We start from the raw sequence: 113,638 nt of genomic DNA, 5'->3' as shown, positions 1-113,638 counted from the left end.
CGGGCAACCCGGCTATGGGCGACATCGCCACAGATCGCAACGCGAAGTCCGTAAAGATCGCCTTTGCGTCGACGTATCGTCAGGGCATCAAGCAGCGCCTGTGTCGGGTGTTCATGGCTTCCATCACCTGCGTTGATCACTGAGCCATTCACCTTTTCAGACAAAAGCTTTACAGCGCCTGAATCTGAATGTCGGACCACCATGACATCGGGGTGCATCGCATTGAGTGTCATGGCTGTATCAACCAGTGTTTCGCCTTTTTTGATAGAGCTAGAGGCAACAGTCATGTTGATAACGTCTGCGCCGAGACGTTTGGCAGCTAACTCAAAAGAAGTACGTGTTCTGGTGGAATTCTCGAAAAAGAGATTAATCACCGTGCGACCCTCTAACAAATCAATGGTCTTTTTCACGGCGCGATTCTGGTCAACATAGCCATCGGCTAGGTCAAGCAAGTTGGAAATCTGATCAGCTCTCAGGCCCTCTATTCCTAGCAGGTGCCCGTGGCCCGTTTGGCCAGCAGCGATCGTTTCAGCATATGTCGTCATTAAAACCGCAATATGTCATTGAAGTTACTTGGATGCAAATGTGGAAAGAGGATTCTTTTGAAATTGAAAAAAGCTTTATCCATTGGTCAAAATTTAAATAACGCCACCTTCTTTTAGATCATGCAAAACTGATTTATCCAGATCCAACAACTCTTCAAAAACCTGCTGCGTATCCTGTCCCATACTTGGGGGGGGGGTGCGGTAGTCAATGGGGGTTTGGGAAAACTTCATCGGGCTACCAATCAAGTCGACAGACCCTTGGGCGGCTGTTGGGTGAGGCATTGAAATTTTCATTTCTCTTGCCTGTGTTTGCGGGTGGGCAAAAACGCCTTTCATATCATTCACGGGCCCGCAAGGAACGCCAAGGGGAGGTAAGTTCTCTATCCAGTATTCTGATGGGTGCTGTGATGTGATTTCACCAATGAGAGGATAAAGTTCGTCCCGGTTTCTAATTCGGTTTTGATTGGTGTGAAACCGTTCATCGTTAAACAGGTTCATGCAATCAGCAAAGCGGCAAAACTTCTTGTATTGTCCGTCATTACCGATGGCGAGAATGAAATGTCCATTACTGGAAGGAACAACGTTGTAGGGGACGATATTGGGATGTCCGTTCCCCAGACGAGGGGGGAGTTCGCCGGACGTCAGATAATAAAGGCCCTGATTGGCGAGCCAGGCTATCTGTGTATCCAAAAGTGAAACATCAATATATTGCCCTTCGCCCGTTTGATTGCGGTGATGAAGGGCGGCAAGGATCGCGTTACTTGCGTACATGCCACACATCAGGTCAACAATGGCGACGCCGACTTTCATCGGTTGTCCATCCGGTTCACCCGTCAAGCTCATGATACCGCCCATGCCCTGAATGAGGAAATCATAACCAGCCTGCGGGGCATAGGGACCTGTTTGGCCGAACCCTGTGATTGAACAATATATCAGGTTGGGGAATTCATCTTTCAAATCGTCATAGGACAGGCCGTATTTGGCAAGTCCCCCGACTTTGAAGTTCTCAACAAGAATATCACTTTTCGCAATAAGCTGTTTTGCCAGCTTTTGTCCTTCGGGTTGGGAGATATCCAGGCTGACAGAGCGTTTATTTCTATTGGCAGACAGGTAGTAAGCGCTTTCGTCGGTGTCGTTGCCTTCTTTGTCCTTGAGAAAAGGAGGGCCCCATTTGCGTGTGTCATCCCCTTGGCCGGGGCGTTCTATTTTTATGACATCGGCGCCCATGTCACCAAGCATTTGTGTACAGCTTGGGCCCGCCATAATACGTGAAAGATCGAAAACACGTAATCCTGACAGGGGACCTGTGGCTTTGGTCATAAGAATGTCCTTAGGTTTTGGAGTGGAGTGAATTCCAGTTCGATCCAGTCCAGTTCGGTACAGCAGAGAATATAAATAAGTTCGGAAGTTTAAAAAACACGAGGCATAGATGCAATAAACAAAAATATTATCACTTAGTTGTAACAAGCTGCAATTATCTGATTTCTGAACTATACTTACCCAAATTTGAAATCACGTTAATTGCGTATATTAAGTCTGTACTGCCTTGTAACTCGTTTACGATAATCCAAACTCCAATAAGCTCAAAGGAAAACAACTAGAGTGAATACGAGCAATACTCTTTTGATGTTTTGTGATCGCTTTGTTACCCTTTATACGGATGAACTATCGGCAATGAGGTAGTGTGACTGGTATGATTAATAAACGTAATAGCTCTAAGCAGAATCCATTTTTAAACAATAAATTTATAAAAGGAGTTTTTGATTTAAAAATCAACAATATTGTTGCGGGGCTTTTTGTCGGTTTTTTCCTCACTCAGATATTTCTACCATTCTCAGGTGATTTTGCTTTTCTGCAATACCCGGCTTGCGGAATAAGAAATGGATTAACTTCCTTACAATATTGGAACTCTTTAGATACTGCCGTTGAAGAATTAGAGATTAGTCAGGGCATTAGTTCACGGATTTTAAATCTTTTGAAGGACCGAGATGAGCTTAAGAATCGATTTAAAATACTTCAAGAAGATAGAAAAATAATTGTAAAAGCTCTCATTTCCAAACGTAGAGAGTGCTCAAGTCAAGATGAGTGTAATCCGGAAGACATTGATTCACATACGGTAATAGACAGTCTGTTATTATCTACGCCTCTAACTCTTGATATGATTGATCAATCTATTGAGAGAACAAAGAAAGAATTTAAAGAAATTGTTCGTAAACGGCAACAAATTGAGGACAATAGGGAGAGTGACGAAGAGGCAAAAAAACGGATTATTGCTTTTTATGACATGCCAAAAGCCTGTGTTAATTTATTAAAATATCCTGAGATTTTGAGAGTAGGAAGTAATCTAGGCCTCGAGTTAACACCATAATTAGGTGATTACGATTAAAGTACAGGAGCAAAGCGGGAAACTGTAGATCTGGTAATTCTGGGTCTTTACCAATATGTATCGCTGGTATTGAAGGTTAGTTCGCTGGTGTGAGCGGAAAGATGCGGTAACGTTAGCGATATTATTTTGGACCCATTAAATACCAGAGAATTAACCCAATAACTGGTAGAAGCAGGATAAGTACAATCCAGAGTACTTTTGAGCCTGTTGTCGCGCCACTTTGGAAAATTTTCACGATAGCCCAGATATTTGCAATCAAGAGCAAGAGACCGAGGATGCCACCATATTCGAAGCCAAACATTTTGATGTCTTTCTTTAAAGCATTGTTATCACGTGTAGGAAAAGTAAGTCTTATTTTATAGAAATGATATTCGTATGATTACGAATATATAGGGTTTTATCGGCGTAATCCCAGCTCTTCCTGTTGCAATTTTTCTTTTCGCGGACCGATGAAATACCACAATGCGCAACCAAGAGCTGGTAAGATAAAGATTGTGATTGTCCATAGGACCTTTACAGCGAATCTTTCATTGCTTTGAAAGATTTTTGCTACGACCCATATACTGACAAGAAAAATGGGTATAACAATAATGCTGCCGGTTTCCAGGCTAAACATTTGCTTTCCTTTTTTTGAGAAATTTTGCGAGCAAAAACTTATGTGAGTAGGTTTTTTGTATTAGGTGCGGGGGAGAAAATACCCGCAATGCGAGAACGTAAACATTCGTATAAATACGAATATCCTGTTTCATAGCAAGATCAAGGGGCGAACTATCGATTTGAATTTAAGATAATTTTTAGGAAAAGGTATTTTTAATTAAAAAGTGAAATGCTTTAAGTCTAAATATTTTAAGTTCAGGTACAGTCTAGAGATGAATCTTACTTTTTATGCAATAAGCGCATACCCGTAATGAGGGAGTGTTTTTTTTAAGTTATGCGTGCGGATTTAGTAAGTATTGTTGTTTTGTCGTTGAATTGCATCCAATGCCCCTTGAAGGATATAGGCAGCTGCGGCTTTATCGACAACTTCGGCGCGGCGTTTACGGGTCATATCAGCTTCTCCGATCAAGAAGCGTTCGACAGCCGATGTTGACATTCTTTCGTCCCAAAAAACGATAGGAATTTCAAAGCCGGCAATGTTCTTTAGGTTTTCCGCGAGTGTTCGAACTGACTGACAGCGGGGGCCTTCTGATCCATCCATGTTGACGGGAAGCCCCATCACAATCCCGCCGATATTTTTATCAGCGCAAATTTCTTTAAGCTCTTGAGCATCGGCTTTAAATTTGCTGCGCTTAATTGTCTTTATTGGGGAGGCAACTTTGAAGTCACGATCTGAAACAGCAACGCCGATTGTTTTTGTCCCCGGATCCAAGCCGAGCAGACGTTTGTTGCGGTCCACGAGGTCGGGAAGATCGTAAATATCCAAGTCTTGCACTTTAGTAGGCCTTATCGTTTCCAGTTTGTCTTATGATTTTATAAAAATTTAGAAGTAATGATTTGTTTAAATCTGACCTAGCTGGTCTGTTTAACTCAAAATGACAATTCAATTGTAGTCATGTGCTCTGATGCGCGACAGCGTGTCCTATGGATTAGAATAGGCTACTTTGCCATAACAAGGGCATAACTAGCTTGTACTTAGCTTAATTGACGTGAAACGGAAAGCATATGTTTGGTGGATTTGGAGGGCTAATTGGCTCTTTTCTTGTTTTTTTGTTGTTACATTCAATTCCACCGATGCATCGGGTAAAGCAGTCCATAATTAATTTATTGGGAAAAGCCGGGTACTATATTGTCTATTCCCTTGTCTCGACAGGTGTCTTGATCTGGCTTATTCACGAAGTATGGGCTGCCCCTTATGTCGAGCTATGGCCGTACGAGCCGTGGGCCGCAAAAACGACGGCGCATATTATGCCTTTCTCCGTCCTTTTCTTTGTTGTTGGCTTCTTGAGATCAAATCCTCTTTCTATTGGTCCGGGCAGCGGGTTCGATAAAACACGTATGGGAATAGTTGGAATCGTCCGGCACCCGATACTATGGGGCTTTGCTCTGTGGGCGGGGGCGCATCTTTTTGCAAATGGGGGTTTGGCCGAAGTTCTGTTCTTTGCGGGTTTGTTTCTCCTTTCTGTCGTTGGCATGCTCATTGTTGATCGACGAAAAAGGCGTTTGCTGGGATATGAAGACTGGATTGAAATATCCAGCGGAACATCAAATATACCTTTTGTTGGTCTGATAAAGGGCGGGAACTGTCGACCAACACGGAAAGATTTCCTCGGAGTCATTCTTGCTGTGTTGAGCTTCGGACTTGTTTTGTGGCTACACCCTATTTTGTTTAATGTCTCCCCTTTATCTGGGTTCCTTTGAGTTTTTTTGTAAAGCTTTTCGTATCTATTGTTCAAAGGATTGAGATTGTTATCTGGGACACCTAAATCAGAATAAAGAACTTTTAATTATAGTTTGTTAGAGTGCTGGTTTCCTTGTTTTAATGACCTTGCTTATCTAAATAACGTCTTACTTGGTTTAATAACACTCAAAGGCTTTCTGGAATTTATGTCGAAACCTGATTTCGCAGAGAATACGAAACTTAAAAAAACGGGTATTCGACGTGTGTGCTTGATTGGTTTGGGTTGGTTATGCGTTGCGCTTGGTCTTATAGGGATGGTTTTGCCCTTATTGCCGACGACACCTTTCATGCTTGTCGCGCTTTGGGCTTTTTCTCATTCATCTGAGCGATTTCATGATTGGTTATATCAACACAACCTCTTTGGGCCGATGGTTCGGGATTGGGATTGTTATCGTGTGATCCCGGTTAAGGCGAAGGCCTTGGCTATTACAATGATGAGTGCCAGCTTAGCCTATGTGGCTTATAAGGAAGTTGTTCCCTTATGGGGGCTGGGTCTTATAGGGGCGTGTTTGTTTTGTGTGGCCATTTTTATTCTCAGATGCCCAAGTCGGCCACCAGCCAAGCTTTCTGATAAATTAATAGAATAAGATCTTTTTTACGTATATTTGTGTCCTGTTTCTCTGTGATTGTTTGTCTAAGGAAAAGCATATATTTTTCCTGCTATTAAACTCTATAATCCATTCCATTTCAGGTCCCGTTTCCGGAACTATTTCAACAGTCGTTGTTGTTGAATAATAGAAAAGCGATTTTACTTGATAAAAAGCGCTCTACAGGCGTTGCAGCTTAGGCGGGCGAGTGCTATTTTCCGCTCGAATTTAATACGTGATACTTTCGATATCCATAGAAGATTGGAACAGAGTATGTCTGTCGACAAAAATACGGTAGCGAAAATTGCCAGACTGGCGCGCATCCGGGTTGATGAAAAGCAGCAAGAAGAGCTGACCGGAGAATTGAACCAAATCCTTGGCTGGATCGAGCAACTCTCTGAATTGGACACAGATGGTGTTGAGCCAATGACATCTGTTGTCGAAATGACCCAACCCCTTCGTGAGGACGTGGTCAATGACGGGTACTATGTTGACCGGGTGACAAAAAATGCACCTGAGTCTGCCCATGGTTTCTATGCTGTTCCTAAGGTGGTCGAATAATGAGTAACCTTAATAACCTGACAATTTCCGACGCCCTTGATGGGATGGAAAAGGGGGATTTCTCTGCGCGTGAGCTTACAGAAGCCCATATCAGCGCGATGGAAAAAACCCGCGAGCTTAACGCCTATATCGTTGAAACCCCTGAAATTGCCCTCGAAATGGCAGATGCGTCTGATAAAAAACGCGCCGCTGGCGATGCCGGTTTGATGGAGGGAATTCCGATCGCGATGAAGGATCTCTTCTGTACAGAAGGGACACAGACAACGGCTGCGTCGCGTATTCTGGATGGTTTTGTTCCAACCTATGAATCTACTGTATCCGGTAATCTATGGAATGCTGGTGCTGTGATGTTGGGTAAATCCAACCTTGACCAGTTTGCTATGGGCTCTGCAAACATTACCTCTTACTATGGTAATGTTATCAATCCATGGCAGCGTAAAGACAGTGATGCACAGCTAACACCCGGCGGATCATCTGGTGGTTCTGCGGCATCAGTTGCGGCGCGTTCAGCAATGGCCGCAACGGGGACAGATACAGGTGGTTCCATTCGTCAGCCCGCAGCCTTTTCCGGTATCGTTGGGCTAAAGCCAACCTATGGTCGTTGTTCGCGCTGGGGTGTTATTGCCTTTGCTTCATCTCTTGATCAGGCTGGCCCAATGACGCGTTCTGTACGTGATGCGGCAATCATGCTGGAAGCAATGGCCGGTTATGACGCCAAAGACTCTACATCTGTTAATGTTGCTGTACCGTGCTATCAAAAAGCTCTGACAGGTGATATTCGTGGTTTGAAAGTTGGTATTCCAAAAGAATATCGCATGGATGGCACACCAAAAGAAATTGACGAAGCCTGGGAACAGGGCATCGAGTGGCTTAAATCAGCGGGTGCCGAGCCTGTAGAAATCAGTCTGCCACATACCAAATACGCTCTACCTGCCTATTATATCATCGCACCAGCGGAATGTTCATCTAATCTGGCGCGTTATGATGGTGTTCGTTACGGCCTGCGTGTTGACGGAGAAAGCCTGGACGATATGTACGAACGTACACGTGGCGAAGGCTTTGGGGATGAAGTTAAACGTCGTATCCTAATCGGAACCTATGTTCTATCCGCAGGTTATTACGATGCCTATTACAACAAAGCGCGTCGCGTTCGTACCTTGATCGCGAATGATTTCAAAAAAGCTTACGAAAGTGTGGATGTAATCCTGACACCAACTGCGCCAAGCCCTGCCTTTGGTATTGGTGAAAAGATGGATGATCCTATTGCCATGTATCTGAATGATGTCTTTACCGTTCCTGCCAGCTTGGCTGGACTTCCGGGGATATCCATTCCAACGGGACTTTCCAGCGAGGGGACGCCACTTGGTCTGCAACTGCTTGGTAAAGCTTTTGATGAAGAGACTGTCTTGAAGGTCGCGGGTGTTGTCGAAGAAGCTGCTGGTTTCTCTGCCTTGCCGCAGCTAATGGCGGGAGGTAAGTAACATGAGCTATCGTATCAAAGGAAATACTGGCGAGTGGGAAGTTGTTATTGGGCTTGAAGTCCATGCCCAGGTCATTTCCAAGTCCAAACTTTTCTCTGGCGCTGCAACAAAATTTGGTGCTGACCCGAACCATCATGTTTCATTGGTTGATGCGGCGATGCCAGGTATGTTGCCTGTTTTAAACAAAGAAGTTGTTGAACAGGGCGTTCGTACAGGTCTTGGCCTTCGTGCACAGATCAATATGAAGTCTGTGTTTGAGCGTAAAAACTATTTTTATGCCGACTTACCACAGGGTTACCAGATTTCGCAGTTCCTTGAACCAATTGTTGGTGAGGGCACGATCACACTGGACTTGGAAGGTGGTGATGTTCGCGAAGTTGGCGTTGAACGTATGCATTTGGAACAGGACGCTGGTAAATCCGTTCATGATCAGCATCCAACGCAGTCATATATTGATTTGAACCGTTCTGGCGTGGCCCTGATGGAAATCGTTTCCAAGCCGGATTTACGTTCCCCTGAAGAAGCAGGTGCTTATCTGCGGAAGCTTCGTTCTATCTTACGCTATCTCGGTACTTGTGATGGTAACATGGACGAAGGCTCAATGCGTGCTGACGTGAACGTATCTGTTCGCAAGCCTGGTGATGAACTGGGTACACGTACAGAAACAAAAAACGTGAATTCTATCCGTTATGTTCAGCAGACAATTGAACACGAAAGCAAGCGTCAGGTGAAAATCCTGGAAGAAGGCGGCGAGATTGTTCAGGAAACACGTCTGTTTGATGCCAGTAATGGCACGACACGCTCTATGAGAAGCAAGGAAGAAGCACACGATTATCGTTACTTCCCTGACCCAGATCTACTGCCATTGGTTCTTGATCCGGCATGGGTTGAAGAAATCAAAGCCACAATTCCAGAGCTTCCGGATGAAAAGAAAGAGCGTTTCATCAACGACTTTGGTCTGTCTGCGTATGATGCCGGAATTCTGGTTGCTGATCGTGAAAAAGCAATGTTCTACGAAGAGGTTGCCGAAGGCCGTGATCCTAAACTGGCAGCGAATTGGGTAATGGGCGATTTCTTTGGCGCGCTGAATAAAAGCGGCCTTTCCTTGGATGCGTCCCCGGTTTCAGCGAAACAGCTTGGTGGTCTTATCGGTCTGATCAAAGACAATACAATTTCCGGGCGTATCGCCAAGGAGGTCTTTGAAGTGATGTGGGAAACGAGCAAAGACGCCGATACCATTGTTGAAGAAAAAGGCCTGAAACAGATCACGGATACAGGACCGATTGAAGCCGCTATCGATGAAATCATGGCAGCAAATCCTGAACAGGTCGACGCCTTTCGTGGTGGCAATGAAAAGCTGATTGGCTGGTTTGTTGGTCAGACAATGAAAGCAACAGGTGGTAAAGCCAACCCAGGTATGGTGAACCAGTTGCTTAAAAAGAAACTTGCTGGATAATTAAAATATATCACAGTGATGTTTTTCGGAGCGCTTTTGCTGATGTGAAAGCGCTCTTTTTTGTTTTTGATAGTAATTTTGAATTAATGAGTTGTTTTTAATTATATTTTCGACTTGAAGGTGGTTTCATGAAAAGCACTAACATTGTGTTTTGGAGTTTGTTTATTCTTATGGGCATTTTCCTGTCTGCTTGTGCAGGACCAAAATTGCCAACTTCCGGAACTCCCTCTGTTTTTGATGGCGTTTGGAACGGTGTCCTGGAAGCTAAAGGCGAAGATTGCGCTGGTGTGACTACAGAATTCGAAGTTCGCTATGGACAAATCGTTGGCAAGGTTTTTCAAAAAGGAAGCTCTATGGCAGATTTTTTGGGGTAAGATTAATCCTGATGGAAAGCTGGACGCCAATATTGGCTTATTGGGCGTATCAGCAGGTGACGCTGATATCAAATTTCTGGAAAAGAGTGCTGAAGGTTCTTGGTACAGTAAGTACTGTAAAGGAAATGCCTATTTAACACGTGTATCAGGATAAAATTGTACGAACAGGTTGCCTGTTTTTAGATCGGAGCGATCCTTTGAAAAGATAAATTCTATAAGAATTGTTGACTCGCGGTTTTATGTTTTTTTGTCATCTAAGGTCATGATTGTCCCTATTATGTAGGTGAGTTTTTTATTTTCATCTAATAGAGGACAATCCAATGATTCGAACCGTATGTGTTCTTTTTTTAAAAAAGGCAGGTTTCCTTCGTTCCGAAGACAACAAGGCTGCTTTAAAAGCTCAACATAATATTTTGCAAGCCTTACGTCTTCTTTTTCTTTGTCGTTGGTCTCTGACCCGTTTGTGCTAATTGTCTTGCCAATATTATCATCGAAAATATTATTTGCGCTTTCTCCATGTACCCGAAATTCAAAATCAGTGTCATTAAGCCTTTTCACGAGGAAGATATCTGGAATTAAATCAATATGATCCAGTATATCAAAGTCGCTTTTCGCGGGGGTATTGGGAGCAAAAGAAAGCCACCATTCCATAAGTGCGCGGTTACTTGATCCAATAAGCTCTTCTTTGGAGGTTACGGGGTAGTATTTGAGTACTTCGTATCTGCTTTCTACCACGAGTGGATGCTCTCAATGATCGTTTTCATAAGAGTATAGTGCTCAGGGCGTAATGAAATCCTTAATTTTGCGACGATATAAAACAAAACTTCTTCTTCTGGATTTCATTTGTCATGGACGTTAAAGTGACGCTTGAAATTTTTCTTGCGGGATTTTCAGGATAGAGCAATTAATACATAGATTGTTTTATGCTTTTGTATGTTTGAGTAAGGTCATCGTTAATATGTCATTCTTTGCTAAGTTGTTTGGGTTTTCTTCTTCCGATAAAAAAGAAGACGAACCAAAAGAAGAACCTGTACTTTATGAAGGGTGCTCTATTGTTGCTGCACCGGATAAAGCTGATAGTGGTCAATGGCGTTTGGCTGGATATATAAAAAAGATGAGCGATAATCCAGATAATCCAGATGAGCCAGAAATGGAGCGTTTCTTTCTAAGAGCGGATACCTTTCCAACGCGTGAAGAAGCTGTTGAGTTTACTGTTCGGAAGGGGCGGCAAATTATCGATGAGCAGGGTAAGCGTCTGTTCGCAAATGGAGAACTTACAGGACGTACTTAACAGGTTTTGATATTTAGTTGTTGAATAGGGTTTCCCTAATGTGTGCGTTTTTTTTGGGCTTTATTGTATCAAGCTGATCAAGTTTTATTGATTGCTCAATAGATTTTTAATTTCCATATAAATAATGAGAGAGATATCAAACAAAGAGTTTTCATTCTCTTTTGTACTCCCTATTCTTTTGCCAAATCTTTATAGGAGTTGGTTATGGGTAAAAAAAGTAACGTTGAGACGCTTCTGGCTCAGGCAGGGCATTATCTGGATAAAGAAAGTGGATCTGTTGTTCCGCCAATCCAACCCTCAACGACTTTTGCCCGTAATGAGCAGGGTGATCTCTATAACAGTAATCGAATTTACGCCCGGGATCAGAGTGTAAACGCCGAAATGGCAGAAGCTATTTTGTGTGAGCTGGAAGAGGGCGCGTCTTGTAAAATTTTTGCTTCTGGAATGGCTGCCGCAACGGCGCTTGTGCAAACTCTTCGTCCGGGGGATCGGATTGTTGCGCCGACCGTAATGTACTGGTCGCTTCGTGCGTGGCTCATCGATTTTTGTGATGACTGGAATATCAAGCTTGCCTTTTATGATCCGCGGAACGAAGCAGATATGGTTGCAGTGGTTAAAGCTGCACCAACTGAAATTTTATGGATTGAAACACCTGCCAATCCGACTTGGGAAGTCGTTGATATTCAAAGAGCAGTAGATCTTGCGCATTCTGTTGGTGCGCAGTTGGTTGCTGATTCTACTGTTTCAACACCGTTGATCACAAAGCCGATAGAATATGGTGCAGATTTTGTCTTCCATTCCGCTACGAAATATATCAATGGGCACAGTGATGTTGTTGCCGGGGCTTTAATTGCTGCGAAAGAAGATGCGCGGTGGGAACGCCTGTGTAAGGTTCGTGCTCAACAAGGCGGGATTTTAGGTCCATTTGAAAGCTGGTTGTTACTTCGTGGTATGAGAACCATGCATATTCGTGTTGAACGGGCATGCGAGAACGCAATGAAATTGGCACAGTATTTCGAAGGCCTTTCTGGCGTAAAGGAAGTGATTTATCCAGGGCTTGCATCACATGCAAATCACGAAGTTGCAGCCAAACAAATGACAGGTGGTTTTGGCGGAATGCTGTCTATTCGGTTTGAAGGCGGAAAAGAAAAAACGGCGGCAATCATGGGGCGAATGAAGCGTTTTGTCAGGGCAACATCCCTGGGAGGCGTAGAAAGCCTGGTTGAACATAGAGCGCTGGTTGAAGGTGAAGGGACACCAGTTCCGGATGATCTATTGAGGTTTTCTATAGGAATTGAAAATATTCAGGATCTGATTGACGATCTGGAGCAAGCCATCCGGGGATAACTGTGAAGAACTTCGTTCGTTTATCAATTATGTCATCAATGGATCGTCATACCGCGATACATAAACTGAGTACTGCAATTAACCAAAGTGGCGGTTGGATATGTGATCACACGCTGCTTTCTAATGTGGCGGCGACGATTAATTTCGAAATAGATGACTTGACTGCATACAAAAAACTTCTTTCAAAGCTCAAAGAAGGTTTGCTGTGCCCAGATGTTGATTTGGAAAAGATCGTCAGTGAAAACACGGCAATTCAGGGACAATTAACAGTTACCTTTATCCACGATGATCCTGATCTTAAACAGCATGTTCCCGCATTTGGTTAGGGCAGGGGTAAAGAGATTGATCGACGATTATAGGTAATCTGCAAAATTGGGGTACATAATCAAACTATAGAGAAGTGTTATTGGGATTAGGAACCAGGTGATGATTTTCTCTGCGGTTTTTTGATGGGCTGTGAATTTTCTGATTACTAAATAAACAATCAGACTTGTTGCCATACAAATTAAAAATGCGGTTAAGCCATCTTGATGCCAAGTGTCTGTAGCAACTTGCCAGAATTTAGAACTGTAATCGCTTCCCTGAGCAGTTGCCCAACGAATGAAACCTGCCGCAACCGTTAACTGAGTGATTATCCCAATAACAAGTGCAAATAAAAAGCATTTGAGTATTACGCCATATGGTCGATGCATCGTGATCCTGTATTATTAGGTGTTGTAAAATTTTAGCTTTATTTCGTAATTTGAAGAAACTGATTTTTTAGTTACTCGGACCCAATATATTTCTGATAACACGATGAAATATTTTAGTTCCTGTTTCTATAAGTTCATCAGGTAAGTCAAAGTCCGGGTTGTGAAGCTGAGGTTGGTTTAAGCCAGATCCCAAAGTGAACATCGCACTATTGCTGACTCTGCCAAACTGTCCAAAATCTTCTGACCAACGCATCGGAGATGGCATTTCATCGAGTGTAATATTTTCGTCTCTAAAAGCGGTTCTCAATATCTCTGTAGCTTCTGGTGCATTAACCGAAGCTGCGAATATATCTTCGTATCCATAGACGGCTTTCAATCCGTATTTATTCGTAACATTGTTGATCAGAGCTTCTGACCTTTCTTGTAACAGAGACATAACATTGTCTGTCTCGCTTCTAAGGGTGATCATAACTTTGGCAAAGCCTGGGGTAATGCCAAAAGCTTCTTCCCCTAGGTGGGCATGAACAACTGTTACTAGAGCAAAGTCATTTGCAAATTCTGAGGAATTTGGAAGCTCTGAAAATGCTTGGATCAAGTCACACATTGCTGTTGCGGGGCTGATGCCATCTTCAGGGTGAGATGCGTGCGATGTCTTGCCTTCTAAAGTAACCCAAAGGCCCTGGGATGCACAGTTGAAAGGGCCTCTTTTTATCCCAACGTTGTGTAATTTTTGGCCAGGTAGATTGTGTAGAGAGAAAGAATAATCAGGGGTTAGTTCGGTAAATTCAGGATCATTGATGACGGCTTTTGCGCCCGCACCGGTTTCTTCTGCCGGTTGGAACAAAAGAACGACGCGACCTTTTGCCGGGCGTGTTCTATGTAATAGAGTGGCAAGACCGGCAACCATTGCCATATGACCATCATGACCACAGAGATGCCCTTTGCCTTGAACTGTCGATTGGTAAGGTATCGTACCTGTCTCCGTTATTGGCAATCCATCAAGTTCGCATCTGATGAGAATGGTAGGGCCAGTTTCTTTTCCGTTATATATGGCTGCTAATCCATAGCCACCCAAATTGCGAATAACATCGTCGGGATCATATTGTTCAAGAAAAGAAGCAACCCGATCACTCGTCTCGCTTTCTTCGCCAGAGATTTCTGGAGTACGATGTAATTCATGTCGAAATGAAATGAGTTTATCGAGAGTTTCTTGATCAAGAAGCATATAGGAGTACCTAGATGGATAGATGAAAATTAAGGGGTCAATGGAGAGGGCATGTTGTAGTAAAGGACTTCTTCGTGGGAATTGCGTATAGGGATGTAGTGAGTTTTTGTTCCTTTAAACTTCATACCAATTTTTTTCATTAAAGCAAATGACGCCTTATTTTCGCGTTGTGCACCAGCCTGAAGTTCTGTTAGTTGAAGTTGTTTAAATGCAATTTCGGTGAATTCCAGTAAGATTTCACTAACAAATCCTTGGTTTTGATAGGCATCACCAACCCAGTATCCAAGCTCTCCTATATGTTGGTTAGATTTTCCCACTTTGACGCTTAAGGCGCCGATGAGTTGATTATCATCTTTACAGATAATTGCGACGTTCAAGGCGCGTTTGCTCTCGGTTGTTTCGATAAGTTGAGTAATTTTTTTATGTGCTTCGGGGATAGACAGTCGTGGAGGCCAGTTTGCAAGCCAACGGCTGATGTTAGGTGATATCAATTTTGCGAGAGATGGTGCATCGCTGTGTTCAAAAAAACGAAGCTTTAGTCGATTTGTTATAAGTAGGTAATTTGCCATAAATGAATTCTGTTATTTAAATCTGAGGTTGTTTCAGAAAGAAAGGCGCCGAGAAGTGGCTCATTCTCTTCAAGAATAATGAGAAGTCTGGGCAAAATATTAGGAAGAATTTCGACTGCAAACTCTTCACCTGTCGCTTCAATCTGTCTTTCTAGCTTCTCTAGTTTTGGGAGAGCCGTTATAAAAGCGTCAGGATTTTTTATATTTGCTAAGGCATCTATTTCCTGTCTTGTGAGGCTGGCAGAGCCTTTGTTCTTTGATAGCTTGGCATGTGCGTTTTGCAGTAATTCTATATCTTTGATGCTATGAAGCGCGATGATTTCATCGTTGGTAAATTCAGCTGTGAAAATTGCGGCTATCTTGTTGATAAGGCTGGCCCTGTTTTTTATCATTTCTTCTGTTAAGAGGGTATTTATTTCTTCCAGCGCTTTATCTGGCAATCGGACTGAGGCAACTTCATTCTCTGCTTTGTATTCAAGGAAAGATTCAAGCAAAGCTTCTTTGATGAACTTGTCAGTAAAAATCATTTCGACAAACTCTACGGATTTCTCGTGCTTATTCAAAGAGGTTGATGACCTCGTTTGTGCACAGGCTGATAAACCAGTGATTAAAATTAGTACGAGAAGTAAGCGCAGTATCATTTGTTTTCCTGTTTCATAGCTGTGCTATGCATTGATATGGACATCAAGTTAAGAGCTTAGCGTGATATCTGTCTTTGGGTATAGAGAAATATTGTGTTCAAAGGATGTGGCTCTTGCCTTGAATCGAACTTGGTCTAAAGCTTATGGATTATTTGGATTCCACATCAGAAATAATGTCGGCCCACATTGATGAAAATTCTCCTATGGGACGTAGTAGTCCATAGAGCTCTTGGCCTATCTTTGTTGCTTGATAACCGTCGCCATCGTGATGAAGCAATTGTGCTTCTCGTAACTCTTTAAGGCGTGTGTTTAATACTGTGGGTGAGATTGTCCCGCACTGGCTTTGCAGTTCTCTAAATGTACTTGGCCCCGTTTTGCAGAGCGTCCAAAGGATTCCCATCGCCCATCGTCTTCCGAGAAGGTCGAACAGCGCCATGATTGGATCACCAGATTTTGAGCCTCTTACTGGTTTCCCGGGGATTGGTATTGAAGTCATTTCAAATCCTGTCTGTAGGTTGCTACAAAAAATGTAGCAAGAGTGTTTTTGTTGTGATACCTATATTGCTACTAAAAACATAGCACAAAATTTTCAGGAGAAAAATAATGTCTTTCCTTGCGTTGGCTGCGGCATTGGGCGCCGCGTTATGTTGGGCTGCAGGGTCACTCATTGCGCATTTCCCATCGCAAGCTCTGGGCGCTTTCGCCTTTACCCGTATTCAATTGATTACATCCGGTATGTTGCTTGGTGTTCTCGTACTGCTAACTGGTACTTGGGGCACAATCGCTTGGAACTATTGGAAGGCGCTGGTCGTTAGTTCTCTTGTCAGTGTTGTTCTTGGGAATTTGTGTATGATTGCTTGCCTTCGACGCGGAGGGCCCCGCCGAATGCAGCTCCTGTTTTCGTTGAATGCACCCTTAGCAGCGATATTAGGATATTTTTTTCTTGGAGAGATTCTTGGCACTCAAGATATTATTGGCTGTTTGTTTGCTCTCACAGGTGTTGTGCTTGCGATTTTGTTCGGAAGTAAAAAGGCCCAAGCTTCCACTGAAGAATCTGGTCAAAATGCTATTCAGGGTAACCTCAGGTTTGAGGCAGTAAAAGGTTCCGTTTATCTTGTTGTATTATTTGGCCTGATGTCTGCCACTTGTCAGGCGATCGGGTTGATTACTATAAAACCGGTCATGCTGGCTGGGACTGATCCCTTCGCGGCTTCTTTTTTAAGAACAGGTGGTGCAGCGCTCGTGTTGTTGCTCTTTAGTCCTTTGGTTGCGTTAAAAGGTTCTTCTGATACTTCGCGTGCAGAACTTTCTCTTAAGTTGTTTGGATGGACGGTTTTGCCCGGATTTTTAGGATATGTTTGTGCCGTATCGTTAATTCTTTACGCTCTGAATAACTATAATACGGCTGTTGTTGCTGTATTTGGGTCGACGGCACCTGTTTTACTTTTGCCGATACTCTGGTGGCGAACAAAACAGTGTCCATTGGCTCCAGCGTGGGTCGGGGCATTCTTAACGGTTATTGGGGCGGGATTGATTGCAACCAGTTAATATTGGCAGGTAAGGGTTTGTTAATTATTTGTTCTTATTTTGTTCTTGTTGATTCAAGAGGAGAAAAGCATTGACGGACCCTTTTACTGTTACCTTGTATGGGCCAGAAGGATTACTGGTTTTAACGCGTGAACTCCCTTGGATTAGGTCGATTTCAGTTGCTCTGGACGTCTCTCATAAACTGCTGTTGCAGTATCGAGAACAGGGACATGAGACAGGCATGGTGCAGTTGCAAGGACAAGGTGTGAGTTATAATTTGTGTTAAAGCCCAGAGTGACGTGAACACAGGTTTCTAATTATATAATTATCTTAGTTTGTTTTACTGGATGATGAAGTTACCTTTTCAAACCAGTCCAATGCCATTTTTGTCCAGCCTTTTGGAATGGAATGTCCCCCAGTATGAAGAACCAATCGTAAGTTACTTTCAGGATGACACCGGGTCCACCAACGTTGCCAAAAGGGATTGGCACCAGAAGCCGTTGAGCTGGTATCAAATTCATCGGCGCGAAGCCCTTCGCATTGATTAACTTTCCGGATAACTTTCAGGCTGTGAAAAACATCCCCTTGTTGAACAGCGCCTCCGCCAAGTGGGCGACCTTCAAGAGGGACGGTTTTATCTCGCCATCCATGTGTCTGCATCAGCTTGATGGGGCCACTGCAATCTTGTGCGGTTGGTTCGGGTGACCAGAATGCGCCGCCAACAGGGGGCATAGGCTGCGGCAACTTTATTGTCCTGACAGGCAAGATACCAAACGAGGGATCCGCCGATTGAAAAGCCGCTCATCAATATTTTGTTGCGATCAATATTGAACTTAAAAGACGCATCATCCAAAACTTCCCTAGTAAAAGCCAACTCATCGCGCATTTTTTTCCGTTGCGGAATAAAAGACCAACCCGGCCCAAAACGAGAATTTGGCCGTTTAAGTCCAGAAGGTGCAATGACTGCGTAACCACGATCATTCATAGCTTTGATCATGGCCGTGTTATTTAGTGTATCAGCTCCGGATCTTCCCGCGCCGTGATAAAAAATAACCGCAGGAATACTGTGATCTGTTTTTGTGCCCAGAAGAGAAAGAGAGGGAAGGATACCACTAGGCAGGGAGATATGGTAAGTGCCTTGCTTTACTTGGCACCCATTTCCAATTCCTCCGCAAAGACTGTTTTTTGTTTCGGAAAGAACAGTGTTAGGCGCTACCAGCGTAAAAAGAGGGAGCAGAAATAACGCAGGAGCTATTTTCTTTATCATGAAATCTCGATAGATCGGTTTTTTGAAAGCGTTACGATAATCCATTTAGAGTTCACGGCGCAGAATAAAGTTATCATCCCACGAAATTGTGATCTTTCTGATGTCATTTTCCCCCGCAAAATATTGATTACTGTATGGTGTGTTCTTTCAGATCCTGGGCAGCCATTCTCGCTGTTTTTAGGAAAATCACTATCTGTTATTGATTGAGTTGCTGTTCTTAACTGCTGGGGAGTGAGGGTGTTCGGATGCAAAAAGTAAGAATAATACAAGCTGTAACAAAGAAGATGTCGGATATAGAGACCACGTTATCTGATAAAGGCATCGCCATTGAAATGTGTGAAGATTTTCAAGAATTGGAAAGAATTTGTAATTCGATTGAAGATAGAAAACGCCTTTCCGAGCCTTTTAGCGCCAAGTACTTTGATGTTTTGCCACGGGATGGTTTCTGGATCAGAGGTTTTGATCAGAAAGGGAAGACGATCAGTACACAGGTTATGCGGCTTTCTGAACTGGGGGAAACCAATTTAGCCACTCTGTGGCAACAACAGCTCAAGCGTCTGCATGGTGGAAAACTGATGACCACATCCAGTCCTGGCGCACAACGCATCAACGGCAGAGTGGTTTATCACGGGGATGTTTGGGTTGATCGTTCCTGTGCTCAACTGAACCTCGGGGGGATTATGTCTCACCTCGCACTGTCAGTTGCTTTACTAAAATGGGCGCCAGATTTTGTATATGGTTTTATGCGAGAAAGACTTTGCCTTTCAGGGTTTGCGCTCAAGGAAGGTTATTTCCATTGCGAACCCTTTGGGTCTCACTGGGTTGAGCAACCACGCGAGATCGATCCTAGCGACTGGCTGGTTTGGATGGGGCGTCATGACCTGGAATATCTTGCTGAACATAAAATGATTTCAGGCTTGTTATGCTCCCAATAACATTCCCGCCGCTTTTGAAGCGACAGGGTAGAAGCAAACGTTGATAACTGACCAGGCAGTTTCCCTTCACAGGGTGAACAAGTGGTGCAACGACTTCATGGGCAACAGGTTTATTTTCTTGGAGCACCTTGATATAGGATTCTGTGACTGCCAAATCAAACTCAGCATCGGGTAAGGTTGATCCTGTACAGGTTTCGGCCCAGTTATGCCCAAATACCTGGGCTGTTACCGATGTGTTCCCGGCATGAATAAGCGGAGGGATACGATCTTCTCGTTGAATGACTGAGATCTGCAAATTTTCTAGTATGCTTTTGCTTGCTTCATCACGACCAATAATACCGCCAGAATTTTTCCACCATTCAAGCCCCTGCGTCAAAAGGATATCAGCTGTATCCGACGGCAGGATTATAGGGGCTAATGTGATAACATCTTTTGTCATCAGAGCTTACACGGCAAGGAACACACTACGAGCGAGATACGAACAATGCCATTAATAGGCGTATTCCGCAATTGTTAAACACGTGTGATATGATTAATTGAAGTACTGTTACTTATATATTAAGTGCTTAAGGTCGTGACTATACAAAGATAGAGTTGGTTAAGTTAGGCTTGAAACAAGTTTTGATGAAAAAGAGTTTTATGAAACAACACCTTTACAATCAGTTGAATAAAGCGCCCACTGTTGTTGTTGATTTTAACATTTTTCCACAAGAAGTTATGGCGTTAGCACTGTTTTAATGCGTTCTTTCCAGTGATCTGTATTACAGAGGTTTTCATTTAAAATTGTTTATGTCTGGATATTTCAAGTGCCCATGCTTCACAAACTCTCATCGGAAAGCGAGATCTCATGACGAAAGCCAGAGCACGCGAGCGGGCAAAAGCAAGAGCAGCTAAGTCCGTAAGGAAAGATCATAATAGTGATCTGTCAGAACAAACCGAAGAACAAAAGCAAGACAACCATTTTGACCGCAAAGCAAATTCAATCAAAGGTCCGAGTATGAATGCCAATCATGGTAATTTCGGTGGAGCACGGCGCGGGGCCGCACGATCTAATTAGCAAAATATCTGAAAGCATGATCCGTGAAATCAGTTGTGGATTTGGCACCAGTATTCAGTCGGAATCAATTTTTTAGGTAATTGCTCTACAGCTTTGCGTGCTAGGGGAACACGCAATTTTTTACAAAATTCTGAATATTATTTTGGAAAATGGTGCCGTGAGGCAGAATTGAACTGCCGACCCCGTCATTACCAATGACGTGCTCTACCACTGAGCTACCACGGCCTTGTTTAGACGGGCGTTATATGCCTCTGCTCGCATTTTAATGCAAGACTTATTTTTATCTTTTTTCAGAATCTTTTCATCTCTTTAGGTGCTGTCCTGATGTTTGGCGAATTTCAAGTTAGTCGTTTTGATGAGCTTGAGGCTTGACCTGAAGGGCAAGACTTTGCAATGTGCGGCCATGACAGATCAGGACAAGACCGAAAGTTCGGCAGGCGAAAGCCTTATAGACGATAAACAACGTAGCCAGAAGTCTCTTAACGCCGAGAAGGAAATGGCGGAACGGACGAAAAAACGACTGGAACGAGAAGCAAAGGCCTTGAGAGATAACCTCAAAAAGAGGAAAGGCCAGCTTCGAGAGCGCAAATAAGCTGGTGCCAATAATTTCGCGCTGATAATCTGATCCAGGTAATCTGATCCAGGTAATCCGGCATGATGAATTGAATACTGTGAATTCAATACAGGCAGATTTACATAGGCGATTTTTTGGAATTTGCCTATACATCTTTTGACCAAATATCGCGATAAATATGTAGTTCTCTTGATCTTCAATCTTGAGCTTTGGGGCGGAAGACAGTAGAAGGCTTATGACTTTGCACGACAGTGACGTGCAGGAAAATGGAATCGGTGAACATTGGGAGGATATGCCGTGGGAATTATGCCGGATACTTGGATTCGAGAACAGGCCGAAAACCATGGCATGATTGAGCCTTATGTTGAGGCCCAAAGACGTGAGGGTGTTATTTCTTACGGCGTCAGTTCTTATGGATATGACGCGCGGGTTTCCAACGAGTTCAAAATCTTTACCAATGTGCATAACGCCATCGTTGATCCGAAAGAATTTTCTGATCAGAGTTTTGTGGAAAAGGATGACGATGTATGCATTATTCCACCGAACTCTTTTGCGTTGGCCCGTACCGTTGAATATTTCCGCATTCCGCGCGATGTTCTGGTTATCTGTTTGGGTAAATCCACTTATGCCCGTTGCGGTATCATCGTCAATGTCACGCCGTTGGAACCAGAGTGGGAAGGCCATGTGACGCTGGAATTTTCGAATACAACGCCGCTGCCTGCTAAAATTTACGCTAATGAAGGCGTTTGTCAGTTTCTCTTTTTAAAGGGCGAGGGCGATTGCGATGTGTCATATGCGGATCGTGCTGGTAAATACATGAAACAGCGCGGTGTTACTCTTCCCCGCCTGTAACATGCTTGTAAATAGGAATGCTTGAAGAGAGTATGATTGGTAATTTGCGATTTGTGCGGTGGCTCTAAGCCTTAGTATTACAATCGAAAAGAATAAGATTTATTTTAGGAATTGAGATTCTTTAAACAAATCAGCGCCACGATTTGAACAAAGCCTTTGGATAGTCCTGTCTGACAGTTGATAACCAGGCAGAAACGGTAAGTACGATGGATAAAATAAAAATTCGCGGCGGTAGTCCGCTTAAAGGCAAAATCTGGATCTCTGGAGCTAAAAACGCGGCATTGCCGTTAATGACGGCTTCTTTGCTAACGGATGAAGTTCTGACACTCAGAAACCTTCCGCATTTGGCTGATATTACGACCCTTGCAAATTTGTTATCACAACACGGTGTTGAGCTACACATGAACGGTTCTGCCGGAAGTGAGGGCTGTGCCGGGCGTGTTCTTGATATGCACGCCAAAACGATTGAGACGACCAAAGCCCCTTATGAGCTGGTGCGTAAAATGCGGGCGTCCATTCTTGTTCTTGGTCCATTGCTAGCTCGTGAAGGGCACGCGGAAGTTTCCTTGCCGGGTGGTTGTGCTATCGGTTCTCGTCCGGTTGATTTACACCTACAGGGCATGGAGCAACTTGGCGCAGAAATTGAGCTTAGAGAAGGCTATGTGCACGCCAAGGCACCAAAAGGTCTGATCGGTGGCGAGGTAATGTTTCCGAAAGTTTCTGTTGGCGCGACAGAAAATATTATGATGGCTGCTGTGTTGGCAAAGGGTACAACGCGTATGATCAATGCCGCGCGCGAGCCGGAAGTCGTTGATCTTGCCGAGTGTTTGATGGGAATGGGCGCCAAAATTCAAGGCGCTGGAACAGATACCATTACGATTGAAGGTGTTGATCGTTTGCATGGCTATACACATACTGTTGTGCCTGACCGAATTGAAACCGGTACCTATGCGATGGCAGCGGCGATGACGGGTGGAGAGTTGGAACTTGTGGGTGCAAGACCAGAACATCTTCGGTCCATGATCGATCAACTTGCTCATGCTGGTGTAAGCATCGAAGAACTTGAAAATGGTATGATTGCACGTTGTTCAGGTGAACGTGTAATGGGTGCTGATATTATGACCGAGCCTTATCCAGGGTATCCCACGGATTTGCAGGCACAGACAATGGCTTTGATGTCCACTGCTGATGGAGCATCAATGATTACCGAAACAATCTTTGAAAATCGTTTTATGCACGTGCCTGAATTATGTCGCATGGGGGCGAATATCACGGTGCACGGTTCTTCTGCGTTGGTAAGGGGGCAAACAAAGCTGACCGGGGCCGAGGTGATGGCGACTGATCTAAGAGCAAGTTTTTCTCTTATTATGGCTGGGCTGGTTGCTGATGGTGAAACTGTGTTAAACCGTGTTTATCACCTTGATAGAGGCTATGAGCGTGTGGAAGATAAGCTTGCAGCATGTGGTGCAGATATTGAGCGCGTCAAAGGTGAATAGAGCCTGAATAGGAACCAGTTGGGAATTTGAAGATATGACTGAGGGAAAAAGACTGAAGATCAGAGCGCGCGACGCCGAGGACATTCGTACACTCTCTGGCTTGCTTCAGGATTCCCTGGCTCCTTTGTGTGATGTGGCCTATTTACGTGAAGAGAAGCGATTTGTGCTGGTCGTCAATCGTTTTTGCTGGGAAATGTTACCGCAAGAACTTCGCGAGCGCGCTTTGTCGGCGCCTGATACACCCGAAGGCCAAGCAGAACAAGATGATGTCTCTTTTGAAGATGTCGATGACTTGCCAACCTTTCATCGGGTTAATACCGGGCTTTGTTTTGACAAGGTAAAATCTGTTCAGACCAAAGGGGTGGATCTCAAGAACAAAGATGAGATTCTCAATTTGCTGACAGTTGCAGCTATGCCTGGCTATATTACATTACATTTTTCTGGTGGCGCAGCTATTCGGCTGGTGGTGTCACAAATTCGTTGCCATATGGATGATATTAGTGAGCCATGGCCAACGCTCTATCAACCTCGTCATGGCGTTGATGATGAAACCAAAGAAGAAGATAAGAGTGCTGGGCCGAATAATAAATCTTCTGATGCTACACATGCAAAAAACGAGCATTCAGAGGGTGCACGCTCCCCGGAAGAAGCGTGATAGAGAACAAATAAAGATTATTCAGGCCTTTAGAGAGAGCATCCTCTGGCCTTAAAAGAAAACGGATAAATATTATGCCCAAGATCGAACCAATGGTCCTGGCTGTCCCAAAGGGACGTATTCTTAAAGAACTCTTGCCTTTGATGAAAAGCGCAGGGGTTGTGCCCGAAGACTCATTTTTTGATGACAAGTGCCGTCAGTTACGTTTTGCAACCAATGTTGATTATCTGGAACTCATCAGAGTACGCAGCTTTGATGTGCCGACTTTTGTTGCTTTTGGTGCTGCGCATCTCGGTGTGGCTGGTAGTGATGTCATTATGGAATTTGACTATCCAGAAATTTATGCTCCTGTTGATTTGGATATCGGACACTGTCGGATGTCTGTGGCTGCGCCGACGACGTTACTGGAAAATGAAGATCCTTCGCAGTGGAGTCACATTCGTGTTGCGACTAAATATCCGAATATAACTAAAAAGCATTTCTCAGCGCGTGGTGTGCAGGCGGAATGCATCAAGTTGAATGGGGCGATGGAACTGGCACCAAACCTTGGCCTGTGTCGTCGAATTGTCGATCTGGTTTCTTCCGGCGCGACGTTGAAGGCTAATGGACTTGCAGAAATCGAGCAAATTTCTGACGTCTCTTCCCGATTTATTGTAAACCGCGCGGCTCTCAAAACCCGACCCGATGAAATCAACCGCTGGGTCCGTAGCTTTCAGGAGGCGGTCAATGCCAAGTGAACTCAGGGCTAATGCAGGTGATTTTGAAGATCAGTTTCTTGACCTTCTCTCTTCAAAGCGTGAAGTTTCATCTGATGTAAATGATGTAGTTGCTGAAATTCTCGCAGATGTAAAACGTCGGGGCGACCAGGCTCTTTTTGACTATACAAAACGCTTTGATCGTCTGGAACTTACTGTAGATTCAATGCGTGTTTCTGCGATTGAAGTTGAAGAAGCCGTTGCGTCTTGTGATCCTGAATCTATCAAGGCACTTGAACTGGCTGCTCACCGGATTACGGATTATCACGCTCGTCAAAAGCCTGAAAATTTGCAGTATACGGATGAGGTTGGTGTGCAGCTTGGTCATCGCTGGACTGCCGTTCAGGCTGCGGGACTTTATGTTCCGGGTGGATTAGCCAGCTATCCATCGTCTGTATTGATGAATGCTTTGCCAGCCAAGGTTGCAGGTGTTGAACGATTGGTGATGGTCGTTCCTTCGCCAGATGGTGTTCTAAATCCCTTGGTGCTTGCAGCGGCTTCAATTGCTGGGGTAGATGAAATATACCGTATTGGTGGCGCGCAGGCTGTTGGTGCCCTGGCTTATGGAACAGATACCATCAATCCGGTTGATATCATTGTTGGTCCGGGTAATGCCTACGTGGCTGCCGCGAAAAAGCAGGTATTTGGCACTGTTGGCATAGATATGATCGCGGGCCCGTCAGAAATTCTGATTATTGCGGATGGTAAAAATGATCCCCGTTGGATTGCGGCAGATCTTTTGGCGCAAGCAGAGCACGATACGGCAGCGCAATCTATTCTGATTACTGATGATGTCAACTTTGCCGAGGCAGTAAAACAGGCCGTGGATATTCATTTGCAGGCTCTTTCCAGAAGTGAGATTGCCGGCAAGAGCTGGCAGGATCATGGGGCGATTATTCTTGTTGATGATTTGGAAGAGTCGATTGCCTTAACAGATCGAATTGCCCCTGAACACCTCGAGATTGCTGTTGATGAACCAGACGCTATGGCCAGTAAAATTCGAAATGCCGGTGCTATGTTCCTCGGGCGTTATACCGCTGAAGTGATCGGTGATTATGTGGCAGGCCCTAATCATGTTTTACCTACAGCAAGGTCTGCACGTTTTTCGTCAGGACTGTCTGTACTTGATTTTATGAAGCGTACATCCTTGATTTCCTGTGATGCACAGAGCTTGAAAGCAATAGGCCCTGCCGCTGTGACTCTTGCCAAGGAAGAAGGGCTTACAGCTCACGCTTTGTCTGTATCTCTCCGTTTGGAAGATTAAGGCATATTTTTTGAACTTATTTAGTTTTGTTCGAATAGAGATAACCCGATTTGCCTTTAAAAGGGAAAGTGCAAATCGGGTTATTCTGTTTCAGATCGGGGCTTTACCATCACGCTATTCCGCTGGCATAGTGTGATGGTTGCTGGGTGTTATCATTTCTAGTGACTGTGTCATTTGAATTTTAGATGTTTTGGGGGGCTGAAGATGGAACAGGACAACCAGAAGTCATGCCACTATCTTTCCCATATCAATTTAGATGAAACATCATTAGCGCGAAGCTCGCCTGATGTAGAGAAAGAGCGCGCAATTGCGATCTATGACATTCTGGAGCAAAATCACTTTTTGCCTTTCGGGTCTGAAGCTGGTCCTTATGTTCTGGATTTGGCTATTGTTGAAAATCGCCTAAGGCTCAGGATTGATCGGGAAGGAGGTATGTTCCTGTGCGAGCATATTCTTTCCCTGACACCATTGCGGCGGGTCATTAAAGATTATTTCTCAGTCTGTCAGACGTATTTTGAGGCTATTAAAATGGCTAGTCCGATGAAGATTGAAGCGATCGATATGGGGCGCCGTGGGCTACACAACGAGGGATCTGAAATTCTACAGCAAAGGCTAGAAGGCAAGATTGAAATGGATTTCAATACTGCTCGCCGTCTTTTTACACTTATTTGTGCCCTTCATCACGTCAGGGGGCGTTGAGTTGAGCGATCTTCCTGACGCAGTTCTTATTGCCTGCACGCATAACGCTGTGCGGTCGCCGATGGCAGAAGGCATTTTAAAACATTTACTCGGTCACAAGATCTTTGTGGACTCTGTCGGGGTGCGATCTCAAGAGATTGATGGTTTTGTTATTGAGGTGATGGATGAAATTGGTATTGATATTTCAAAGCATCGCGCCAAAAATTTTACCGACCTGGAAGATAGTTCATTCGATCTTATCATCAGCCTTTCGCCAGAAGCACAGCATTCTGCCGTTGAAATGACACGCACAATGGCATGTGATGTCGAATTCTGGCATACCTTTGACCCGACACTTATAGAAGGTAGTCGGGAAACAAGGCTGGAATCATATCGCCAGGTTCGTGATTTTTTGAAAAAGAAGATTGAAGCAAGGTTTACGTTGGACTTGAAGCCCAACTTGTAACGTTAGTTTGTTAGCTTCACATTGTAGGATGTTGGGTAGAGATTGTGCTTTTTAAAAAGAGCCTCGAGAGTTCCATCAGCTTTTATAAGTTTATAGCCTTTACTCAATCGTTCTGTAATCAAAGTTGCGTCAATGCGCGTGGTGCTGATCGCCGGATGAATGTCTTCTAAGAATAAGGTCTCGAGATAAACGACAGTATCTGCTTGATCGAGATTTTCTGTTTGTAAAATATAATTTCCAAGTACATTCCCAGTAAAAAGAATATCGAAACGCTTTTCAATCAGCATTTTCATGCCGTTAATTTCCCGCGGGTAAGGGATGAGTTTTATATCTTCATCAATGAGGCCTTGTAATACTTTTGTGTAGGAGCCTCCTTTGAGGGCACCAAAAGTATGTTTCTTTAAATCGATTAGCTGATTGAGTTTTATGTTACTGTCTTTGCGAACAAACAATCCAACTTCTGTGACCCAAAAGGCCTGTTGAGTATAGGTAATCCAACTCTGGTGTTCTGCGACAAAGGTAGAGCAGGAGATGCCATCTATCCCGCCAATTTTCGTTAATGTAACTAATCGGTTCCAGGGGAGTATCTGGTGTTCTATATCGTAACCGACGCGTTTCCCGGCTGTTTTTAGGATATCCACAAAAAGACCTTGGTTTTTTTGCGTTGCATCGACCAGCGGTTTCCATTCGTTGCAGGCAAGAACAAGCTTCTCAGCTTTTGCTGGAAAACTAAGAATTATTATGCTCAGTAAAATGGATGCAAAGCGAACGGACATACTTGTCGCTTCCTTCCCCCCAAGAGTAACAAACAAAACTAATGACATATAAATAGGTAAGAAAGCTTAGCATTTCCCTTTAATCAGTAAAGTTATTTTGCTGGTTCTAGATCATTAAGCATGTTTGGCTAAGGACGTTGTTTGCAACCAGGAATTTTGCTATCTAGCAGGGGTGTTTTGTGCAGAAACCGTTTATGTGTCCTACTTTTGAGAGATCTATTGCAGTGTTCTGTGCTTTTTGAATGAAATGATTGATCTATGAATCTTGTTACACGACAGTCTTCAGCTCCTTTTGTTTTGGCATCCGGTTCGCCCCGTCGGCGTGATTTGTTGGGGCAATTAGGTTTAATACCTGATGTCATTGAGCCTGCGGATATTGACGAAACGCCGAAGAATCGTGAGTTGCCGCTGGACTATGCAAAGCGAATTTCATTTGAAAAAGCTGCATTGGTTGCGACTAAACATGATGGTGCTTTTGTTCTCGCTGCTGACACTGTTGTTGCTGTTGGGCGGCGAATTTTACCAAAGGCAGAAGATGAGATTGATGCCCGAGACTGCTTGGCATTGTTATCTGGGCGGCGACACCGTGTTTTGACCGGACATGTTCTCGTGTTGCCAAACGGAGACGTCAGAAAAAAGGTTGTGACAACAGCTGTAAAATTCAAACGTCTGCATCAAAGCGAAATTGATGCTTATATTTCATCAGGTGATTGGCAGGGCAAAGCAGGGGGCTATGCTATTCAGGGCGGTGCAGCAGCATTTATCCCCTGGATTAGTGGCTCTTACACTAATGTTGTCGGACTGTCATTGCCCGAGGTGACGAATATGCTGGTTGGAAATGGTTTTTAACGCTTCATGAGCAATGAAATCTATATAGATTTTCTTCCGGGTTTAATCCGTGCGGCGCGTGTGGAGGAGGATCGCTTGGAAGATCTGTTGATCTTGCGCTCTGATGCCCCGCAAATCGTTGGTAATCAATACGTAGGTCGCGTTACGGCAATAGATAAAGGGCTTGGGGCAGCTTTTGTTGATATTGGATTAAAACAACACGGATTTCTGCCCCTCCAAGATATACCCAAGACCCTAGGTGGTGGGAAACTCAGTGAAGGTAGTTATTTGTGTGTGGAAGGTGCGAGAGAGGCTTTTGATGATAAAGGGGTACGTCTAAAGGCTAAAGCTCACGAAAATCTTCCTGCTAAAGTACAGGCCCTTAAAACAATCGACAGATTACGCGAATGGATTTTAAGGCAGCAAAAAGAAATTGACTGCATTGTTGTAACCGATGCGGGGATTGCACAAGAAATCAAAAAATATCAGACAGAAATAAAAGAAGGGTATCCTGTCGTTAGCCACTTAGCCGGAAGACCGGATCTTTTTGAGTATGCTGGTATCGAAGAGCAAATCGATCAGTTGTTAGGTGTGGAGGTTCCTCTTCCTTCCGGTGGGAGCTTGCTTATTGAGCAGGGGAGAACGTTTACTGCTATTGATGTAAACAAAGGAACCATGCAGCATAATGGTGGACCTGAGATACTTCACTATCAACTTAATCTTGAGGCTGTAGAGGAAATCGGTCGGCAGCTCAAATTAAGAAATATTGCTGGTCGAGTTATGATTGATTTTCCTTATATGAAATCCGTTGATCACAGAAAGAAGCTTCAGGCGAAGTTTAAGGAGATACTGAAAGAAGATTTCGTCGGTCATAAGTTACTACCGCTTTATATGACGGGTATACAGGAATTAACCAGAAAAAGAGCTGGGTTAAGTTTACTGGATTTATTGCTTAGGCCAATTGGTATTGGTGGGTTGGGGCAGGAAAAATCACCTTTTATTATTGGTTTGGGAGCTTTAAGACAATTTTGGTCTGATAGTATTCATCAAAGGGAAACGAAAACAAAAATTATTGCCTCGCCACGTATTGTACAGTTTTTAGGCTCTTGTGCTGCTTTGAGTTATGTTGAGGAAAAGACTGGTCGTCAAATTAGTTTGTGTGAAAGTCCTGTCTGGACTTCTGATGATATTGTTGTGTTTGAATAAGAAGTATATGTGAAAGAAAATGCCTGAAAAAGAAGTGAGTAGCGTGAAAAAGGTTAGCAAACAGATGTGCCCGGTTTGTCGTGGAGAAAATGATGAGAAGTATAAGCCATTTTGTTCAAAACGCTGTGCTGATGTTGATTTGAACCGGTGGCTTGACGGTGGCTATCGGATTCCGACCGAAGAAAGCCCTGTAGGCAGTAGCGATGATGACGAAATTATGTAATTAAGAGCTTGTAAATATGACAAAAATCTCTTTTTTTGCATTTTCTTTGTAATAGGGCTGGACAGAGCCTCAATCATTTTCTATAAGCCCTTCATCGGCGGCCAACAAGTTTGGCAAGCCCACGGTGCCCAGATAGCTCAGTTGGTAGAGCAGCGGACTGAAAATCCGCGTGTCGGTGGTTCAAATCCACCTCTGGGCACCATCTTAAACTTCCCCAAATTTTGAAATATAGAAATATATTAGGGTGTATTTAACCCTCTTTATATCTTATCTATGCGTATATTGATGAGCCGCTTTGAGGCTTGATTAATAATCTCTAACAATTTTGCTTTCTGTCGCGATTTTGGGATCGCATTCAATGGTTTTAGCTTTTTGTTTGTATGATAATTGGTTGGTTTTTTTTGTGCTTTCTGGGTTGTTGAACTCGTGGATGATCTTATGGGGCGAGGTAATGAAAAAGATCAGATATCTTTTTTCGTACAAAGTTGCGTTATCCTTTAGTAAGGCTTGTTGAAAAATTGTATCCACTGAAATAACAGGGTTGCGAAAACAAACACGGATAGGGTGTGAAAAATTAATGAAAAGCCACAATTCAAACTTGAAGATGTTTGGGTTTTGAGATAACTTTTCCCCGAACAAAAGATTTTTTGCTTATATCTTTCTATGGTTGAGGTGCGGCTTGCCCTAACATACGTTTTATAAGTGAGGAATGTGTATGTGGTTTTTTTGCAACAGGCTGACTTAAATGGCCGTATTTGCTATTGGATTCTTGACATTCAAGGCCAGTGAATTGTAAAAGGAGCACAGTATTCTATTTGTTGGTTATGAATAGTCATTTTATTTTGCCTGTGATTCTACAATGAACACGGGGAAGCATCGGGGGAAAAATACCAATGCGCCAGTTTGGTAAAACTTTGGCAGTAAGCTTTAAGAGCGTACTTCTTGCTAGTGCGTTTGCAATGCCAGCTATGTCTTCTGCACATGCGGTTACATTGCAGGAAGCAATTACTCAGGCACTAGCTACAAACCCAGATATCGGGGTTGTTGCTCACAATCGTGAAGCTGTTGACGAAGAACTACGTCAGGCTCGTGGTCTTTATCTTCCTCAGATTGATTTGTCTGCCGGTGCCGGGATCGAAAGCAATGATGATTCAACATCACGTGCTGCTGGTGGAACTGGTAAGCATGACGTGATTAACCCGTCAGATGTTTCTGTTACAGTCCAACAACGCATTTTTGACGGCTTTGAAGCTGGCGCGACTGTTGAGCGTGAGAAAGCTCGGGTAGAATCTGCGGCTAACCGTGTTCGTGAGAATGCTGAATTTCTTGCCCTTGATGCTATTGGCGCATATCTTGAGGTTCTAAGGCAGCGTGAATTGCTGGAATTGGCTAAGAATAATCTGCAGATTCACATTGATATTGTTGCGAATCTGCAAGAACGTCTCTCAGGCGGTGGTGGAAGCCGTGCGGATGTTTCTCAATCTGAAGCTCGTTCCTCACGTGCTAGAAACACTCTGACAACAACTTATAATGATTTACGTGATGCGGAAGCTAACTATACACGTATCGTTGGCCACTTCCCTGAAGATTTAAATTCTCCAGAGGCATTCGCTACTGAATTGCCTGGTGGCTTGGATGAAGCTGTTGATCTGGCTGTAAACAGCAACCCAACAATTCGTATTTTTGAAGCAGATGTTCGTACTGCTGAGGCTGATGTTGAGCTTTCAGAAGTTCCGTTCTATCCAACTGTGAACTTGGAAGCTTCTAGTGAGCATCGCGATGAGTTTGATGCGACACCTGGTTCATATGAACAGAATAACTCTGTAATGCTTCGTTTGCGTTGGAACCTTTTCCGCGGTGGTATTGATCGCGCTGCGAGACAGGAAGCTTTGGCTCGTCTGTCTGAAAGTAAAAATCAGCGTTATAGCTCTGTTGTTGATGCACAACGTGAAATGCGTCAGTCATGGTTTGCCTTGGAAGCTAATCGCCAGTCTGTAACTGATCTGGCATCTTCTGTTCAATACAATACAGAAACACGCGACTCTTATCGTGATCAGTTTGATGTTGCTCAGCGTACATTGCTTGATGTGCTTGACGCTGAAAATGAGCTTTTCACATCTCGTGGACAGTTGATTTCTGCAATGACGAATGAGCAACTCGCTTCTTATCGTATTCTTGCTCTTAGCGGTCAGTTAATGGCTAGTCTTGATGTTCAGGCACCTGAACAGGCAAACGTTGAGCATGAATCTTGGGCTGATGGTCTGATTGATTAATCTCTGTAAGAGATACGTATTAGAAAGGGCGCCTTTGGCGTCCTTTTTTGTGTTGAGAATTATCGATTGATATGCCTTCTTTTCTTAGTTTTCTTTGGTGTGAAGGTATAAAGTTTGTGTCATAATATTCGTTTACTTAATTTTGTCCTTGGTATGGCAAAAGTGAGTTGTTATTTTTAAAAATTGCTATATATAGCAGAATACGCGATATAGATTTATCTTGATAAAAGCTTGCGAGTAGAAATGAGTGCCAACATTAAAGATCATACGGCTGTTGGTGCCGTGAAGAACAATCTGGAGCCTTTGGCTTCGGATGATTATGTCTTCTATTCTGCATTTGAGACGATTTATGATGATCAGATTGAAGTTGTTTCACTTCATCTTGATGATCTTTTGCCTGATGAATCCGGTGCTGTTGTTCTGTTTGCTGCTGAAGGTAATCAGATATATTTAGAAGCTGGAGAACTACTCGTTTCCTGTGGTGTTGCCAACTCTCATGTAACTGCTTCTGGTGTAGATGTGACAGGATTGAATGTCTACAATTTTGCAAGCGGTTTGACGCTGTACAGTGAAGGCGAAGTTACGATCCAGACAGGAATGTAATTTTCTGTTTCTAAAGGGTGAGTTCTAAATTTTAACGCCGAATTACCTATGCTTTTAAGCCGTATACATAAAAATATTCGACAGATAACTTAGCTTGGTTTGGGGGGGGTAATGCGTGGTGCACTAGCAATCCATATAACAAGATGTTGTTTTTTTTGGTTGGGCAAACTTGCTCGCACTATTCGGGCCTGAGCTGTTATAACTTTTCCAGGAATCATCCTGATTATTCGCGCATCAATATGCGGAATCTGTGCTGTTAAGAGTTCTTTTAGATTGTCCTGAAGTAGTCCCCTAGTCCTTAGTTGGAAAAGTTTGTTGATGCTAGAGCCTTCCAAAGCATATTTGTCTTCACCAATCCAGTTATAAAAAGCACTATTACTTGATATGATTGTCATATCCTGAGCCATCAGAGCTGCAGGACTGGGGCTGGCATTGATGATTGATAATAGGGTGTCTTTGTTTGTATCTGTTTCTGCCGCGGCTAGATGACGCTCTGCAGATATCATGCAAAAAACTCTCAGAAACGAGGAGAAATTATGACCTTGGTAGATAGTTTCTAGTTTGCCTATGAATTTGCCAACTTTAAGATCATGATCGTTCGCGACCATTTCCAAAGCACGCCAAAAAACGGGCTCTAGTCGTATCGAATAGCGCTTTTTGTTGTATTGCACGATACGCGCTTTAGGGGCTTGATCTGCAAAGTTCACTGGGAAAATGGGTTTAGGCATAATCCTCTTATTATATTAGTCTTTCGTAAACCTCAACAAGAGGAGCTTAGGTATTTGTCCATGTGAGATATCAAGGTTCAATACTCTGTAGATGCTGACTTTGAAAAATTTACGGTAACATGATTTCCTCGTTTTGCCCGACAATCCCACCAAGATCTGTTAGTTTGCTTCGCAGTGCATAGCGTTTTGATAGTTTTCTTTGGGCAGCTTTGGGCAGATCTGTCATCATCAGGACCCTTTTATCAATCAATGTCGTGATCAGATCTTCAAGAACACGGATCATTTCTAGGTCAGAGGCCGCAAGCTCCTGATGGATTTCTCCCTGCTTACCGTCCGGTTGTTGCCCCATTTGTATAAGAAATGAAACAAGTTCAGGGTCATCTGCTTCTAGGAATTCATTCGCAGTGTCGGTTTTTTCCTGATGGATTCCAATTATTTTCCCATCATCTGATCGTGATACGTATGGCATAAATACTCCTGTGGGTGAGTGATAATCACGACCCCCATCTGTCCTAGGTTCCGACATACCTTCTGCGACAGAAGGCTTTGATTTTTTAAAGTAAAGATAAATGGTTAATGACAGGTAAGTAATTGTGTTCATAAAGAAAAAATATCTCTATTTTTTGAATTATAAGCATTCTTTTCCTGTTTATAAGAATTTTGATGAGTGTTTGGTCTTGATAGAGACATATTTGCTATTGATAGTATGGAGTAACATAAATGAGTGAAGTTCAAGTGTGATATGTTTGGTATCAAACGGATCGGGTAAGGAGATTGGAATGACTAAGTTAGCGAGCTTGGCTGTTTTGTGCTTGGGATTATGTCTTTCGGCTTGGGCTGGAGCCGCAAATGCAAGGCCTTTGACAGGCGTGCAGGAAATAAAACTGAATGTTTCTCCTTTGGGGCATTACGGTAAACAATGTGGCTTAACGAGAGAAGCTTTTGAGCGAGCGTTATTGGGGAGTATTCCTGAAGGTGATATTCGGTTAAGTAATTCATCTTCTTATTGGCTTCATACACGAGTTACTACGGTTGTATTTGAAGAGATAAACTGTGTTAGCAATGTTGAGGTAACCCTTTATGCCAATACGCGCTACTATAATCCGGCGACTCAACAAGAACTTTCAGGGCGTGTTGAATTATGGCGTGGTGGGGGATTGTATAGCTCTGTGAATGACAGTCATCAGGTTCAGGTTAACAGTGCGTTGCGAAAACTAGGGCGTAAACTGTATGACGCCTGGAAAAAAGATCAGCTGTAAGCTGTTAAGCCTGAATTTCTTTCGTAAAATATTCTAAATTTAAATTTTTGCTTAATAAGCTGATCTGTAAAATGATGATGTTATTTATATAAAAGTAACTTTGTTCTCATGTATTTATGAGGAAGATTTATATTTATCAGTGTTATTGAAAGGTACTACATGGACGATAATCCGTATGATATTCCGAAGTTTTATCACGATGACGACTTTATGGACTCAGGGGATGCAAGGCCTCTTAGAATTCTTTCTGAATATTTTGGTCCTCAGAACCGGTTTGAGAAATTTAATGTAGAGGACACTATCGTCTTTTTTGGATCGGCACGTATAAAATCTGAAGAAGAGGCAAAGGCCGCAATGGCTGAGGCTAAGCGCACAGGAAATGGATTGCGTAAAGCCGAACAGATGATGAAAGTATCTCGTTATTACGAGGAAACTCGAGAGCTTGCACGTCGTTTTACCGAATGGTCCAAAACTTTGACTGATGATGAGCGTCGGTTTGTTGTCTGCACCGGCGGTGGCCCTGGCATTATGGAAGCAGCAAACAGAGGAGCTTCGGAAGGAAAAGGCATTAATGTCGGGTTGAATATTTCTTTACCCTTTGAGCAGAGTGAAAACCCTTACATTACCCGTGAATTAGCCCTAGAGTTCCACTATTTCTTTATGCGGAAATTTTGGTTTATTTATCTCGCAAAAGCGGTGTTGGTAATGCCTGGTGGTTTTGGCACACTTGATGAGTTTTGTGAGTTGTTGACGCTGATCCAGACGCAAAAAATCAAAAAGAAAATGCCGATTGTTCTTTATGGATCTGATTATTGGAACAAAGTGGTCAATTTTGAAGCACTTTGTGAATTTGGGACAATTAGTGAGGAAGACTTGGATCTTTACCTCGTTACAGATTCTATGGATGAGGCATTTGAGTACGTAACCAAAGGGCTATTGGAGCATGCTTTGGAAACGCCAGGTCCAATGCTTTAAGGTTATTCCTGAAAGTGTCATATTGAATTGCGAGCCTTCTTGTTGTGCAAGGGGCTCGTCTTTGTTTATGGCTTGAACTTTAATGGATTAGTTGGCGTTAGTTTTTCGCTTAATATGTTCTTTACGGTAATTTGGTGTGCCTAATTAATCTTTTTATCGATTTTGCCTATGAAATTTATTTGTAATATCGATTTGATGAATGCGATAGAACGCGGCACAATATTAAAAGAACTTCGTATTAGGTGTTGTTGGCAATAAAAATACAACCATAAAAGTATTTATGTTAGAAAAGTGCAGTATAATTGTCAAAACATGTTGTTATTTTGTTGTTAATACCACAATTTATTGTTATCAAAATATTTCGTTAATGTGACACTTTTGTGAAATTGAACTTGTCTGATAGAGGAGCTTAAAGTTACAAATGCTAATTCTGGAATAAGATATCTTGTCAGTATCTATATCGGCAGGATCGTATTCGTGATTAGTATTCTGTAAACGAAATATAATTTATTCAATGAGGTAAGTATAAGCGTGTCTGGTTTTGACCTTTTGTTAAAAATAGCTGGTGGAGTTGCTCTTTTATTATGGGCGACAAGAATGGTACGCACAGGAGTGTTGCGTGCGTATGGTAGTCAGCTACGCCGTGTCTTAGGATCGGCAACAAAAACAACGCTATCATCATTTGGAATGGGAATCGGCATGGCCGGCATCCTGCAAAGCTCGACAGCAACGGCTTTGCTTGCTGTAGCTTTTGCTGGAAAAGGGCTCATTGCAATCGCACCTGCCTTGGCTGTAATGCTAGGAGCAGATGTCGGGTCAACGCTGGTTGTGCAAATACTCTCTCTCGATATTTCGTGGCTTTCACCCGTATTGATTCTGACAGGTTTTATTTGTTTTACGACCAGACCAACGATGACATTACGTCATCTGGGTCGTGTGTTCATCGGCCTGGGATTGATGTTATTGTCTCTCAAGCTCGTTGTCGCAGCTTCTGAGCCTATGCGAGACAGCCTTGTTCTTCAAAACATTCTGGCTGCTTTATCCGAAGCGCCATTGTTTGCCGTGATTTTAGCAGCATTGATTACCTGGATCACCCACTCGTCAGTTGCGATGGTTTTACTGATAATGTCGTTGAGTGTAGCTGGTGTTGTAACTGCTGATTTGGCTTTGGTTTTGGTATTGGGGGCAAATGTTGGCGCGGGTATTGTACCAATGGCTTTAACAATGTCAGAAACGCCGACGGCACGCCGTATTCCTATGGGGAATATGTTGTTTCGCTTTGCTGGCGTTCTCATCTTGTTACCAATGATGAGTATAATAACCCCCTATGTTGCAGATTTGAGCGGAGCAGATGCTGGTCGTCAAGTCGCTAATTTTCACACAATTTTTAATATTGGGCTTGCTATTGTTTTCCTTCCCCTTGTCGGGGTGATGTCCCGTTTAATGGAACGTGCTTTACCCGAAGGTGCAGGGTCAGAAGACAACTTTAAGCCAAAATACCTTGATGAGAGTGTTATCAATACCCCAACGGTTGCCGTGGCTTGTGCAACGCGCGAAGTATTACGCTTGGCAGATATTGTCGAAGAAATGCTTCGTAAGTGTATTGATGTCTTCGAGACAAATGATCCTGCTCTTTTGCAAGAAGTTAGCAAATCCGATGATCAGGTTGATGAACTTCACGAAGCGATCAAATTGTACCTTACTCAGGTGAGTATAAGTGAATTGGATGAAGACACGAGCGCCAGGTGTGTCGAGCTGATTTCCTTTACAACCAATCTTGAACACATTGGGGATATTATTGATAAAAACCTTTTGGAAATAGCTAACCAAAAAATCAAAAAACGAATTGAATTTTCTGAACAAGGTTGGATCGAACTGGTGGAATTACACCGCATGGCGTTAGATCAAATGCAACTGGCGATGACGGCATTTGTATCCGGCGATGTGGATATCGCACGACAGCTTATTGCTGATAAAGAAAAATTCAGAGATATGGAACAAAGTGGCGGTGACAAGCATCTCGATCGACTTCGGGAAGGTCGCGTTGAATCAATAGAATCATCTGCGTTACATATTGATATGATCAGAGATTTAAAGCGTATTAATTCACATCTGACATCTGTTGCTTACCCCATTTTGGATGCCAGTGGTGAATTACACGAAAGTCGTCTTCGTGTACGGCCTCATTCCGAGCGCCGTTCTACAAAGGCGAGCACGTAATCCGGCATAGCCGGTGAATTGAGGATGCTATTGGCAGGATGTCCTCAGTTTGAAAGAGCCTTGATTTCTCTTCTAGAGAAGTTGAGTTTGGACGGATGTTCAATTAAAGTTTTTGAGTAACAAAGACTTAGCAAAAATGTAACAAAGTGTCGCTATAGACGGCACGGTACATAAAACCGAATAGGGATGTCGAAGGGAGAAGCCCTTTGACGATCACATTGAGGAGCATGAAAGTAATGAAAAAAGCATTTTCGACTAAACTGCTTGGTGGCGTTGCCACTACTTTGGCCGCTATTGGCTTTTTGACGGGCAGTGTATCTGCTGAAGATCTAACCGTTTATACCGCTGTAGAAGCTGAAGATCTTAAGCGTTATGCCGCTGCTTTTAACGAAGTAAACCCAGATATCACAGTTAATTGGGTACGTGATTCTACTGGTGTTGTTACTGCCAAGCTTTTGGCTGAAAAAGATAACCCACAGGCTGATGTCGTTTGGGGACTTGCTGGTTCCAGTCTTCTTTTGATGAAAAAAGAGGGTATGTTTGAAACTTATGCGCCTGCTGGTGTTGATCAGTTGGATAGCCGTTTCCGCGATAATTCAGACAATCCTGTTTGGGCAGGAATGGATGCTTGGGTTGCTGCTGTTTGTGTGAATACAATCGAGGCGGAAGCAAATAATCTTCCAATGCCAACATCCTGGGCAGATCTGACAAAGCCTGAATATAAAGGCCATATTGCAATGCCAAATCCTGGATCATCTGGAACAGGATTCCTGGATGTTGCCAGCTGGTTGCAGATGTTTGGCGAAGAAGATGGTTGGGCATTCATGGATGATCTTCATGAAAACATCAGCCACTATACACACTCTGGTTCAAAGCCATGCAAACAAGCTGCTGCTGGTGAAGTGCCAATTGGAATTTCTTTTGCTTTCCGTGCTGCAAAATCCAAGAACCAAGGTGCTCCTTTGGAAATCGTAATGCCTTCAGAAGGCGTGGGTTGGGAAATGGAAGCCGCGGCGATTGTTAAAGGGACCAAGAAACTTGATGCAGCTAAAAAACTGATGGACTTCATCGTTTCCAAGCCAGCGATGGAACATTATAACCAAGGTTATGCTGTTGTTGCGATGCCAGGAATTTCCAAGCCAATTGAAAACTATCCTGAGAACATCACGGACAGCATGATTGCGATGGACTTTGAATGGTCTGCGAACAATCGCGATGCTATCCTGGCTGAATGGACTGATCGTTATGATTCTAAATCTGAGCCTAAAAACTAATCAGATTTAAGTCATAAAGTGAGATGATAATTCCGCCCTTTGGTATATCAAAGGGCGGGGTTTCAACGATCAAATAAGTGTTAGAGTTTGCGATATTTTTTATTCTCAAACTCACACGATGATTTACAGTTAAAAAGAACCATCAGTGATAAAAATATAACACGATAATCAGGATGTTACGGGGTATTTTGTGCTTTGGGCTGCGCCCTGAAATTTTACCCCGTTTCGCACCGCAGAATTATCAACACTGATGCAATTAAGCTGTTGCAAAAGAGCACAGGACAAACTGTGCCGTTTTGCCGCTTGAGAGGAATGGCAATGAGCGCAAATACTGCTGATACCCGGGTCGAAACAGGGAATGGGCAAAAGCCCTATCTGACAACATCTAATTTAACAAAACAGTTTGGTAGCTTTACGGCGTTATCTGATATTTCGTTGGAAATCTACGAAGGTGAATTTGTTTGCTTTCTAGGTCCATCCGGTTGCGGAAAGACGACACTGTTACGGGCTATCGCTGGTCTGGATATTCAGACCTTTGGTACTGTAACGCAGGCAGGGAATGATGTTTCTTCTCTTCCGCCTAGCGAGCGTGATTTTGGTATTGTATTCCAATCCTATGCGTTGTTTCCGAACCTGACGATCCATAAAAATATTGCCTTCGGGTTGGAAAATAGAAAACTGCCAAAAGCTGATATTAATAACCGGGTTAATGAGCTTCTCGAACTCGTTGGCCTTACATCACAAGCCGATAAGTATCCGGCGCAGTTATCAGGCGGACAGCAACAGCGTATTGCACTGGCCAGGGCGATTGCGACCAATCCTGGTTTGCTATTGCTTGATGAGCCTTTATCTGCATTGGATGCTAAGGTGCGCGCGCACCTTCGTCATGAAATCAAAGAATTGCAACGCACACTTGGTGTGACGACAGTTATGGTGACACACGATCAGGAAGAAGCCCTGACAATGGCTGATCGTATTGTTGTCATGAATGATGGCGTTATTGAACAGGTGGGAACACCGCTTGAAATCTATCGAAATCCGGCATCCGCATTTGTTGCTGACTTCATTGGGACAATGAACTTTGTTCCGGGGCAAGCGAATGGAGGAGATATTCTTAAGATGGGCAACGTTGAGCTTAAATGCGATGCAGAGAATATCACCGAGCGGGGAAATATCACCGTTGCCTTCCGTCCAGAAAACCTTTTGGTCCAAGAAGGTGATGACAAGCTTCCAAACGCGTTTGAGGCTGAGGTTAAGTATATGGAGTTTATGGGGGCCTTCTTCCGTGTTGATCTGTTGAGTAAACAAACCAATAGCGAAGCCCACATCAAAGGTGATTTTTCTATTAACATGGTCCGGCGTACGGGTGTGAAAGTCGGTGATACCATAACCGTTTCTATTCCTCAGGATCGTTTGACTGTTTTTCCCGGAGTAAATTGATATGGCGGAGATAACACATTCTACGCCATTGAAAGTGGTAAAACCTAAGGCAAGTCGTGACGATTGGACCATGCGCGCCTTTATGGTAATGATCGGGGCCTATTTGCTGATTGCGCTGGCCTTTCCGCTATATACGATGCTTTCAAAGTCTTTTGAAAATAAAGACGGCGTTTTCATTGGCCTTGAAAATTATCTGAAATATTTTTCAACGCCTGCACTTTTCAATTCAATTGAAAACTCAGTAACGATTTCGATCATCACTATGGTGATTACTGTTACGTTGGCTTTCATCTATGCTTATGCCTTGACCCGATCATGTATGCGGTTCAAAGGATTTTTCAAGATTATGGCGATGATCCCTATTCTCGTTCCGTCTTTGTTACCGGGGATCGGACTTATCTATCTGTTCGGAAAACAGGGTTATATGAAATGGCTTTTGTTTGGGGAGACAATCTATGGTCCGCTGGGGATTGTGATTGCTGAAGTTTTCTTTACCTTTCCCCACGCACTTCTGATCATAATGACAGCTTTGTCGATTTCAGATGCACGTTTGTACGAAGCGGCAACAGTCTTACGTGCGCCAAAATGGAAAATTTTCTGGACTGTTACACTGCCAAGTGCCCGTTATGGTCTGATTTCAGCTGCTTTCGTTGTGTTCACGTTGGTGATCACAGATTTTGGTGTGCCAAAGGTAATCGGCGGACAGTATAACGTTCTTGCCGTTGACATTTATAAACAGGTAATCGGCCAGCAAAACTTTTCCATGGGTGCTGTAGTTTCGGTTGTTCTTCTTGTTCCTGCTATTTTTGCTTTCTTCATTGATCGCCAGGTACAAAAGAAGCAGGTTGCCCAGTTGTCGGCACGAGCAGTTCCTTATGAGCCTAAACCCGATAAGACTTTTGACGCCCTTATGATGAGCTATTCCAGCGTGATTGTCTTGATCATTGTTACAATTCTGGCAACCTGCCAGTTTGCTGCTTTGGTTAAGTTTTGGCCGTATAACCTTACTCTCGGATTGCAGCATTATAACTTTGATCTGATGGATGGTGGCGGATGGGACGCTTATTATAATTCCATTAAAATGGCTCTCTGGACAGCGGCTGTGGGGACAACAGTTGTGTTCACCGGGGCTTATATGGTGGAAAAAGGACGTGGCTTCCAACAAGGAAGAACACTATTTCAATTCCTTGCTATGATGCCTATGGCAGTACCTGGCATGGTGTTAGGTTTGTCCTACATCTTCTTCTTTAATAATCCTGATAATCCTTTCAACTTTATCTATGGTACAATGGCAATCCTTGTCGTTTCAACGGTTACTCACTTTTATACGGTAGCTCACTTGACGGCGATGACAGCATTGAAACAGATGGATAAAGAGTTTGAATCCGTCTCGCAATCTCTTCAACAGCCTTTTTATAAAATGTTCCTGAAAGTAACAGTGCCAGTGTGTTCACCGGCTATTCTGGAAATTGCGATCTATCTCTTTGTAAATGCGATGACGACAGTATCGGCAGTGGTCTTCATATATTCCTACCATACTCAATTGGCATCGGTTGCCGTATTGAATATGGATGATGCTGGTGATATTGCCCCGGCAGCAGCTATGGGAATGATGATTTTCTATACAAATGCTGCTGCGCGTATTCTTCACGCTTTTGTATCTAAATATATGGAAAAGAAAACCCAGGCTTGGCGACAACGCTAAAGCTTGTAATTTTTCTATAGTAGGTATTTAGTTAATGAAAGGGGCAGATGATATCTGCCCCTTTTGCTATGTTGTATTTGTGCAATAGAAGGAAGACCGTGATGACTCTTACAGCTGTCGAACTTGCAGAAAAACAGCTCGCTGCCTACAACAACCACGATCTTGATGCTTTCTGTGATTGTTTTAGTGAAGATGTTGAGGTGCAATTTCTTATTGATGATGAAGTGCTCTTTCGCGGCAAATCTGCATTGAAGGTGACTTATGCAGAGCGGTTCAGTCACCCGGGATTACATGCAAAGCTTCTAAATCGTATTGCAGTAGGGCGTGCTGTTGTTGATGAAGAAGAGGTGACAGGCTTGGTGAATGGGTTATCTTTGCATGTTTTGGCCATATACGAGATTGAGCACGGGCTTATTTGTAAGGTCCGCTTCGAACGAGCAGAGCAGAAATAGAAATTATAGGTCATACATCTCATGGTTTTATGATAAATGTGATTTAAACGTTCTTGTGTCTCACCGTAACGCTATATTAAAAGAAAGGTGATAAATTTATTATTTAAAATAGTTTAATCTATGATCATGGGGGTTCGGATATAAACTATGCATATTCTATTAGGTGTTATTGCTGTTCTGGGCGGAATTGCTTTTTTTATTTGGCGTGTTCGTTCAGCTGCGAAAGCTGCCAGAGATGTTGTGGAAACTGTTGATGATATCCGATCGACAGTTCGGCGCTATAACCACAGTCGGAAAACCAAGGCTAATCCACTTGAAAATATAGAAGATAATCGCGTTGCTGCAGCGACAATTCTTGCGGCTTTTGCCCGCATGGATGGTGACTATACACGGGAGCAACTGGTTGCTATCAAGGAAGAATGCAAACGGGTTTTTAATACATCAGAAGAAGAGGCAGTAGAAATTACAGGACAAAGTCGATGGTTGATGGAACAGACCGCAAATGTTGATGAAGCCATCAGACGCCTTAGCCGGGGTCTAAGACGAGCTTTGGATGTTGAAGAAAAAAAGCAACTCTTAACGATGGTTACGTATATTGCAACGATCGAAGGGGGGCAGATGAGTGAAGCGCAGGAACAAAATCTTAGCCAGCTAAGCCGCCAGCTAGCGTAATTATCTAAGGTTTAATTCGTTTATGGTTGATAGTGAAATGTGCCCCTGTGGGGCAGGCGAAACATATGAGGTTTGTTGTGGTCGATTTCATATGGAGTTAGCTCTGCCGGAAACGGCGGAAGAGTTGATGCGGTCTCGCTATTCGGCTTATGTCAAACAGAATGTTAGCTACCTTAAGGTTACTCTGTGGCCGCTGTATCAGAAATCCTTTAATGAAATAGGTACCTTGCTCAGAGCACAAGATAGCCGATGGCTTGGCCTGGAGATTGTAGACACTAATCGAGGACAGTTATCTGATAAAGAGGGGTTTGTTGAGTTTATCGCGCGATCTGTTGTGGATGGTGTTGTCGATGAGCAGCGAGAAAAAAGCCTGTTTCGTAAAAAGGGCGGGCGGTGGTATTACGTCAGAGCCTTATCTGGATGAAGGTGTACATTAGAGTTTAATTGAAAGCTTTTTTCTAAGGAGATTAGGCTGAGAGGTAATTAAATACCAAACGCTAATACATAAGTTGCTAAAACCATTGCAGTGATGATGAAGATCGCGAAAAAAAATCCACGTCTCCATTGTGGAGCGACGTGACGAAGTTCCAGGAAATCAAGTAAAAGCAAACGGCATTTGAACAGTGTTGTCAGCATTAATATACCGACAGAAATAAAACCAATTGGTGTTGCTATTTCCTTTGTATCAAATACATCACCACTGAGCATGCTGATCATTGTTAATCCGGACATGAGAAGCCAGGTCAATAAAAGACGAAATATGGGTGTTGGTTTTTTTAAGGGTGCGTTGCGCATAGACTATCTCACCAAATAGAGAATTGGATATAGAATCAGCCAGATAAGATCTACCATATGCCAAAAGGCACAGGCTGTTTGAATGTTTTCATGTCTTTTGTAAAAGCCGACCAATCCGAGAAGTAATATACCAAATATTACATGTGCGGCATGAAAACCTGTCATGAGGTAAAACAAGGTATAAAAGCTATTGGTCTCTATAGAAATTCCGATTGCGGCTTTTTCACTGTACTCATAAAATTTTAACACCAGAAAAAGAAGTCCAAAGACCGCTGTTACGGATAAAAAAAAGCGGGACGAATATGTTTTATTTTCCCTGCTTGTCTCGTTAGCGAGAGCAGCGAATAAGCCACTAGTGATGAGAATGAGAGTGTTGATACCACCAATCAAGCGATTGAGGCCAGCCTGGGAATTAACGAAGAGATCCGGGTTCTCAAGAAATTTTATACAATACCCAGCAAGTAAAAGACCAAAGACCATTAATTCGCTGATGATCAAGATCCACATCATGGGATTCCCGGGAAGTGCATCCAAAGGCCCCCAAGTACTACGATTTACTGCCGTTGTATCAATAGCTTGATTTGAATTATCAGAAGTTGTTTGTTCTTTGTCTTTTGCAGTCGTGATTTCTTTTAAATATGCGTCATAGAAATCACTATCTTTGTCTGGTGGGCGCATACGATTGCCTAGAATCTCTTTTTAAGGATATTTGATATTTTAGAGATGAGAGTCGATTGGCAATACGACATAATGCCTCAAGGAGAATGGTGACCTTGTGGAAGATATATTAGAAGGAAACTATGTTATCGGTCAGGGTTATCGGTCAGGTTTAGAGTTCTTCGTGTCGTGGAGGTTTGATATCTTGGAAGATCAAATGTTGCACGAACCATAAAAATGGATCTCAAAATTAAAGATATTGTCAGAGATTATCCCTTGCGGATTTTTTTATGATTACGAATAACTTCTTCTATAACAAAATTGATAAATTTTTCAGAGAAATCAGGATCGAGCTTTGCTGATTTTGCGAGCTCTCGTAGGCGCTCAATTTGCTTTTGCTCTCTTGAAGGATCAGCAGGGGGCAAGTCGTATTCTTTTTTAAAAAGACCAACTTTTTCTGTAATCTTAAAGCGTTCGGACAACATGTAAATTAAAGCAGCATCAATATTATCAATGCTATCCCGATATTCACCAAGCTTTGCTTTAATATCATCTGTCATTCGTACTGCACCTTCAAAAAGTCGAGAATAATTAGATAGTGTCTTTGCAGACTATTGTGATCAAAACAATGCAAAGAATAATCAGAGTACTTAACTAGAAATCTTATAGATGTGCAGAAGCGGTGAGTAAATTAGAATACGCAGAAGGGATACATTTTTTTGAGAAGAATAATGCGAAGGTTTGCTGTTTGGAGCAGCATGTAGATTAACTTGTTTTATTGTTTGATAAGGCTGAGATGGTTATTAATAATTTTTTGCAGAGTGCCATCATTTCTCATTTCCCGGATAGCTTTGTTCATGTCATTAACCCGATGGGCGCAATCAGCACCTTTATTGATCATGACATGCATCGTGTTTGATAAAATAGGCATATCCAATGGAACAATAGTTTCTTCAAGATCAAGAGCGTAGGTATGTTGAAGACCTTCGATATAACCAAGAATGCCGTAGTCAGCCCGATTATTCTGGAGCATGATAACCATGCTGTCGCTTTTGGGGACTTCAATAAAATCCAGATAATTATTTGCAAAGGTGTCGAATTCGTCGCCCAGTGATCCGCCGAGTAATCGCATGCCAGAGCGACCAATGAGATCCTGAGGAGAGGTGAGGGAGAATTGATTGCCATCTTTTACAAACACCCTTAACTCATCAGTATCGAGTTGTTCTGAATAATGATATTGGGCGGCCCGTTCTTTATTCCAATAGGCACCGAGAACCATATCAACGTTTCTCTGTTCAAGGTCATAGAGAATACGTTTCCAAGGCTTGTCATTTACGATGTTAAGTTTTAGGCCAATTCTCTTGAGTGCTTCGTGCGTTCCGTCAACAACGATGCCTGTTAGCTGCCCATCATCTTTTCGATACACAAAGGGGTACCAATTATTAATACCATTGCCGCTGAATGATGTGCAGTTGTCTGATGCTTTTACTTGAGAAGGCGTGATGACATCAATGATAAAGAAACCAATAAGAGATAGAAATATAGCGGATATTCTAATGAGCATCACTTGGCCTCTCTATGCATGAATAGGAAAAGGTTGCTGCAATTGTATCATAAATAGACTCTTAAATTGGTTAATGTATTTTTACTATGATATGGGGCCTAGCTCAGATTGGTGGCTGTTGAGCTTTGGATTTGATCAAAGAATGCACGTATTACAGGAGAATTTTTTTGATCTTTTAAGCAGGCGACATACTCAAGGCCTTCGAGTTGAACATCCCTGACGGTTAATCCGTGAAGACGGGTGTCATTGCCAAATTCACTTTCGAAAACCACACCAATCCCAAGGCCAGACGCAACGGCTTCTCTAACCGCTTCTCGACTCCCTATTTCGAGAATATCAGTTAATTTTACCCCAGCGCTCTCAAGGGCGGTTTCAAAAATTTTGCGGGTGACTGATCCTTTTTCTCGCAAAATAATGCGGTGGTGAGGAAGTTCGGTGATACTAATACTGCGCCTCGCTGCCCAAGGATGATTTCGATCGACAAAAACAATGAGAGGTTCCCGTTTCAATGGGGCGGCATGTAAACGTCGATCCTCATGGATGTTGGGCATGACTACAACGTCGGACTTTCGTTCGAAAAGACCTTGCAGAACCTGCTGCGAGTTCCCGAAACTCATTGAGAAGTTAATACCCGGGTATAATCTGCTAAAGGTCGCAAGTAATGGAACCACATGATAGGGCGCATCAGCCGCGACGCGGAGTTGGCCGGACATTAATCCGCGAGCGGAGAGTAAAACCTGTTCTGCTTCGAGTTCGACAGCAAACTGTCTAAGTGTGACGGCATGAAGACGGCGGCCAATTTCTGTGATCTCAATGCCACGCCCTCGGCGCTCAAACAGTTTTACCCCGTAAATTTCCTCTAACGCAGCGACCTGACCAGAGAGCGTAGGTTGGGTTACATTGAGGACATCGGCAGCCTTGGTGAAGCTTCCTTCACTGGCAACAGCATGAAAGGCGCGAATTTGAGCATGGTTCATAGGTAAAACCAATCTGTAATATAAAAAGTATCGATTTGATTTATGATAGAGATTCGATGCATATAGAGCAAGACGTTCAAAACACTTAAATGAAAAGTACTCAATTAAGTGAACGAACCGCGGAAATTAATCGGGTGATGTGATTTTAAACCATCGCTCTTGTTCTCGGATCAAATGAGGAGATCCCATATGTCTGATAAGGCATCTGCCGTTGCTGCTTCCCCGTCTGGCGATCCCTGGCTTTTGACGCCAGGTCCCCTGACTACTTCTGTTGCTACTAAGGAAGCAATGCTTCATGATTTCGGTTCACGTGATAAGAAATTTATCGAAATTAACCGACGTGTTCGCAGTAGTCTCTTAAACATAATTAATGGGCAGGACGATTTTGTTTGTGTTCCTTTACAGGGCAGCGGAACTTTTTCCGTCGAAGCTATGTTAGGGACGCTTGTACCACAGGACGGAAAGCTGCTTATCCTGGTAAATGGTGCATATGGTCATCGTATGGCAAAGATTTGTAGTTACTATGGTCGTGCACACGATGTTATGGAATATCCGGAAGATCAGCCCGTAAGTATTTCTGATCTTGATGCACGCTTGGGTGAAGATAAGGCTGTAACCCATGTTGCGGTTATTCATTGTGAAACAACATCGGGTGTTCTTAATCCAATTGCGGGCGTTGCTGAGGTCGTCGAAAAACACGGGCGCTCTCTTTTGATTGATTCGATGTCTGCGTTTGGGGCGCTTCCTGTTGATGCATCAAAAATCAAATACGATGCTGTCGCTGCATCTTCAAACAAGTGTCTTGAAGGTGTTCCGGGAATGGGTTTTGTCCTTATCCGTAGAACAGTATTAGAAAAAGCAAAAGGTAATGCGCCTTCGCTGGTTCTTGATCTTTATGACCAGTGGGTGCAGATGGAGAAAACCGACCAGTGGCGCTTTACGCCGCCGACGCACTGTATTGTTGCCTTTGAACAGGCAATCCGCGAATACGAAGAAGAAGGCGGTGTAGAAGGGCGTGGTGGTCGCTATGCCTCCAACTGCAAAATTCTTGTCGATGGTATGCGCGCATTGGGTTTTGAAACTCTGTTGCCCGATCATCTACAGGCACCAATTATCGTGACCTTCCACAAGCCGACAGATCCTAAATTTGATTTCCAGAATTTTTACGATCGCCTTGCTGAACGTGGCTATTTGATCTATCCGGGCAAATTGACTGTTGCGGACTCGTTCCGGGTTGGTTGTATTGGTCGCATGGGTAATGATGATATTCGCGATGCATTGGTTGTCATTGAAGAAACGTTAAATGAAATGGGTGTGGAAAACTGCGCGCCGGCTGCTGCCTAATTTGATATTCATGCCCTGATTGGGCATTTGTTATAGTGGGAGATACCCTATGAGTACTGGTAAACTCGTTCAGGCCAATGGCCGTTTGTATAAAAGATCTGACCGTCCGGTTGTGGTGGTGTGTGTTGATGGCAGCGAGCCGGATTATATGGAAGTTGCCATGAAAGCCGGGCGTATGCCGTGGTTGAAAAGTCTGCTTGATAGCGGTGTGAATACAAACCGTATTGCAGAATCTGTTGTGCCTTCTTTCACCAACCCAAATAACCTTTCTATCGTTAGTGGCTGTCCGCCACGCTATCACGGTATTTGCGGTAATTACTTCTATAATCAGGAAACTGGTGAAGAAGAATTGATGAATGCGCCAAGTTACTACCGCGCAAAAACAATTTTCTCTTCTTATCAGGATGCTGGCGCCAAGGTTGCTGTTGTAACCGCAAAAGATAAACTCCGTTTGCTTCTTGGGCATGGTCTTGATTACAGCCAAGGCAATGCGATTTGCTTCTCTGCTGAAAAATCCGATCTTGCCAATATGGCTGATAACGGCATTGAAAACGTAAATGACTTTGTCGGGATGCCTGTTCCTTCTGTATACAGTGCCGACCTGTCCGAGTTTGTTTTCGCCGCTGGCGTCAAGCTATTGCAAACGGTTCGTCCCGAGATCATGTATCTTTCCACAACCGATTTCATTCAGCATAAATATGCTCCTGAAGAAGAGGGGGCATTGGCGTTCTATGAAATGATGGACAAATACTGGGCACAGCTTGATGAGTTGGGTGCTGTCCTGACTCTCACAGCTGATCATGGAATGAACCCGAAACATGATGCTGACGGTAAACCAAATGTTCTGTATCTTCAGGATCTGTTTGATGAGTGGTATGGCAAAGCTGAAGCTCGTGTTATCTTGCCAATTACGGATCCATATGTTGTTCACCATGGTGCACTAGGATCTTTTGCGACGGCTTATTTACCTAAAGGGCAGAGCGTGGACGAGGCGATCAAACGCCTGTCAGAAGTTGATGGTGTTGAATTGGCTATATCTGGTCCTGCTGGTTGCGCTATGTTGGAACTACCAGAAGATCGCATGGGTGACATTATTATTATTTCTGAGCGTCATCTGGCTTTGGGAACTTCTGAAGAACGTCATGATCTCTCTGCGTTGGATCGGCCATTGCGGACCCACGGTGGTATCACCGAGCAGAAAGTACCGTTTATCAGTAATCGCCCAATGTCGGGTATTCCATCAGATATGCGTCTTCGTAATTTCGACGCGTTTTATTGCTCTGTAAACTACGCTGAGTAATTGGCCTTAAATAAGGGCAGGAAATAAGGATAGTAAAATGTCTGTAAAGATTGTTGGTCACGAACCAATGCGTATCGCTGGTAAGAAAGTCGATACCGAAGGCCGTATTGATGTGCATTATCCCTACACAAACGAAGTGATCGGGACTGTTCCTCGCGGTACAGCCGCACACGCAAAAGAAGCGTTTGAAATTGCGGCAAACTACGAATCAAAATTGACGCGTTATGAGCGTCAGCAAATTCTCTTTCGTGTGGCAGAGATTTTAAACGACCGCAAGGAAGAGATTTCTGACATCATCACCGCGGAATCCGGTCTTTGTAAGAAAGATTCATTGTACGAGGTTGGTCGCGCCTATGATGTTTATACATTGGCTGGCCAAATGTGTATTCTGGATGATGGCGAGATCTTCTCTTGCGATATCACACCGCACGGCAAGTCGCGTAAAATCTTTACTGAGCGCGAACCGTTGAAAGCAATCTCTGCGATCACACCGTTCAACCATCCTCTGAACATGATTTCTCACAAGATTGCACCCGCGATTGCAACAAACAATTGTATTGTGTGTAAACCGACCGAGAAAACACCGCTTACAGCATTGATCCTGGCTGATATCATTTATGAAGCAGGCCTGCCGAAAGAAATGCTGACCATTATCACAGGCCTCCCTGAAGACCTTGGCAATGAATTTATCACCAATAAGAACATTGAACTTGTGACCTTCACGGGTGGTGTACCTGTCGGTAAGTACATTGCAGAGAACGCTGGCTATCGCCGTACTGTTCTTGAACTTGGTGGTAATGCGCCGCTGATCGTGATGGAAGATGCCGATCTTGATAAGGCCGCGGAACTTGCTGTTGCCGGAGCAACAAAAAACTCTGGGCAGCGCTGTACTGCTGTTAAGCGTATTCTGGTTGTTGAAGAAATCGCGGATGAATTTTCCAAGCTTGTTCTCGAAAAAGCACAGAAAATAAAATACGGCGACCCGATGGATCCCGAAACAGATCTTGGCTGCGTTATTGATGCTGAATCTGCATCAATGTTTGAGCGTCGTGTGAATAATGCTGTCGAAGTAGGGGCAAAGCTTCTTTATGGTAATAACCGTGATGGTGCGCTTTATCCTCCAACTGTTGTTGACCATGTTCCCTATGATTGTGAATTGGTACGTGAAGAGACCTTTGGGCCTGCAATTCCGATTATCCGTGTGAAGGATATTGACGATGCAATCCGTGTATCAAACTCAACAGCTTTTGGTCTATCATCTGGTGTTTGCACAGATAACTTCAAATACATTCAACGCTTCATTAAAGAGCTGCGTACCGGAACTGTAAATGTTTGGGAAGTGCCTGGGTATCGTATTGAGATGTCACCTTTTGGAGGCATCAAAGATTCCGGCCTAGGGTATAAAGAGGGCGTTATCGAAGCCATGAAGAGTTATACGAACGTTAAAACCTATTCATTGCCCTGGCTTTAAGGGTTTTTCAAGTTGATTGGTTTCGCAAAAGACCTTGCTGAAAGGTTGTCCCGTAAGCTGTTGGTTGGTTTTGCTTACGGCCCATTATAAAAGCGATGGGGGGGCTTGGTTTAGGCCTGATAAATTCACTGACGGGGAGAGCCTTCGCTCTCCCTTTTTTTGTGACTTCTTAACTGTAATCGTAATGTTATTTTAGTGTCTCGGAAATTTAGGGGTGAACTCACCGCTAAGTATTTTTTAATTTTTAAAGCGGTACGATCAAGAGTGGATTTTGTGGTTTTTATTTAAGTCCTTGGTTGAGGATTTCTTGTTAGAAAATGAGTGAAGCGTGTGATGGGACAAGAAATACATCGTCCGGCAGAAGATAAAAAGGCATTGAAAGCTTAACTGTTATATTTATTGGGTCAAAAAAAATTACAAACGATCCAGAGCAAAGCCAGTAAAGCATTCTGTAGCATCGAAGTGAGGATCATGTAACTGTTACAATCGATCGCTATTTTTGTTTCTCATACCTAACCGTCCATTATTTCTCCATATAATAAAGTAACATACCCGTTGCCATAATACTATAAATTGAGGTATTACAGGAGTTGGAAGGCGGCTTGACATTTTAGGTGTTTGTGTCAGGTTAGCTAAACTTGGGCTGCGGCGAATGCTGCAGCCTATTTTTCTTTTAAGCTCGTTTTTTTATTGAGTACATATTGGTGTAGTTATATCCCCCTTTATAATTAGTGTTTTAGGGGGATAATTGAAAATTAAGGTCCTTGGTGTATGGTAATGTAACTGCGTTAGCGGCAATTGATTACGGTGATGTTTTTCATGATGCGCTGGATATTTTTTATCTCCATGCTTTCCATTTCTTCAGTATCATTTGCTGAAGAAAAGAAGGACGATTGTCCTGGGAAGATTTCCAGTATCGGTGAAAGCGTCTTAGCAGATACTGGGGAACGTATTCTTAAGGGGGTATATAAAGCCCTTGGTTGTGAAGTTGTCGTTGAAGCATTACCCGGTCGAAGAGCCCTTGCGGCTTTTAATAACTCTTCTGTTGATGGAGAGCTCTACAGGCTGCGGATAGCAGAGAACAAATACAAGCGACCGTTTGTCCGATCTGAAACCCCAATCTTTACGGTCCGTAATTCTTTGTGGACCCATCCAAATAACGATCTTGCCACTAAGTTACCCATTGGTTATGTGCGGGGAATTTTGTGGCAAGAAAAATACATGGATGGGCGCCGTGGCAAGATTTTTAACAGTGTTGAAGACGTTTTTCTGGCCTTTGACCATGGAGAAGTTGGTGCATTTCTTTCAGCTGATTTCTCTGTTTCTTCTTATCAGGCAGAAAAAGGATTTCAGACTGAACCATCAAGAGCTGAAAAAATTAACACAGCTTCTCTCTATCATTATTTAGGGGCAGAATTTACTCCTTTTATGAAGCGCTTTTCCAAGTTTATTTCGGACCATTCTTCTTTTTCCGAAATGGAAGTTTCGATGGATGAGGATTTTGTTAATTAGTTTCTGGTTGTAAATAAAGTTTACTAACCAGCTGGTGTCTTTCCCGCCAGAATAGTTTTAAACATAGTTGTATCAATGTTTCCACCAGTCAGAATAACACCTATTTTTTTGTTTTTCTGTAGATCTCTTTCTTTCAAAACGGCAGCAAGCGAAGCTGCGCCTGCGCCTTCTACGGCGTTATGCGTATCACTGAAATATATTCTGGTTGCTTCGGAAATTTCGTTATCACTAACCTCGACAATCCGTTCGGCGCCTTTGGAATAGATGCTATAGGCATCTGGAACGGGTGCGCGAACTGCCATGCCATCGGCGAAGGAATCTGCTGCTTCGGTGTTAATCATTTCGCCACTCTCAAAAGATTTTTTGGCGGCGGGAAACTGGTCAGAGACAACGCCGATAATTTTTGTTTTCAAGCCTAAGGCGTTTCGCGCGGTTATGGTGCCGCATATACCAGATCCGCAACCGATAGGAACATAGATGCAATCGAGATCAGAATGTGCAGTCATTAATTCCAATCCATAGGTAGCAACGCCAAGCATGATCTGTTCATGAAAAGGTGGAACGACAAAAAGCCCTCTTTCTTTTGCTTGTCGGGTAACCTCAAAGAGTGCTTCGTTAAAATCGGTTCCGTATTCGATAAGCTCTGCACCAAAAGCGCGCATGGCGTTATTTTTTTCCAGGGAGTTACCGTGGGGGACTACAATAACAGGTTTGATCCCAGCCATGGTGGCGGCAAAGGCTTGTGCCTGTCCGTGGTTGCCGCGTGTTGCTGTAATAATGCCCTGAATATCTGGGTGATTGGCCCGTAGCCAGCTCATAAAGGTTAATCCGCCTCGTGCTTTGAAGGCACCGATTGGCGTGTGGTTTTCGTGCTTAACAACGACTGTACAGCCTGCTTTGGTATTTATTTGTGGCCAGCTGTATTGCGGGGTCGCAGACATATGCTGGTAGATATATTGTGCAGCACTTTCAAGCTGTTGTTTGGTAAACATAATCGGATCTTTCGTAATATTTAATCAGCTATCGTTTCAATTTTTGACGGTGGGAATAGGGACAATACCTCGTTTTATTAGAGACTATCAGCTTGATTGTATGGTTCAATATTAATATTGTATGGCATACAATAAAGTGTGTGCGATGTGGAAACCTGAACTCAATCCAGCAACAAAAACCAAATACCTTGCAATTGTCGAAGCTATTTCTACGGCAATCCAGCAAGGAGAGCTGTTGGCCGGAGATCGTTTGCCGACCCATCGAGATCTGGCTTGGGAGCTGAAAGTAAACGTCAGTACTGTTAGTCAGGCCTACAAGGAAGCGACTAAGCGCCATCTCATCGGTGGAGAAATCGGGCGGGGAACCTATGTCTTGGCAACAAGCCGAGAGGCTGAGCTTTTTGCGTTGAAGGATTCTGGGCAAGATACTGTTGCGAGCAAGAGTTTTGACTTATCTACAAATATTCCTGTTGTGCATCCTGATGATCACAATGCTCGGGGCTTACTTATTCAGGCTCTTGAAAAGGGTGCGGGAAGTCAGGCTTTTTCCTATCATTCACCTGATTTGCTGACGCGGACGAGATTTGCAGCGAGCCAGTGGTTGTCATGGCGTGGTTACGAAGTTAAACCGAGCGACATTGTCCCTTGTGCTGGCGGGCAACAGGCGCTTTTGGCATCTTTACTCGCCCTGTGTGAAGCTGGGGATAAAGTTCTTGTCGAAAAATTCACCTTCCCGGGGATGAAGGCGATTGCTCGGCAGCTGAGGCTAAAATTGGTTGGTATTGAATGTGATCAAGATGGAATGAGGCCCGCGGCTCTGGAAAAGGCATTAGACACAAGTGGGGCGAAAGTTCTGGTCATCAATCCGAATATAAATAACCCCACGGGGTTTACCACATCCTCGCAACGGCGTTCCGATATTGTCGGGATCATCAAGCAGCGGGACATAATCGTTATTGAAGATGATGTCTATGGTCCCCTGAGTGGTAATAAGCCACTGGCAGTTCATTTACCTGATCATGCTGTTTTAATCTCAAGTCTTTCAAAGTCGGTGGCACCGGGATTGCGGTATGGGTTTATCAACGGATGTCAGCGTCTCATCAAACCTATTGATGCTGAAGTTCATGCAACGAATTGGACGATGAGCCCTTTTATGATTGAACTGGCAAATATGTGGATATTAGAAGGGCGTGCCTTTGCCAGGGCTGACTGGCAAAGGCACGAGATAGAAGCCCGATGGGGCCTCGCGAAATCGCGACTTAAGAAGCTGGGCGCTGTGAATTGGGAGAAAACACCTTGCCCCCATCTTTGGCTCGCGATATTTGGGTCGGTTGATACTGCTGTTAATAAGCTGCGTGACGCTGGAATTGAAGTGGTTTCCGGGGAGCTTTTTGCATCGACATCTCAACCCGCAGGTCATATTCGTATTTGTTTGACCGCTCCGGAAAGTCGATCACTTCTTAGTCAGGCAATTGATAAGGTGATTGAGTGTAACGTGTTGTCAAATTCATTATACTCAATCTAGATAAATACTTACCGATTGATTGGGTGACGGGAGAGGTCTTCAGGTTTTACGTCCCAAAACCCAATATCTTTTTTGATGTGCATTGGAAGATCATGGATGTCTTTAAGAGTCATGATATTTCTTTTCTTATTGGATTTAAATAGGTTTTTTAATAAGTTAAGGGTACTCCGTAGGTTATTTTTGTTTGTGGTTGATGTGGAAATGTGACTTGGATTACATGAATTATTTGCGACAACCATTTTGTTATTCTCCTCGTGATGTCGTTTTCTCTTGTGTCTAATGTGCATAATGGTGACTTGAATATCCAACTAAATTCTGATTACTATGCATAAGGAGATTTTATGTGTTATGGCTGTGAAATTACCCCCACTTTCATCCCTTCGTGTTTTTGAAGCCGCGGCTCGTCATGGAAGTTTTACACGTGCTTCCGAAGAACTCGGGATGACTCAAGCTGCTGTTAGTTATCAGATGAAAATTCTTGAAGAGAGAGTGGGGACGCCGCTTTTTTTACGCAGACCAAGGCAAGTGGTTTTGACTGAAACAGGTCAGCGTATCGCGCCAATTATAACAGAGGCCTTTGAACTGCTGCGTGCGGCCTTCGTAATGGCAGAAGATACCAGTCATAATTTTTTATCGATAACAACGGTCACGACTTTCGCGACTAATTTTTTGGCTGAAAGAATTGGGAGTTTTCAAATTCTGCATGACGATATTGCTGTACGTCTGGATACCTCTATGTCTCTTGTGGATTTTACGCGTGAAGACTGTGATTTGGGCATACGATCGGGTGACGGTCAATGGCAGGGAGTAGAAGCTCATTTATTAATACCGGCTATTTTTTCACCAATGTTGAGTCCTGATTTGGCTCAATCAATTGGCGGAATTAAAAAACCTTCTGATCTTTTAAAATTACCCTTAATTGATGCTTCTGATCCTTGGTGGAAACTCTGGTTTGATTCAATGGGGGTGCAATCAAAGGAATTTCACGGCAATAAGCGGAGTAGGATGGGTATTCAAATGCTAGAAGCAAGAGCAGCAGAAGCAGGGCAGGGAGTAGCTATTTTAACGCCAGATTTTTATCGTGATGCTCTGAGAAGAGGTAGCTTAGTACAGCCATTCAATGAAATTTGCTGTGATGAGGGGCGAGGCTATTGGTTGGTATATCCTAAGGCGCGTAGGAATATACCCAAGATTAAAAAGTTCCGGGATTGGCTGTTGAATGAAGTCCAGAAACACGCTTGCTCTTTGTAAATTACATCTCGGTTGGGCGTTCTGTAACTTACATTGTCAATTACGGACTATGCGTTTTTCTGCTTAGAAATAATCCACCAAAAATTAAACCACCTAAAAACAGTATTACTTCGGCAACCACAATAGATGGTCCGGACGGGGTATCCCATTCCAAAGATCCGAAGAGGCCAAGAATAATCGACAGACTACCGATTAGGGATGCAATGATTGCCATCTGTTCAGGTGTTTTTGCAAAGCGCCTTGCTGCAGCGGCGGGAATAATAAGTAACGATGTGATGAGCAGAACGCCGACGACCTTCATTGCAATGGCAATGACAATCGCAACTGTTATCATGAATAGGGTCTGGATGAGGGTAACGTTTATGCCTTCAGCCCTTGCGAGCTCTTCGTGTAGCGTCAAGGCAAGCAAATCTTTCCAGATATAGGCAAGGAGTGCGAGTGCAACAGCGCCGCCCCCATAAATCCAGTAGATATCTTCATAATTTACAGCAAGAACATCCCCAAAGAGATAAGATAACAAGTCAACCCGATAACCTTGTAAAAGACCAAGAACAACAAGACTAATCGCAAGGCTGGAATGGGCCATGATGCCAAGTAAAGTGTCACTGGCGATCTTTTTTTGATGCTGGAAAAGCGTAACTGTCAAGGCGATCACGATGGCGGTGCCAATGATGCCAACGGTTAGATTAAAACCCAACAGTAACCCAAGCGCGACACCTAACAGGGCAGAGTGTGCGAGGGTATCGCCAAAATAGGCCATTCTACGCCAAACGACAAAGCACCCCAAGGGGCCGGAAATCAGGGCAACACCGATACCGGCGACAAGTGCGCGCAGGAAAAAATCTTCTAATATCATGTTTCGCTGGACGTTGGAGGTGAGTGATCATGTTCACAATCATGCGAATGGTCGTGAAGGTGATGGTAAACAGCGAGGCCCGGTTTTGTCTGTCCGCCAAAAAGAGCAAGATATTCCGGACTATCGCTGACTTGTGTCGGTGCGCCAGAGCAGCAAACATGACCGTTGATGCAAATAACGCGATCAGTTTCTGCCATGACGATATGCAGGTCGTGAGAGACCATTAATATGCCAAAACCCACCTGTTCTTTTAGGCGGGATATCAGTTTGTAGAGTTCTGTCTGACCTTGGAAGTCAACGCCCTGAACAGGTTCATCCAGGACCAGAAGATCGGGTTTCCTGAGAATGGCACGGGCAAGAAGAACGCGTTGGAACTCGCCACCTGACAGGCTTTGAACAGCTTGTTTCAGGGTATGATGAGCGCCGACATCTTTGAGAGCGGCTTCCCTTTCTGGCAGTGGACGCTTATCCGGTATGGACAAAAAACGCTCTACGGTCATGGGCATAATCGGATCAATATTAAGTCGCTGAGGAACATAGCCGATTACGAGGCCGTGTTTACGCCAAACCTCGCCCTGTGTTGGCTTCAGGGCTTGTAACAAGGCGCGGAGTAGTGTGGATTTTCCTGCGCCGTTTGGCCCGATTAGGGTAACGATTTCGTTCTTGTGTACGGTTAAGCTGACATCCTGAATAGCTGTTTTCCCGCCAAACTTAATTGTGAGGTTCTCAGCATGAATTAAAGGCTCACCACTTGGCAAGGGGGCGAGGTGGTCGTGACCACAGCCACAGTTCAGATCACTCTCACTTGTGGGGGGCGCGATATGGGGTGTCGCGGCGTTGTCGTTCTGGATGTTCACCATGATCTCATGTGTTCGTGAAAATTATTTGCGCTTCAAGTCAGCGTATGTTTGCTATGCTACGCAATCGGGGCATAGTCCACGGACTTCAAGCACTCTTTGCTCCGCTTTAAATCCAAGAGCATCTGTTTTGTTTAATATAGTTTTATCAATAACTGCGTCATGAACCTCGGCAGCACAGCCGCAATCTTTACAAATAAGAAAAAGGCCAGAATGTTCTTCTTTTGGGTGTGAGCAACCAACAAAAGCGTTTAGGGATTCTATTCTATGGATAAGACCCTGTTCTAACAGAAAATCAAGCGCCCGATATACCGTTGGCGGCGCTGTTTTTCCACTTTCTTGCGAGAGCTTTGAAAGAACGTCATAGGCCCCGATTGGGTTATGGCTATCCCAAACGAGCTCAAGCACACGCTTTCTTGCATCAGTGAGGCGAACCCCGCGAGAAATGCACAGCTGTTCCGCTTCATCAAGAGCAGTGGTTACGCAGTTCTTATGGTTGTGTGTGCCGCCACAGAACGAAAGTGAGACTGTATCAAAGTTTTCCATACTCTTTTCATATCGTGTCTTGACAAAGTTGTAAATGTTATAACATAACAAAACGAAATTTGTTATTTAACTTTTCTAGACTCGCGATCTTGTTCGATGCGAGCATTACCTGAGGAATATTATTCTCTATGTTGAGATACTCTAACAAACTGCGATGTGTGGCCGTTGTCGGCACCATTGTCGGATCATTTGCCTGTGGTGCTGCATTCTCTAGCTTTGCTGGTGAAGTGCCCAAGGTATCCGTGTCGATTTTGCCTGTTCATTCTTTGGTTGAGTCTGTCATGGAGGGTGTTGGCGAAGCTGAGCTTCTCATGGATCAAGGGTCATCACCTCATGGTTATAGCCTACGCCCTTCGCAAGTCAGAGCCTTGAATAAAGCTGATCTTATTGTCTGGGTCGGAGAGGGATTGGAAACATTTCTTGAGAAGCCACTGGAGGCTAGAAAAGAGAACTCAAAAGTCTTGGAGCTGATGGAGCTCAAGGGAATTACACTCTTGAAAAACCGCCATTCCGGACAGTGGGCTGAAGAAGCACATGATCATGATGAACACCATGATGAAGAGCATGAAGGGCACAGTGACCACGACGAACATAGTGCCCACGATGAAAAACATGAAGATCATGCACAGGAAGAAGATGGTCATGAACATGAGGATGAACATGTTCACCACGAAGATCACGAGCATGATCATGGCCGATTTGATCCGCATATTTGGCTTTCTATTGAAAACGCAAAGGTTATTGTAAGTCGTGTTGGATCAGAGCTTGTTGAAATTGATCCAGATAATGCTGCTGTCTATCAAAGTAATGTCGAAAAGACACTCGCAGACCTTGATGTTTTAAAACAGGATCTTAAAGGGCAAGTTTCCGGGTATGAAAAAACACCTTATCTGGTGTTTCATGATGCTTATCAGTACTTTGAAAAAGAATTTTCTTTGTCGGCTGTTGGCTCGGTGACCATTGATGCAGAACGTAAACCGGGGGCGAAACGCATTTCTGAACTTAGAGATGTAATTAGGGACAGAAAAGCCGAATGTATTTACCAAGAGCCTCAGTTCAAGCCAGTTGTTGTTGAGGTTCTTGCTGAAAATCTGGACATCAAAATCGGAGAGCTCGATCCGTTGGGGGCTAAACTGGAAGCCGGATCTCAAGCATATAAAACGCTTATGTCGAGCTTAGGTGACAACTTGGTGTCTTGTTTGACTAAGAAATAAGTACGTTTTATTTGTTAGGTCATGGTCTTCAGCTAGCAGCTAGTATCCGATGGGAACTCATTTGGAATCTGTTGTTCAGTTCGAAAAAGGAAACCGCAATCGATGGGTGGGATATGGTAAGGCAGGAAGCCTGAGAAAAACAACTTGAGCTGAGCTCAGGGAGGCAGTTTTACTCAGGTGATTTGCATCCACCTTCGATTGCGGTTCCAAGTTTACTTTTGATCGCTTTGAGATCATCAATCGCGTAAGGGCGTGGCTCTTTTACACCCCAGACCGGGCCAGGCCATGCAGCATCATCTTCAAATCGTGCAATGATATGAATGTGAAGTTGCGGAACCATATTGCCAAGTGCAGCGACATTGATTTTAAAGGCATCACACTCTTTCGTAAGTACCTCTGATACATACCTGATTTCTTCCATAACAGGGGCAAAGAGGTCTTCTGACAGGTCATGTAAATCACGAAGATCATTATAGCGTGGCACCAGGATCAGCCAGGGATATTGGCTGTCGTTCATAAGCAGAACCCGACAATGTTCGAGTTCTGTTATTGTTACAGTGTCGGCTTTCAGACGTTCGTGAAGTGCAAATGCCATGATGATTTAACCTTTACCTTAGAAAGGGTATCCCAGAAGAATATTCTAGTAAGGACAATCTACATCACCCATCTCAACATACACAGACTTTAGCTGAGTAAAGTGATTGATTGCCGCGGTACCATTTTCACGACCAATACCAGATTGTTTGTATCCACCAAAAGGCATTTCGATTGGGGTTATGTTATAATTGTTGATCCAGCAGGTTCCAGCTTCGAGGTTTTCAATCACGCGATGCGCACGATTGATATCCTGTGTGAAGACACCTGCTGCCAAGCCAAATTGTGTGTCGTTGGCAGCGGCGACGACTTCATCTTCATCTGAGAAGGTGATGACAGACATAACAGCACCAAAGATTTCTTCTTTGGCGATGCGCATATCTGCCTTTACGTCTGTGAAGATTGCGGGTTCGACAAAACAGCCTTTTTCGAAGCCTTTTACAGAGATCTGTTGACCGCCATAGGCCAGTGTTGCACCCTCGTTTTTACCTATCTCGATATAGCTCAGAACCTTTTCCATGTGCTCTTTATGGATGAGCGACCCGACATGAGTTTCCAGATCCATTGGGTCACCAATGATCATCTTCGATGTACGGTCAACGAGCTTTTCCAAAAAGGCATCCTTAATGTCATCGTGAACATAGACGCGGGTTCCGTTGGAGCAAATTTCACCTTGTGTATAGAAGTTTGCAAGCATCGCGGCTGATACCGCGTTATCCAGGTTTGCGTCATCGAATACGATAAGGGGGGATTTGCCGCCGAGCTCAAGTGTTACGTGCTTTAGGGTTTTTGAGGCTGATTCCATCACACGCTTCCCGGTAGGCACGGAACCTGTCAGGGAGATTTTCTCGATACCTTCGTGCTCTGCCAACATTTGACCAACGGATCCCAAACCGGACACGACATTGAAAACACCGTCTGGTAAACCTGCTTCGGTATAGATTTCAGCTAATTTTAACGCAGTAAGCGGGGTCACTTCTGATGCTTTATAGATCACAGCATTCCCGCATGCGAGAGCAGGTGCAGATTTCCAGCAAGCAATCTGAATTGGATAGTTCCATGCGCCGATGGCAGCACAAACACCCAGGGGTTCTTTACGGGTATAGGCAAAGTTGCCATTTGCGAGTTGTATGTGCTCACCATTGATAGAGGCAGCAAGGCCAGCGAAATATTCAATGCATTCCGCACCAGATTCTACATCAACGCAGTTTGCTTCCTGCATTGGTTTTCCTGTGTCGGTGACTTCAAGGGCAGCAAGCTCGTCATTCCGTTCGCGAAGCAGGGCAACTGCTTTTAAGAGAATGCGGCTTCTTTCGGTACCACTCATTTTTGACCAGACCTTGAAACCTGCCTTGGCGGCTTCAACTGCCTTATCAACATCTTCTGCTGAGGCAATCTGGACATCACAAATAACGTCACCAGTCGCGGGATTTATTGTCTCAAATGTTTCACTTGATGTAGCGTTTGTGTACTTGCCGTTGATGTAAAGCTGTTGAGCAGGAAGCTTTGCCATTGTTTTGATCCTTAAAGTCTTAACGTATTGTTTCTATGCGTTGTTCTAATGTGTTTGAATTTTTAAATTTACTATTTTAAGCTACTTTTGATGTGCCAGTATTTGGCTGCTGATGTAACTTTCCATAATTGTTATGGCTTCCTTCGGGGTGACCCCGCCTTCGGTCAGAGCACATCGTATCCATAGTCCCTCGACCATAGCAGCTAGGCCTGTAGCTGTACTGGCAACCATCTGTTCGGGGAGTAAAGGTTTTAACGCATGTTGAAAATTGCTCTGCATGCGCCGTTCATTGATTTTGTGCAGGCGGCCCAATTTTTCTGAAGTTGGAACCAAAGCCCAGAACGCCAACCAAACATCAACCACGCCCGGTTTGAATTGCTCATCTGAAAAGTTTGAATTCACGACGGCAAGCAGCCGTTCAATTGGTGTGTTGGCGTGTTCCAGTTGTTTTTTTGTTTCTTCGCCCAGCTTACGCATGAGATATTGTAGCGTTGCGGTTAACAAGCCTGATTTATCGTCAAAGTAGTGGGCAACAATCCCCGAAGACAGGCCCGCACGTTTGCTTATTTTCGAAATGCTGGCATTGGTAAACCCTTCCTCGTGGATCATAGCAATTGTTGCTTCGATCAACTGGGTTTTCCGAATCTCTTCCATTCCGACTTTTGGCAAGATCTGTATCCTTTTTATCCAATGTTTCAGTTCTTAGAGAGACATTGAAACAAAAAATATGTGTGTCTATTTCCTGTTTTCGCGACGCATTTTTTTGAACTTAGCTTTTGATTTTATTTGTTAAATCATAGACTTTGTTCATCTGTTACTGACTGCGTTATGTCTATCAATAATTTATTTTGATTGAACGTTCAATCAAAATAAATTATTGATAGTGGAGTTACGACGATAGTTTCGATCGTACTAGGGAGTTAATCAGGCAAATATCCTGCTAGAATAATAATGAACTTGCGGGTATCTTGCTAAAATCAATTAGAGCCACGAGGTCCTCTTGTGGCATAAAAATGGAGACAAGTGAATGAACCTCAAACACTTGATTTCGGCTAGTACACTAGCCATCGCTGCGGCTGGTTTTTCAACTGGGGCGCAAGCTGCTGACCCAGCTAGCTGTCAATCTGTTACTTTTTCCGATGTTGGATGGACTGATATCACTGCAACAACGGCAGTCGCATCTGTTGTTCTGGAAGGCCTTGGCTATCAACCGGAAACGCAAATCCTTTCTGTTCCGGTGACCTATGCAGGTCTAAAGAATGGCGACGTTGATGTTTTTCTTGGTAACTGGATGCCAACGATGGAAGCCGATATCGCACCTTATCGTGATGAAGGTTCTGTTGAGACCGTTCGTGTGAATCTTGAAGGGGCTAAATATACACTTGCTGTTCCAACTTATCTTGCTGACAAAGGTTTGAAAGATTTTGCTGATATCGCAAAATTTAAAGACGATCTTGATGGCAAAATCTACGGTATTGAGCCCGGTAACGACGGTAACCGCCTTATTCAGGATATGATCGACCAAGACACTTTTGGTCTCAAAGGTTTTGAAGTTGTTGAATCATCCGAAGCCGGTATGTTGTCTCAGGTTGCACGTTCTACGCGCCGTGAAAAAGGTGTTGTTTTCCTTGGTTGGGCTCCACACCCGATGAATGCGAACTTTGAACTTACCTACCTAACGGGCGGTGATGACATTTTCGGCCCTAACTTTGGTGGCGCGAATGTTCTTACAAATGTTAGAAAAGGCTACGCAAGTGAGTGCCCGAACATGGGTAAGCTTCTGGATAACCTGGGCTTCACACTTGCCATGGAAAATGAAATCATGGGTGCCATTCTTGATGATGGTAAAGAAGGCCCGATTGCAGCAACTGAGTGGCTGAAGGCCAACCCTGGTGCATTGGATGCGTGGCTTGCAGGTGTAACTACATTTGACGGTGGTGATGGTCTTGCAGCAGTGAAAGGTCACCTTGGCCTTTAAATCTGACGCCAGATAAGATTTTACAGAGGGCTGGCATTCTGTCGGCCCTCTTGTATGTTAGGTAAAAATAAAACCAGTGATGGAAATATAGATTATTCATAATAATCTGTTACCCAGAGAAACTGGTGATAATGAACAAAAGAACACATAAGCAGTCATGTTATGGGTTCGCTTTGGAGCAGAGGGATTGACAATGTCCGGTATCGAGCAATGGTTAGTTGACCATAAAATTCCCGTTGGGAAATGGGGGGAAAGTTTTTTCGACTTTCTAATCGATAACTTTGCGGGTTTTTTTGACGCAATAACTGATGGTGGTAGTTTCCTGATTGATGGAACCGTGGACATGCTTTTGTTCATACCGTCAATCGTGTTGATCATTTTGATTACCGGACTTGCACAGTATTTACAGCGTACATGGAAACTTTCCCTGTTTGTATTTCTGTCTCTGCTTTTCATCGTCAACCTGGGTTATTGGACAGAGACAATTGAATCTCTTGTTCTTGTCGTTTATGCCACGGTCGTTTGTATGATTACGGGCGTTCCTCTTGGTATTGCGGCGGCTCACCGACCGTGGTTGTATTCACTCTTACGACCTGTCCTTGACCTTTTGCAGACAATCCCGACATTTGTTTATCTTATTCCTGCGATGACACTCTTTGGTCTCGGAATGGTGCCTGCGCTTGTTGCAACGGTTATTTTTGCTGTTGCTGCGCCTGTCCGTCTGACTCATTTGGGTGTGTCATCTGTGCCTAAGCCTTTGATCGAAGCGGCTGAGTCTTTTGGGGCAACGAAGAAACAATTACTTTGGAAGGTAGAAATTCCATACGCCTTGCCGACGATTATGGCTGGGGTGACGCAGTGTATTATGCTCTCGCTCTCTATGGTGGTGATTGGGGCTTTGGTTGGCGCAAGTGGTCTTGGTAAGCCTGTTGTTCGTGCTTTGAATTCTCGTCAAATTGATATGGGCATTGAAGCTGGTCTCGCGATTGTTGTTGTTGCGATTTTGTTGGATCGCCTGTGTAAGCAACGTAATGCACCGGTTGATGGCGCTTAAGGTAGGGATGGGACAATAAAATGACAGCTGTAGAATTTAAAAAAGTCGATATTGTTTTTGGCGATAATCAGCAAGAAGCCATTCCAATGGTTGATGCGGGCAAGACCCGAGAAGAAATTTTGGAAAAAACCGGATGTGTTCTTGGTGTCGCAGATGGTTCTATCAAAATTGAAGAAGGCGAAATATGCGTTCTAATGGGGCTTTCCGGTTCAGGTAAATCAACGTTGCTTCGTGCCGTGAACGGCTTGAATAAAGTCACACGGGGCGAAGTTCTCGTTCGTGATGGTGATGACCTCATTGATGTTGCGTCCTGCGATGCGAAAACACTGCGTCATATGCGTATGGAACGGGTTTCTATGGTTTTTCAACAGTTTGCGCTTTTGCCTTGGCGGACGGTGTCAGAGAATGTTGGTTTAGGGTTGGAACTTAAAGGTATGCCCAAAGCCGAGCGTGAAGCCATTGTCGAAGAAAAGCTCAAGATGGTTAGCTTGGATCAATGGAAAGACAAATACGCGCATGAGCTATCTGGTGGAATGCAACAGCGTGTGGGGCTTGCGCGTGCATTCGCTACAGATGCAGATATTCTATTGATGGACGAGCCTTTCTCGGCTTTGGATCCTTTGATTAGGGATCACTTGCAAGATGAGTTACTTGAACTACAGAGAAACCTGAAAAAGACGATTGTCTTTGTAAGCCATGATCTTGATGAAGCGCTGAAGATTGGTACGCATATCGCGATCATGGAAGGGGGACGTATCGTTCAGTACGGTGAGCCTGAAGAAATTGTTCTGAACCCTGCGAACGAATATGTTGCTGAGTTTGTTGCGCATATGAACCCATTGAATGTTCTGCGTTGCGCGTCATTGATGACACCTGTCAGCGACCTTCGCAAAGATGGTGATCGTGTTATTTTGGATAAATATGATGCCTTCAAGGTGGCATTGGATAGTAAAGGGGCGGTGCAAAAAGTTACCTTTGAAGATAAAGAAGAGTTACCGGTCTTTAGCTTTGAAGCGGATCATTCTTTGGATGATATTCCCGATTGCAATATCGTGACTGCTTCGCCTGAGATAACGATGAAGCGCGCGATCGAGTTACGTCAATCAACAGGCAATCCTGTCTTACTTTCAGAAGAGGGTGTGCTTGTCGGTGTTGTTGGTGATGAAGAGATATATCAAGGTATCCTTCGTCAAAGTTCAATTGCTGATGCTGCTGAATAACGGGTTGTGCCAGAATGAAGATTGAAGCAATCCTTTTTGATAAGGATGGAACGCTGCTTGATTACGAGCAGAGCTGGATGCCTCTTAACAAAAAAGCAGCCTTGATGGCTGCTGAAGGTGATGAGGATCTCGCTTCGCGTCTTTTAGCTGAAACAGGCTATGATGCTGAATTTTCTCGCGTTTTACCTGGTTCCATGCTGGCTGCTAGCAGTAATGGTGAGATTGTTGAGAAGTGGTGTGAATTTCTCCCCAACGCGATTTATGATGATTTAATCCATAAGGTTGAAATGATTTTTCAGGAAGATGGCGAAGCTGCTGCTGTTCCTGTTACAGATCTATCTGCTTTATTTATTCGTTTGAAAGAGCGTGGCCTAAAGCTTGGTGTTGCAACAAGCGATAGTGAGCAAGGGGCGAAGCGCTCCTTATCCCGGTTTGATTGTATAGATAAGCTCGATTTTATTGCCGGTTACGACACTGGTCACGGACTTAAGCCGACGGCTGGTATGGTTTTGGGCTTTTGCAAAGCGTTGGAGGTGGCCCCAGAAAATGTTGTTGTTGTTGGTGACAACTTACATGACATGGAAATGGGTATAAATGCCAATGTCGGTTTGAAGGTTGGTGTTTTGACTGGCACGACAGGGCGTGAAGAGTTGTCAAAGCTTGCAGATCACGTGTTATCGTCGGTCGAAGAGTTGGAAGGCCTATTGCCTGAATAGATAACCAGTTTTTATTATCAGGTAAAACCGGAATTAGAATAAGAAAAGGGGCTTCTGATCCCGAAGCCCCTTTTACTGTATAGATACCTTTATCTGGCCGTTCTATCCTCCAGGTAATTACTCTTGCCCGGGCAACTTTCCATCATCGGCAGCTTTTCGTTTGGGATCGCGGCCACGACGCCGCCGCCCGCCGCCAGTTTGTGCCACTGGTTTTGCACCTAAAGGACCGGCTTCGTTCATTTCGCGTGCGCCGTTGGAAATCTCACCCAGGCGCGAGATGATTTCATCAAGACTTGGTTTCGGACCACGCGTATGATTATCCAGAGCTTCACGCATATACTTGACGTGATTTGGGGTTGTACCGCAGCAGCCACCGATGATCTTTATGCCCGAATCAACGGCAATTCTGGCGTAATCAGCCATTAGTTCTGGTGTACCAGTGTAACGGATAGCCCCATCAACATATTCAGGAATGCCACAGTTGCTTTTTGACACCAGTACATCGCCTTCTTTCGCACACATTGCCATGTTTTGAAGTGCTGTAACCATTTCAGAGGCGCCAACACCGCAGTTGGCACCATAGGCGACAGGCACCGTTGATAGTTCTTTGACGCGTCCGGCAAAGTCACCAGGAGTAAGGCCCATCATTGTACGGCCATTGGTGTCAAAGCTCAGTGTTGTAACAATCGGAAGACCTGTTTCACTACATGCAGTGACAGCTGCTTCCAGTTCTTCCGGTGCGGAAATTGTTTCCAGCCAAAGAACATCTGCGCCTGCCTCGGCAAGGGCAAAAGCTTGCTCTCGAAATGCAGCAATGCCTTCTTCGCGGGTAAGTGATCCAACGGGTTCAAAAATATCACCTGTGGGACCCATGGATCCGGCGACAACTACGGGGCGTCCTGCGTCATCTGCAACCCGCTTGGTAATTTTGACAGCGGCTGAGTTTATTTCTGCAACGCGATCGTCTGCTTTGTGAAGCTTAAGACGGTTGCGTGTACCACCAAAAGTGTTGGTGAGAATAATGTCTGAGCCTGCATCAACAAAAGATTTTTGAAGATTGTAAATTTTCTCCGGTTCATCAATATTCCAAAGCTCGGGTGCATCGCCGGTTTCGAGACCTACTTCGAAAAGGTTAGTACCTGTTGCGCCATCAGCAAGAAGCCAGTCGCGTGTTTTTAAGAGATCAAGAAATTTATTGGCCATGGTGACTCGCCGCACAAAATTGAGATTAGTATCTATTGAGGAAACTATGCTCTTTTTTTGAATGACGCAAGCTATATCAGGATTTCTTTATATAGGTTTTGTGATTTATTTAACGAGGTTTTCTTAAGGAGATACAGGCTCGTGAGGTATCTGAGGCATAAAAGTGACATTTTTATTTCACCATGGGTGGTTTTTTCCACAAAAAAAGTATAGATATATGCTGCTCGCGAAAAATTTCCCCGCAGCTTTGATTTCTATTTTCGGTTTTTTACTTACCGAAGGGGCGAATACGGGCACCGTACAAGGGTTGGAAAATAACTAAATGTCGACTTTAAAAGATCGTAAGATTGGCGCTGGCCGATCGGCTACTGTCTATCTGGATCATCTTCCTGATGGTCGGGCGACAGCACGTAAGATATTTGTAGGTTCTACGTTGGCTGGCCTTGTTCACAATGTGATTTTTGGCGCGAACAACCCTTATATCTGGCATCAGGGATCAATCCTAGAAGCTGCCTGTCGACGTCGTGTTCTTGCTGCGCTCATGAAGCTCTGGCTTCCTGGTAAGTTGCGTATTGCAGAAATTATTTCTGTATCTTGGAATGAAGAATTCCGTGCGAACGAAATTACCATGGAATTTATTGATGGTCGCGCGCCGTCTCTGCATCATCCGTATTCTTCGCTGAAAGAAACGGAAATTCAGGATCTTGTCGAGAATGTCATGAAACCCTTGCAGGGATTACTTCTTGATGCGGGGTTTGATGGTCTTGCCTGGCAGGCGGGGTATGGTAATCCCGTTGCGACCAGTAATTTCCTCTTGGAAACGACAGATGCGGGTGAAAAGCGTTGGGTCTGGGTTGATCTGGAATCCGGCGTACCAGCCTTGTTTCCGGCGAATCCTAAGCTCCTGTTTACTTACTATTTACAGCGTACTGTTGTGAATGGTCGTCCGCTATATGATGATGTGGATGTACCCAAGCTTCGCGATTATATTGCGGTAAACAAAAATGCGCTTTTAGCTGTGATGAGTGAACAGGAATATGAAGCACTTTGTGTTGATGTATCTGGTCTTATTCACAAGCCTGATGACTGGCGTTTCATGTCGCGTCTGCAGCGGAGTATCCAGTCAAAATTTGCCCGCGGTAAAATTTCCGAAGAAGAAACGCATTATTACAAGAAGCATCCGTTGCGTTGGTATGGGCGGCAGGTCAAAGAAGGTTTGGGCAAAGTTATTGGGAAAGCCAAATCTTTGCTAACTGAGAGCAAACTTATCAAGCAACTTGGCAACCTGATGCCAAAAATTAAAGCCTTTATGTTCCTGCCTTCTTATAGGACGCAGTTGAGCCGGTTATTGGTTGGACGCAGCATTGAAGACTGGAAAAAACGTCGCCAGCTTACCGAACGTGAAGCCGATGTTTTGAAGCATGAAATGGAAAATAGCGAAAGCAGCCTTTACATCACTGACTTTGGTGTATTGATGGCGCTGAAACCGTTTGTGAAAGTTACAACCCTGGCTATTGTCTTTGGGTTGGGGGCTTTTGATGTCATTGGCCTTTTAGGCGGTATTATTGGTTATTTTAGTGGTGGGGTGATTGTGCGCACGATCTATACGACGTGTCGTATTCTTGCTTCTACCGCCCGGGGAACAAGCCGGCCTTGGTTTGCATTGCTTTTGGGTTTTATCCCAGTTCTCGGGAATGCTGCATATCCTCTTCAGTTGTTGTATGAGGGAACTCGTGGCGGAAATGGTGTCGCGAAGTTTATTATCTATGACATTATGGCTAGACTTGGCCGTGCGGTCCCAATCTGGGGTGGGCCTGATACATTGGTAGAACACAAGGCCAACAGTATTGGCGATTTGTTGATCCGCAACCGTAATGCTTTACCGGAAGCTGCCGAGTAATAAACACCACTAAAAATAGTCGAGTAGTTTTATGAAATGGTCATCATATTATTGTGGTGACCATTTTCGTATCTCTTTTGCTTAGGCGATGGTATTATTGTTATTGTGGTCAACTTATGCGGTAGTCGTGTGTGAGGATTGATCATCAGGTTCTTGGGGCATTGCAACAGGAGCAATCATGTTCAAATTGCTTACCTTCAGTTGGAGTTTTGAATTATTAGGATGGTCTTTGTGGGCTTGGCAGCGCATTTCTTTCTACAATGCTGCGCAGGGCAAAACGAGATCTTACTGCCCGGATTGTTGGAATACGGGTCAACTTCTCCTGAAGGAATTTTTCGAAGGCCATAAGATCAGTTGCGACAACCTTAAGCAAGAAATCCTGACTACCCGTCATCAGGTAACATTCTACAACCTCTTCAAATTTATCTATTTCTTCTTCAAACTGTTTCAGGTTCTCCGACGCCTGTTTTTCCAGTTCAACCGAGACAAAGATATTGATCATATAACCAAGTTTGGTTTGATCGACCCTTGCTGCATAGCCGGTGATAACACCTTCGTCTTCAAGCATTTTTACACGTCGGGCGCATGGCGTGGGCGACAGACCTACACGCTCGGCCAGTTCTATAGAACGTATGCGCCCTTCCGTTTGAAGGATTCGCAAAATCTTTATATCAATCGTATCAAGTTCCATAAATCACTACTCATCATGTGTTTGTTAGAGAAAAATAGCTCAATTTCTTTCTAATATTAATCATTTTGGGAATAATCACCAGCGATAATATGTCATAATTATTGCCAGAGATTATGCCCCAGATTGCACCCGAGATTAAAAGTGTAATTAAAAACAAGCCAAAATCGGCAAAAAGGGCTGAACCTAGGGAGTGACAAGTGCCAGAGAAAAATATCTTGGTGGAGAAAAATAGATGAGTGAAAAGAAACGGCTTCATCTTCATGTACCAGAGCCAGAGTTTCGCCCCGGAGATACACCGGATTTCTCCAACGTTACGATACCCAAAGCAGGTTCAGTAAGGCGCCCTGATGTGGATGTTTCGCCTGAACAAATCAGGGATCTTGCCTATTCTATCATTCGTGTCTTGAACAGGGCCGGGGGCGCTGTGGGGCCGTGGGCTGACCTGTTGAGTGATGACGAATTGATCAGAGGCCTGCGACACATGATGACGCTACGGGCTTTTGATGCACGTATGATGATGGCGCAACGACAGGGAAAAACATCCTTTTATATGCAACATCTTGGTGAAGAGGCCGTTTCAACGGCTTTTCAGTGTGCGCTGGAAAAGGGAGACATGAATTTCCCGACCTATCGTCAGGCTGGCCTCTTGCTCGCGCAAGATTACCCGATGGTCAAGATGATGAACCAGATCTATTCCAATGAAGAAGATCCGCTAAAAGGTCGTCAGCTACCAATTATGTATTCTGAGAAGGAATACGGCTTCTTCTCTATTTCGGGTAATTTGGGTACACAGTATATTCAGGCCGTTGGTTGGGCGATGGCCTCGGCGATTAAGAATGATACCAAGATCGCTGCGGGGTGGATTGGTGATGGATCAACAGCTGAATCAGATTTTCATGCTGCGTTGGTTTTTGCCTCCACCTACAAAGCGCCGGTCATTCTCAATGTGGTGAACAATCAATGGGCGATCTCGACCTTTCAGGGAATTGCGAAAGGTGGGTCGGGAACCTTTGCCGCGCGTGGCCATGGCTTTGGTATTCCGGCACTTCGGGTTGATGGCAATGACTATCTCGCCGTTTATGCAGTTGCAAAGTGGGCTGCTGAGCGTGCACGCTTGAACCTCGGCCCAACGATGATCGAATATGTGACCTACCGTGCTGGTGGGCATTCGACCTCTGATGATCCCGCTGCTTACCGTCCAAAAGAAGAGTCTGATGCCTGGCCATTAGGTGATCCGATTGAACGACTGAAACTTCATCTTATCAGCAAAGGGATCTGGTCAGAAGAACGTCAATTGCAGACGGAAGCGGAAATTAAAGACACAGTGCTTGCCGCGCAAAAAGAAGCGGAAAGTCATGGCACGCTCCATTCCGGGGGGTCGCCTTCAACACGTGACATGTTCGAAGATGTTTATAAAGAAATGCCGCCACACTTACGGCGTCAACGTCAGGAAGCGGGGATTTAATTCATGAGCAGAATGACGATGATTGAAGCCATCCGTGATGCAATGGATGTCATGATGGGAAAAAATGACGACGTTGTTGTTTTTGGCGAAGATGTTGGTTACTTCGGTGGTGTTTTCCGCTGCACACATGGCCTGCAGGAAAAGTACGGCAAGAACCGCTGTTTTGATGCTCCGATCAATGAATCCGGCATTGTCGGTGCTGCTATTGGTATGGCTGCTTATGGCCTGCGTCCTTGTGTCGAAGTCCAATTCGCTGATTATGTTTACCCTGCTTATGATCAGATTGTTTCTGAAGCTGCGCGGTTGCGGTATCGCTCTGCGGGTGATTTTACGGCCCCAATAACAATCAGAATGCCAACAGGAGGCGGGATCTTTGGGGGGCAGACACATAGCCAAAGTCCCGAAGCGGTCTTTACCCAGGTTTCCGGCCTGAAGGTCGTTGTGCCATCCAACCCTGCCGATGCCAAAGGGCTTTTGATTTCTGCGATTGAAGATGACGATCCCGTTATCTATCTGGAACCGAAACGCCTTTATAATGGTCCTTTTGATGGTCATCACGACCAGCCGGTAACGCCTTGGTCAAAACATGAATTGGGTGAAGTGCCCGATGGCTACTACAATGTCCCATTGGGCAAAGCGAAAGTGACCCGCGAAGGGGCAGACGTTACGATCATTGCCTATGGCACCATGGTCTATGTCGCCGAAGCTGCAGCAAAAGAAACCGGGATTGATGCTGAGATTATCGATCTTCGGTGTTTGTTGCCGCTGGATGAAGAAACAATCATCGCGTCGGTTAAAAAGACAGGGCGTTGTGTTGTTGTTCACGAAGCAACACTGACCTCCGGCTTTGGTGGGGAACTTCTCTCTCGTGTTCAGGAAACCTGTTTCTATCATCTTGAAGCACCTATTCAAAGGGTCACCGGGTGGGACACGCCTTATCCGCACGCACAGGAATGGGCCTATTTTCCCGGACCGGAAAGAGTTAGTCGCGCGTTAGAACAAGTGATGGAGGCCTGATCTATGGGTGAATATGTAATCAAGCTTCCGGATGTTGGCGAAGGTGTTGCCGAAGCCGAGATTGTCGAATGGGAAGTATCTGTTGGTGATGTCGTTCAGGAAGATGCCGTCCTTGCCGCTGTGATGACAGACAAAGCAACTGTTGAAATTCCGTCGCCGGTCGATGGGCGCATTATTTGGCTTGGGGCAGAGCCTGGGGATGTGATGTCTGTCGGTGCGCCTATTATCAAACTAGAAGTTGACGGGGAAGGAAATAGTACGGAAGCAAGTACGTCTGGTCCCCAAACTGAGGAACCAGAGACGGAAAAGTCAGAGAAAAATGTCCCTAAAAAGCGGGAACAGAGTTTTATTGTTGAACCACCAAAAACAAAGGTGGAGATAAAGAAACCTTCCGGCTCTAAGTTACGTAAACAGTCTGTTGGCCCCGTCAGAGCAGAGGGAGAAAAGCCCGTTGCATCCCCTGCTGTTCGAAAGCGTGCACAAGATGGAGGAGTTGATCTCCGACAAGTTGCCGGGACCGGGCCAGCCGGGCGTATTACACATGAAGATCTGGATGCTTATTTTGACGGCAGCAGCGTTGCAGTTGGCCCAAAGGGTGGTCTTGTTCCAAATACTTCGGTTTCAGAAGTTAAGGTCGTTGGCCTGCGTCGTAAAATTGCGGAAAAGATGTCGATTTCTAAATCGCGTATACCGCATATTACGATTGTGGAAGAAGTTGATATGACGGCGCTGGAAGAATTGCGCGCGACGTTGAACAAGAACAGGGCAGAAGACCATCCTAAATTGACGCTTCTGCCATTTTTGATGCGGGCTTTGGTCAAGGCCGTTGCTGAACAACCTAATCTCAATGCAATCTTTGATGATGAAGCGGGCGTTGTTCATCAATACGGTGGTGTTCATATTGGTATGGCGGCACAGACACCAAATGGTTTGGTCGTGCCAGTTATTAAGCATGCCGAGGCAAGAGATGTCTGGGGCTGTGCCGCAGAAGTTAATCGCTTGGCGGCCGCATCCAAAGCGGGAACTGCTACGCGCGAAGAGCTGAGTGGTTCTACCATTACAATTACTTCGCTCGGGCCGTTGGGGGCGATTGCAACAACGCCTGTTATTAATCACCCGGAAGTCGCCATTCTGGGGGTAAATAAAATGGCTGTGCGCCCCATGTGGGACGGAACGGATTTTGTACCACGCAAGATGATGAATATTTCTTCCAGCTTTGACCACAGGGTTATTGATGGTTGGGATGCCGCCGTTTTTGTGCAGCGTATTAAATCTCTTCTTGAGACACCGGCAATGATTTTTATGGAGGGCTAAGCCGTGAAGGAAATTAAAACAAAGCTTCTGGTCATCGGTGCTGGCCCTGGTGGATATATCTGTGCCATCCGTGCTGGACAACTGGGGATAGACACCGTTGTTATTGAAGCAGGAAAACCCGGTGGTACCTGTTTGAATGTAGGCTGTATCCCGTCAAAAGCCCTAATCCACGCCGCGGATGAGTTCGATAAAGTCGCTCATTTGTCCGGGGAAAATGCACTTGGAATCTCAACGACAAAGCCCACTATTGATCTGACTCAAACTATGGAATGGAAAGATGGCATTGTCAGTCGTTTGAATTTTGGTGTTGCGGGTCTCTTGAAAAAGCACGGGGTTAAAACCGTTGAAGGCTGGGCCAAGTTTCGGGATGGTAAAACCGTTGAGGTTACCACACCTACAGGCCCGCAGATTATTCGCGCTGAATATGTGGTAATTGCCACAGGTTCCAAGCCTGTTGAGCTGCCTTTCTTGCCTTTCGGGGATAAAGTAATTTCCTCTACCGAGGCTCTGTCATTAACCGAAGTTCCAAAAAAGCTGGCTGTAGTCGGCGGTGGCTATATCGGACTGGAACTTGGAATTGTCTATGCAAAACTTGGGGCTGAGGTTACGGTGGTCGAAGCGGCTAAATCTATTTTGCCTCAGTATGATAAAGATTTGGTTCGTCCCGTTGTCAAACGCCTGAACGATCTTGGTATAAAGGTCATGACCAACGCCAAAGCAAAAGGACTTTCGACAAAAGGTAACTCGCTGCTTGTGGAAAATGGTGGCGGGGCTGATCACAAAATTCCAGCGGACAAGATTTTGGTTACGGTTGGCCGCAAACCCGTCACTGAAGGGTGGGGACTGGAAGAAATTGATCTGCGTATGGATGGTGCCTTTATTCATATCAATGATAAATGCGAAACATCTATGCGGCGAACCTATGCAATAGGGGATGTTACCGGGGAACCAATGCTTGCCCACCGTGCTATGGCACAGGGGGAAATGGTTGCTGAAATTATTGCGGGGGAAAAGCGTGCTTGGGATAAAGTTTGTATTCCCGCTGTTTGCTTTACTGATCCGGAAATTGTAACGGCTGGATTATCCCCGGCAGAAGCAAAAGAACTGGGGCATGATATTAAAACCGATCTCTTCCCGTTTCAGGCCAATGGCCGCGCCATGTCTGCTGAACGCGAAGAAGGTTTCGTACGTATCGTTGCCCGTGCTGATAACCATCTTGTTCTTGGTATTCAGGCCGTTGGTGCAGGTGTTTCCGAAATGTCCGCAGGCTTTGCGTTTGCCCTTGAAATGGGGGCACGTCTGGAAGACATCGCCGGAACAATCCATGCTCACCCAACACAAAGCGAGGCTTTTCAGGAAGCTGCCCTTAAAACCTTAGGGCATGCGTTGCATATTTAATTCTGTTTTGAATTGGAAGATAGTGGTCAAAATCACCTTGAATAAAAGCGTTGGTTTTCCAGCGCTTTTATTTTTTTGGCGAACCTACCAAGTAGGGGAAGGATGAATTCAAAATCTATGCAGTCACAAACCGCTATTTTTCTTGTGACTGGCTTTTAAGAGAGTTTTCCTATTATAGTTTGATGAAATGAAAATAATAATGGGGAGAGATTTTAATGGAACAGATACCTGATTTTGTTGTCACCTTTTTGGAACTTCTCTCTTTTCTTTTTATAACGGCAGTTGGTGCAGGTTTCCTGTGGTTGATATATGCCTATATCAGTGACGTGACGCAGACAGAAAGTACGTTACGTCGAAACTATCCGGTCATTGCGCGTTTTAGATATCTTTTCGAACATCTCGGGGAATTTTTCCGTCAGTATTTCTTTGCCTTGGATCGTGAAGAAATGCCCTTTAATCGCGCAGAGCGGTCATGGGTTTATCGTGCGGCAAAGAATGTTGATTCCACTGTTGCCTTTGGGTCTTCACGCGATTTACGACCTGCGGGAACGGTGTTTTTCGTGAACTGTCCTTTCCCGACGCAGGCCGAAGATGCGGTTGAACCCGGTAATGTGGTGATCGGCCCTTATTGTCGGCAACCTTACGAAACCGATAGTATTTTTAACATTTCTGGTATGAGCTATGGTGCAATCTCTATCCCGGCCGTTCGGGCCTTGTCGAAAGGGGCCAAGAAGGCAGGTATTTGGTTAAACACAGGCGAGGGAGGCTTGTCGCCTTATCATTTGGAAGGTGGGGCCGATATTGTGTTTCAGATTGGAACAGCCAAGTTTGGCGTTCGCAAACCTGAAGGTGGTTTTGATGAGGACAAACTTCGGGAAGTTGCAAAACACGATCAGGTGAAAATGTTTGAGCTTAAGCTCTCTCAAGGTGCCAAGCCAGGTAAGGGTGGCATTCTGCCGGGTGAAAAGGTCACTGAAGAAATTTCCCAAATTCGCGGTATTCCTGTCGGTCAATCTGCCATCAGTCCAAATCGTCATCCAGAGGTGAAATGCGAGAGTGATCTTTTGGATATGATGGCCTATATCCGAGATACCACAGGCAAACCGGTTGGTTTTAAGATGGTGGTCGGGGCTTATGGTTTTTTTGATAACCTATGTGAGGAAATCAAAAAACGTGGCATTGAAAGTGCCCCTGATTTTATCACGATTGATAGCGCAGATGGGGGAACAGGCGCAGCACCGATGAGCTTGATTGATAACATGGGTGTTCCGCTCCGGGAAAGTTTGCCTCATGTGGTGGATACTTTGATTAAACACGGGCTACGTGATCGTATTAAAGTCTGTGCCAGTGGTAAGATGATCAACCCGTCTGATGTGGCATGGGCCTATTGTGCAGGGGCCGATTTTGTCAATTCTGCACGTGGCTTTATGTTTGCCCTTGGATGTATTCAGGCATTGCAGTGTAACAAGAATACCTGCCCAACCGGCGTGACGACACACAACAAGAAATTACAGTTCGGCCTTGATCCGGTTACAAAATCTGAACGTGTCGCCAGTTACGCGAAGAACATGCGTAAAGAAGTCGGAACTATCGCTCACAGTTGTGGTGCGGCAGATGCGCGTGCGTTAAAGCGCTATCATGCCCGCATTGTTCTTGATACGGGGCGCAGCGTTTCAATGGATGAACTGTACCCTGACCCTTTAAACCAAGCTGCCGAATAATAATTCTAGGGTGTATCCGGGGAAACAGCGTGCTTGATATCGTTGATATGATCTCGCATTGCTTCTGCGGCTGCGACAGGGTCGTGTGCTTGTAAAGCCTTTAAGATGCGGCAATGGCCAGTGATGGAGGCAACCCGCCGTTCATCACTTTGATGACCTTCGGTACGGGATGGGTCCATTGATGCGCTGATTTTGTCCATTAAATCAGATAAAAGCGCATTTCCCGTTGCCTTGGCGATAAGTGCATGAAAATTTCGGTCAATTTTTTGCAGTTCACTTCGATCTTCGGTGGTCATCTGTGTTCTGACGAGTTGATCCATTTCCTCTAGCTGTTCCGGCAGGATCATTTCCGCAGCGAGGGCGGCAATCTGTGGTTCCATCAACTCACGTAACTGAAAGACTTCGAATAAGCGCCTGGCATCACCTGATACCAGCGAGGACAGGGCGCGGGTTAATTCTTCTCGCGAGGAAGACCTGATGTAGTTGCCGCTTCCTCGCTTTGGGGCCAGGACACCCTGTTCCTGTAAAACACGGATGGCTTCGCGGACAGAATGGCGTGAAACAGTAAACAAGTCAGATAGACGTCGTTCGGAAGGAAGAGCGTCGCCGGGGCCCATGTCTTCATCGCTGATCAGTTTTCTGATCTTGGCGATAACGTCTTCATAGGCGCGCGCTGTTGAAACTGAATTTTCGGTACTTTCAGTTCCTTGTTCTAACGGTGCTGACTGACTTTGTTCTATCATACTTGCTCTCCCATCACTGCCTTCTAAGGCAGCCTTCTTATGTTAGCAAGTCGTGTATCATGCGCAAGCTTGTGATGAAGAGGAAAAAGGCAAAGGACAGGCGAAGTAATTTTGGCGGAATTGCATGGGCAATTTTTGCGCCGATAGGGGCAAAGAACCCGGATGTTGGAATGATTAGGGCGAAGCCAATCAGGTTGACATAACCAAGGGAAAAATCTGGTCTGCCGGGCAGTCCCAAACCATAGTAGATATAGCCAAGAAACCCTGGAACTGCGATGATAAGTCCGATCGCAGATGCCGTCGCGACAGCTTTGCGAATGGGGTAATTGAAAAGGGTGAGAATAGGCACTGACAAGGTTCCGCCACCAATGCCCATCAGGACGGAAATTCCACCGATGAAAACCCCGATAAGCTGTTTAAAGGGAGAGCCGGGCAGTTGATCGGAGATATGTGCGCCATCAGGACGGAAAGCCATATTTACTGCAACGATTAAGGCAATGACCGCAAAGATGGCGATCAAAGCTTCGGACCCGATATTTCCACCAACGACAACGCCAATCAAAACACCAATTGCAATGGCAGGACCCCAGCTTTTAAGCAGGTCTGTGTCAACAGCACCTTTGTTGTAGTGAGATCGGGCAGAGGCAAAGCCAGTGATAAGAATAGTCGCTAAAGATGTTCCGACAGCGGTGTGCATCCGGACAGACTCATCAACGCCAATAAGGCTGAAAAGATGATATAGGACCGGGACAATAACAATCCCGCCGCCAACGCCTAACAGGCCGGCAATTAACCCGGCAACGACACCTGTTGCCAATAAGACAGCTGCGAGTATAAGCAGATCTGTTGATAAGAGTGCATCCATCTATATAAAGCCTGACTACATAAATTTGATAAACGTTAGTGAATGAGTGTTATCTCAGCTTAGATTTTATTTTCATTAAGGTTTTTATCTTTTTTCGCCCTTATTTGTTATCCCGATTTTCCAAAAGATGAATAATGCTCCCAAGATCAACCCCAGGGCAAGGATGGGACGAACAGAGCCTTGCATTAGAAATAATGGAAAAGCCAAGCCTGTCATGGCAACAGGAATGAAATAGGATGCCCATTGTCGCTTTAGTTTGATTGCCGTTTGGTACCAGGGAAAGCTGAAGGAAAAAATCGCCAGAATTAAAAAGAACAGGGACCACGGTCTGCTGAGGAACAACGTCATGTCATCGCTGATGGAAAGAGCTCTGGACAGGTTGAGCTCGGCAATTTGCCCAAGAACAACGCCAAGGATCATTGGGGCAAGCGGAAATCCGAGTTTGCGAAGCGTATATCCGACAACACCAAAGCCAAGCATAACCCACATATCAAACTGTACGTTATGAAGAGAGAAAACACCGATAGAGCAATAGGCCAAAATGACCGCAGCCAGAATGTACATGGGTGATCTTGTCGCGAATAAAAATAGTCGCAAGGTCAGGGCCTGAGTGCCAACCATCATGAAATGGGCAAGGAAAAAGGCGATGAAAACTGAATAGGCGAGTACCGGTTGGTCTGAGATAAAAGAAGGCCCGGGGACAATATCATGAATCATCAAGGCCCCAATCATGACAGCAGTCACGACATCACCGGGTATTCCAAGTGCCATCATAGTAATAAGAGACCCGCCAGCGGTTGCATTGTTGGCAGCTTCGGGGGCAATAATGCCGTCGGGATCACCACTGCCAAATGTTTTGTCATCCGGGGCGGCTTTCTTGGCCTGATCATAGGCTAGAATGTTGGAAATTGAACTGCCGGCTGCGGGTAACACCCCGGTAAAAACACCGATTAAGCTGGATCTAATAAGGTTTCCCCAACGGGAAAAGATCATTTTTATGGCTTGTCGATGTTCTATTCTGGCCGCAGACATGGCTTTTTCCAGAAGGGGACGTCGAGCTTGATCACTATCCTCGATATCACTGAGCAGTTGGCTAAAGGCAAAGAGGCCTATGAGAACAGGAAGAAAAGCAAAGCCTTGTAACAGGGGATCCCATCCGAAATCAAATCGCGCCATACCATTTATCGGGTCTTCGCCGGCTGTGGCAAAAAACAGGCCGAGAACACCTGCAATCATACCTTTTAAAAGGGCTTTCCCCGAAAGACTGGCAGTAATTGTCAATGAAAAGAGAATGAGAGAGAAATAATCCCAGGGGCCAAACTCCAGACCAAGAACCGCAAGCTGTGGGGCAAGAGCAACGAGTAAAATGGCACTGATAATGCCTCCAAAAAAAGAAGACCAGACACCAAGGCCGAGGGCGAGGCCAGGTTTGCCGTTGCGTGCCATGGGGAAGCCGTCAAAGGTCGTGGCAACAGATGATGGCGTTCCGGGAATACCAGTTAACATACCAGACATCAAACCGCCAGAAAGCCCACCGACAAAAACACCGATCATTGTCGCGACGCCCTGAGTAGCAGACATTCCAAAGGTAAAGGGCAGGGTAAGAACAACGCCCATTGCAATAGTGAAGCCCGGTATTGCGCCAGTTAACAGGCCTGCAATAACACCGATACCCATGAGTAAAAGAGTACTGGGATCCAACAGGATATCGTTACTGGCTTGAAGAATAATGTCCCACATAATTTACACCTGCCATACCGCAAAAATTTCACCCGCGGGAAGATGAACCCGAAGACTGTACGTAAAAATCAACCACATGATACCAACCGAGATAACAGATACGATTAGGTGCAGGATAATATTTTTTTTGGTGAACTCACCTAGAACTGTCAAAAGAGCAAACACAAAGAGCATGCCACCCAACAGCATTCCGATGTAATCAAGGCTCAAGAGAAACAGGAAAAAGAGTGCAAAACACCAAACAGCATTTTGATACTTTGACCAGAAACCTATATGACTAACCGCACCTTCAGAAGACACTTTTTCGATCTTTAAAGCTTTTACAGATTTTATCAAATACAGAGCACTGAGGCCGCTTAGAAGAATAAGCAGAAATCGGGGCCAGGTTTCTGGTTTCAAGCCCGGATAACCTAGGTCACGAATATCATAGCTTGCCCATATCATGATACTGCAGAACATTAACAAAAATATCGCGACATAGAGATCTTGTCTGGCTCTGATCATTGGAAACTCCAGAAAAAAGCGCGCTGACCTCTAACATTTAAAGAAACGGGAGAAGGTCAGCGCGAGTGAGTTGATTAAGACCGGAAGCTCAAAGGTCTTAAAACAACAAAACTTAACGTTTGTATGCGCCGATTTTTTTCGCAATACCGAGCCACTTGTCATATGTCGTTTGCATATGGTTGGTGTAATCGGTTGCATTTTTGTACACGATATCAGTGCCAGTTTTGTTCAAAGACTCATTCAAGGAAACATCCTGTGCAGCTTTCTCGAAGATTGCTTCATAATGAGCAACGATATTTGCTGGTGTTCCTTTTGGCAGCATGACACCACGTTCGACACCAAAGACGACATCAATACCTTGATCCCTGGCCGTTTTTACACCGGGTGTTTCTGACATTTCTTTATCACCCATAACAGCCAGAGCTTTCATATCACCTGCTTCTAAATATTTGGTTGCGGCTGTCAGATTGATTTCGCCAATTTCAATGCTCTTGGCCAAAAGGGCTGTGATACGTTCTTTTGTACCGTCATAGGAAACGTGTCTAAATTTGACGCCTGCTGCATCTTCAATCAGGAGGAATAGAAACTGGCTGACAGACCCAAAGGTGCCGCCTGCGGTGATTTCTTCTGGTCGTTTTTTTGCATCGGCAATCAGTTCTTCCAAACTGTTATAGGATGTGTTTGAAGCAGCACCAACGAAGGAAGCCGTTCTAGTCAACAAACTTACGGGCTCAAAAGCATCCCATGTGAAATCAATACGTCCTGTGAAGTAGCTTGTAATTGCGGATTGATGGATTGCGATCAAGGTACAGCCGTCTGCCTTGGCACGGTGGGCTTCTTTAGTACCCTTGTTACCGCCTTGGCCCGGAATGTTGATCACTTGCAACTGTGGTTTGGCTCCGGTTTTATTTGCGGCTTCGGCAAACTTGCGAAATACAACATCTGTTCCGCCACCCGCTTTCCACGGCACGATAAGCTTTGCTGTATCGCAGGAAATTTCAGCTGAGTGTACTGGTGTCGTTAGAGCTTGTGATGCCAATCCTATTGTTGCGGTTGCCAACAAAGCGGCCGCCCCGGATTTTAGTGAGACCTTGAACATGAAATTCCCTCCCCAGAGAAAGATTTTAGTTACGAAAGATTTTTAGATGCCCGAGTAAAGTTAACTGGTTTAACCAAATTATATTGGTTGTACCAATTATCTGCATGATCTATGTTCACTGTCAAGTTATGTTGTTCTGATGCCTTGATTCGGGATCTAGTTATTTGTTTTTGCTAGATATCTGATCTAGAGGAATCTATTTGATTTAGGAGATTAGGTTATGAGCGAATTCACCACACGCCCAGAGATTGTGGGAACCTTTGGTGTTGTTACATCTACTCATTGGCTGGCAACAGCAGCAGGAATGGGCATACTGGAACGAGGTGGAAATGCTTATGATGCTGCCGTTGCGACCGGCTTTGCCTTACAGGTGGTTGAACCACATTTGAACGGACCTGGTGGTGAAGTCCCGATTATTGTTGCTCCGGAAAAAGGACCTGTGAAAGTGATAAACGGGCAGGGACCTGCTCCTCAAAAGGCGACATTAGAAGCTTATCAGGCATTGGATTTATCTATTGTGCCGGGGTCAGGAATGCTTTCTGCGGTTGTACCCGGTGCTTTTGATGCATGGATGTTAATGTTGCTGGATTATGGAACCATGTCTTTGCGTGATGTCCTGTCTTACGCCATTAACTATGCCCGTGATGGTTATTCCATCGTCCCAAATATTGCCCATACAATAAATCGGGTGAAAACTCTTTTCGAGGATGAATGGACATCATCGGCTAATATCTATCTCAAAGACGGAAAAGTGCCGGAAGCAGGCGCGCTTTTTAAAAACCCTGAAATGGCTGATATGTATGATCGTATTATTTCCGAGGCAGAAGCCGCTTCGGATAATCGTGAAGGACAAATTGAGACGGCTCGAAAAATCTGGTCAGAGGGTTTTGTCGCAAAAGCTATTATGGATTTCTGTGAAACTGCAGAGGTTATGGATACAACCGGACGTCGACACAAAGCTCTATTGAGTAAAGATGATTTGGCGGGTTGGTCTGCTTCTTATGAAGAACCGCTCACGTTTGATTATCACGGTTATACGGTCTGTAAGACTGCGGCGTGGGGACAGGGACCTGTTTTCTTGCAGCAATTGGCATTGCTAAAAGGCTTTGATTTGGATGCTCTGGATGAAAAGTCGCCAGAATTTGTGCATCTGGTTACAGAAAGTGCAAAGCTGGCTTTTGCGGACAGGGAAGCTTTTTATGGCGATCCAAATTTTGTCGATGTCCCTATGGATGTCCTGCTTTCGGATGCCTACAACGATGAACGCCGTAAACTTATTTCGGACACAACCTCTTTTGAGATCAGGCCAGGATCTGTTCCGGGTAAGGGGGGAAATGTTGTTGTTCGGATCAAGGGAACCACAGAGGAAGGTAAAGACAACAAAGATATTGGCGAGCCTACTGTCGCACGTTTTGATGATGAGCCTACACCGGACGATAAAGGTGGAGCCAAGGGAGATACATGTCATCTCGATATTATTGATCGTTGGGGGAATATGGTTTCAGCGACACCAAGCGGCGGATGGCTACAATCTTCCCCAATTATTCCGGGACTGGGGTTCTGCCTGACAAACCGGGCGCAGATGTTTTGGCTGGATGAAACATCTCCGGCTTGTATTGCACCGGGAAAGCTGCCAAGAACGACGTTAACGCCATCGCTTGCTTTGAAAAATGGTGTTCCCTACATGGCCTTTGGGACACCGGGTGGGGATCAGCAGGATCAATGGTCACTTCATTTTTTCTTGCGCCATGTTCATTTTGGGTTGAACCTTCAAGAAGCCATTGATGCGCCTGCTTTCCAGACAGCACATTTTCCAAGCTCTTTTTATCCGCGTGAATGTGACCCGGGAAATCTCTCACTGGAAGGACGTTTCCCTACAGAGACTATCGAAGAGTTGAAAAGTCGCGGACACAAGGTTGTCATTGAGCCAGACTGGTCCTTGGGGCGCATGGCTGCGGCATCTAAAGAAAAGGGTTTATTAAAGGCTGCGGCTAATCCCCGGTTTATGCAAGGTTATGCCGCTGGGCGGTAATTATGTTTTAAATAGAAAGAGCCGCAGAGTTTGGAACTCTGCGGCTCTTGAGCTTTAACGTCAGTCGATATTATTCGACGTTACGCAAGATTTTGTTCTCAGGATCATATGGTGATTCTTCAACAACAGTTGCTTTGAAGAGATTACCAAGAATATAGACATTCAGCTCAGTGCCAATTTCGGCCAGATCCGGACGAACCATTGCGAGTGCAATCGACTTCTGAGTACGGAAGCCGTATCCACCGGATGTTACACGACCAACCATTTCATCGTTAAGATAAATAGGCTCGGAACCACGAGCATCACAATCTGTTACACCGTGAACTTCAAGGGTAACAAACTGATTGTCAAAACCGCGTTCTTTCCAGTCTGCAAGTGCCTGTTTACCGATGAAATCATCTTCTTTGTCGAGGCGAACAAAACGATCAAGACCAGTTTCCAATGCAGAATACTCGATGGACATTTCAGTCGGGATCAAGCGATAGGATTTTTCCAGGCGCATGGAATCCATTGCTCGGATACCAAATGGTTTCAGGCCGAATTCAGCGCCAGCTTCCATGAGAACATCAAAGAGATAGTTCTGCATTTCAATTGGGTGATGAAGCTCCCAACCGTACTCGCCAACGAAGTTAACTCGTGCCGCAGTAACTGGCGCAATGCCAACAGAGATCTGTTGTGCGGTCAACCATGGGAAAGCTTTGTTCGAGAAATCTGCGTCAGACAGTTTTTCCATCAATAGGCGGGATTTTGGTCCGGCAATAATGAAAACACCTTGCTGAGTTGTGATTTTCTCTAGCTCAACTGAACCATCAGTTGGCTTAAGCTTGGTCAGGTAATCCCAGTCATGACGTTCCTGAGCACCGGCTGATACAAGATAGTAGCTCTGCTTGCCTGTTTTCAGGATGGTGAATTCAGCGCGAACACCACCGTGTAGGGTCAACATGTGTGTCAACGCCATACGACCGATCTTTTTCGGGATTTTGTTGGCAACAAGACTGCTCAACCATGCTTCAGCGCCTCTACCTTTGACGATGAACTTGGAGAAAGCGGACATGTCAAGCAAGCCAACGTTTTCCATGACGTTTTTGCACTCGTTGCCAACGTGTTCGAAATAGTTGGAACGACGGAAAGACCATTTTTCGACTGGAAGCTTACCTTCTTCAGCAGGAGCATGGTTTTCACGCGTGAGTGTGTCGTCTTGATTTAGATCTTCTTCCGTCAGGCCATAACCTTCTGGTGCGAACCAGTTTGGACGCTCCCAGCCAAAGATTGTGCCCATAACTGCACCGTGTTCTTTCATACGGTCGTAAGAAGGAGAGCGCTTTAGACCACGAGCTGCGGGACGGGATTCATCGGGATAGTGAACAGTGAAGACATTTGCATAGGCTTCTTCATTCTTTTCTTTCAGGAAGCCACGACCTGCATAAGGACCAAAACGACGCGGATCAACACCAGACATATCAATTGTCGGTTCTCCGTCAACAATCCATTCAGCCAGCTGCCAACCAGCACCACCTGTTGCTGTTATGCCGAAGGAGTGACCTTCGTTCAGCCAAAAATTCTTCAAACCCCATGCTGGACCAATGATAGGTGATCCATCAGGTGTGTAGGCAATCGCACCGTTGTAAACTTCTTTGATGCCAACTTCAGCAAAGGCAGGTACGCGTTCAAAAGCTGTCTCGATGTATGGCATCAGACGCTCTAGCTCACCGTTGAAAAGTTCATATTTGGCATCAGGTGCTGGACCGTCAACATAGCAGCAGGGTGCACCGACTTCGTATGGGCCAAGCAACAGGCCGCCAGCTTCTTCACGCATATACCATGAAGAATCTGATTCGCGTAGAACGCCCATTTCTGGAAGGCCAGCAGCGTGACGTGCTTTGATGTCTGGATGTGGTTCAGTAACGATAAATTGGTGCTCAACTGGAATAACAGGAATGTCCAGGCCAACCATTTCACCGGTTTGACGGGCGAAGTTACCAGTACAGGAAATAACGTGCTCACAAGAGATATCACCCTTGTCAGTTTGCACTATCCAGCTGTCATCATCTTGCTGTTCCATGCCCAGAACAGTTGTATGTTGATGAATTTCTGCACCGTTATTGCGGGCACCTTTTGCAAGCGCTTGAGTTAGTTCAGCAGGCTGTACATAGCCGTCTTCTACGTGCTGGATAGCACCGAGAACACCGTCAGTATTACAAAGGGGCCAAATTTCCTTGAGCTCTTCAATGGAAAGCCACTTAACATCAATACCAAGTGTTTTCGCAACACCAACATAGTATCTGTATTCGTCCATACGATCTTGTGTACGGGCGAGACGAATGTTTGAAACCTGTTTGAGACCTGAATTCAGGCCGGTTTCTTCTTCCAGACGAGAATAGAGATCGACAGAGTATTGATGGATTTTACCAACAGAGTAACTCATATTGAACAAAGGCAGCAAACCGGCAGCGTGCCAGGTGGAACCAGATGTCAGATCGTGGCGCTCTAGCAGCGCAACATCTGACCAACCTTTTTTTGCCAAGTGGTAAAGTGTACCAACACCAACAGCACCACCACCGATAACGACGGCTTTGTAGTGAGATTTCATCGCCTGACTCCAAATTAATGCGACTAACGTGCTTATGCACAGGGTCATAGTTGTTTGTTATGTCTCGGTATTTTTTGCGATATGGCAAAGTGCTTTTGTTACCTTAATGTAGCGCAAAAGCGACCGATTACATCTGAACATGATGATGGGGAACAGTCTGCTGAACGTCCTATCGGTTTGCGTCACCACACTCGCAGTTTACGACATTAATGATATTTTACGACACTTTTAACTTTAACAGATCTTGACCCTTTTGGGACAAAGAAAGTCGCTTTGTCTCAGGGTCGATAAATCCGACTCGTCTGTTCCGGTATCTCAAATAGAGGCTCTCGGTTTAGTTATTTCTCAAAAGTATGATTTAATTGGGCGAAACCGTCAGTCTGTTCTCAAGGTTTTTACTAGGGAAATAAGCTTGTTACCCCTCCTTGCCGCATTTGGTTTTTTGTCTGTCGCAATCTAGACAGAGCCAGATCAGTCAGAAGGGAATATTCGAGATCTCTATGGGAGGGCAATTAATGAGTGATACAGAAAAAAGATCAGGTCGCGCCGGGCGCGCCGGTCGAGGTCGTAGTGGCGGTGGTGCTACTTCGCGACGTGCCGCCAGATCAGGCGGTTCTTCAGAGCAACTGAAATATATTACACGTAACATTCCTTATTTTGAGACGCTGAATGAAGAAGCGCTTGAAATTATTGAATACAATGCGGAAACAGTCCTGGAAGAAATCGGGATTGAATTCCGTGATGATCCTGAAGCCCTTCAGATTCTGAAAGACAATGGCTGTGATGTTCAGGGCGAACGTGTTCGTTTCCCTCGTGGTCTGGCCCGTCAATGGTGTGCGCATGCACCAAGTGAGTTTACTCAGCACGCCCGTAACACGGAAAGATCGGTGGTTATTGGTGGAAAAAACACTGTTTTTGCGCCGGTATATGGTCCTCCCTTTGTCCGTGATCTTGATGGTGGGCGTCGCTACGCAACGATCGAGGATTTCCGGAATTTTGTGAAGCTGACCTATTCCATGCCTGCACTTCATCATTCTGGCGGTACGGTTTGTGAACCTGTTGATATTCCGGTGAACAAGCGTCATCTGGATATGCTCTATACGCACATGCGTTTCTCTGACAAACCTTACATGGGTTCTGTAACTGCTCCGGAACGCGCGGAAGATTCCATTGCGATGTCGAAATTGGTTTTTGGCGATGATTTTGTTGAAAACAATACGGTCATGATCAGCTTGATCAACGCCAACTCGCCAATGACGTTTGATGATACGATGCTGGGTGCGTTGAAAGTATATGCCCGTCACATGCAGGCTTGTATTATCACGCCGTTCATTCTCGCGGGCGCGATGGCTCCTGTAACCGCTGCTGGTGTGATGGCACAATCTCTTGCCGAAGGTATGGCCGGTATTGCTTTTGCGCAAATGGTTCGCAAAGGTGCGCCAGTTGTTATGGGGTCATTCGCAAGCTCTATTTCAATGCAATCAGGTGCGCCGACTTTCGGAACCCCAGAACCAGCATTGGTTCTTTATGGTATGGCACAGCTTGCTCGTCGTCTTGGTGTTCCTTTCCGTTCAGGTGGGTCGCTTTGCGGTTCAAAGCTTCCAGATGCACAAGCGGCTTACGAATCAGCAAACACAATCCTGCCGACTTCATTGGCTGGGGTGAACTTTACGCTTCACGCCGCTGGATGGCTCGAAGGTGGTTTGATTTCATCCTACGAGAAATTGGTGATGGATGCTGACCAACTGGGCATGATGCAGCGTATGTTGGAAGGTTATGATATGACCGAAAATGGCCAGGCTATGGACGCTCTTCGTGAAGTTGGTCCGGGTAATCACTTCCTTGGTTGTGCTCATACTCAGGCTAATTTTGAAACAGCCTTCTTCCGTTCGAACATTGCAGATAATAATTCTTTTGAGCAGTGGGAATCAGAAGGATCTCTTGATGCTTATCAACGTGCGAATGCTGTTGTGAAAAAGACTTTGGAGCAATATGTAGCCCCGGATCTTGACGCATCAATTGATGAGGCTCTGAATGAGTTTATCATTAAGAAAAAAGACTCTATGCCAGATGCCTTTACATAAAAAATCTGAATAGATCTTATCTGTTATGAAAAGGCGGCTTTTGCTGCCTTTTCTTTTACGTAAAAGGTAAAAGTAATATTCGCTTCTTGTTTACTTGAAAACTTTCTGATAATTGGCATTTTATAGAGTAAAATAAGCTCAAAATGAAATGAGTATACATTTTAAGGTTCGTGCAAGAGAATAATGTTATGAATAATGTTGTTCTGTGTCCTAATGGTACTTAATACGCGCTAACTGATAGATTGTATCTTCACATTGCTAACATGCGTGTCAGGTGAAAGTTTAGAGATGATTAGAAAAGCCCCGCAAGAATTGCCACAGCGCATTGTTTTTTTCCTGGTCCCCAAATTCTCTCTTATTGCTTTTACGTCTGCTGTAGAGCCATTAAGGCTTGCCAATAGAGAAGCTGGAAAAAAGCTTTATAGTTGGAATCTTGTCAGTGTTGATGATCAACCTGTTATATCATCTTGTGGTATTCCAATTTCACCTGATATTAATCTTGATGAACTAGATAGTTTTCACGCTGCAATTATCTGTAGTGGGGAAGATGCGCACAAGATTACTGATCGGCGTATTCACTCATGGTTACGTCGGATAGAACGTAAAGGGGTTGATATCGGTGCGCTTTGTACCGGGGCACATATTCTGGCGAAAGCTGGGTTGCTTGATGATTACAGCTGTACGATACATTGGGAAAATCTGGCTGGGTTTCTAGAGGATTTTCCTGAAATCGAAGTCACACCGGAATTGTTCGAAATTGACCGTAATCGTTTTACCTGTGCCGGTGGGACCGCGTCACTGGATATGATGCTCAATGTTATTTCTGCTCAACACGGACACGAGTTGGCGGGGGTGGTCGCGAACCAGTTTATGCATGATCGTATTCGCGATGAGCATGATCAGCAGCGTATGTCTATGCCAGTTCGATTAGGGGTGCGGCATCCAAAGTTGCTGGCTGTTATCAAACTGATGGAAGAAAATCTGGAAGAGCCTCTGACACGCATTCAGTTGGCTAAAGATGCTGGACTTTCAACACGGCAGCTAGAACGGCTCTTCCGTAAATACCTGAGCCGTTCTCCTGCACGATATTATCTGGAACTCAGATTAAACAAAGCACGCCTTCTTCTATTGCAAACAAACATGTCTGTTATTGATGTAGCTCTTGCTTGTGGTTTTGTATCGGCGTCTCACTTTTCAAAATGTTATCGCGACTTTTTTGGGCGAACACCAAGAAAAGAGCGTGGATTACCAGGACTTCCCGGGGAAGAAGAGGACGCCTAGCTCATTGAAGACCAGGTCTTTAAGCCACAAATTATTTTTAAACAAAAAATCCTGCAATGTAATTTTGTAGGATTTTTTTATGTATTCATTCAGCAAATAGTTGAGAGACTTGAACGTCTAACTTTTATTATCGAAAGGCTCAAAACAGCTTTTTGGTAAAAGGGGTTCAAGGACATTGGCAATGTCGTGAGGGGCGTCGGTGAAGTTAACGCCGACATTTGTACCGTGGTCCCAGGCAACGGAAACGTTGAGTGCTGCGGATTGAGAAAAGCGGAGTGTTTCGATTATTTCACCCGTTATTGGATTATCAAATTCAAGCTTTGCACCTGTTAAAGAGATATCCATCACGGCACAGTCTTTTTTGCGCAGATTACCGTCAACCCGGCCGGCTAGAATAACCTCTGCCCTTGGAAATATCCTGCGATCTTCGACTGATTCACTCATTAGCTGGATCTCCCTTACAGCAAATAATTTTTAATCATGGATAACTGACTGTGATTAAAAAAACTTTAAACCCATTGTGTTGCAAGGACAAAATAATTTCTTCTGCAATTTATGGTTAATTTTTGTCAATGAATATTTAACGTAAATTTTAGATTTAATTTACTAAAATAGTCCTGCTTGTTGGAGGGTATTATGGTTTCTGTTGCACAATTGGGGGAAAGTTTCTCTGAAGTTTTCAGAGAAGAAAGTTTGGTGAAGACCAATGATGGTCTTTTGAGTGTACCGGTTGGTTCGGGGCAAGGAGTTCATGCTTTGCAGGAAATGCTCGCTAATTCAGTTGCTTTTGAAAACACGACACAGTCTGGTTCAGATGATTTAAACCAGTCATTACGGTCTATGGAAACTGCTTCATCAAAAATGTCTGATCTTTTTCTTGATGAAGCTAGTGATAGCCTTGCAGAAATTGATGTGAGACCCGTTGACGGTGATGCCTATCGTCCTACGCCATTTCTTAATCAGGGTATGCTTTCTTTTTATATGCATTCTGATGAAACAGTACAGGATGAGGGAATGATTCCGATGCCTGAATTGGTTGAAGACGAAGAGTTTGATTTAGTTCCGACTGTTGGACTGACGCTTCATTAAACTTCACTTAGCTCGTTCAGAGTAGAATGAAGTTGTTTTAAACCGTTTTCAATAGAAGTGTGTTCAATTGCTGTGTACCCAAGACGAAAAAAGTGTTTGGGGGGAATAGCGTTAAAGTCGTAAATAGTACCCGGTTCCAAAACAACGCCTTTCTTTAACGCCCTTTTTAAAAGCTCTTTACTGTCCAGATTTTTGGCTCCCTCTACCCAAAAACTAGATCCACCGGATGATCTCTGGAAATTTATTCCCATTGTCTCTAACCCGTTTTTCATTTCAAGCCATCTGTTTTTATAAATTCGCCTTAGTTTTTTACGCAAAGCATCGTGATGTCCTAGTGCTAGGAACAACGCCATGGTCCGCTGATTATTGGTTGGCGTATGCCGATGCATAAGGCGTCCAAGGGCTCTTGCTTCTTGGATGATTTCTTTTGAGGCAACAAGATAGCCAAGCCGTAACCCGGGAAAGAAAGATTTGGAGAGACTTCCGACATATACAACACGTCCAGTGCTATCCAAAGATTTCAGGGCAGGGGTTGGGGAGCTTTCGAAATTCAATTCAGGCTCGTAATCATCTTCAATTACTAGCGTATTATTTGTTTCGACCCGTTCGAGTAATTCCTTCCTTCTTTGTAAGGGCATTGTAACGGTTGTGGGAAATTGATGACTTGGGGTAACCGCCAGGACATTGCAGTTATCAATTTGCTGATCTGGAATTAAGCCGTGATGATCAAGATTGAGATACTGAATACGTGACCCAATCAGCTGAATAATATTACGCAAGTCCGGATAACCGGGGTTCTCCATACCAAAAAGAGTATTGTTGTTAAGGAATAGCCGCGAAAGAATATAGAGACTGTTTTGGGCACCCGCTGTAACCAGAATTTCCTCTTCACTTGCATGAATCCCACGGGTGGGCAGTAATCGTGTTCTGATCTGCTCAATCAGAAAAGGATCATCTACTCCGAGGCGATCTTCTGTCCAATCGGCCATCGCGTTCAGGCTTAAGGCTTGCCGGGAGCACTCTCGCCAGGCGGCTATTGGGAAAAGGGATTTATCAACCTGAGCTGTTACAAAGGGGTAAGGGTAATCACGCCAATTTTCTGGTTTTTCAATATTTTGCTGGTGACTTGGGCGATGTTTCATTTGTCGGAAAACGGGATCGGATAGAGGGGGAGCTTTGGAGTGGGATGGCTTGTCCGCTTTCAAAGGAAGGGTCAGGCGATCACTGACGTAGATACCGCTACGTTCTTTGGAAGTCAGATAGCCATCATCGATCAAAGAATTATAAGCTTGTGTAACAGTAATTCTGGAGACGTTTAACTGTTCAGCCAACTTTCGGCTGGAAGGAACAGGGTTTCCGGCAGGCAAGCTTCCTCCTAAAATAGCAGAAACAAATTGCCGTCTGATTTGAAGTTGGAGAGACTCAGTACTTCCTTTGTCCAGAATAAAAAGGCTTTCTGACATTATATGGAGTCCTTTTCTCGTCTTCAAAATTAGGGGTTTACACTTGACATTTTACGAATATGGAATATTTATTCCAAATAATTTTTATATAGAATAAATGCTGTTGATCTGCGGTTGTAACAGAATATCAGAATTGTCCTTTATTTATTTTGCATAATAACGATCATCAGAAAGCATATAACATTTAAGGAATGAAAACATATCTGGATATAGAGAATAGATAAAACTGGATATATGAACAAGAGGACGCAAACTCTTAAATGTTCGCGAAGAATAAAAGTCATTTTTGCTGAAGTCATAAAGCGGAAGTGCTGAACATTCAAAATGACAAATATGAATTTGAAAACCCTGTTACAGCGTAAAAATCGCTACAACTAGCAATGTGGGAGTAGGCTAATGAGCCAACAAATCGGACACTTTATTAACGGGCAAAAAGTTACTGGAAACAGCGGTCGATCTGCAAGGATTCACAATCCTGCTTTGGGGCAGGTTTCTGGTGAAGTGGCCCTGGCGTCTGCTGACGAAGTTCGGGACGCTATTGCCGTGGCAGAAGCTGCATTACCGGGATGGGCTGCAACACCGCCTTTGCGACGTGCGCGGGTTATGTTCAAGTTCAAAGAACTTATAGAACAGAACATGGATGAGTTGGCGGCAATGGTCAGCGCAGAGCATGGTAAAGTGATCAGCGATGCTGTTGGATCTATTACCCGCGGTTTGGAAGTCGTCGAATTTGCTTGTGGTATTCCACATCTACTAAAGGGCGAACACAGCGAAAATGTTGGTACAGGTGTTGATAGTCACTCTGCGCGCCAGCCTGTTGGTGTCTGTGTGGGAATTACACCGTTCAACTTTCCGGCAATGGTTCCTATGTGGATGTTCCCAATCGCAATCGCTTGCGGTAATACCTTTATCCTGAAGCCTTCTGAAAAAGATCCCTCGTGCCCGTTACGTCTTGCTGAGCTTCTAAAAGAGGCTGGTTTACCTGATGGTGTTCTAAACGTTGTGAACGGTGATAAGGAAGCCGTTGATACTTTGTTGGAAGATGAGCGTGTCAAAGCCATCAGTTTTGTTGGATCCACTCCGATCGCCGAATATGTGTATAAAACAGGTACGGCAAACGGGAAGCGTGTTCAGGCCCTGGGCGGTGCAAAGAACCACATGGTTGTGATGCCGGATGCAGACATGGACCAAGCTGTTGATGCACTTATGGGGGCCGCTTATGGCTCTGCCGGTGAACGTTGCATGGCGATTTCTGTTGCCGTTGCGGTTGGTGATGAAGCTGCGGATACCCTGATTGAGAAGTTGGCACCAAAGGTTGAGGCTCTTAAGATTGCGCACTATGAAGTTGCTGATGCTGAAATGGGCGCTTTGATCTCTGCTGAACATCTGGCAAAGGTAACAGGCTTTGTAGATGCTGGTGTCAATGAAGGTGCTAAACTGGTTGTTGATGGACGTGGTAAAAAACCGGAAGGTCTTGAAAACGGTTATTTCATCGGTGGATGTTTGTTCGATAACGTTACTTCCGATATGACGATCTACAAAGAAGAAATCTTTGGTCCAGTATTGGCGGTAGTTCGTGTAAACACCTTTGATGAAGCTGTTAAGTTGATTAACGATCACGAATACGGAAATGGTACTGCGATCTTTACCCGCGACGGAGATTCAGCACGTGAATTTTCGCACAAGATCCAAATTGGTATGGTCGGTGTAAATGTGCCAATTCCGGTGCCGATGGCTTTCCATTCTTTTGGTGGATGGAAAAGATCTCTGTTTGGTGATCATTCCATGCATGGCCCAGAAGGTATTCGTTTCTACACTCGTTTGAAGACAGTAACGACACGTTGGCCAACTGGTATTCGTAGCGGTGCCGAATTTATGATGCCGACGATGAAATAAAAAAATTGATTATTTCCTAGTAAAAAAAGCCTCGGAGTTTTTGCTAACTCTGAGGCTTTTTTTGTTATAGGAAAGGATTAGGTTAGGCAGAACGCACGTCATCTAGGAATTGATCAACATCTTTTTCCAGATTGTCGGCCTTGGATTGCAAAATGCTAGCAAGCTCCAAAACAGTCTCGGCCGCACTTCCGGTTTCTTCGGTGGAATTTTTAACACGCTTGATATTATCACTGACAACCGATGTGCCATCTGCAGCAAGTTGCGCATTTCGTGTGATTTCGGTCGTCGCCGCTGATTGTTGTTCTACTGCCGCTGCAATGGCGGTGGATACTTCGGATATCTGATCTATTTGTTGGGAAACGGATTCATTTGTTTGAACGGCCGTTTCCGTGGTGCTCTGAATTGCGTTAATCTGTGCAGAAATATCTTCCGTTGCTTTTGCTGTTTGATTGGCAAGGTTCTTGACTTCGTTGGCAACAACGGCAAACCCTTTACCTGCTTCTCCGGCTCTCGCGGCCTCAATGGTTGCGTTTAGGGCCAACAGGTTTGTCTGTTCTGCAATCTCCTGAATAAGCTGAATAACTTCTCCAATATTTTGGGCTGAGTCCGATAGCCCCCTTAATGTGTTGGTTGATTTTTCAGCTGCACTAACTGCATCTAATGCAGATTGTTTAGCTTGGGTAACTTGATTCGAAATTTCACTAATAGAACTTACAAGCTCTTGAGCCGCTGATGACATAGTTTCTACATTTGAAGCTGCATTTTCAGTGGATACTTCTGCTGATGTTGATTCATCTCGTGCTGTATTGGCCGTTGAGGACATGGTCTTGGCAGATCCTTCCAACTCGCCTGATAAGCTGGAAAGATCCTTTAGCGTTTCATTGATGGTATTATCAAAAACACTGACCAGGTTTTCAATTTCAGCGGTTCTTTTTTCCCGTTTTTCACGATTCACGCGTTCAGCTTGTTCCAATTCGTCATTTCTGATTGCGTTTTCCTTGAACACCAGCACAGCTCTGGACATATCGGAAATTTCACAACGTTGCTTTTTTAACCCGGGTACTTCAACGCTGTTATCCCCCTTGGCAAGTTTTTGCATAACCTGTGTAAGGCGCGCAACGGGACGAACAATGCTGCGTACGGTTGCTATAACGATAAATGCTGTGAGCGATAAAAGGACAACAAGTAAGATAGATACAATCAGAAAACGTGTTTGTTGATCTGTTTTGATGGAACTTGCCAAATCGATAAGATTTTGTGCAAAATAATTCTCCATTAACTTGAAGAGTTCCAAGCGAGCAGTTGCTTGCTCCATCCATCTGGTTTCGTTGATATCCCCTGTATTCCCTGATGAGAAGCTTTTAAATGCCGCCTGCCGCATTTGATTGACATCTTTAACGACTGGCCCGCTGATTGTCTTATTAAAGTAGGCGAATTCGTCTGGGCTTGCGAATTTTCCAGCATCATTCAAATACGCAGATTGTGATGCAATCATCTGAGAAAAACTTCTGTATAAGCTGGGAGAGAAACTACCGGATTGAAAGCCTTGTGCTCCAATGTGTCGCTCTCTGCTCGCGCGCTCTTTACCTTGTAAAAAAGAGGTGTAAGCGGCAATCACCCGGGTAATATCAGCGTCATCACTGATGACGGCCATAACCTCTATTGTTGATAGCAAGCGGGCAATCGTGCGTTGATAAGAACGTAAGGCATCGCCTCTTTTTAGAGATTGATTTAAAGTAGATTTCCGATTGTTTTTTAGGTCACTCAAAGAGGTTTGAACACTGTCGACTTTTTTCATGAAAGATTCTTCGTAGGCTTTCACGTCGAATACAGCCAAGTCTTTTGTGTAGAGGGATAAAACAGTATCGGTTTTCTTAAATTGAGTTTTGAGTTCAGAACCAAAAGCTTTTCCGTTATTACTTAGAAAGCTGGCCGTCAGGTCACGTTCATTCTGTAACTCGTGGACAAGAGTTCCCAAAATCGGTGCTAGAATAGCAAGATCTTCGAGTTTTTGTGATGTACCCAAAGCCTTTTGTTCTTTGACCAGATTATAACCAGAAAGAGAGAGTAGGGCTAAAATAGGAAGGAGGAGACAATAAAGTATCCGGGTTCTGATTTTTTGATCACTTATATAACGTATCATACTTCATATCCAAGAAATTTTGGTAGCATTGCACTACCTCTATAGCGAGCTGTCTTGCGACTTTTCTATAAGTTAGGACGAAGTGATTAACGTTGTACCAACAAATCAGTTTTGATGATCAATTTTTTGTCATTATAAGAAAAATAGGATAATATTCTTTGAGTTAATTGCTTAAAGGTTTAGACATTTTGTAGTTTGTTAAACGTTGCCCTCGCAGAGAAACCGTTTGTTTTTGCATAACTTTAAATCCCTTTCTTTCAAAGAAAGGCCGTGCCGTAATGCTAACCTCGGCATAGATCTCATCCAGCTCCAGGCTTTTCGCCTTTTGTTCAAGCTTTGACATCAATTTGTGCCCGATACCAAGTCCCTGTTTTTTATGGTGGACATAAAAACAATCGATATGGCCATTTTGTTCAAGTTCAGCAAAGCCAACAATATCGCTATCGTCCTCTGCTACGAAAATACAATAGTCTTTTGTTCTGTTTTGCCAGCGGTTGATATCAAAATTTTCCGGCGCCCAGGCTTTTACTTGTTCTTGTGTATAATCCTGAATATTTACGTTGTGGACAGTATCAAAGAACAGTTGAAATAGTGTGGTCACGTCTTCGGGTTTATGAGGCCTAATAATCATAACTGAATGCATCTTTTGAGAAAATCTAACTGACGGGTATAAGTTTTCCGGGATTCATAATCCCCTTGGGATCTAATGTTGTTTTTATACTTTTCATTAGCTGTATTTCTATTGGCGATTTGTAATGCTGGTTTTCATCGCGTTTAACACGGCCAATGCCATGTTCGGCTGAAATTGATCCGTTAAAGCTATGGACAATGTCGTGAACAACTCTGTTTACCTCTTCCCAGCGATCCAAATAATCCTGTTTGTTCATATTTATGGGTTGGGATAAATTGTAATGAATGTTGCCATCACCGAGATGCCCAAAGGGATGAGGTCTGATACCCGGGATCAGTTTTTGGACGGCTTCATTGGCCATCTTGATAAAGGCTGGGACAGATGAAACTGGTACCGAAATGTCGTGCTTTATAGAGCCACCTTCTGCTTTTTGGCACAGAGTTATATTTTCCCGAAGCAACCAAAAACAATCTGACTGTGTTTTGTTTTGTGCTAAGACGCCGTCCTTTATCCAGCCCTTTTCAAAAGCGGTTTCCAGATAGTTATCAAAATGATCTTTCAGGTTGGAATGATTGATAGCTACAGACGCTTCCATCAGGATGTACCAGTCGTATTGCCCTTCTATTGGATCAATCACACCTTGTCCGTGTTTTTGAGCAAAATCTATACCGATCCATGGCAGAAGTTCAAATGATGTCAAAGCATCGCCGAGCATTGCTTGAGCAAGATTAAGTAAAGGAAGGGAGGTGTCGAGATCTCTAAGAGCCAAAATAGCAGTTTGCTGTTCTTTAGGTTTCGGGAAAAGTTGTAGAACTGCCGCAGTGATAATCCCCAGTGTTCCTTCTGACCCAATGTAGAGTTGTTTCAGGTCGTAGCCTGTGTTGTCTTTTTGTAAGGCTCTTAGGCCATCCCATATTTCTCCGGTAGGGGTGACAACTTCCAATCCCAATATTAATTGCCGTGTATTTCCATAACGAATGACGTTAATGCCGCCAGCGTTGGTTGCGATATTACCGCCGATCTGGCAGCTACCCTCGGCCCCAAGTGATAGGGGAAATAAGCGATCATGTTTTGCGGCATGTTCTTGGATTGTTTGTAGAATACAGCCAGCTTCGACAATCATGGTGTTATTGGCGGGATCAATAGCCCGTATTTTGTTTAAACGACTTGTGCTAAGGACAATTGCATTATCACCAGGGAAGGGGATACCACCACTTACAAGCCCCGTATGGCCACCTTGAGGAACGATACCGATGTTATATTCCGCGCATAGTTTGACGACATCCGATACTTCTTGTGTTGTTTTCGGGAGCACAACCAAAGATGTTTGCCCGATAAAACGCCCCCTTTGTTCAACCATATAAGGCGCGATGTCATCGTGGGTCGTTATCATCGCCTTGGCGTCGATAGCTGTTTCCATATCAGACAGGAATTTTTGCGGTAGCTTCGGAGAAATATTTTTGTCGGCCATTATTTTGACAGGATTTCTTGCAAGGTTAATTGGTAAAGGGATGGCCTTAGCCTAAATCTCTTTTCTCTGGGGGGCCAGAATTATTCTATTACCCATTTGTTCTAACAGATTTTTCTAGAGAGATTCATGATAAAAAATGTCGTTTTCGATTTTGGTGGCGTACTGATTGATTGGAATTTGCGTTACCTTTACCAATCAGAATTTTCCAGTACAGAGGAAATGGAACGTTTCTTAAGTGATGTTTTTACATTTGAGGCAAATCACAGGCTTGATGCCGGGGAAAGTTTCTCCAGTGTTATCGGTGAGCTCCAGGGCAAGTTTCCAGAATATAAGGATGCACTTGCTCTGTTGTTGACAAGATGGCCAGACACGCTGGGGGATGAAATTACAGGGACAGTAGAAACGCTTGAAAAGCTTCACGCCCAAAAGGCCCCGCTTTATGGTTTGACAAACTGGTCCGAAGAGACTTTTCCTCATGCCGAGGCACGTTTTCCCTTTTTGCAGTATTTCAAGGGCATAACCGTCTCTGGCGCCGTTAAGTTGGCAAAGCCGGATCCAAAAATTTATCACCGCTTGTTATCTGATTTCTCTTTGAAAGCAGAAGAGTGTGTTTTCATCGATGATCGTGAAGATAATATTATGGTGGCCAAGGATCTGGGGTTCAAAGCAATTCACTTTACGGAACCCGGCTTAATGAACAAAGCGTTACAAGAGCTTGGGGTACTAAAAGGTTAGATTAAAAGGCCACTTTTATTTAGGGGCAGCAGCACGTTTTAGCCGATCGTTTATCGCAAGACCCAAACCAGTATTCGGGATTGGCATTGCGGCGATGCCTTGCACATCTTCTTTTTGATCCAGTTCATGAAGAGCGGAAAAAAGATTTGCTGCTGCCTCTAATAGATCGCCTTTTTCGCTAAGGTTGAGGCAGTATGCAGCCCCCAAAAGTGGCTTTTTACCGAAAGCGAGCAGAGCTTCATTTGCGGCAACTTCTGTGGCGTTTAATCGCAGTGGAAGTGTCGGGGCATAATGACTCTTCAAAAGACCGGGAGACTTGAGCGCATTCTGGCTTTGGAAGGTGTTTTCAGTGGTTGGGTCATCAGGTGAAGCCTCTGCCTTGCTTTCCATCAAAGATTTACCCATTTGGATGGAACCAATAACGGCTTCTATCTCTTCCCTGGTGATGTTCCCCGGACGAAGAAGCACGGGAATCTCCCCAGTCAAATCTATGACAGTTGATTCAAGGCCAACTGCACAAGCCGTGTCTTTCCCATCGAGGATACAGGACACTTTTTCACCCAGTGAGTAGGCAACATGCTCTGATCTGGTCGGGCTTATCTTTCCAGATGCATTGGCGCTGGGTGCTGCAAGTGGAAGGCTCGATTGTTGAAGTAAGGCATGGGCAATTGGGTGACCGGGAACACGTACTGCGAGGCTTGGAAGACCTGCAGAGCACAGTTCGGCAATATCGCAGCTTTCTGCACGGGGCAGAACCAATGTTAAAGGGCCGGGCCAGAAGATTTGAGCAAGTTTTTGCGCCTTTTCGTTGAAGGTCACCCGCTTTTCAGCTTCTGCCAGATCCGGGAAATGCACGATTAAGGGGTTGAAACTTGGTCTTCCCTTGGCTTCGTAGATTGATGCACAGGCTGTTGCATCTGTTGCATTGGCGCCGAGCCCGTAAACAGTCTCTGTGGGAAATGCGACCAGCCCACCCGCACGCAGTAAGTTACAAGCATGATCCAATCCTGCCTGATCTGCGTTAAAGATATTCTGATATCTGTTTTGAGACACGGATGCCATCGGGTAATTCCGGTTTATTTCTCTTCTGTGGGAAGGTCTTCATCTGACAAATCAAAACCGGCATCCAAATGTTCGCCTTCGGCAACAAAATATGGATTTCGGAAGTTGAACTTCCCGTAGGTTAGAGGGTCTCCGTCCGCATCGCTGAGGTGTCCCCCGGCAGCGAGAAGAACCGCGTGGGCTGCTGCTGTGTCCCATTCCATTGTGGGGCCAAAACGCGGGTAAAGGTCTGCCCTACCTGCTGCGATCAGGCAGATTTTAAGCGATGAACCTGCCCCGATCTGCTCGTGAACTTTACGTGTTTTCAAGAAGTTATTTAAATCGTCATTATCACCGTGGCGTCGGCTTGCCACAACTGTGGCGCCCTCTGTGGGAATAGAACGGACCTGAGCAACAACCGGCTCGTAACCTTCTTCGAAGAAAATGCAGATATCTGCAGAGACCCAGGTTAATCCCTTTGCCGGGGCATGGACGACACCAGCAACAGGAATACCGTTCTCAATTAAGCCGATGTTAACCGTGAATTCACCGTTTTTGTTGATAAATTCTTTTGTGCCGTCAACAGGGTCAACCAGCCAAAACAAGCCGTTATCTACCTCGGGAATTTCTCCTGCCGAAGCGGCTTCTTCTGATACAACAGGGATATCAGGTGTAACAGTATTCAATGCGCCGAGTATAAATGCTTCTGCGGCTTTATCAGCTTCTGTTACAGGGGAGGCGTCATCCTTTTTCTCTACCTCAATTCCCGATGGTCTGTTGTAGATCTCCATGATGATGTCGCCTGCCCGTTGGGCAATCATGAGCAGCGCATTCATCAAATCACGGTTGTCATCGTGAACAGGGATTTCTGTTGGAATTTGCAGCTGGCTCATTGGTATCTCCTTGGGTGAGCTGTCTGTGATAGCTCTCATATGCTTTAATCGGTATTTTCAAGATGAAGCTGGTAGCTTATCTGTCTTGTACTGTCTAGAATTTTACGTGCATAACTGTTCTTCTTTGGCATAACTGGTCTTCTTAGGTCGTATATACACAAAGATTTTATCTCGTGCAGTATTTTCGGCACGATATCTTATTGCAATAGATGTTTTCTGGTGGCATTTGTGCTGCTGTTATTTTCTACTGGGGTGGAGTTCACTGTGTCCAAAAGCTTATTGATTTCTGGCGTGGTCTTGTTGCTGGCCGTTTCTGGTTGCAAAGTTACCAAGCCATCAGAGAAAGCTTTGTCTCACCTCTCAACATCTTATGCTGTTGATGATATCGGCTATTGCTATGGTCATGGCTGTCAGCATAAAGGTCAGGTTTCCTTGAGTGAGGGGCAGTGGCTGGAGATACAGAAATTATTTAAAGCCAGAAAACTTTCTCCTGCAGAAGAGCGTCAGGCAATAACAGTTGCTATCGGACGCATAGAGCATATCGCTGGTCAGCAGAATGGAACTGATAAAGACAAGGCTGGTACTTTTCTGGGTGATGTCGGTGATCGGCAACTGGATTGTATTGACGAAGCTGTGAACGCCTCTAACTTTATCTCGCTCATAGAACGAGATGGCTTGCTGAAATACCACGAGCTAAGAGAACCGCAGTTGAGAAGTTGGGTGAGTGGCAATATTTTGCATGCAACCGCCGTTTTGGAACAGGTTGTAGGCAAAGAGAATAACGCAGTGACGATGTGGTCTGTTGATAGTTCTTTTTTCAAGAATGGTGAGAGTGCAACGGTGTCTCCTCTTGATCAGTGGCAAACAGGCTGGGTTCCTGAAGGTGGCGTGAATTAGGGTGTGTTGACTTATCAAGTTGAAGCGGTGTTTTTAGGACATGCTTCTAACGATGTAGCCAAAAATTAACGATACAGCCAAAAATTAACGGTACAGAAAGAGTTTGTCGGTAAACAGGTAACAGGCATAAGTGCTAATGCCAAAGATTACCGTGTGTTGAATTCTGTATTGGAGATGCTTCATGTTGAAGCCAGCCGTGATACTTCTGGCCGTTGCCAGTTTTACTCTATCTGCTTGTGGAAAGCCTTGGGTAAAACGGGATCAACAACCTCAAACCACTCATAGCCAATATAAAGTTCTCACCTGGAATGACTGGAATCTTCTCGGACAACGATCTTCTGCCCGAATTGTGAACGATTTGTCGGCAATGCCGGATTTTGGAATTTCGCCAGTTGTAGATGCTTCTGCCTCTGATAAGAGAAAAAATGAAGTTGTTAGTTATTCGTCACCCAAGCCTTTCTATGTACAGCCTGGTCCTTTTGATATGCCCTTTAGCAGGGCCTTTAAACGTATTTTAGAAAACGAACTTCTGGCAAATGGCGTGCCGGTTGTATCTTCGCCCAAAGGGGCAATTGTCGTGAACTATCAAGTTCAAAGCTTTTTCTATGATGATAAGGGGTATCGCTTACCTGCATCACCGGAATCTGTTTTTGGTTTGGCAACTGCTATTGGTATTAAAGAATACGGGAATTGGGGAACGTTAAGCACAATTGGTGCTGGGCTTGTTGCAACTGAGCTTGTCCGGGGATTAATTGATTTTGGGGCTGTTACCGATGCTGAAATGGTTTTGACGACGTCAATTGCCCATGGTGCTGAACTCGTCCACCAAAAGTCAGAGGTGCTATACGTACGCCCTGAAGAGCTTTCTCTATATATGACCAGTTTACCTGCGGATCGTCCGATACGTGCGACAGCGACGGGGGCTGAAGAAAAATTACCCGTTCAAACCATCGCAATTGTGACGCAGTAGGGAGTAACGATAATGAAACATCTTTTTCTTTCAACTGCGCTTTTAGTCTCATTAGCAGGTTGTTCACCTGAATCTCTAAACATATACAGTGAACCCGTTGAGCAATCAGAAGTAACTGTAGAGCTGTTACCAGAAGTTTATCGTGCGGCAGATACCCTTGTGATGACGTCTAATCAAGCATTGGACCAGAATGCATCCGTTCTTGTTGCCTCGATTGTTGATATTGATGCGTTGGAGACGAGTTCGACATTTGGCCGTACGGTGAGTGAACAGCTTTCCGGACGTATTGCTCAGCTCGGATATAGTGTTTTAGAAATCAAAATGCGTGATTCAATTGCTGTTCGCCCAAGACAAGGTGAGTTGATGCTGTCCAGAGATCTTGCCTTTTTGGCCGGACGTCAAAATGCTCAGGCAGTTTTAACAGGAACCTATTCGATTAGTGAACATAGTGTTTTTGTTAATCTGCGCTTACTTCGTGCCGGGGATGGTCTTATATTATCTGCGACAGATTTTCGAATTGAAAAAGATGCTGATATCGCATCTATGCTACCCAAGAAAACCAACGGTGGGTGGGTCCTCGTTCAGTAAACAGAAGATTTTCGAACAAGTATGAAAAGTCCTGTTTTTACACAGGGCTTTTTTTGTATTCTGCGATTATTGATCTGGTCCAGGAAAATTATGCACGTTCAATACGGCAGGTAAAACAGTTATTTGCCGCAGATCTTGCATGTATATAGGCAATGTTATCTGCCTCGAACATCTTTACAGATTCTGCTTCAATATCAGATGATTTGATTGCTTTTCCTGTGCCGTAAACGATCCTGTTTTCACTGTTATAGCCACGAATTAGCGTTATTCCCTGAGATTTTATATTATCTGGAATTTTCCCGTTATTATTATGGGAAACACACGTTTTGCTGTGAAGAAAAATTGGGCCAGATTCAGCATAAGGCTGTTTTTCAGGAAAAGGGCGGTATGAAATGACCAGCACTTCTTCTCCCTTTTCAATTCCTTTTAAACAATGTCGACAGGGAAAACCATCTCCATCAGAGATCATTTTCTCAGGGATCAAACCGTTCTCATCACAACCACCTGATTGGAGATGGCGTGCATGTTCTGTTGGAATTGCAATAAACTTAACGATGAGATTTTGTGCTGACATTGTTACCTCCATGTTTAATGTTGATAAGAGATAATCAAATAATGGCTTTTAAAAACATCTGATTCTTGCCCAGTAATTCAGAAAAAGGGTAATTCAGAAAAAACGTGTTCAAAAGGTGAACTTAAAGAAGAAGAGGCCCCTTAAGTGTAAGGGGCCTCTTCTGGGGTATGGGATAGAATTTTCTGGTTTGCTATACGGCGATTGCAGCAGTCTCTGTTTTCTTGCGATACAAGATAATATCATCAATGCATACGACAGGCAGGTTGTGTTTTTGTCCGAATTCGATGATTTCGGGCAACCGCGCCATTGTACCATCCGGGTTGGTCACTTCACATAGAACGCCTGCAGGTTTCCATCCGGCCATTGCGGACAGATCACAGGTTGCTTCTGTATGTCCCTGGCGTGTTAGAACACCACCAGCCATGGCCCGTAAAGGGAATACATGGCCAGGACGGGCTAAATCATCAGGCTTACAGTCATCAGCAATTGCTGTCTTAACCGTTGTTACGCGGTCGGCGGCGGATACTCCTGTGGTGACACCAACCTTTGCTTCAATGGTAACGGTAAAGCCGGTTCCCATAGATGAGTTGTTGTCCTGTACCATCTGAGGCAGATCGAGATTACGAAGCTTTTCATCTGTCATACAGAGGCAAACAATGCCACTACATTCGCGGATAAGCATTGCCATCTGTTCGTTGGTCAGAGTCTCGGCAGCGAAAATGAGATCGCCTTCATTTTCTCTGTCTTCGTCATCAACGACGAGAATCCCCTTGCCAGCACGCATGGAAGAAAGAGCCTTTTCCACTCTTTCATAGGGCGTGCCGAACTGCGCCAGTAGAGACTGGTGCGTATTGTTGTGATCGTTTGCGATCTGATTCATGGTTGTCACTCCTAATAAGCGGCGTAACCAGAATCAGGGCGTGTTCAGAAAGGGCGAATGATTATATCTGTCAAAGACACAGATCATCCGCACACGCAGAATAAACAGGCTTATTGCCATGCTCATTCCTGCCTATCCTCTCCCATCCGGACTGTTACCGTCGGCTCTGGAATCTCACCAAATCTGCTGACCCCTTGATTTCTGGACCCGAAAAGATCCTGAAGCCAAGGGCGCTCGCGGGCTTCTTTTTTCTACATATCGTATCTAAAAGTTACCGCCGGTCGGGAATTTCACCCTGCCCTGAGAACAAGCGCCTAATTGCACATACTTAAAAGAATCTTCTTTCAAGTCGGCTAACCCTAGACCAATATCTTTGCCCTAGGCAAGTCGGAAACCGCCAATTTTGACAAAATATGCGACCTGTTAAGGAAAGCGTTAGCAGGTGTTATTAGTAAAGAGGGAACTATGGATATCAGGTCTTATCGTTCGGAAGACAGGGCAGGGCTACTCCGTTTATGGGAAGAGGATGATCCCAATCCGTCGCCCTGGAATAAGGCGGCTGATATTTTGGATAACAAACAACGTTATCAGCCCGGGTTACTTTTTGTCGCCGAAGACGACGGCACAATCGTCGGAACAACGATGGCTGGTTATGATGGCCGTCGTGGTTGGATATACAGTGTCGTCGTCGCGCCGACCCATCGACGGCAAGGCATTGCGAGCAAGTTACTTACGCTTGCAGAGCAGGAACTGGTGTCACTCGGTTGCACAAAGTTGAATTTACAGGTGCGTGATGGCAATGAAGGTGCTGTTAAGCTTTACAAAAGTCTTGGGTATGGTGTCGAGCCTCGTGTCAGTATGGGGAAGAGGCTGGAGGGATAAATCGTCACTTACGGCGGAGTTAATATTTAAGACGCGATCCTGAGTATGAACTCTTTTTCTTCATCACGATAGGTCAAGATCTCATAGCCTGTAGCGGTGACCAGTATTGTATGTTCGCATTGGGCGGATAACCGTCTGTCTTTTGTTGATACGGTCCAGCCATCAGGGTGCTGTCTTATCGTTGCCTTTCCCTGATTGATCATTGGCTCAATTGTAAAGGTCATACCTTCTTTTAGAACGATGCCCTCACCAGATTTTCCGTAATGCCTGACCTCTGGTGGCTCATGCATTTTTGAGCCAATACCATGACCACAAAACTCCCGAACAACTGAGTAACCGTTTTTTTCTGCGAGAGACTGGATGGTAAAGCCAATATCCCCAAAGGTATTGCCGGGTTTTACGATTTTTATAGCCTGATACAGACATTCCCGTGTGATCTCGATTAGCTTTAGTGCGTGCGGTTGGATTTTGCCAACAGCAAACATTTTGCTGCTATCGCCGTAATAGCCATCTTTGAAAACAGTTAAATCGACATTGATGATATCACCTTTTTTCAGCCGTGCAGATTTTGATGGTATGCCGTGACATATAACATGATTAACCGATGTATTGATGGCATAGGGATAGTCGTATTGTCCTTTGCTTCCCGGCACAGCATTCAAATGATGTTGGATAAAATCGTCACAAAAATCATTGATCTCCATTGTTGAGATCCCGGGCGTAATAATACCTTTGACCTGATCAAGAACTTGGGCGGTAAGTGCGCCAGCAACACGCATCTTGTTAATCTCTGTTGCTGTCTTAATGACGGGCTGCTGCATTAGTTACCTGTGCCTGTATTGGCTTGGCTCTTGGGGGGGTATTTGCAGGTGTGTTCTGATTTTCCGGTTGGCTGGATTGTTCCGCTTCTCTAAGAAGTAGAGAGAGAATCTCTCCGTAGTTAAGCCCCGGGTTTCTTTCCGCAAGCATGCCAATCTTCATCCAATGTTCTGCCTGAGCATTGATTGATCTGGTCATGGCTTTGCTTGCGACACGAATGTTTTCGTGTATTTCGCTGGAGATTTTTACAATTCCCATATTAACGAATCCATATATGTTTTGTATATGAATCGTATATATTGTTGATGGCGAAACTTCAAGCGATATGCAAGCTAACCTAAGGAATTATATTTCCTTAAGTTAGCTTGTCTTTTACAACAATCTTGTTTTCCAATGTCTTGTGAACAGGGCATTTACCGGCAATTTGCAACAGGCGTTGACGTTGTTCTTCGGTAAGTTTTTCGCCTACAAGGCTGATATTACGGGTAATGATGTCAATCTGGTGCCCTGATTGTTCGCAATCTGCACTGTCCTGGCAATGTTCTCTTGTATGCGATAACTCAACATCCAGATCTTCAAGCGGCCATTGTTTATGATTGGCGTACATACGGATTGTCATTGATGTACAAGCACCCAGTGCTGCCAGTAACATTTCGTAAGGATCTGGTCCCTGATTGCCGCCACCCATAGTCAAGGGTTCATCCGCAAGCCAGTTGTGATGATCTGTTTTTATATGTCTTAAGAAGGCTTTGTTCTCTTCCTTGACAATGACATGCCCTTTTTCTGGTGCGGGCGTAATGTCTTGAGGAGAAGATGAGGACGATACATAGCGTTCTACCCAGGCTGCAATTGTATGGCCAACATAGGCTGCATCTGCTGCATTGGTTAATAGGTGGTCGGCTTGATCCAGAGAGATAAAACTCCTGGGGTGTTTGGCAGCTGTAAAAATCTTGCTTGCTTCATCAATACTTACTGTAGTGTCTCGTGGGGAATGAAAAACGAGGAGTGCTTTTCCCAGATTACCGATGTGTTCTTTCATATTGTGGTTCGATATGTCCGTCAGGAACTGCTTGGTTATATTAAAAGTTCTGCTGCCCAGCTGGACAGGGGCGACGCCATCTTTCTCAATTGTTTCTACCTGATCAGAAAAAAGATGGCTTACATGTTCGGGATCACTTGGGGCGCCAATCGTGATGACGGCTTCGGCTTCGGGAATATCTCTTGCTGCAGCAAGGACTGCTGCGCCGCCAAGGCTATGACCAATTAACAGGCTGGGTGCCTCGTACTGTTCTTTAAGTAATCTTGATGCTGCAACTAAATCGGCAACATTGGAGGAGAAATTCGTGTTGCCAAAATCACCGTTACTTCCACCAAGTCCTGTAAAGTCAAAGCGCAATACTGCAAATCCCTTTTCAACCAGGCTACGGCTGATCCGTGTTGCGGCGGGGATATCTTTTCCGCAGGAAAAACAGTGGGCAAAAAGGGCGTATCCCAAAGGTTTCTGGTAGGGCAGCTCTAGGGCCCCTGAGAGTTCATTTCCTTGAGAGTTTTCGAATGTAAGCTTGATGCGCTGCATGGATGTATCCGCTGGATTGTTTGGGAATAGGGCCGAGAAGGTGAATACTAGCACGAGTAAAGAAATTTGGAGTGTAAGGTTTTAGTGAACACCTGTGATTGATGGTGTGATTGATGTCATAACTGAAAAAAACATCTGGTAAGCTATTATGGTTCTTGTTTGATGAGGCTTTAGTTCTTACCTTATGGAGGAAATAAAAATTCTTTAAATCCAAATTCTGAGGTCCTTATGTTAGCTGTTGTTTCTCCTGCAAAAAAACTAGATGAGAGTGCTGCTAAAATTGATTTTATGACATCTCAACCTGTGTTTGAGGATCAGATAAAGGACCTTCTTTCGGTGACGAAAGATTTAACCCGTGCAGATCTTCGGAACTTGATGAGCATAAGTGAAAATCTGGCGGATTTAAATTATCAGCGCTATCGTAATTTTTCTTTCCCCTTCACTCAGGATAATGCCAAAGTTGCTGTTGATACATTCAAGGGTGATACTTATGTCGGCCTTGATGCGGAAAACCTGGATGAGGATGAGCTTAGATATGCACAGGACCATCTTCGCATCCTCTCTGGGCTTTATGGATTACTGCGTCCCCTTGATTTAATGCAGCCCTATCGTCTGGAGATGGGAACAAAGCTGCGTAATCCTCATGGCGAAGACTTATATGATTTTTGGGGGGATCAAATCACCAAAGAGCTTAGCGCCCAACTCGCTGAACACAGCGATAGAATATTGGTAAATGTTGCTTCTAATGAATACTTTAAGGCTGTGCAGACATCAAAATTAGAAGGTACGGTCATCACGCCTGTCTTTAAAGAAATTAAGGACGGAGTTGCAAAAATTATCAGTTTTCCTGCAAAGCGTGCGCGCGGAATGATGGCGCGATTTATTATTCAAGAGCGAATTGATAAAGCTGAGGGGCTAAAGGATTTTACTGCTGGTGGCTATGCTTATCGCTCTGATCTTTCAAGTGCATCAGATTTTGTATTCACCCGTGAGCACGGCAAAGCGTAAAAAGCTGCTATTTGAAGAGAATTTTTAGTATAAACCTTCTTATAGAAGAGTGATTAGTGTGTTGTTTCTAAGGCTTGAACTTGCTGTTTGATTACCTTTAGAGCACCGTTGAAACCATGTTTCTCTAACTGGTAGGCAATAACACCACCATAGGCTCTTTTGCTAATGCCAAAAGTTTGGTGCGTGATGTTATCCGCAGCAAGACGGCTTTCCAGTTGTTCTGTTGTCGGCATTTCCTTTTGCCTCCTTCACTTCGCTTCGAACAAATATAATTCGAAACGTAAGTATTGATGTCTTGCCTGTGACATTTTTCTGTTCATATGACGATTATACAGTACAAAATAGTTAATGAAAAGTTAATTTGTTAACTATTATTAATGTTTATGTTTGAAATGTGTCTTAAATATCAATTTGAAGAAATTATTTTAAAGTTAGATTGGTTTTCGGTGATGTTTCTTGAGGCATGTGGACATGAATAAACAAAGGGGCGAATTAAGTCCGCCCCTTTGTTTATTGGTTTCATCTTTTTAATTTAACGCCTGCGTCTTCTTCTGCGACCACCTTCGCCAGATCCTTCTGCCGCAGGGGCGCCGACTTTTCGTTCTGGTAGCTTGACGACTTTTGCCAAATTAACAAATTCGTCAATTGTATTGGGCATTCCCATGGCGTTGACAAAGTGTTCCTGGAACTTTGGTTCTACTGCCGTTTCAATTTTCTCAACGCGGCGAACGACATCTTCGATCTCTTTACGGGCCGCTTTGTTGAGTAGGGCGATACGTGCTCCTGTGCCTGCGGCATTTCCGGCTGATTTTACACGTTCCAGATCGCAATCAGGTATTAGGCCAATGACCATGGCATACTTGACATCAATATGACTGCCAAAGGCACCTGCAAGCTGAATGCGGTCGATGGTTTCCACGTCCAGTTTTTCCATTAGTAATTTAACCCCGGCATAAAGGGCAGCCTTTGCTAATTGAATGGCTCGGACATCGGTTTGGGTGACAGTGATCAGTGGCTCGTTCTCACTAATCACGTAGTCGTAAGTTTTACCGTTAAACTTTACCCGTGGAGATTTTTCAGACTGTGCTCCATCAATAATGCCATCTGTTTGAATAATTCCTGCCAGGAACATTTCACCAATAGCTTCGATGATACCTGAACCGCAGATACCGGTAACGCCAGTTGATTTCGTTTGCTCGGCAAAACCTTCTTCATCGGACCAAAGATCACATCCGATTACCCTATATCTTGGTTCTAACGTTTCTGGATCAATTCGAATTCGCTCGATGGCACCCGGTGCAGCGCGTTGCCCGCTTGTAATCTGTGCACCTTCAAAGGCTGGTCCTGTTGGGGAAGAGCATGCAAGCAATCTGTCTTTGTTTCCAAGAACAATCTCGGCATTGGTACCTACATCACAGATTAGTGTCACTTCGTCCTGGAGATGAGGGCCTTCGGAGAGAATAACACCAGCGGTATCCGCGCCGACATGGCCTGCGATACAGGGAAGAATGTAAACACGACCATCAGGGCTTATGTTTAGTCCAAGTTCACTTGCATAAAGATCAATGGACGAATTCAGTGTAAGGGCAAAAGGTGCGCCACCCAACTCCGTTGGGTCGATGCCGAGCAAGAGATGGTGCATGACGGGGTTACCGACAAAGGTCATGCTGAGAATGTCTGTGCGTTCGATTTTACCTTCTTCTGCTACCACACCAATGATGATATCCAGGGCTTCGCGAACCGCAACAGTCATTTCCTTATCACCGCCGGGATTCATCATGACATACGATACGCGACTCATAAGATCTTCCCCGAAACGAATTTGGGGATTCATGATACCGGATGAAGCTGTGACTTTGCCTGTTTGTAAGTCGCACAGATGTGCGGCAACAGTGGTAGATCCCAAATCGACAGCGATGCCAAAGGCATTTTCTTTATAGCCGGGCCAAACGGCTATGATTGTTTTCTCGTTCTCAACCGCAACTGTTACCTGCCACTTACCTTTTCTCAAAACTGGCTGCAAGGTTTGTAGTGTCCGTAGATCGCAGTGTAAGCTTGTTAGGCCCCATTGTGCTTCAAGGGCGTCTTCCAGGCGTTCCAAATCACCTGATGGATGGTGCATGTCCGGTTCTGCAACTTCGACATAATGCAGGCGAATGGGGGGATCGATTTCGATTTCACGAACATCAGCGCGCTTGCGGACGACCTGTTTATGAACCTGGCTTTCAGCCGGGACATCAATAAGAAGATCACCTTCAATCATGGCTTGACAGGATAAACGACGCCCGTCTTTCATCCCTTTTTTACTTGCATAACGTTCTTCGACGCTGGAAAAATCAGTCATGTTTGCGCACGAACTGACGATCTTGTGTTTCGCGAATTCACCTTCGCCGGCTTCAACCTGACAGCGGCCACAAATGCCGCGACCACCACAAACTGAATCAATATCAACACCCAGGCTACGGGCAGCTGTTAAGACAGGTGTCCCGACCGGAAAATCACCACGTCGACCAGAAGGAGTAAATACGATATGTGCATTTTTAGCCACGGGTCTCTCCTCGTATTTTTGCCCCTTGTTAGCGTTATTATACGTGCGGGGCTGAGCTTTTGTTTTAGGATCTTAGTGTGGAACAGGAAAACCATGTTCGATATCAAAGAAAATTATTTTTTAAGGCAAAAAAGTCCTCTTCGTAAATGATATGAAGAGGACCTTATTATAACTACCAACTATTCGGTGGAGCTACTTAGGCCCGCCTACGTCTGTTGCGACGTTCACCACGTGCACT

The 113,638-nt window shown here is 44.5% G+C and carries 115 protein-coding genes, 2 tRNA genes and 1 riboswitch (1 of these 118 cut by a window edge); of the genes, 65 read left to right on the top strand and 52 right to left on the bottom strand.

What is annotated here, in order from left to right:
• Together WH96_RS13375 and WH96_RS13370 are read right to left on the bottom strand one after the other, a co-directional pair.
• A protein-coding gene (locus tag WH96_RS13375) for an aspartate carbamoyltransferase catalytic subunit (RefSeq protein WP_047764704.1) crosses the window boundary here: on the bottom strand, window positions 1-545 show its 5' portion. Its footprint begins 430 nt before the window's first position; only the first 545 of its 975 coding nucleotides appear in the window; the start codon lies at window positions 543-545; its stop codon lies beyond the left edge, outside the window.
• 93 nt (window positions 546-638) lie between these two features.
• Entirely contained in the window at window positions 639-1,865 is a 1,227-nt protein-coding gene (locus WH96_RS13370) for a CaiB/BaiF CoA transferase family protein (RefSeq protein ID WP_047764703.1), read from the bottom strand.
• A 364-nt stretch (window positions 1,866-2,229) separates the two neighbouring features.
• Between WH96_RS13370 and WH96_RS13365 the strand changes: the two genes are divergently transcribed.
• Window positions 2,230-2,913, top strand: coding sequence for a hypothetical protein (locus WH96_RS13365; RefSeq protein ID WP_156176804.1), 684 nt, complete (start codon window positions 2,230-2,232; stop codon window positions 2,911-2,913).
• A 139-nt stretch (window positions 2,914-3,052) separates the two neighbouring features.
• Here the strand turns inward: WH96_RS13365 and WH96_RS13360 are convergent, their stop codons facing one another.
• The 3 genes from WH96_RS13360 to ruvX form a co-directional block, all read right to left on the bottom strand.
• Window positions 3,053-3,232 (bottom strand): PLDc N-terminal domain-containing protein, encoded by a 180-nt coding sequence (locus WH96_RS13360; protein WP_047764701.1) that lies wholly within the window; start codon window positions 3,230-3,232, stop codon window positions 3,053-3,055.
• A gap of 96 nt (window positions 3,233-3,328) precedes the next feature.
• A complete protein-coding gene (locus tag WH96_RS13355) occupies window positions 3,329-3,547 on the bottom strand; it encodes a PLD nuclease N-terminal domain-containing protein (protein ID WP_047764700.1) in 219 nt (72 codons plus the stop codon).
• A 327-nt stretch (window positions 3,548-3,874) separates the two neighbouring features.
• Window positions 3,875-4,363, bottom strand: coding sequence for a Holliday junction resolvase RuvX (ruvX, locus tag WH96_RS13350; RefSeq protein ID WP_047764699.1), 489 nt, complete (start codon window positions 4,361-4,363; stop codon window positions 3,875-3,877).
• 230 nt (window positions 4,364-4,593) lie between these two features.
• Here ruvX and WH96_RS13345 point away from each other — a divergent pair, with 230 nt between their 5' ends.
• From WH96_RS13345 to WH96_RS13320, 6 genes are all read left to right on the top strand, one after another.
• Window positions 4,594-5,289 carry an NnrU family protein gene (locus WH96_RS13345; protein ID WP_047764698.1) on the top strand — a complete coding sequence of 232 codons (696 nt, stop codon included), beginning with the start codon at window positions 4,594-4,596 and terminating at the stop codon, window positions 5,287-5,289.
• 186 nt (window positions 5,290-5,475) lie between these two features.
• Window positions 5,476-5,916, top strand: coding sequence for a YbaN family protein (locus WH96_RS13340; RefSeq protein WP_047764697.1), 441 nt, complete (start codon window positions 5,476-5,478; stop codon window positions 5,914-5,916).
• A gap of 273 nt (window positions 5,917-6,189) precedes the next feature.
• Window positions 6,190-6,477 (top strand): Asp-tRNA(Asn)/Glu-tRNA(Gln) amidotransferase subunit GatC, encoded by a 288-nt coding sequence (gatC, locus tag WH96_RS13335; RefSeq protein ID WP_047764696.1) that lies wholly within the window; start codon window positions 6,190-6,192, stop codon window positions 6,475-6,477.
• Window positions 6,477-7,958 carry an Asp-tRNA(Asn)/Glu-tRNA(Gln) amidotransferase subunit GatA gene (gene gatA, locus WH96_RS13330; RefSeq protein WP_047764695.1) on the top strand — a complete coding sequence of 494 codons (1,482 nt, stop codon included), beginning with the start codon at window positions 6,477-6,479 and terminating at the stop codon, window positions 7,956-7,958. Before gatC ends, gatA begins: the two co-directional genes overlap by 1 nt.
• Window position 7,959: 1 nt before the next feature.
• Complete coding sequence (gatB, locus tag WH96_RS13325) at window positions 7,960-9,414, top strand: Asp-tRNA(Asn)/Glu-tRNA(Gln) amidotransferase subunit GatB (protein WP_047764694.1); 1,455 nt, start codon at window positions 7,960-7,962, stop codon at window positions 9,412-9,414.
• Window positions 9,415-9,542: 128 nt separating this feature from the next.
• Window positions 9,543-9,788 (top strand): hypothetical protein, encoded by a 246-nt coding sequence (locus WH96_RS13320; protein WP_047764693.1) that lies wholly within the window; start codon window positions 9,543-9,545, stop codon window positions 9,786-9,788.
• Between the two features lie 237 nt (window positions 9,789-10,025).
• Here the strand turns inward: WH96_RS13320 and WH96_RS13315 are convergent, their stop codons facing one another.
• The gene (locus WH96_RS13315) at window positions 10,026-10,523 is read right to left on the bottom strand and encodes a PAS domain-containing protein (protein WP_156176803.1); all 498 of its coding nucleotides are present in this window, start codon (window positions 10,521-10,523) and stop codon (window positions 10,026-10,028) included.
• A 223-nt stretch (window positions 10,524-10,746) separates the two neighbouring features.
• On the opposite strand from WH96_RS13315, the gene WH96_RS13310 reads away from it, so the two are divergent.
• The 3 genes from WH96_RS13310 (at window position 10,747) to WH96_RS13300 (ending at window position 12,752) form a co-directional block, all read left to right on the top strand.
• Window positions 10,747-11,079 carry an HlyU family transcriptional regulator gene (locus WH96_RS13310; protein ID WP_047764691.1) on the top strand — a complete coding sequence of 111 codons (333 nt, stop codon included), beginning with the start codon at window positions 10,747-10,749 and terminating at the stop codon, window positions 11,077-11,079.
• 204 nt (window positions 11,080-11,283) lie between these two features.
• Complete coding sequence (locus WH96_RS13305; RefSeq protein WP_053005907.1) at window positions 11,284-12,426, top strand: trans-sulfuration enzyme family protein; 1,143 nt, start codon at window positions 11,284-11,286, stop codon at window positions 12,424-12,426.
• A gap of 2 nt (window positions 12,427-12,428) precedes the next feature.
• Window positions 12,429-12,752 carry a hypothetical protein gene (locus WH96_RS13300; RefSeq protein ID WP_047764690.1) on the top strand — a complete coding sequence of 108 codons (324 nt, stop codon included), beginning with the start codon at window positions 12,429-12,431 and terminating at the stop codon, window positions 12,750-12,752.
• A 27-nt stretch (window positions 12,753-12,779) separates the two neighbouring features.
• Here the strand turns inward: WH96_RS13300 and WH96_RS13295 are convergent, their stop codons facing one another.
• The 5 genes from WH96_RS13295 to WH96_RS13275 all read right to left on the bottom strand — a co-directional run bounded on the left by WH96_RS13295 (window position 12,780) and on the right by WH96_RS13275 (window position 16,049).
• Window positions 12,780-13,118 (bottom strand): hypothetical protein, encoded by a 339-nt coding sequence (locus tag WH96_RS13295; RefSeq protein WP_047764689.1) that lies wholly within the window; start codon window positions 13,116-13,118, stop codon window positions 12,780-12,782.
• Window positions 13,119-13,185: 67 nt separating this feature from the next.
• The gene (locus WH96_RS13290) at window positions 13,186-14,343 is read right to left on the bottom strand and encodes an amidohydrolase (RefSeq protein WP_047764688.1); all 1,158 of its coding nucleotides are present in this window, start codon (window positions 14,341-14,343) and stop codon (window positions 13,186-13,188) included.
• Window positions 14,344-14,372: 29 nt separating this feature from the next.
• Window positions 14,373-14,912 carry a GNAT family N-acetyltransferase gene (locus WH96_RS13285; protein WP_047764687.1) on the bottom strand — a complete coding sequence of 180 codons (540 nt, stop codon included), beginning with the start codon at window positions 14,910-14,912 and terminating at the stop codon, window positions 14,373-14,375.
• Entirely contained in the window at window positions 14,891-15,406 is a 516-nt protein-coding gene (locus WH96_RS13280) for a hypothetical protein (RefSeq protein ID WP_162200153.1), read from the bottom strand. The genes WH96_RS13285 and WH96_RS13280 overlap by 22 nt, the downstream gene beginning before the upstream one ends.
• Window positions 15,407-15,701: 295 nt before the next feature.
• On the bottom strand, window positions 15,702-16,049 hold the full coding sequence (locus WH96_RS13275) for a winged helix-turn-helix transcriptional regulator (protein ID WP_047764685.1): 348 nt from the start codon (window positions 16,047-16,049) through the stop codon (window positions 15,702-15,704).
• A 107-nt stretch (window positions 16,050-16,156) separates the two neighbouring features.
• On the opposite strand from WH96_RS13275, the gene WH96_RS13270 reads away from it, so the two are divergent.
• Window positions 16,157-17,101, top strand: coding sequence for a DMT family transporter (locus WH96_RS13270; protein WP_047764684.1), 945 nt, complete (start codon window positions 16,157-16,159; stop codon window positions 17,099-17,101).
• A 70-nt stretch (window positions 17,102-17,171) separates the two neighbouring features.
• Window positions 17,172-17,366 (top strand): hypothetical protein, encoded by a 195-nt coding sequence (locus WH96_RS21985; protein WP_156176801.1) that lies wholly within the window; start codon window positions 17,172-17,174, stop codon window positions 17,364-17,366.
• Between the two features lie 44 nt (window positions 17,367-17,410).
• Here the strand turns inward: WH96_RS21985 and WH96_RS21410 are convergent, their stop codons facing one another.
• Both WH96_RS21410 and WH96_RS13265 read right to left on the bottom strand, forming a co-directional pair.
• Window positions 17,411-17,740: a hypothetical protein gene (locus WH96_RS21410; protein ID WP_053005906.1), complete on the bottom strand. Its 330-nt coding sequence runs from the start codon at window positions 17,738-17,740 to the stop codon at window positions 17,411-17,413.
• Window positions 17,715-18,392, bottom strand: a complete 678-nt coding sequence (locus WH96_RS13265) for a dienelactone hydrolase family protein (protein ID WP_053005905.1) — start codon at window positions 18,390-18,392, stop codon at window positions 17,715-17,717. Before WH96_RS13265 ends, WH96_RS21410 begins: the two co-directional genes overlap by 26 nt.
• 200 nt (window positions 18,393-18,592) lie before the next feature.
• Between WH96_RS13265 and WH96_RS13260 the strand changes: the two genes are divergently transcribed.
• Window positions 18,593-19,282 (top strand): hypothetical protein, encoded by a 690-nt coding sequence (locus WH96_RS13260; RefSeq protein WP_047764683.1) that lies wholly within the window; start codon window positions 18,593-18,595, stop codon window positions 19,280-19,282.
• Here WH96_RS13260 and WH96_RS21980 read toward each other — a convergent pair.
• Entirely contained in the window at window positions 19,194-19,721 is a 528-nt protein-coding gene (locus WH96_RS21980) for a hypothetical protein (RefSeq protein WP_156176800.1), read from the bottom strand. The two genes, WH96_RS13260 and WH96_RS21980, sit on opposite strands and share 89 nt — an antisense overlap.
• A 408-nt stretch (window positions 19,722-20,129) precedes the next feature.
• Between WH96_RS21980 and WH96_RS13255 the strand changes: the two genes are divergently transcribed.
• Window positions 20,130-20,339 (top strand): hypothetical protein, encoded by a 210-nt coding sequence (locus tag WH96_RS13255; RefSeq protein WP_047764682.1) that lies wholly within the window; start codon window positions 20,130-20,132, stop codon window positions 20,337-20,339.
• Between the two features lie 150 nt (window positions 20,340-20,489).
• On the opposite strand, the gene WH96_RS13250 is transcribed toward WH96_RS13255, so the two are convergent.
• Window positions 20,490-20,564, bottom strand: a tRNA-Thr gene (locus WH96_RS13250).
• 130 nt (window positions 20,565-20,694) lie between these two features.
• Between WH96_RS13250 and WH96_RS13245 the strand changes: the two genes are divergently transcribed.
• The 8 genes from WH96_RS13245 to WH96_RS13210 all read left to right on the top strand — a co-directional run bounded on the left by WH96_RS13245 (window position 20,695) and on the right by WH96_RS13210 (window position 27,079).
• Window positions 20,695-20,931, top strand: a complete 237-nt coding sequence (locus WH96_RS13245; protein WP_156176799.1) for a hypothetical protein — start codon at window positions 20,695-20,697, stop codon at window positions 20,929-20,931.
• A 279-nt stretch (window positions 20,932-21,210) separates the two neighbouring features.
• Window positions 21,211-21,765 (top strand): dCTP deaminase, encoded by a 555-nt coding sequence (gene dcd / locus WH96_RS13240; RefSeq protein ID WP_047764680.1) that lies wholly within the window; start codon window positions 21,211-21,213, stop codon window positions 21,763-21,765.
• A 206-nt stretch (window positions 21,766-21,971) separates the two neighbouring features.
• Complete coding sequence (gene murA, locus WH96_RS13235) at window positions 21,972-23,261, top strand: UDP-N-acetylglucosamine 1-carboxyvinyltransferase (protein WP_047764679.1); 1,290 nt, start codon at window positions 21,972-21,974, stop codon at window positions 23,259-23,261.
• A 34-nt stretch (window positions 23,262-23,295) separates the two neighbouring features.
• Window positions 23,296-23,916: a DUF2948 family protein gene (locus WH96_RS13230; protein ID WP_053005904.1), complete on the top strand. Its 621-nt coding sequence runs from the start codon at window positions 23,296-23,298 to the stop codon at window positions 23,914-23,916.
• A gap of 74 nt (window positions 23,917-23,990) precedes the next feature.
• Entirely contained in the window at window positions 23,991-24,653 is a 663-nt protein-coding gene (hisG, locus tag WH96_RS13225; RefSeq protein WP_047764678.1) for an ATP phosphoribosyltransferase, read from the top strand.
• The gene (gene hisD, locus WH96_RS13220; RefSeq protein ID WP_047764677.1) at window positions 24,643-25,935 is read left to right on the top strand and encodes a histidinol dehydrogenase; all 1,293 of its coding nucleotides are present in this window, start codon (window positions 24,643-24,645) and stop codon (window positions 25,933-25,935) included. Before hisG ends, hisD begins: the two co-directional genes overlap by 11 nt.
• Window positions 25,936-26,139: 204 nt before the next feature.
• Window positions 26,140-26,634, top strand: a complete 495-nt coding sequence (locus WH96_RS13215; protein WP_047764676.1) for a UPF0262 family protein — start codon at window positions 26,140-26,142, stop codon at window positions 26,632-26,634.
• A gap of 1 nt (window position 26,635) precedes the next feature.
• Window positions 26,636-27,079, top strand: a complete 444-nt coding sequence (locus WH96_RS13210; RefSeq protein ID WP_047764675.1) for an arsenate-mycothiol transferase ArsC — start codon at window positions 26,636-26,638, stop codon at window positions 27,077-27,079.
• A gap of 2 nt (window positions 27,080-27,081) precedes the next feature.
• Here WH96_RS13210 and WH96_RS13205 read toward each other — a convergent pair whose 3' ends face one another.
• Window positions 27,082-27,855: a substrate-binding periplasmic protein gene (locus WH96_RS13205; protein WP_047764674.1), complete on the bottom strand. Its 774-nt coding sequence runs from the start codon at window positions 27,853-27,855 to the stop codon at window positions 27,082-27,084.
• Between the two features lie 258 nt (window positions 27,856-28,113).
• On the opposite strand from WH96_RS13205, the gene WH96_RS13200 reads away from it, so the two are divergent.
• From WH96_RS13200 to WH96_RS13170, 6 genes are all read left to right on the top strand, one after another.
• Window positions 28,114-28,704: a Maf family protein gene (locus tag WH96_RS13200; protein WP_047764673.1), complete on the top strand. Its 591-nt coding sequence runs from the start codon at window positions 28,114-28,116 to the stop codon at window positions 28,702-28,704.
• Window positions 28,705-28,710: 6 nt separating this feature from the next.
• The gene (locus WH96_RS13195; RefSeq protein ID WP_047764672.1) at window positions 28,711-29,889 is read left to right on the top strand and encodes a ribonuclease E/G; all 1,179 of its coding nucleotides are present in this window, start codon (window positions 28,711-28,713) and stop codon (window positions 29,887-29,889) included.
• 43 nt (window positions 29,890-29,932) lie between these two features.
• Entirely contained in the window at window positions 29,933-30,112 is a 180-nt protein-coding gene (locus WH96_RS13190; protein ID WP_342667243.1) for a DNA gyrase inhibitor YacG, read from the top strand.
• A gap of 126 nt (window positions 30,113-30,238) precedes the next feature.
• Window positions 30,239-30,314, top strand: a tRNA-Phe gene (locus tag WH96_RS13185).
• A gap of 691 nt (window positions 30,315-31,005) precedes the next feature.
• Window positions 31,006-32,385, top strand: coding sequence for a TolC family outer membrane protein (locus tag WH96_RS13175; RefSeq protein ID WP_047764669.1), 1,380 nt, complete (start codon window positions 31,006-31,008; stop codon window positions 32,383-32,385).
• Window positions 32,386-32,628: 243 nt separating this feature from the next.
• Window positions 32,629-32,988: a hypothetical protein gene (locus WH96_RS13170; protein WP_047764668.1), complete on the top strand. Its 360-nt coding sequence runs from the start codon at window positions 32,629-32,631 to the stop codon at window positions 32,986-32,988.
• An 89-nt stretch (window positions 32,989-33,077) separates the two neighbouring features.
• Here the strand turns inward: WH96_RS13170 and WH96_RS13165 are convergent, their stop codons facing one another.
• Both WH96_RS13165 and WH96_RS13160 read right to left on the bottom strand, forming a co-directional pair.
• Window positions 33,078-33,716 (bottom strand): ribbon-helix-helix domain-containing protein, encoded by a 639-nt coding sequence (locus WH96_RS13165; RefSeq protein WP_047764667.1) that lies wholly within the window; start codon window positions 33,714-33,716, stop codon window positions 33,078-33,080.
• 109 nt (window positions 33,717-33,825) lie between these two features.
• Entirely contained in the window at window positions 33,826-34,185 is a 360-nt protein-coding gene (locus WH96_RS13160; RefSeq protein WP_047764861.1) for a hypothetical protein, read from the bottom strand.
• Window positions 34,186-34,495: 310 nt separating this feature from the next.
• On the opposite strand from WH96_RS13160, the gene WH96_RS13155 reads away from it, so the two are divergent.
• The 9 genes from WH96_RS13155 to WH96_RS13115 all read left to right on the top strand — a co-directional run bounded on the left by WH96_RS13155 (window position 34,496) and on the right by WH96_RS13115 (window position 44,137).
• Window positions 34,496-34,975: a hypothetical protein gene (locus tag WH96_RS13155; protein ID WP_047764666.1), complete on the top strand. Its 480-nt coding sequence runs from the start codon at window positions 34,496-34,498 to the stop codon at window positions 34,973-34,975.
• A 159-nt stretch (window positions 34,976-35,134) separates the two neighbouring features.
• Window positions 35,135-35,950 (top strand): LOG family protein, encoded by an 816-nt coding sequence (locus tag WH96_RS13150; protein ID WP_047764665.1) that lies wholly within the window; start codon window positions 35,135-35,137, stop codon window positions 35,948-35,950.
• Window positions 35,951-36,481: 531 nt separating this feature from the next.
• Entirely contained in the window at window positions 36,482-38,170 is a 1,689-nt protein-coding gene (locus WH96_RS13145) for a Na/Pi cotransporter family protein (RefSeq protein ID WP_047764664.1), read from the top strand.
• A gap of 236 nt (window positions 38,171-38,406) precedes the next feature.
• On the top strand, window positions 38,407-39,444 hold the full coding sequence (locus tag WH96_RS13140) for a putative 2-aminoethylphosphonate ABC transporter substrate-binding protein (protein ID WP_047764663.1): 1,038 nt from the start codon (window positions 38,407-38,409) through the stop codon (window positions 39,442-39,444).
• 318 nt (window positions 39,445-39,762) lie between these two features.
• Window positions 39,763-40,884 (top strand): putative 2-aminoethylphosphonate ABC transporter ATP-binding protein, encoded by a 1,122-nt coding sequence (locus WH96_RS13135; RefSeq protein ID WP_047764662.1) that lies wholly within the window; start codon window positions 39,763-39,765, stop codon window positions 40,882-40,884.
• A 1-nt stretch (window position 40,885) separates the two neighbouring features.
• The gene (locus tag WH96_RS13130; RefSeq protein ID WP_047764661.1) at window positions 40,886-42,589 is read left to right on the top strand and encodes a putative 2-aminoethylphosphonate ABC transporter permease subunit; all 1,704 of its coding nucleotides are present in this window, start codon (window positions 40,886-40,888) and stop codon (window positions 42,587-42,589) included.
• A 101-nt stretch (window positions 42,590-42,690) separates the two neighbouring features.
• Window positions 42,691-43,041 (top strand): nuclear transport factor 2 family protein, encoded by a 351-nt coding sequence (locus WH96_RS13125; protein WP_047764660.1) that lies wholly within the window; start codon window positions 42,691-42,693, stop codon window positions 43,039-43,041.
• A gap of 147 nt (window positions 43,042-43,188) precedes the next feature.
• Window positions 43,189-43,713 carry a TerB family tellurite resistance protein gene (locus WH96_RS13120; RefSeq protein WP_047764659.1) on the top strand — a complete coding sequence of 175 codons (525 nt, stop codon included), beginning with the start codon at window positions 43,189-43,191 and terminating at the stop codon, window positions 43,711-43,713.
• Window positions 43,714-43,735: 22 nt separating this feature from the next.
• Window positions 43,736-44,137 carry a YchJ family protein gene (locus WH96_RS13115; RefSeq protein WP_047764658.1) on the top strand — a complete coding sequence of 134 codons (402 nt, stop codon included), beginning with the start codon at window positions 43,736-43,738 and terminating at the stop codon, window positions 44,135-44,137.
• Window positions 44,138-44,196: 59 nt separating this feature from the next.
• On the opposite strand, the gene WH96_RS13110 is transcribed toward WH96_RS13115, so the two are convergent.
• From WH96_RS13110 to WH96_RS13090, 5 genes are all read right to left on the bottom strand, one after another.
• Window positions 44,197-44,508, bottom strand: a complete 312-nt coding sequence (locus tag WH96_RS13110) for a cytochrome C oxidase subunit IV family protein (protein ID WP_047764657.1) — start codon at window positions 44,506-44,508, stop codon at window positions 44,197-44,199.
• Window positions 44,509-44,511: 3 nt separating this feature from the next.
• Window positions 44,512-45,186 (bottom strand): cytochrome c oxidase subunit 3 family protein, encoded by a 675-nt coding sequence (locus tag WH96_RS13105; RefSeq protein WP_082130482.1) that lies wholly within the window; start codon window positions 45,184-45,186, stop codon window positions 44,512-44,514.
• 248 nt (window positions 45,187-45,434) lie between these two features.
• Window positions 45,435-45,725 (bottom strand): chorismate mutase, encoded by a 291-nt coding sequence (locus WH96_RS13100; protein ID WP_046509581.1) that lies wholly within the window; start codon window positions 45,723-45,725, stop codon window positions 45,435-45,437.
• A gap of 215 nt (window positions 45,726-45,940) precedes the next feature.
• Entirely contained in the window at window positions 45,941-46,729 is a 789-nt protein-coding gene (locus tag WH96_RS13095; protein WP_047764656.1) for a substrate-binding periplasmic protein, read from the bottom strand.
• Window positions 46,730-46,827: 98 nt separating this feature from the next.
• Window positions 46,828-47,706, bottom strand: coding sequence for a LysR substrate-binding domain-containing protein (locus tag WH96_RS13090; RefSeq protein WP_047764655.1), 879 nt, complete (start codon window positions 47,704-47,706; stop codon window positions 46,828-46,830).
• A 189-nt stretch (window positions 47,707-47,895) separates the two neighbouring features.
• On the opposite strand from WH96_RS13090, the gene WH96_RS13085 reads away from it, so the two are divergent.
• From WH96_RS13085 to WH96_RS13070, 4 genes are all read left to right on the top strand, one after another.
• Window positions 47,896-49,050, top strand: a complete 1,155-nt coding sequence (locus WH96_RS13085) for a 2-aminoethylphosphonate--pyruvate transaminase (RefSeq protein ID WP_047764654.1) — start codon at window positions 47,896-47,898, stop codon at window positions 49,048-49,050.
• A 49-nt stretch (window positions 49,051-49,099) separates the two neighbouring features.
• The gene (gene phnA, locus WH96_RS13080; RefSeq protein WP_047764653.1) at window positions 49,100-50,350 is read left to right on the top strand and encodes a phosphonoacetate hydrolase; all 1,251 of its coding nucleotides are present in this window, start codon (window positions 49,100-49,102) and stop codon (window positions 50,348-50,350) included.
• Window positions 50,351-50,387: 37 nt separating this feature from the next.
• The gene (phnY, locus tag WH96_RS13075; protein WP_047764652.1) at window positions 50,388-51,821 is read left to right on the top strand and encodes a phosphonoacetaldehyde dehydrogenase; all 1,434 of its coding nucleotides are present in this window, start codon (window positions 50,388-50,390) and stop codon (window positions 51,819-51,821) included.
• Window positions 51,822-52,640: 819 nt separating this feature from the next.
• Complete coding sequence (locus WH96_RS13070; RefSeq protein WP_156176798.1) at window positions 52,641-53,333, top strand: hypothetical protein; 693 nt, start codon at window positions 52,641-52,643, stop codon at window positions 53,331-53,333.
• 23 nt (window positions 53,334-53,356) lie between these two features.
• On the opposite strand, the gene WH96_RS13065 is transcribed toward WH96_RS13070, so the two are convergent.
• The gene (locus WH96_RS13065; RefSeq protein WP_047764650.1) at window positions 53,357-54,325 is read right to left on the bottom strand and encodes a threonine dehydratase; all 969 of its coding nucleotides are present in this window, start codon (window positions 54,323-54,325) and stop codon (window positions 53,357-53,359) included.
• A gap of 145 nt (window positions 54,326-54,470) precedes the next feature.
• On the opposite strand from WH96_RS13065, the gene WH96_RS13060 reads away from it, so the two are divergent.
• Window positions 54,471-55,850, top strand: a complete 1,380-nt coding sequence (locus WH96_RS13060) for an aminotransferase-like domain-containing protein (RefSeq protein WP_047764649.1) — start codon at window positions 54,471-54,473, stop codon at window positions 55,848-55,850.
• A gap of 348 nt (window positions 55,851-56,198) precedes the next feature.
• The gene (locus tag WH96_RS13050; RefSeq protein WP_047764647.1) at window positions 56,199-57,101 is read left to right on the top strand and encodes a LysR substrate-binding domain-containing protein; all 903 of its coding nucleotides are present in this window, start codon (window positions 56,199-56,201) and stop codon (window positions 57,099-57,101) included.
• Window positions 57,102-57,141: 40 nt separating this feature from the next.
• Here the strand turns inward: WH96_RS13050 and WH96_RS13045 are convergent, their stop codons facing one another.
• The 3 genes from WH96_RS13045 to WH96_RS13035 are packed head-to-tail and all read right to left on the bottom strand — an operon-like array spanning window position 57,142 to window position 59,360.
• On the bottom strand, window positions 57,142-57,957 hold the full coding sequence (locus tag WH96_RS13045) for a metal ABC transporter permease (RefSeq protein ID WP_047764646.1): 816 nt from the start codon (window positions 57,955-57,957) through the stop codon (window positions 57,142-57,144).
• On the bottom strand, window positions 57,954-58,814 hold the full coding sequence (locus WH96_RS13040) for an ATP-binding cassette domain-containing protein (protein WP_245629491.1): 861 nt from the start codon (window positions 58,812-58,814) through the stop codon (window positions 57,954-57,956). Before WH96_RS13040 ends, WH96_RS13045 begins: the two co-directional genes overlap by 4 nt.
• A gap of 54 nt (window positions 58,815-58,868) precedes the next feature.
• The gene (locus WH96_RS13035; protein WP_047764645.1) at window positions 58,869-59,360 is read right to left on the bottom strand and encodes a Fur family transcriptional regulator; all 492 of its coding nucleotides are present in this window, start codon (window positions 59,358-59,360) and stop codon (window positions 58,869-58,871) included.
• Window positions 59,361-59,488: 128 nt separating this feature from the next.
• Between WH96_RS13035 and WH96_RS13030 the strand changes: the two genes are divergently transcribed.
• Window positions 59,489-60,574 carry a zinc ABC transporter substrate-binding protein gene (locus tag WH96_RS13030; protein ID WP_053005902.1) on the top strand — a complete coding sequence of 362 codons (1,086 nt, stop codon included), beginning with the start codon at window positions 59,489-59,491 and terminating at the stop codon, window positions 60,572-60,574.
• 169 nt (window positions 60,575-60,743) lie between these two features.
• Here WH96_RS13030 and WH96_RS13025 read toward each other — a convergent pair whose 3' ends face one another.
• The 3 genes from WH96_RS13025 to betI all read right to left on the bottom strand — a co-directional run bounded on the left by WH96_RS13025 (window position 60,744) and on the right by betI (window position 63,350).
• Entirely contained in the window at window positions 60,744-61,169 is a 426-nt protein-coding gene (locus WH96_RS13025) for an HIT domain-containing protein (protein ID WP_047764644.1), read from the bottom strand.
• A gap of 45 nt (window positions 61,170-61,214) precedes the next feature.
• Window positions 61,215-62,681 carry a betaine-aldehyde dehydrogenase gene (gene betB / locus WH96_RS13020; protein ID WP_047764643.1) on the bottom strand — a complete coding sequence of 489 codons (1,467 nt, stop codon included), beginning with the start codon at window positions 62,679-62,681 and terminating at the stop codon, window positions 61,215-61,217.
• Window positions 62,682-62,762: 81 nt separating this feature from the next.
• Complete coding sequence (gene betI, locus WH96_RS13015; RefSeq protein ID WP_047764642.1) at window positions 62,763-63,350, bottom strand: transcriptional regulator BetI; 588 nt, start codon at window positions 63,348-63,350, stop codon at window positions 62,763-62,765.
• 358 nt (window positions 63,351-63,708) lie between these two features.
• Here betI and WH96_RS13010 point away from each other — a divergent pair, with 358 nt between their 5' ends.
• The 4 genes from WH96_RS13010 to WH96_RS12995 all read left to right on the top strand — a co-directional run bounded on the left by WH96_RS13010 (window position 63,709) and on the right by WH96_RS12995 (window position 67,649).
• Window positions 63,709-64,659, top strand: a complete 951-nt coding sequence (locus tag WH96_RS13010) for a choline ABC transporter substrate-binding protein (RefSeq protein ID WP_047764641.1) — start codon at window positions 63,709-63,711, stop codon at window positions 64,657-64,659.
• A gap of 193 nt (window positions 64,660-64,852) precedes the next feature.
• The gene (gene choW / locus WH96_RS13005) at window positions 64,853-65,713 is read left to right on the top strand and encodes a choline ABC transporter permease subunit (protein WP_047764640.1); all 861 of its coding nucleotides are present in this window, start codon (window positions 64,853-64,855) and stop codon (window positions 65,711-65,713) included.
• 20 nt (window positions 65,714-65,733) lie between these two features.
• Complete coding sequence (gene choV, locus WH96_RS13000; protein WP_047764639.1) at window positions 65,734-66,933, top strand: choline ABC transporter ATP-binding protein; 1,200 nt, start codon at window positions 65,734-65,736, stop codon at window positions 66,931-66,933.
• A 14-nt stretch (window positions 66,934-66,947) separates the two neighbouring features.
• Window positions 66,948-67,649 carry an HAD family hydrolase gene (locus WH96_RS12995; RefSeq protein WP_047764638.1) on the top strand — a complete coding sequence of 234 codons (702 nt, stop codon included), beginning with the start codon at window positions 66,948-66,950 and terminating at the stop codon, window positions 67,647-67,649.
• A gap of 117 nt (window positions 67,650-67,766) precedes the next feature.
• Here WH96_RS12995 and bmt read toward each other — a convergent pair whose 3' ends face one another.
• Entirely contained in the window at window positions 67,767-68,852 is a 1,086-nt protein-coding gene (gene bmt / locus WH96_RS12990; RefSeq protein WP_047764637.1) for a betaine--homocysteine S-methyltransferase, read from the bottom strand.
• A 322-nt stretch (window positions 68,853-69,174) separates the two neighbouring features.
• Between bmt and WH96_RS12985 the strand changes: the two genes are divergently transcribed.
• Window positions 69,175-70,752, top strand: a complete 1,578-nt coding sequence (locus tag WH96_RS12985) for a hypothetical protein (protein ID WP_047764636.1) — start codon at window positions 69,175-69,177, stop codon at window positions 70,750-70,752.
• A 217-nt stretch (window positions 70,753-70,969) separates the two neighbouring features.
• Here WH96_RS12985 and WH96_RS12980 read toward each other — a convergent pair whose 3' ends face one another.
• Complete coding sequence (locus tag WH96_RS12980; RefSeq protein ID WP_047764635.1) at window positions 70,970-71,443, bottom strand: Lrp/AsnC family transcriptional regulator; 474 nt, start codon at window positions 71,441-71,443, stop codon at window positions 70,970-70,972.
• A gap of 232 nt (window positions 71,444-71,675) precedes the next feature.
• On the opposite strand from WH96_RS12980, the gene WH96_RS12975 reads away from it, so the two are divergent.
• From WH96_RS12975 to WH96_RS12955, 5 genes are all read left to right on the top strand, one after another.
• Window positions 71,676-72,908, top strand: coding sequence for a 3-methyl-2-oxobutanoate dehydrogenase (2-methylpropanoyl-transferring) subunit alpha (locus WH96_RS12975; protein WP_047764634.1), 1,233 nt, complete (start codon window positions 71,676-71,678; stop codon window positions 72,906-72,908).
• 3 nt (window positions 72,909-72,911) lie between these two features.
• The gene (locus WH96_RS12970) at window positions 72,912-73,925 is read left to right on the top strand and encodes an alpha-ketoacid dehydrogenase subunit beta (protein WP_047764633.1); all 1,014 of its coding nucleotides are present in this window, start codon (window positions 72,912-72,914) and stop codon (window positions 73,923-73,925) included.
• Between the two features lie 3 nt (window positions 73,926-73,928).
• A complete protein-coding gene (locus WH96_RS12965; protein WP_047764632.1) occupies window positions 73,929-75,239 on the top strand; it encodes a dihydrolipoamide acetyltransferase family protein in 1,311 nt (436 codons plus the stop codon).
• Window positions 75,240-75,242: 3 nt separating this feature from the next.
• Window positions 75,243-76,637 (top strand): dihydrolipoyl dehydrogenase, encoded by a 1,395-nt coding sequence (gene lpdA, locus WH96_RS12960; RefSeq protein WP_047764631.1) that lies wholly within the window; start codon window positions 75,243-75,245, stop codon window positions 76,635-76,637.
• Window positions 76,638-76,852: 215 nt separating this feature from the next.
• A complete protein-coding gene (locus tag WH96_RS12955) occupies window positions 76,853-78,358 on the top strand; it encodes an FMN-binding glutamate synthase family protein (protein WP_047764630.1) in 1,506 nt (501 codons plus the stop codon).
• A 5-nt stretch (window positions 78,359-78,363) separates the two neighbouring features.
• Here the strand turns inward: WH96_RS12955 and WH96_RS12950 are convergent, their stop codons facing one another.
• The 5 genes from WH96_RS12950 to WH96_RS12930 form a co-directional block, all read right to left on the bottom strand.
• On the bottom strand, window positions 78,364-79,101 hold the full coding sequence (locus WH96_RS12950) for a FadR/GntR family transcriptional regulator (protein ID WP_047764629.1): 738 nt from the start codon (window positions 79,099-79,101) through the stop codon (window positions 78,364-78,366).
• A 37-nt stretch (window positions 79,102-79,138) separates the two neighbouring features.
• A complete protein-coding gene (locus tag WH96_RS12945; RefSeq protein ID WP_047764628.1) occupies window positions 79,139-79,966 on the bottom strand; it encodes a sulfite exporter TauE/SafE family protein in 828 nt (275 codons plus the stop codon).
• A gap of 84 nt (window positions 79,967-80,050) precedes the next feature.
• Window positions 80,051-81,706: a tripartite tricarboxylate transporter permease gene (locus tag WH96_RS12940; protein ID WP_047764627.1), complete on the bottom strand. Its 1,656-nt coding sequence runs from the start codon at window positions 81,704-81,706 to the stop codon at window positions 80,051-80,053.
• A gap of 3 nt (window positions 81,707-81,709) precedes the next feature.
• On the bottom strand, window positions 81,710-82,210 hold the full coding sequence (locus WH96_RS12935) for a tripartite tricarboxylate transporter TctB family protein (protein WP_047764626.1): 501 nt from the start codon (window positions 82,208-82,210) through the stop codon (window positions 81,710-81,712).
• Between the two features lie 112 nt (window positions 82,211-82,322).
• A complete protein-coding gene (locus WH96_RS12930) occupies window positions 82,323-83,309 on the bottom strand; it encodes a Bug family tripartite tricarboxylate transporter substrate binding protein (RefSeq protein ID WP_047764625.1) in 987 nt (328 codons plus the stop codon).
• Window positions 83,310-83,529: 220 nt separating this feature from the next.
• Between WH96_RS12930 and WH96_RS12925 the strand changes: the two genes are divergently transcribed.
• Complete coding sequence (locus WH96_RS12925; RefSeq protein WP_047764624.1) at window positions 83,530-85,341, top strand: gamma-glutamyltransferase family protein; 1,812 nt, start codon at window positions 83,530-83,532, stop codon at window positions 85,339-85,341.
• A gap of 70 nt (window positions 85,342-85,411) precedes the next feature.
• Here the strand turns inward: WH96_RS12925 and WH96_RS12920 are convergent, their stop codons facing one another.
• Window positions 85,412-87,931: a GcvT family protein gene (locus WH96_RS12920; protein WP_047764623.1), complete on the bottom strand. Its 2,520-nt coding sequence runs from the start codon at window positions 87,929-87,931 to the stop codon at window positions 85,412-85,414.
• A gap of 515 nt (window positions 87,932-88,446) precedes the next feature.
• Between WH96_RS12920 and WH96_RS12915 the strand changes: the two genes are divergently transcribed.
• Both WH96_RS12915 and WH96_RS12910 read left to right on the top strand, forming a co-directional pair.
• Window positions 88,447-90,015 carry a trimethylamine methyltransferase family protein gene (locus WH96_RS12915; protein ID WP_047764622.1) on the top strand — a complete coding sequence of 523 codons (1,569 nt, stop codon included), beginning with the start codon at window positions 88,447-88,449 and terminating at the stop codon, window positions 90,013-90,015.
• 288 nt (window positions 90,016-90,303) lie between these two features.
• Window positions 90,304-91,296: a GlxA family transcriptional regulator gene (locus tag WH96_RS12910; protein ID WP_047764621.1), complete on the top strand. Its 993-nt coding sequence runs from the start codon at window positions 90,304-90,306 to the stop codon at window positions 91,294-91,296.
• Window positions 91,297-91,413: 117 nt separating this feature from the next.
• Here the strand turns inward: WH96_RS12910 and WH96_RS12905 are convergent, their stop codons facing one another.
• A complete protein-coding gene (locus tag WH96_RS12905; protein ID WP_047764620.1) occupies window positions 91,414-91,740 on the bottom strand; it encodes a PilZ domain-containing protein in 327 nt (108 codons plus the stop codon).
• Window positions 91,741-91,932: 192 nt separating this feature from the next.
• Here WH96_RS12905 and WH96_RS12900 point away from each other — a divergent pair, with 192 nt between their 5' ends.
• Window positions 91,933-92,385 carry a hypothetical protein gene (locus tag WH96_RS12900; protein ID WP_047764619.1) on the top strand — a complete coding sequence of 151 codons (453 nt, stop codon included), beginning with the start codon at window positions 91,933-91,935 and terminating at the stop codon, window positions 92,383-92,385.
• Here WH96_RS12900 and pdxR read toward each other — a convergent pair.
• Window positions 92,382-93,848 (bottom strand): MocR-like pyridoxine biosynthesis transcription factor PdxR, encoded by a 1,467-nt coding sequence (pdxR, locus tag WH96_RS12895; RefSeq protein WP_047764618.1) that lies wholly within the window; start codon window positions 93,846-93,848, stop codon window positions 92,382-92,384. The genes WH96_RS12900 and pdxR overlap by 4 nt on opposite strands.
• 396 nt (window positions 93,849-94,244) lie before the next feature.
• On the opposite strand from pdxR, the gene WH96_RS12890 reads away from it, so the two are divergent.
• The gene (locus WH96_RS12890; RefSeq protein ID WP_047764617.1) at window positions 94,245-95,744 is read left to right on the top strand and encodes a CoA-acylating methylmalonate-semialdehyde dehydrogenase; all 1,500 of its coding nucleotides are present in this window, start codon (window positions 94,245-94,247) and stop codon (window positions 95,742-95,744) included.
• Between the two features lie 82 nt (window positions 95,745-95,826).
• On the opposite strand, the gene WH96_RS12885 is transcribed toward WH96_RS12890, so the two are convergent.
• From WH96_RS12885 to WH96_RS12875, 3 genes are all read right to left on the bottom strand, one after another.
• Window positions 95,827-97,887: a methyl-accepting chemotaxis protein gene (locus tag WH96_RS12885; protein WP_047764616.1), complete on the bottom strand. Its 2,061-nt coding sequence runs from the start codon at window positions 97,885-97,887 to the stop codon at window positions 95,827-95,829.
• Between the two features lie 163 nt (window positions 97,888-98,050).
• Window positions 98,051-98,518 (bottom strand): GNAT family N-acetyltransferase, encoded by a 468-nt coding sequence (locus tag WH96_RS12880; protein ID WP_047764857.1) that lies wholly within the window; start codon window positions 98,516-98,518, stop codon window positions 98,051-98,053.
• 25 nt (window positions 98,519-98,543) lie between these two features.
• Window positions 98,544-99,989: an FAD-binding oxidoreductase gene (locus WH96_RS12875; protein WP_082130478.1), complete on the bottom strand. Its 1,446-nt coding sequence runs from the start codon at window positions 99,987-99,989 to the stop codon at window positions 98,544-98,546.
• Window positions 99,990-100,115: 126 nt separating this feature from the next.
• On the opposite strand from WH96_RS12875, the gene WH96_RS12870 reads away from it, so the two are divergent.
• On the top strand, window positions 100,116-100,724 hold the full coding sequence (locus WH96_RS12870) for an HAD family hydrolase (protein WP_047764615.1): 609 nt from the start codon (window positions 100,116-100,118) through the stop codon (window positions 100,722-100,724).
• A gap of 15 nt (window positions 100,725-100,739) precedes the next feature.
• Here WH96_RS12870 and WH96_RS12865 read toward each other — a convergent pair whose 3' ends face one another.
• Entirely contained in the window at window positions 100,740-101,786 is a 1,047-nt protein-coding gene (locus WH96_RS12865; RefSeq protein WP_047764614.1) for an L-threonylcarbamoyladenylate synthase, read from the bottom strand.
• Between the two features lie 14 nt (window positions 101,787-101,800).
• Window positions 101,801-102,658, bottom strand: coding sequence for a 3'(2'),5'-bisphosphate nucleotidase CysQ (gene cysQ / locus WH96_RS12860; RefSeq protein WP_082130477.1), 858 nt, complete (start codon window positions 102,656-102,658; stop codon window positions 101,801-101,803).
• 264 nt (window positions 102,659-102,922) lie between these two features.
• Here cysQ and WH96_RS12855 point away from each other — a divergent pair, with 264 nt between their 5' ends.
• From WH96_RS12855 to WH96_RS12845, 3 genes are all read left to right on the top strand, one after another.
• Window positions 102,923-103,555 carry a hypothetical protein gene (locus tag WH96_RS12855; protein WP_047764613.1) on the top strand — a complete coding sequence of 211 codons (633 nt, stop codon included), beginning with the start codon at window positions 102,923-102,925 and terminating at the stop codon, window positions 103,553-103,555.
• A gap of 181 nt (window positions 103,556-103,736) precedes the next feature.
• Window positions 103,737-104,525: a hypothetical protein gene (locus WH96_RS12850; RefSeq protein ID WP_047764612.1), complete on the top strand. Its 789-nt coding sequence runs from the start codon at window positions 103,737-103,739 to the stop codon at window positions 104,523-104,525.
• A 12-nt stretch (window positions 104,526-104,537) separates the two neighbouring features.
• Window positions 104,538-105,113: a FlgO family outer membrane protein gene (locus WH96_RS12845; RefSeq protein WP_047764611.1), complete on the top strand. Its 576-nt coding sequence runs from the start codon at window positions 104,538-104,540 to the stop codon at window positions 105,111-105,113.
• Window positions 105,114-105,201: 88 nt separating this feature from the next.
• Here WH96_RS12845 and WH96_RS12840 read toward each other — a convergent pair whose 3' ends face one another.
• Window positions 105,202-105,687: a DUF1203 domain-containing protein gene (locus tag WH96_RS12840; protein WP_047764610.1), complete on the bottom strand. Its 486-nt coding sequence runs from the start codon at window positions 105,685-105,687 to the stop codon at window positions 105,202-105,204.
• A gap of 190 nt (window positions 105,688-105,877) precedes the next feature.
• On the bottom strand, window positions 105,878-106,567 hold the full coding sequence (gene ribB / locus WH96_RS12835; protein WP_047764609.1) for a 3,4-dihydroxy-2-butanone-4-phosphate synthase: 690 nt from the start codon (window positions 106,565-106,567) through the stop codon (window positions 105,878-105,880).
• A gap of 130 nt (window positions 106,568-106,697) precedes the next feature.
• Window positions 106,698-106,879, bottom strand: a riboswitch (FMN riboswitch).
• 153 nt (window positions 106,880-107,032) lie between these two features.
• Between ribB and WH96_RS12830 the strand changes: the two genes are divergently transcribed.
• Complete coding sequence (locus WH96_RS12830) at window positions 107,033-107,449, top strand: GNAT family acetyltransferase (protein WP_047764608.1); 417 nt, start codon at window positions 107,033-107,035, stop codon at window positions 107,447-107,449.
• A 26-nt stretch (window positions 107,450-107,475) separates the two neighbouring features.
• Here the strand turns inward: WH96_RS12830 and map are convergent, their stop codons facing one another.
• From map to WH96_RS12815, 3 genes are all read right to left on the bottom strand, one after another.
• The gene (gene map, locus WH96_RS12825) at window positions 107,476-108,270 is read right to left on the bottom strand and encodes a type I methionyl aminopeptidase (RefSeq protein WP_047764607.1); all 795 of its coding nucleotides are present in this window, start codon (window positions 108,268-108,270) and stop codon (window positions 107,476-107,478) included.
• On the bottom strand, window positions 108,251-108,526 hold the full coding sequence (locus WH96_RS12820; protein ID WP_047764606.1) for a ParD-like family protein: 276 nt from the start codon (window positions 108,524-108,526) through the stop codon (window positions 108,251-108,253). The genes map and WH96_RS12820 overlap by 20 nt, the downstream gene beginning before the upstream one ends.
• Window positions 108,527-108,623: 97 nt before the next feature.
• Window positions 108,624-109,844, bottom strand: a complete 1,221-nt coding sequence (locus tag WH96_RS12815) for a bifunctional alpha/beta hydrolase/OsmC family protein (protein ID WP_047764605.1) — start codon at window positions 109,842-109,844, stop codon at window positions 108,624-108,626.
• A 228-nt stretch (window positions 109,845-110,072) separates the two neighbouring features.
• Between WH96_RS12815 and yaaA the strand changes: the two genes are divergently transcribed.
• On the top strand, window positions 110,073-110,852 hold the full coding sequence (gene yaaA, locus WH96_RS12810) for a peroxide stress protein YaaA (protein ID WP_047764604.1): 780 nt from the start codon (window positions 110,073-110,075) through the stop codon (window positions 110,850-110,852).
• Window positions 110,853-110,905: 53 nt separating this feature from the next.
• On the opposite strand, the gene WH96_RS12805 is transcribed toward yaaA, so the two are convergent.
• Window positions 110,906-111,085, bottom strand: coding sequence for a hypothetical protein (locus WH96_RS12805; protein WP_047764603.1), 180 nt, complete (start codon window positions 111,083-111,085; stop codon window positions 110,906-110,908).
• Window positions 111,086-111,384: 299 nt separating this feature from the next.
• Entirely contained in the window at window positions 111,385-113,400 is a 2,016-nt protein-coding gene (locus tag WH96_RS12800; RefSeq protein WP_047764602.1) for an ASKHA domain-containing protein, read from the bottom strand.
• Between the last annotated feature and the right edge of the window lie 238 nt (window positions 113,401-113,638).

The organism is Kiloniella spongiae (assembly GCF_001026905.1).
Classification (GTDB): Bacteria; Pseudomonadota; Alphaproteobacteria; order Kiloniellales; family Kiloniellaceae; genus Kiloniella; species Kiloniella spongiae.
The sequence above is the reverse complement of the archived record's forward strand: the minus strand, read 5'-3'. Positions and strand labels throughout refer to the sequence as shown.

What these genes read in the sequence shown, in the direction of transcription:
- WH96_RS13260 (WP_047764683.1), top strand. Translation starts at nt 18,593, where the DNA reads ATGCAAAAAGTAAGAATAATACAAGCTGTAACAAAGAAGATGTCGGAT.
- WH96_RS13035 (WP_047764645.1), bottom strand. Translation starts at nt 59,360, where the DNA reads ATGGAAAACTTTGATACAGTCTCACTTTCGTTCTGTGGCGGCACACAC.
- WH96_RS13115 (WP_047764658.1), top strand. Translation starts at nt 43,736, where the DNA reads ATGGTTGATAGTGAAATGTGCCCCTGTGGGGCAGGCGAAACATATGAG.
- WH96_RS12820 (WP_047764606.1), bottom strand. Translation starts at nt 108,526, where the DNA reads ATGGGAATTGTAAAAATCTCCAGCGAAATACACGAAAACATTCGTGTC.
- WH96_RS13160 (WP_047764861.1), bottom strand. Translation starts at nt 34,185, where the DNA reads ATGCCATACGTATCACGATCAGATGATGGGAAAATAATTGGAATCCAT.
- WH96_RS13100 (WP_046509581.1), bottom strand. Translation starts at nt 45,725, where the DNA reads ATGACAGATGATATTAAAGCAAAGCTTGGTGAATATCGGGATAGCATT.
- WH96_RS13305 (WP_053005907.1), top strand. Translation starts at nt 11,284, where the DNA reads ATGGGTAAAAAAAGTAACGTTGAGACGCTTCTGGCTCAGGCAGGGCAT.
- WH96_RS12885 (WP_047764616.1), bottom strand. Translation starts at nt 97,887, where the DNA reads ATGATACGTTATATAAGTGATCAAAAAATCAGAACCCGGATACTTTAT.
- WH96_RS12815 (WP_047764605.1), bottom strand. Translation starts at nt 109,844, where the DNA reads ATGCAGCGCATCAAGCTTACATTCGAAAACTCTCAAGGAAATGAACTC.
- WH96_RS13370 (WP_047764703.1), bottom strand. Translation starts at nt 1,865, where the DNA reads ATGACCAAAGCCACAGGTCCCCTGTCAGGATTACGTGTTTTCGATCTT.
- WH96_RS13125 (WP_047764660.1), top strand. Translation starts at nt 42,691, where the DNA reads ATGACTCTTACAGCTGTCGAACTTGCAGAAAAACAGCTCGCTGCCTAC.
- gatA (WP_047764695.1), top strand. Translation starts at nt 6,477, where the DNA reads ATGAGTAACCTTAATAACCTGACAATTTCCGACGCCCTTGATGGGATG.
- WH96_RS12915 (WP_047764622.1), top strand. Translation starts at nt 88,447, where the DNA reads ATGAGTGATACAGAAAAAAGATCAGGTCGCGCCGGGCGCGCCGGTCGA.
- phnA (WP_047764653.1), top strand. Translation starts at nt 49,100, where the DNA reads ATGAGTACTGGTAAACTCGTTCAGGCCAATGGCCGTTTGTATAAAAGA.
- WH96_RS12875 (WP_082130478.1), bottom strand. Translation starts at nt 99,989, where the DNA reads ATGGCCGACAAAAATATTTCTCCGAAGCTACCGCAAAAATTCCTGTCT.
- WH96_RS21410 (WP_053005906.1), bottom strand. Translation starts at nt 17,740, where the DNA reads ATGCAGACACATGGATGGCGAGATAAAACCGTCCCTCTTGAAGGTCGC.
- gatB (WP_047764694.1), top strand. Translation starts at nt 7,960, where the DNA reads ATGAGCTATCGTATCAAAGGAAATACTGGCGAGTGGGAAGTTGTTATT.
- phnY (WP_047764652.1), top strand. Translation starts at nt 50,388, where the DNA reads ATGTCTGTAAAGATTGTTGGTCACGAACCAATGCGTATCGCTGGTAAG.
- WH96_RS13090 (WP_047764655.1), bottom strand. Translation starts at nt 47,706, where the DNA reads ATGAACCATGCTCAAATTCGCGCCTTTCATGCTGTTGCCAGTGAAGGA.
- WH96_RS13030 (WP_053005902.1), top strand. Translation starts at nt 59,489, where the DNA reads ATGTTGAGATACTCTAACAAACTGCGATGTGTGGCCGTTGTCGGCACC.
- WH96_RS13120 (WP_047764659.1), top strand. Translation starts at nt 43,189, where the DNA reads ATGCATATTCTATTAGGTGTTATTGCTGTTCTGGGCGGAATTGCTTTT.
- WH96_RS13255 (WP_047764682.1), top strand. Translation starts at nt 20,130, where the DNA reads ATGACGAAAGCCAGAGCACGCGAGCGGGCAAAAGCAAGAGCAGCTAAG.
- murA (WP_047764679.1), top strand. Translation starts at nt 21,972, where the DNA reads ATGGATAAAATAAAAATTCGCGGCGGTAGTCCGCTTAAAGGCAAAATC.
- WH96_RS12870 (WP_047764615.1), top strand. Translation starts at nt 100,116, where the DNA reads ATGATAAAAAATGTCGTTTTCGATTTTGGTGGCGTACTGATTGATTGG.
- hisG (WP_047764678.1), top strand. Translation starts at nt 23,991, where the DNA reads ATGCCCAAGATCGAACCAATGGTCCTGGCTGTCCCAAAGGGACGTATT.
- WH96_RS13110 (WP_047764657.1), bottom strand. Translation starts at nt 44,508, where the DNA reads ATGCGCAACGCACCCTTAAAAAAACCAACACCCATATTTCGTCTTTTA.
- WH96_RS13200 (WP_047764673.1), top strand. Translation starts at nt 28,114, where the DNA reads ATGAATCTTGTTACACGACAGTCTTCAGCTCCTTTTGTTTTGGCATCC.
- WH96_RS13230 (WP_053005904.1), top strand. Translation starts at nt 23,296, where the DNA reads ATGACTGAGGGAAAAAGACTGAAGATCAGAGCGCGCGACGCCGAGGAC.
- bmt (WP_047764637.1), bottom strand. Translation starts at nt 68,852, where the DNA reads ATGGCCAATAAATTTCTTGATCTCTTAAAAACACGCGACTGGCTTCTT.
- WH96_RS12950 (WP_047764629.1), bottom strand. Translation starts at nt 79,101, where the DNA reads ATGATAGAACAAAGTCAGTCAGCACCGTTAGAACAAGGAACTGAAAGT.
- WH96_RS12890 (WP_047764617.1), top strand. Translation starts at nt 94,245, where the DNA reads ATGAGCCAACAAATCGGACACTTTATTAACGGGCAAAAAGTTACTGGA.
- pdxR (WP_047764618.1), bottom strand. Translation starts at nt 93,848, where the DNA reads ATGTCAGAAAGCCTTTTTATTCTGGACAAAGGAAGTACTGAGTCTCTC.
- WH96_RS13360 (WP_047764701.1), bottom strand. Translation starts at nt 3,232, where the DNA reads ATGTTTGGCTTCGAATATGGTGGCATCCTCGGTCTCTTGCTCTTGATT.
- WH96_RS13165 (WP_047764667.1), bottom strand. Translation starts at nt 33,716, where the DNA reads ATGCCTAAACCCATTTTCCCAGTGAACTTTGCAGATCAAGCCCCTAAA.
- WH96_RS12925 (WP_047764624.1), top strand. Translation starts at nt 83,530, where the DNA reads ATGAGCGAATTCACCACACGCCCAGAGATTGTGGGAACCTTTGGTGTT.
- WH96_RS13245 (WP_156176799.1), top strand. Translation starts at nt 20,695, where the DNA reads ATGAGCTTGAGGCTTGACCTGAAGGGCAAGACTTTGCAATGTGCGGCC.
- WH96_RS12930 (WP_047764625.1), bottom strand. Translation starts at nt 83,309, where the DNA reads ATGTTCAAGGTCTCACTAAAATCCGGGGCGGCCGCTTTGTTGGCAACC.
- WH96_RS12980 (WP_047764635.1), bottom strand. Translation starts at nt 71,443, where the DNA reads ATGGAACTTGATACGATTGATATAAAGATTTTGCGAATCCTTCAAACG.
- WH96_RS12805 (WP_047764603.1), bottom strand. Translation starts at nt 111,085, where the DNA reads ATGCCGACAACAGAACAACTGGAAAGCCGTCTTGCTGCGGATAACATC.
- WH96_RS13155 (WP_047764666.1), top strand. Translation starts at nt 34,496, where the DNA reads ATGACTAAGTTAGCGAGCTTGGCTGTTTTGTGCTTGGGATTATGTCTT.
- WH96_RS13070 (WP_156176798.1), top strand. Translation starts at nt 52,641, where the DNA reads ATGATGCGCTGGATATTTTTTATCTCCATGCTTTCCATTTCTTCAGTA.
- WH96_RS12905 (WP_047764620.1), bottom strand. Translation starts at nt 91,740, where the DNA reads ATGAGTGAATCAGTCGAAGATCGCAGGATATTTCCAAGGGCAGAGGTT.
- WH96_RS12900 (WP_047764619.1), top strand. Translation starts at nt 91,933, where the DNA reads ATGGTTTCTGTTGCACAATTGGGGGAAAGTTTCTCTGAAGTTTTCAGA.
- WH96_RS12880 (WP_047764857.1), bottom strand. Translation starts at nt 98,518, where the DNA reads ATGATTATTAGGCCTCATAAACCCGAAGACGTGACCACACTATTTCAA.
- WH96_RS13345 (WP_047764698.1), top strand. Translation starts at nt 4,594, where the DNA reads ATGTTTGGTGGATTTGGAGGGCTAATTGGCTCTTTTCTTGTTTTTTTG.
- WH96_RS12920 (WP_047764623.1), bottom strand. Translation starts at nt 87,931, where the DNA reads ATGAAATCTCACTACAAAGCCGTCGTTATCGGTGGTGGTGCTGTTGGT.
- WH96_RS13130 (WP_047764661.1), top strand. Translation starts at nt 40,886, where the DNA reads ATGGCGGAGATAACACATTCTACGCCATTGAAAGTGGTAAAACCTAAG.
- WH96_RS12940 (WP_047764627.1), bottom strand. Translation starts at nt 81,706, where the DNA reads ATGTGGGACATTATTCTTCAAGCCAGTAACGATATCCTGTTGGATCCC.
- WH96_RS12945 (WP_047764628.1), bottom strand. Translation starts at nt 79,966, where the DNA reads ATGGATGCACTCTTATCAACAGATCTGCTTATACTCGCAGCTGTCTTA.
- WH96_RS13060 (WP_047764649.1), top strand. Translation starts at nt 54,471, where the DNA reads ATGTGGAAACCTGAACTCAATCCAGCAACAAAAACCAAATACCTTGCA.
- WH96_RS13270 (WP_047764684.1), top strand. Translation starts at nt 16,157, where the DNA reads ATGTCTTTCCTTGCGTTGGCTGCGGCATTGGGCGCCGCGTTATGTTGG.
- WH96_RS12995 (WP_047764638.1), top strand. Translation starts at nt 66,948, where the DNA reads ATGAAGATTGAAGCAATCCTTTTTGATAAGGATGGAACGCTGCTTGAT.
- WH96_RS12955 (WP_047764630.1), top strand. Translation starts at nt 76,853, where the DNA reads ATGGAACAGATACCTGATTTTGTTGTCACCTTTTTGGAACTTCTCTCT.
- WH96_RS12970 (WP_047764633.1), top strand. Translation starts at nt 72,912, where the DNA reads ATGAGCAGAATGACGATGATTGAAGCCATCCGTGATGCAATGGATGTC.
- WH96_RS13095 (WP_047764656.1), bottom strand. Translation starts at nt 46,729, where the DNA reads ATGCTCATTAGAATATCCGCTATATTTCTATCTCTTATTGGTTTCTTT.
- WH96_RS13010 (WP_047764641.1), top strand. Translation starts at nt 63,709, where the DNA reads ATGAACCTCAAACACTTGATTTCGGCTAGTACACTAGCCATCGCTGCG.
- betB (WP_047764643.1), bottom strand. Translation starts at nt 62,681, where the DNA reads ATGGCAAAGCTTCCTGCTCAACAGCTTTACATCAACGGCAAGTACACA.
- WH96_RS13170 (WP_047764668.1), top strand. Translation starts at nt 32,629, where the DNA reads ATGAGTGCCAACATTAAAGATCATACGGCTGTTGGTGCCGTGAAGAAC.
- WH96_RS12985 (WP_047764636.1), top strand. Translation starts at nt 69,175, where the DNA reads ATGTCGACTTTAAAAGATCGTAAGATTGGCGCTGGCCGATCGGCTACT.
- choW (WP_047764640.1), top strand. Translation starts at nt 64,853, where the DNA reads ATGTCCGGTATCGAGCAATGGTTAGTTGACCATAAAATTCCCGTTGGG.
- hisD (WP_047764677.1), top strand. Translation starts at nt 24,643, where the DNA reads ATGCCAAGTGAACTCAGGGCTAATGCAGGTGATTTTGAAGATCAGTTT.
- WH96_RS12850 (WP_047764612.1), top strand. Translation starts at nt 103,737, where the DNA reads ATGTTGAAGCCAGCCGTGATACTTCTGGCCGTTGCCAGTTTTACTCTA.
- WH96_RS13195 (WP_047764672.1), top strand. Translation starts at nt 28,711, where the DNA reads ATGAGCAATGAAATCTATATAGATTTTCTTCCGGGTTTAATCCGTGCG.
- WH96_RS13150 (WP_047764665.1), top strand. Translation starts at nt 35,135, where the DNA reads ATGGACGATAATCCGTATGATATTCCGAAGTTTTATCACGATGACGAC.
- WH96_RS12845 (WP_047764611.1), top strand. Translation starts at nt 104,538, where the DNA reads ATGAAACATCTTTTTCTTTCAACTGCGCTTTTAGTCTCATTAGCAGGT.
- WH96_RS13140 (WP_047764663.1), top strand. Translation starts at nt 38,407, where the DNA reads ATGAAAAAAGCATTTTCGACTAAACTGCTTGGTGGCGTTGCCACTACT.
- WH96_RS12935 (WP_047764626.1), bottom strand. Translation starts at nt 82,210, where the DNA reads ATGATCAGAGCCAGACAAGATCTCTATGTCGCGATATTTTTGTTAATG.
- yaaA (WP_047764604.1), top strand. Translation starts at nt 110,073, where the DNA reads ATGTTAGCTGTTGTTTCTCCTGCAAAAAAACTAGATGAGAGTGCTGCT.
- WH96_RS12830 (WP_047764608.1), top strand. Translation starts at nt 107,033, where the DNA reads ATGGATATCAGGTCTTATCGTTCGGAAGACAGGGCAGGGCTACTCCGT.
- choV (WP_047764639.1), top strand. Translation starts at nt 65,734, where the DNA reads ATGACAGCTGTAGAATTTAAAAAAGTCGATATTGTTTTTGGCGATAAT.
- WH96_RS13105 (WP_082130482.1), bottom strand. Translation starts at nt 45,186, where the DNA reads ATGCGCCCACCAGACAAAGATAGTGATTTCTATGACGCATATTTAAAA.
- WH96_RS12975 (WP_047764634.1), top strand. Translation starts at nt 71,676, where the DNA reads ATGAGTGAAAAGAAACGGCTTCATCTTCATGTACCAGAGCCAGAGTTT.
- WH96_RS13340 (WP_047764697.1), top strand. Translation starts at nt 5,476, where the DNA reads ATGTCGAAACCTGATTTCGCAGAGAATACGAAACTTAAAAAAACGGGT.
- WH96_RS13265 (WP_053005905.1), bottom strand. Translation starts at nt 18,392, where the DNA reads ATGGATTATCGTAACGCTTTCAAAAAACCGATCTATCGAGATTTCATG.
- WH96_RS13215 (WP_047764676.1), top strand. Translation starts at nt 26,140, where the DNA reads ATGGAACAGGACAACCAGAAGTCATGCCACTATCTTTCCCATATCAAT.
- WH96_RS13355 (WP_047764700.1), bottom strand. Translation starts at nt 3,547, where the DNA reads ATGTTTAGCCTGGAAACCGGCAGCATTATTGTTATACCCATTTTTCTT.
- WH96_RS13050 (WP_047764647.1), top strand. Translation starts at nt 56,199, where the DNA reads ATGGCTGTGAAATTACCCCCACTTTCATCCCTTCGTGTTTTTGAAGCC.
- WH96_RS13085 (WP_047764654.1), top strand. Translation starts at nt 47,896, where the DNA reads ATGTCTGATAAGGCATCTGCCGTTGCTGCTTCCCCGTCTGGCGATCCC.
- WH96_RS12910 (WP_047764621.1), top strand. Translation starts at nt 90,304, where the DNA reads ATGATTAGAAAAGCCCCGCAAGAATTGCCACAGCGCATTGTTTTTTTC.
- WH96_RS21980 (WP_156176800.1), bottom strand. Translation starts at nt 19,721, where the DNA reads ATGACAAAAGATGTTATCACATTAGCCCCTATAATCCTGCCGTCGGAT.
- WH96_RS13065 (WP_047764650.1), bottom strand. Translation starts at nt 54,325, where the DNA reads ATGTTTACCAAACAACAGCTTGAAAGTGCTGCACAATATATCTACCAG.
- WH96_RS13295 (WP_047764689.1), bottom strand. Translation starts at nt 13,118, where the DNA reads ATGCATCGACCATATGGCGTAATACTCAAATGCTTTTTATTTGCACTT.
- WH96_RS13275 (WP_047764685.1), bottom strand. Translation starts at nt 16,049, where the DNA reads ATGACTTCAATACCAATCCCCGGGAAACCAGTAAGAGGCTCAAAATCT.
- WH96_RS13310 (WP_047764691.1), top strand. Translation starts at nt 10,747, where the DNA reads ATGTCATTCTTTGCTAAGTTGTTTGGGTTTTCTTCTTCCGATAAAAAA.
- gatC (WP_047764696.1), top strand. Translation starts at nt 6,190, where the DNA reads ATGTCTGTCGACAAAAATACGGTAGCGAAAATTGCCAGACTGGCGCGC.
- WH96_RS13045 (WP_047764646.1), bottom strand. Translation starts at nt 57,957, where the DNA reads ATGATATTAGAAGATTTTTTCCTGCGCGCACTTGTCGCCGGTATCGGT.
- WH96_RS12865 (WP_047764614.1), bottom strand. Translation starts at nt 101,786, where the DNA reads ATGGCATCCGTGTCTCAAAACAGATATCAGAATATCTTTAACGCAGAT.
- WH96_RS13175 (WP_047764669.1), top strand. Translation starts at nt 31,006, where the DNA reads ATGCGCCAGTTTGGTAAAACTTTGGCAGTAAGCTTTAAGAGCGTACTT.
- WH96_RS13025 (WP_047764644.1), bottom strand. Translation starts at nt 61,169, where the DNA reads ATGGCATTTGCACTTCACGAACGTCTGAAAGCCGACACTGTAACAATA.
- WH96_RS13205 (WP_047764674.1), bottom strand. Translation starts at nt 27,855, where the DNA reads ATGTCCGTTCGCTTTGCATCCATTTTACTGAGCATAATAATTCTTAGT.
- map (WP_047764607.1), bottom strand. Translation starts at nt 108,270, where the DNA reads ATGCAGCAGCCCGTCATTAAGACAGCAACAGAGATTAACAAGATGCGT.
- WH96_RS12840 (WP_047764610.1), bottom strand. Translation starts at nt 105,687, where the DNA reads ATGTCAGCACAAAATCTCATCGTTAAGTTTATTGCAATTCCAACAGAA.
- WH96_RS13320 (WP_047764693.1), top strand. Translation starts at nt 9,543, where the DNA reads ATGAAAAGCACTAACATTGTGTTTTGGAGTTTGTTTATTCTTATGGGC.
- WH96_RS13135 (WP_047764662.1), top strand. Translation starts at nt 39,763, where the DNA reads ATGAGCGCAAATACTGCTGATACCCGGGTCGAAACAGGGAATGGGCAA.
- WH96_RS13285 (WP_047764687.1), bottom strand. Translation starts at nt 14,912, where the DNA reads ATGGCAAATTACCTACTTATAACAAATCGACTAAAGCTTCGTTTTTTT.
- cysQ (WP_082130477.1), bottom strand. Translation starts at nt 102,658, where the DNA reads ATGAGCCAGCTGCAAATTCCAACAGAAATCCCTGTTCACGATGACAAC.
- WH96_RS13290 (WP_047764688.1), bottom strand. Translation starts at nt 14,343, where the DNA reads ATGCTTCTTGATCAAGAAACTCTCGATAAACTCATTTCATTTCGACAT.
- WH96_RS12965 (WP_047764632.1), top strand. Translation starts at nt 73,929, where the DNA reads ATGGGTGAATATGTAATCAAGCTTCCGGATGTTGGCGAAGGTGTTGCC.
- ribB (WP_047764609.1), bottom strand. Translation starts at nt 106,567, where the DNA reads ATGAATCAGATCGCAAACGATCACAACAATACGCACCAGTCTCTACTG.